This is a genomic window from Rhizobium sp. R693, from assembly GCF_002211315.1.
GTDB lineage: Bacteria > Pseudomonadota > Alphaproteobacteria > Rhizobiales > Rhizobiaceae > Rhizobium.
The window spans coordinates 1-115343 of the sequence record NZ_LOKY01000049.1 but is presented as its reverse complement, the minus strand read 5'-3'; the positions used below and the strand labels follow the sequence as shown (position 1 = coordinate 115343).

Annotated in this window: 106 protein-coding genes, 2 pseudogenes and 1 riboswitch (1 of these 109 running past the window's edge); of the genes and pseudogenes, 56 read left to right on the top strand and 52 right to left on the bottom strand. The window is 59.0% G+C overall.

Annotated features, from left to right (window positions below; genetic code table 11):
- Positions 1-2223 carry the 3' portion of a multidrug efflux RND transporter permease subunit gene (locus tag ATY79_RS29565; RefSeq protein ID WP_088695101.1) on the top strand. Its footprint begins 972 nt before the window's first position, so 2223 of the gene's 3195 nt are visible here — the last part of the coding sequence; its start codon lies beyond the left edge, outside the window; the stop codon is at positions 2221-2223.
- Here ATY79_RS29565 and ATY79_RS29560 read toward each other — a convergent pair.
- The 4 genes from ATY79_RS29560 to ATY79_RS29545 all read right to left on the bottom strand — a co-directional run bounded on the left by ATY79_RS29560 (position 2218) and on the right by ATY79_RS29545 (position 6576).
- Positions 2218-3225 (bottom strand): acyltransferase, encoded by a 1008-nt coding sequence (locus ATY79_RS29560; protein WP_088695102.1) that lies wholly within the window; start codon positions 3223-3225, stop codon positions 2218-2220. The genes ATY79_RS29565 and ATY79_RS29560 overlap by 6 nt on opposite strands.
- 47 nt (positions 3226-3272) lie before the next feature.
- Positions 3273-4538 carry an O-antigen ligase gene (locus ATY79_RS29555; RefSeq protein ID WP_088695103.1) on the bottom strand — a complete coding sequence of 422 codons (1266 nt, stop codon included), beginning with the start codon at positions 4536-4538 and terminating at the stop codon, positions 3273-3275.
- Between the two features lie 10 nt (positions 4539-4548).
- Complete coding sequence (locus ATY79_RS29550) at positions 4549-5820, bottom strand: polysaccharide biosynthesis/export family protein (RefSeq protein WP_088695104.1); 1272 nt, start codon at positions 5818-5820, stop codon at positions 4549-4551.
- A gap of 75 nt (positions 5821-5895) precedes the next feature.
- Positions 5896-6576 (bottom strand): sugar transferase, encoded by a 681-nt coding sequence (locus ATY79_RS29545; protein WP_088695105.1) that lies wholly within the window; start codon positions 6574-6576, stop codon positions 5896-5898.
- Positions 6577-7349: 773 nt separating this feature from the next.
- On the opposite strand from ATY79_RS29545, the gene ATY79_RS29540 reads away from it, so the two are divergent.
- Positions 7350-7616, top strand: a complete 267-nt coding sequence (locus tag ATY79_RS29540; protein ID WP_088695106.1) for an exopolysaccharide production repressor protein — start codon at positions 7350-7352, stop codon at positions 7614-7616.
- 137 nt (positions 7617-7753) lie between these two features.
- Positions 7754-8755 carry a glycosyltransferase family 2 protein gene (locus ATY79_RS29535; RefSeq protein ID WP_088695107.1) on the top strand — a complete coding sequence of 334 codons (1002 nt, stop codon included), beginning with the start codon at positions 7754-7756 and terminating at the stop codon, positions 8753-8755.
- Positions 8756-8766: 11 nt separating this feature from the next.
- Here the strand turns inward: ATY79_RS29535 and ATY79_RS29530 are convergent, their stop codons facing one another.
- Entirely contained in the window at positions 8767-9726 is a 960-nt protein-coding gene (locus ATY79_RS29530; protein ID WP_088705743.1) for a glycosyltransferase family 2 protein, read from the bottom strand.
- Positions 9727-10274: 548 nt separating this feature from the next.
- Between ATY79_RS29530 and ATY79_RS29525 the strand changes: the two genes are divergently transcribed.
- From ATY79_RS29525 to ATY79_RS29500, 6 genes are all read left to right on the top strand, one after another.
- Positions 10275-11393, top strand: a complete 1119-nt coding sequence (locus ATY79_RS29525) for an acyltransferase (protein WP_088695199.1) — start codon at positions 10275-10277, stop codon at positions 11391-11393.
- A 3-nt stretch (positions 11394-11396) separates the two neighbouring features.
- Positions 11397-12191 (top strand): glycoside hydrolase family 16 protein, encoded by a 795-nt coding sequence (locus ATY79_RS29520; protein WP_088705742.1) that lies wholly within the window; start codon positions 11397-11399, stop codon positions 12189-12191.
- A 1265-nt stretch (positions 12192-13456) separates the two neighbouring features.
- Positions 13457-14455 (top strand): glycosyltransferase family 2 protein, encoded by a 999-nt coding sequence (locus tag ATY79_RS31110; RefSeq protein WP_189638100.1) that lies wholly within the window; start codon positions 13457-13459, stop codon positions 14453-14455.
- Positions 14452-15378 carry a glycosyltransferase family 2 protein gene (locus ATY79_RS29510; RefSeq protein ID WP_088695111.1) on the top strand — a complete coding sequence of 309 codons (927 nt, stop codon included), beginning with the start codon at positions 14452-14454 and terminating at the stop codon, positions 15376-15378. The genes ATY79_RS31110 and ATY79_RS29510 overlap by 4 nt, the downstream gene beginning before the upstream one ends.
- Positions 15375-16382 (top strand): glycosyltransferase family 2 protein, encoded by a 1008-nt coding sequence (locus tag ATY79_RS29505; protein WP_088705740.1) that lies wholly within the window; start codon positions 15375-15377, stop codon positions 16380-16382. The genes ATY79_RS29510 and ATY79_RS29505 overlap by 4 nt, the downstream gene beginning before the upstream one ends.
- A 4-nt stretch (positions 16383-16386) precedes the next feature.
- Positions 16387-18744, top strand: coding sequence for a polysaccharide biosynthesis tyrosine autokinase (locus tag ATY79_RS29500; protein ID WP_088695113.1), 2358 nt, complete (start codon positions 16387-16389; stop codon positions 18742-18744).
- Here the strand turns inward: ATY79_RS29500 and ATY79_RS29495 are convergent, their stop codons facing one another.
- Complete coding sequence (locus ATY79_RS29495) at positions 18745-19482, bottom strand: metallophosphoesterase family protein (RefSeq protein ID WP_088695114.1); 738 nt, start codon at positions 19480-19482, stop codon at positions 18745-18747.
- Positions 19483-19641: 159 nt separating this feature from the next.
- Between ATY79_RS29495 and ATY79_RS29490 the strand changes: the two genes are divergently transcribed.
- Positions 19642-20742, top strand: a complete 1101-nt coding sequence (locus ATY79_RS29490) for a monooxygenase (RefSeq protein ID WP_088705739.1) — start codon at positions 19642-19644, stop codon at positions 20740-20742.
- Between the two features lie 3 nt (positions 20743-20745).
- On the opposite strand, the gene ATY79_RS29485 is transcribed toward ATY79_RS29490, so the two are convergent.
- From ATY79_RS29485 to ATY79_RS29470, 4 genes are all read right to left on the bottom strand, one after another.
- Positions 20746-21210, bottom strand: coding sequence for an Rrf2 family transcriptional regulator (locus ATY79_RS29485; RefSeq protein WP_088695116.1), 465 nt, complete (start codon positions 21208-21210; stop codon positions 20746-20748).
- Positions 21211-21397: 187 nt separating this feature from the next.
- The gene (locus tag ATY79_RS29480; protein ID WP_088705738.1) at positions 21398-22600 is read right to left on the bottom strand and encodes an adenylate/guanylate cyclase domain-containing protein; all 1203 of its coding nucleotides are present in this window, start codon (positions 22598-22600) and stop codon (positions 21398-21400) included.
- Positions 22601-22630: 30 nt separating this feature from the next.
- The gene (locus ATY79_RS29475) at positions 22631-24250 is read right to left on the bottom strand and encodes an MDR family MFS transporter (protein ID WP_088705737.1); all 1620 of its coding nucleotides are present in this window, start codon (positions 24248-24250) and stop codon (positions 22631-22633) included.
- A gap of 113 nt (positions 24251-24363) precedes the next feature.
- Complete coding sequence (locus ATY79_RS29470; RefSeq protein WP_088695119.1) at positions 24364-25530, bottom strand: HlyD family secretion protein; 1167 nt, start codon at positions 25528-25530, stop codon at positions 24364-24366.
- A 136-nt stretch (positions 25531-25666) separates the two neighbouring features.
- On the opposite strand from ATY79_RS29470, the gene ATY79_RS29465 reads away from it, so the two are divergent.
- The gene (locus tag ATY79_RS29465) at positions 25667-26569 is read left to right on the top strand and encodes a LysR family transcriptional regulator (RefSeq protein ID WP_088695120.1); all 903 of its coding nucleotides are present in this window, start codon (positions 25667-25669) and stop codon (positions 26567-26569) included.
- A gap of 9 nt (positions 26570-26578) precedes the next feature.
- Here ATY79_RS29465 and ATY79_RS29460 read toward each other — a convergent pair whose 3' ends face one another.
- The 3 genes from ATY79_RS29460 to ATY79_RS29450 all read right to left on the bottom strand — a co-directional run bounded on the left by ATY79_RS29460 (position 26579) and on the right by ATY79_RS29450 (position 29229).
- Positions 26579-26836 (bottom strand): hypothetical protein, encoded by a 258-nt coding sequence (locus ATY79_RS29460; RefSeq protein ID WP_088695121.1) that lies wholly within the window; start codon positions 26834-26836, stop codon positions 26579-26581.
- 52 nt (positions 26837-26888) lie between these two features.
- Complete coding sequence (locus ATY79_RS31815; protein ID WP_245306932.1) at positions 26889-27026, bottom strand: hypothetical protein; 138 nt, start codon at positions 27024-27026, stop codon at positions 26889-26891.
- 151 nt (positions 27027-27177) lie between these two features.
- A complete protein-coding gene (locus tag ATY79_RS29450; protein ID WP_088705736.1) occupies positions 27178-29229 on the bottom strand; it encodes an NAD(+) synthase in 2052 nt (683 codons plus the stop codon).
- Between the two features lie 277 nt (positions 29230-29506).
- On the opposite strand from ATY79_RS29450, the gene ATY79_RS29445 reads away from it, so the two are divergent.
- The gene (locus ATY79_RS29445; protein ID WP_088705735.1) at positions 29507-30604 is read left to right on the top strand and encodes an NAD/NADP transhydrogenase subunit alpha; all 1098 of its coding nucleotides are present in this window, start codon (positions 29507-29509) and stop codon (positions 30602-30604) included.
- Positions 30605-30939: 335 nt separating this feature from the next.
- Positions 30940-31980 carry a porin gene (locus tag ATY79_RS29440; RefSeq protein WP_088705734.1) on the top strand — a complete coding sequence of 347 codons (1041 nt, stop codon included), beginning with the start codon at positions 30940-30942 and terminating at the stop codon, positions 31978-31980.
- A gap of 163 nt (positions 31981-32143) precedes the next feature.
- On the opposite strand, the gene ATY79_RS29435 is transcribed toward ATY79_RS29440, so the two are convergent.
- Together ATY79_RS29435 and ATY79_RS29430 are read right to left on the bottom strand one after the other, a co-directional pair.
- Complete coding sequence (locus ATY79_RS29435) at positions 32144-32638, bottom strand: Rrf2 family transcriptional regulator (protein WP_088695126.1); 495 nt, start codon at positions 32636-32638, stop codon at positions 32144-32146.
- 232 nt (positions 32639-32870) lie between these two features.
- Complete coding sequence (locus ATY79_RS29430) at positions 32871-33899, bottom strand: CorA family divalent cation transporter (RefSeq protein ID WP_088695127.1); 1029 nt, start codon at positions 33897-33899, stop codon at positions 32871-32873.
- Between the two features lie 266 nt (positions 33900-34165).
- On the opposite strand from ATY79_RS29430, the gene ATY79_RS29425 reads away from it, so the two are divergent.
- On the top strand, positions 34166-35071 hold the full coding sequence (locus tag ATY79_RS29425) for a universal stress protein (RefSeq protein ID WP_088695128.1): 906 nt from the start codon (positions 34166-34168) through the stop codon (positions 35069-35071).
- A 44-nt stretch (positions 35072-35115) separates the two neighbouring features.
- Here the strand turns inward: ATY79_RS29425 and ATY79_RS29420 are convergent, their stop codons facing one another.
- Entirely contained in the window at positions 35116-35460 is a 345-nt protein-coding gene (locus ATY79_RS29420; RefSeq protein ID WP_088695129.1) for a helix-turn-helix domain-containing protein, read from the bottom strand.
- A 107-nt stretch (positions 35461-35567) separates the two neighbouring features.
- Here ATY79_RS29420 and ATY79_RS29415 point away from each other — a divergent pair, with 107 nt between their 5' ends.
- A complete protein-coding gene (locus ATY79_RS29415) occupies positions 35568-36314 on the top strand; it encodes a glucose 1-dehydrogenase (protein ID WP_088695130.1) in 747 nt (248 codons plus the stop codon).
- 181 nt (positions 36315-36495) lie between these two features.
- Here the strand turns inward: ATY79_RS29415 and ATY79_RS29410 are convergent, their stop codons facing one another.
- Positions 36496-37239, bottom strand: a complete 744-nt coding sequence (locus tag ATY79_RS29410) for an ROK family protein (RefSeq protein WP_245306933.1) — start codon at positions 37237-37239, stop codon at positions 36496-36498.
- A 166-nt stretch (positions 37240-37405) separates the two neighbouring features.
- Here ATY79_RS29410 and ATY79_RS29405 point away from each other — a divergent pair, with 166 nt between their 5' ends.
- The 4 genes from ATY79_RS29405 (at position 37406) to ATY79_RS29385 (ending at position 43551) form a co-directional block, all read left to right on the top strand.
- Complete coding sequence (locus ATY79_RS29405; RefSeq protein WP_088705733.1) at positions 37406-39814, top strand: glucan 1,4-alpha-glucosidase; 2409 nt, start codon at positions 37406-37408, stop codon at positions 39812-39814.
- A gap of 410 nt (positions 39815-40224) precedes the next feature.
- Positions 40225-40962, top strand: a complete 738-nt coding sequence (locus tag ATY79_RS29395) for a response regulator (RefSeq protein WP_088695133.1) — start codon at positions 40225-40227, stop codon at positions 40960-40962.
- The gene (locus tag ATY79_RS29390) at positions 40962-42311 is read left to right on the top strand and encodes a HAMP domain-containing sensor histidine kinase (RefSeq protein ID WP_088695134.1); all 1350 of its coding nucleotides are present in this window, start codon (positions 40962-40964) and stop codon (positions 42309-42311) included. The genes ATY79_RS29395 and ATY79_RS29390 overlap by 1 nt, the downstream gene beginning before the upstream one ends.
- Positions 42312-42642: 331 nt before the next feature.
- Positions 42643-43551 (top strand): DUF1003 domain-containing protein, encoded by a 909-nt coding sequence (locus tag ATY79_RS29385; RefSeq protein WP_088695201.1) that lies wholly within the window; start codon positions 42643-42645, stop codon positions 43549-43551.
- A gap of 144 nt (positions 43552-43695) precedes the next feature.
- Here the strand turns inward: ATY79_RS29385 and ATY79_RS29380 are convergent, their stop codons facing one another.
- The 5 genes from ATY79_RS29380 to ATY79_RS29360 form a co-directional block, all read right to left on the bottom strand.
- Positions 43696-44748 carry an alpha/beta hydrolase gene (locus ATY79_RS29380; protein WP_088695135.1) on the bottom strand — a complete coding sequence of 351 codons (1053 nt, stop codon included), beginning with the start codon at positions 44746-44748 and terminating at the stop codon, positions 43696-43698.
- 215 nt (positions 44749-44963) lie between these two features.
- Entirely contained in the window at positions 44964-45182 is a 219-nt protein-coding gene (locus tag ATY79_RS29375; protein WP_088695136.1) for a hypothetical protein, read from the bottom strand.
- 244 nt (positions 45183-45426) lie between these two features.
- Positions 45427-46158: a peptide-methionine (S)-S-oxide reductase MsrA gene (gene msrA / locus ATY79_RS29370; RefSeq protein ID WP_088705731.1), complete on the bottom strand. Its 732-nt coding sequence runs from the start codon at positions 46156-46158 to the stop codon at positions 45427-45429.
- 12 nt (positions 46159-46170) lie between these two features.
- A complete protein-coding gene (locus tag ATY79_RS29365) occupies positions 46171-47937 on the bottom strand; it encodes a cytochrome c biogenesis protein DipZ (RefSeq protein ID WP_088695138.1) in 1767 nt (588 codons plus the stop codon).
- A 134-nt stretch (positions 47938-48071) separates the two neighbouring features.
- A complete protein-coding gene (locus ATY79_RS29360) occupies positions 48072-48749 on the bottom strand; it encodes a type 1 glutamine amidotransferase domain-containing protein (RefSeq protein ID WP_088695139.1) in 678 nt (225 codons plus the stop codon).
- Between the two features lie 230 nt (positions 48750-48979).
- Here ATY79_RS29360 and ATY79_RS29355 point away from each other — a divergent pair, with 230 nt between their 5' ends.
- The 3 genes from ATY79_RS29355 to ATY79_RS29345 all read left to right on the top strand — a co-directional run bounded on the left by ATY79_RS29355 (position 48980) and on the right by ATY79_RS29345 (position 51086).
- Positions 48980-49912: a LysR family transcriptional regulator gene (locus tag ATY79_RS29355; protein ID WP_088695140.1), complete on the top strand. Its 933-nt coding sequence runs from the start codon at positions 48980-48982 to the stop codon at positions 49910-49912.
- 138 nt (positions 49913-50050) lie between these two features.
- Complete coding sequence (locus ATY79_RS29350; protein ID WP_088695141.1) at positions 50051-50764, top strand: SDR family oxidoreductase; 714 nt, start codon at positions 50051-50053, stop codon at positions 50762-50764.
- Between the two features lie 82 nt (positions 50765-50846).
- Positions 50847-51086, top strand: coding sequence for a 4-oxalocrotonate tautomerase family protein (locus ATY79_RS29345; protein ID WP_088695202.1), 240 nt, complete (start codon positions 50847-50849; stop codon positions 51084-51086).
- 93 nt (positions 51087-51179) lie between these two features.
- Here the strand turns inward: ATY79_RS29345 and fabI are convergent, their stop codons facing one another.
- The 10 genes from fabI to ATY79_RS29295 all read right to left on the bottom strand — a co-directional run bounded on the left by fabI (position 51180) and on the right by ATY79_RS29295 (position 61714).
- On the bottom strand, positions 51180-51962 hold the full coding sequence (fabI, locus tag ATY79_RS29340) for an enoyl-ACP reductase FabI (protein ID WP_088695142.1): 783 nt from the start codon (positions 51960-51962) through the stop codon (positions 51180-51182).
- A 42-nt stretch (positions 51963-52004) separates the two neighbouring features.
- On the bottom strand, positions 52005-53177 hold the full coding sequence (locus tag ATY79_RS29335; RefSeq protein ID WP_088705730.1) for an acetate/propionate family kinase: 1173 nt from the start codon (positions 53175-53177) through the stop codon (positions 52005-52007).
- 4 nt (positions 53178-53181) lie between these two features.
- Positions 53182-54156 (bottom strand): phosphate acetyltransferase, encoded by a 975-nt coding sequence (locus ATY79_RS29330; RefSeq protein WP_280950703.1) that lies wholly within the window; start codon positions 54154-54156, stop codon positions 53182-53184.
- 53 nt (positions 54157-54209) lie between these two features.
- Positions 54210-56459: a DUF3141 domain-containing protein gene (locus ATY79_RS29325; protein ID WP_088705729.1), complete on the bottom strand. Its 2250-nt coding sequence runs from the start codon at positions 56457-56459 to the stop codon at positions 54210-54212.
- Positions 56460-56769: 310 nt separating this feature from the next.
- The gene (locus ATY79_RS29320; protein ID WP_088695146.1) at positions 56770-57534 is read right to left on the bottom strand and encodes an ABC transporter ATP-binding protein; all 765 of its coding nucleotides are present in this window, start codon (positions 57532-57534) and stop codon (positions 56770-56772) included.
- Entirely contained in the window at positions 57531-58571 is a 1041-nt protein-coding gene (locus tag ATY79_RS29315) for an iron ABC transporter permease (RefSeq protein ID WP_088705728.1), read from the bottom strand. Before ATY79_RS29315 ends, ATY79_RS29320 begins: the two co-directional genes overlap by 4 nt.
- Positions 58568-59584: an ABC transporter substrate-binding protein gene (locus tag ATY79_RS29310; protein WP_088705727.1), complete on the bottom strand. Its 1017-nt coding sequence runs from the start codon at positions 59582-59584 to the stop codon at positions 58568-58570. Before ATY79_RS29310 ends, ATY79_RS29315 begins: the two co-directional genes overlap by 4 nt.
- A 176-nt stretch (positions 59585-59760) precedes the next feature.
- Positions 59761-59985: riboswitch (cobalamin riboswitch) on the bottom strand.
- Positions 59986-60006: 21 nt separating this feature from the next.
- A complete protein-coding gene (locus ATY79_RS29305) occupies positions 60007-60354 on the bottom strand; it encodes a hypothetical protein (RefSeq protein WP_088695148.1) in 348 nt (115 codons plus the stop codon).
- Positions 60355-60581: 227 nt separating this feature from the next.
- Positions 60582-61064, bottom strand: coding sequence for a peptide-methionine (R)-S-oxide reductase MsrB (msrB, locus tag ATY79_RS29300; protein WP_088695149.1), 483 nt, complete (start codon positions 61062-61064; stop codon positions 60582-60584).
- A 254-nt stretch (positions 61065-61318) separates the two neighbouring features.
- Positions 61319-61714 carry an organic hydroperoxide resistance protein gene (locus tag ATY79_RS29295; RefSeq protein WP_088695150.1) on the bottom strand — a complete coding sequence of 132 codons (396 nt, stop codon included), beginning with the start codon at positions 61712-61714 and terminating at the stop codon, positions 61319-61321.
- Between the two features lie 153 nt (positions 61715-61867).
- On the opposite strand from ATY79_RS29295, the gene ATY79_RS29290 reads away from it, so the two are divergent.
- Complete coding sequence (locus ATY79_RS29290) at positions 61868-62374, top strand: MarR family transcriptional regulator (RefSeq protein ID WP_088695151.1); 507 nt, start codon at positions 61868-61870, stop codon at positions 62372-62374.
- 168 nt (positions 62375-62542) lie between these two features.
- Here the strand turns inward: ATY79_RS29290 and ATY79_RS29285 are convergent, their stop codons facing one another.
- Positions 62543-63580 carry a DUF3095 family protein gene (locus ATY79_RS29285; protein WP_088695203.1) on the bottom strand — a complete coding sequence of 346 codons (1038 nt, stop codon included), beginning with the start codon at positions 63578-63580 and terminating at the stop codon, positions 62543-62545.
- 999 nt (positions 63581-64579) lie between these two features.
- On the opposite strand from ATY79_RS29285, the gene rpsU reads away from it, so the two are divergent.
- From rpsU to ATY79_RS29265, 3 genes are all read left to right on the top strand, one after another.
- Positions 64580-64816, top strand: coding sequence for a 30S ribosomal protein S21 (gene rpsU, locus ATY79_RS29275; RefSeq protein ID WP_088695153.1), 237 nt, complete (start codon positions 64580-64582; stop codon positions 64814-64816).
- Between the two features lie 64 nt (positions 64817-64880).
- On the top strand, positions 64881-65075 hold the full coding sequence (locus tag ATY79_RS29270) for a hypothetical protein (RefSeq protein ID WP_088695154.1): 195 nt from the start codon (positions 64881-64883) through the stop codon (positions 65073-65075).
- Positions 65076-65194: 119 nt separating this feature from the next.
- Positions 65195-65452: a DUF982 domain-containing protein gene (locus ATY79_RS29265; RefSeq protein WP_088695155.1), complete on the top strand. Its 258-nt coding sequence runs from the start codon at positions 65195-65197 to the stop codon at positions 65450-65452.
- 130 nt (positions 65453-65582) lie between these two features.
- Here the strand turns inward: ATY79_RS29265 and ATY79_RS29260 are convergent, their stop codons facing one another.
- Positions 65583-65882 (bottom strand): DUF2934 domain-containing protein, encoded by a 300-nt coding sequence (locus tag ATY79_RS29260; protein ID WP_088695156.1) that lies wholly within the window; start codon positions 65880-65882, stop codon positions 65583-65585.
- A 183-nt stretch (positions 65883-66065) separates the two neighbouring features.
- Here ATY79_RS29260 and ATY79_RS29255 point away from each other — a divergent pair, with 183 nt between their 5' ends.
- A complete protein-coding gene (locus tag ATY79_RS29255) occupies positions 66066-66326 on the top strand; it encodes a YMGG-like glycine zipper-containing protein (RefSeq protein ID WP_088695157.1) in 261 nt (86 codons plus the stop codon).
- Positions 66327-66544: 218 nt separating this feature from the next.
- Here ATY79_RS29255 and ATY79_RS29250 read toward each other — a convergent pair whose 3' ends face one another.
- Positions 66545-67300: an adenylate/guanylate cyclase domain-containing protein gene (locus tag ATY79_RS29250; protein ID WP_088695158.1), complete on the bottom strand. Its 756-nt coding sequence runs from the start codon at positions 67298-67300 to the stop codon at positions 66545-66547.
- Positions 67301-67388: 88 nt separating this feature from the next.
- Positions 67389-68105: a 3-keto-5-aminohexanoate cleavage protein gene (locus tag ATY79_RS29245; RefSeq protein ID WP_088695159.1), complete on the bottom strand. Its 717-nt coding sequence runs from the start codon at positions 68103-68105 to the stop codon at positions 67389-67391.
- A gap of 299 nt (positions 68106-68404) precedes the next feature.
- On the opposite strand from ATY79_RS29245, the gene ATY79_RS29240 reads away from it, so the two are divergent.
- The 4 genes from ATY79_RS29240 to ATY79_RS29225 are packed head-to-tail and all read left to right on the top strand — an operon-like array spanning position 68405 to position 72091.
- Positions 68405-69025 carry a TetR/AcrR family transcriptional regulator gene (locus tag ATY79_RS29240; protein WP_088705726.1) on the top strand — a complete coding sequence of 207 codons (621 nt, stop codon included), beginning with the start codon at positions 68405-68407 and terminating at the stop codon, positions 69023-69025.
- On the top strand, positions 69022-69987 hold the full coding sequence (locus ATY79_RS29235; RefSeq protein ID WP_088695161.1) for an HlyD family efflux transporter periplasmic adaptor subunit: 966 nt from the start codon (positions 69022-69024) through the stop codon (positions 69985-69987). Before ATY79_RS29240 ends, ATY79_RS29235 begins: the two co-directional genes overlap by 4 nt.
- Entirely contained in the window at positions 69984-70934 is a 951-nt protein-coding gene (locus ATY79_RS29230; protein ID WP_088695162.1) for an ABC transporter ATP-binding protein, read from the top strand. Before ATY79_RS29235 ends, ATY79_RS29230 begins: the two co-directional genes overlap by 4 nt.
- Positions 70931-72091, top strand: a complete 1161-nt coding sequence (locus tag ATY79_RS29225; RefSeq protein ID WP_088705725.1) for an ABC transporter permease — start codon at positions 70931-70933, stop codon at positions 72089-72091. Before ATY79_RS29230 ends, ATY79_RS29225 begins: the two co-directional genes overlap by 4 nt.
- Before the next feature lie 41 nt (positions 72092-72132).
- Here the strand turns inward: ATY79_RS29225 and ATY79_RS29220 are convergent, their stop codons facing one another.
- Both ATY79_RS29220 and ATY79_RS29215 read right to left on the bottom strand, forming a co-directional pair.
- Complete coding sequence (locus ATY79_RS29220; RefSeq protein WP_088695164.1) at positions 72133-72777, bottom strand: PQQ-binding-like beta-propeller repeat protein; 645 nt, start codon at positions 72775-72777, stop codon at positions 72133-72135.
- A gap of 9 nt (positions 72778-72786) precedes the next feature.
- Positions 72787-74007 (bottom strand): helix-turn-helix domain-containing protein, encoded by a 1221-nt coding sequence (locus ATY79_RS29215; protein WP_088705724.1) that lies wholly within the window; start codon positions 74005-74007, stop codon positions 72787-72789.
- Positions 74008-74128: 121 nt separating this feature from the next.
- Between ATY79_RS29215 and ATY79_RS29210 the strand changes: the two genes are divergently transcribed.
- The 5 genes and pseudogenes from ATY79_RS29210 to ATY79_RS29190 all read left to right on the top strand — a co-directional run.
- Positions 74129-74926: a thioredoxin family protein gene (locus tag ATY79_RS29210; protein ID WP_088705723.1), complete on the top strand. Its 798-nt coding sequence runs from the start codon at positions 74129-74131 to the stop codon at positions 74924-74926.
- Between the two features lie 5 nt (positions 74927-74931).
- Positions 74932-75213, top strand: coding sequence for a hypothetical protein (locus ATY79_RS29205; protein WP_088695167.1), 282 nt, complete (start codon positions 74932-74934; stop codon positions 75211-75213).
- A gap of 176 nt (positions 75214-75389) precedes the next feature.
- Positions 75390-76268: an aldo/keto reductase gene (locus ATY79_RS29200; protein ID WP_088695168.1), complete on the top strand. Its 879-nt coding sequence runs from the start codon at positions 75390-75392 to the stop codon at positions 76266-76268.
- 232 nt (positions 76269-76500) lie between these two features.
- Entirely contained in the window at positions 76501-77958 is a 1458-nt protein-coding gene (locus ATY79_RS29195; RefSeq protein WP_088695169.1) for a CHAD domain-containing protein, read from the top strand.
- A gap of 81 nt (positions 77959-78039) precedes the next feature.
- Positions 78040-78270, top strand: a pseudogene (locus ATY79_RS29190) (hypothetical protein); the annotation flags it as partial.
- Between the two features lie 93 nt (positions 78271-78363).
- On the opposite strand, the gene ATY79_RS29185 reads toward ATY79_RS29190, so the two are convergent.
- Positions 78364-79068, bottom strand: coding sequence for an SDR family oxidoreductase (locus tag ATY79_RS29185; protein ID WP_088695170.1), 705 nt, complete (start codon positions 79066-79068; stop codon positions 78364-78366).
- 129 nt (positions 79069-79197) lie between these two features.
- Here ATY79_RS29185 and ATY79_RS29180 point away from each other — a divergent pair, with 129 nt between their 5' ends.
- The 3 genes from ATY79_RS29180 to ATY79_RS31810 all read left to right on the top strand — a co-directional run bounded on the left by ATY79_RS29180 (position 79198) and on the right by ATY79_RS31810 (position 81210).
- Positions 79198-80106 (top strand): LysR substrate-binding domain-containing protein, encoded by a 909-nt coding sequence (locus ATY79_RS29180; RefSeq protein ID WP_189637270.1) that lies wholly within the window; start codon positions 79198-79200, stop codon positions 80104-80106.
- A 234-nt stretch (positions 80107-80340) separates the two neighbouring features.
- Positions 80341-80700, top strand: coding sequence for an RT0821/Lpp0805 family surface protein (locus tag ATY79_RS29175; RefSeq protein WP_088695171.1), 360 nt, complete (start codon positions 80341-80343; stop codon positions 80698-80700).
- A 378-nt stretch (positions 80701-81078) separates the two neighbouring features.
- Positions 81079-81210, top strand: coding sequence for a DUF3175 domain-containing protein (locus ATY79_RS31810; RefSeq protein WP_245306934.1), 132 nt, complete (start codon positions 81079-81081; stop codon positions 81208-81210).
- A gap of 101 nt (positions 81211-81311) precedes the next feature.
- Here ATY79_RS31810 and katG read toward each other — a convergent pair whose 3' ends face one another.
- From katG to ATY79_RS31105, 9 genes are all read right to left on the bottom strand, one after another.
- Positions 81312-83492 carry a catalase/peroxidase HPI gene (gene katG, locus ATY79_RS29165; protein WP_088695172.1) on the bottom strand — a complete coding sequence of 727 codons (2181 nt, stop codon included), beginning with the start codon at positions 83490-83492 and terminating at the stop codon, positions 81312-81314.
- Positions 83493-83950: 458 nt separating this feature from the next.
- Positions 83951-84448, bottom strand: a complete 498-nt coding sequence (locus ATY79_RS29160) for an acyltransferase (RefSeq protein WP_088695173.1) — start codon at positions 84446-84448, stop codon at positions 83951-83953.
- Between the two features lie 113 nt (positions 84449-84561).
- Positions 84562-86214, bottom strand: a complete 1653-nt coding sequence (locus tag ATY79_RS29155) for a glycosyltransferase (RefSeq protein WP_088705722.1) — start codon at positions 86212-86214, stop codon at positions 84562-84564.
- Positions 86211-87332 (bottom strand): DegT/DnrJ/EryC1/StrS family aminotransferase, encoded by a 1122-nt coding sequence (locus ATY79_RS29150; protein WP_088705721.1) that lies wholly within the window; start codon positions 87330-87332, stop codon positions 86211-86213. Before ATY79_RS29150 ends, ATY79_RS29155 begins: the two co-directional genes overlap by 4 nt.
- Positions 87329-87820 (bottom strand): acyltransferase, encoded by a 492-nt coding sequence (locus tag ATY79_RS29145; protein ID WP_088695176.1) that lies wholly within the window; start codon positions 87818-87820, stop codon positions 87329-87331. The genes ATY79_RS29150 and ATY79_RS29145 overlap by 4 nt, the downstream gene beginning before the upstream one ends.
- Positions 87820-88968, bottom strand: coding sequence for a DegT/DnrJ/EryC1/StrS family aminotransferase (locus tag ATY79_RS29140; protein ID WP_088695177.1), 1149 nt, complete (start codon positions 88966-88968; stop codon positions 87820-87822). Before ATY79_RS29140 ends, ATY79_RS29145 begins: the two co-directional genes overlap by 1 nt.
- Complete coding sequence (locus tag ATY79_RS29135; protein ID WP_210421419.1) at positions 88965-89942, bottom strand: NAD-dependent epimerase/dehydratase family protein; 978 nt, start codon at positions 89940-89942, stop codon at positions 88965-88967. Before ATY79_RS29135 ends, ATY79_RS29140 begins: the two co-directional genes overlap by 4 nt.
- 43 nt (positions 89943-89985) lie before the next feature.
- Positions 89986-91026 (bottom strand): Gfo/Idh/MocA family oxidoreductase, encoded by a 1041-nt coding sequence (locus ATY79_RS29130; RefSeq protein WP_088695178.1) that lies wholly within the window; start codon positions 91024-91026, stop codon positions 89986-89988.
- 199 nt (positions 91027-91225) lie between these two features.
- Positions 91226-91375 carry a hypothetical protein gene (locus ATY79_RS31105; protein ID WP_189637271.1) on the bottom strand — a complete coding sequence of 50 codons (150 nt, stop codon included), beginning with the start codon at positions 91373-91375 and terminating at the stop codon, positions 91226-91228.
- A gap of 410 nt (positions 91376-91785) precedes the next feature.
- Here ATY79_RS31105 and ATY79_RS29125 point away from each other — a divergent pair, with 410 nt between their 5' ends.
- From ATY79_RS29125 to ATY79_RS29065, 13 genes are all read left to right on the top strand, one after another.
- A complete protein-coding gene (locus ATY79_RS29125) occupies positions 91786-92310 on the top strand; it encodes a hypothetical protein (RefSeq protein WP_088705720.1) in 525 nt (174 codons plus the stop codon).
- Between the two features lie 12 nt (positions 92311-92322).
- Positions 92323-92778 (top strand): hypothetical protein, encoded by a 456-nt coding sequence (locus ATY79_RS29120; RefSeq protein WP_088705719.1) that lies wholly within the window; start codon positions 92323-92325, stop codon positions 92776-92778.
- Between the two features lie 146 nt (positions 92779-92924).
- Positions 92925-93320, top strand: a complete 396-nt coding sequence (locus ATY79_RS29115) for a hypothetical protein (protein ID WP_141105775.1) — start codon at positions 92925-92927, stop codon at positions 93318-93320.
- A 289-nt stretch (positions 93321-93609) separates the two neighbouring features.
- Positions 93610-94830, top strand: a complete 1221-nt coding sequence (locus ATY79_RS29110; RefSeq protein ID WP_088705717.1) for an ATP-binding protein — start codon at positions 93610-93612, stop codon at positions 94828-94830.
- Positions 94831-95301: 471 nt separating this feature from the next.
- Positions 95302-95613, top strand: coding sequence for a hypothetical protein (locus tag ATY79_RS29105; RefSeq protein WP_088695183.1), 312 nt, complete (start codon positions 95302-95304; stop codon positions 95611-95613).
- A complete protein-coding gene (locus tag ATY79_RS29100; protein WP_088695184.1) occupies positions 95610-97223 on the top strand; it encodes a recombinase family protein in 1614 nt (537 codons plus the stop codon). The genes ATY79_RS29105 and ATY79_RS29100 overlap by 4 nt, the downstream gene beginning before the upstream one ends.
- Positions 97224-97542: 319 nt before the next feature.
- Positions 97543-98835, top strand: a complete 1293-nt coding sequence (locus tag ATY79_RS29095; protein WP_088705716.1) for a tyrosine-type recombinase/integrase — start codon at positions 97543-97545, stop codon at positions 98833-98835.
- Positions 98832-99530, top strand: coding sequence for a hypothetical protein (locus ATY79_RS29090; RefSeq protein ID WP_088705715.1), 699 nt, complete (start codon positions 98832-98834; stop codon positions 99528-99530). The genes ATY79_RS29095 and ATY79_RS29090 overlap by 4 nt, the downstream gene beginning before the upstream one ends.
- A gap of 102 nt (positions 99531-99632) precedes the next feature.
- Positions 99633-99851: a helix-turn-helix domain-containing protein gene (locus tag ATY79_RS29085; RefSeq protein WP_088705714.1), complete on the top strand. Its 219-nt coding sequence runs from the start codon at positions 99633-99635 to the stop codon at positions 99849-99851.
- Positions 99852-99949: 98 nt separating this feature from the next.
- Entirely contained in the window at positions 99950-100732 is a 783-nt protein-coding gene (locus tag ATY79_RS29080) for a hypothetical protein (RefSeq protein WP_088705713.1), read from the top strand.
- Positions 100733-100844: 112 nt separating this feature from the next.
- Positions 100845-101435, top strand: a complete 591-nt coding sequence (locus ATY79_RS30690; RefSeq protein WP_141105774.1) for a hypothetical protein — start codon at positions 100845-100847, stop codon at positions 101433-101435.
- A gap of 410 nt (positions 101436-101845) precedes the next feature.
- The gene (locus ATY79_RS29070; protein ID WP_088705711.1) at positions 101846-102553 is read left to right on the top strand and encodes a hypothetical protein; all 708 of its coding nucleotides are present in this window, start codon (positions 101846-101848) and stop codon (positions 102551-102553) included.
- A gap of 46 nt (positions 102554-102599) precedes the next feature.
- Positions 102600-102830 carry a hypothetical protein gene (locus tag ATY79_RS29065; RefSeq protein WP_088705710.1) on the top strand — a complete coding sequence of 77 codons (231 nt, stop codon included), beginning with the start codon at positions 102600-102602 and terminating at the stop codon, positions 102828-102830.
- Between the two features lie 123 nt (positions 102831-102953).
- On the opposite strand, the gene ATY79_RS29060 is transcribed toward ATY79_RS29065, so the two are convergent.
- From ATY79_RS29060 to ATY79_RS29050, 3 genes are all read right to left on the bottom strand, one after another.
- Complete coding sequence (locus ATY79_RS29060; protein WP_088705709.1) at positions 102954-103439, bottom strand: hypothetical protein; 486 nt, start codon at positions 103437-103439, stop codon at positions 102954-102956.
- Between the two features lie 300 nt (positions 103440-103739).
- Positions 103740-105548, bottom strand: a complete 1809-nt coding sequence (locus ATY79_RS29055; protein ID WP_088705708.1) for a DUF4209 domain-containing protein — start codon at positions 105546-105548, stop codon at positions 103740-103742.
- Between the two features lie 63 nt (positions 105549-105611).
- Positions 105612-109151: a P-loop NTPase fold protein gene (locus tag ATY79_RS29050; protein WP_088705707.1), complete on the bottom strand. Its 3540-nt coding sequence runs from the start codon at positions 109149-109151 to the stop codon at positions 105612-105614.
- A 603-nt stretch (positions 109152-109754) separates the two neighbouring features.
- Between ATY79_RS29050 and ATY79_RS29045 the strand changes: the two genes are divergently transcribed.
- The 4 genes and pseudogenes from ATY79_RS29045 (at position 109755) to ATY79_RS32025 (ending at position 114147) form a co-directional block, all read left to right on the top strand.
- Complete coding sequence (locus tag ATY79_RS29045) at positions 109755-110129, top strand: glutathione S-transferase N-terminal domain-containing protein (protein ID WP_088705706.1); 375 nt, start codon at positions 109755-109757, stop codon at positions 110127-110129.
- Between the two features lie 342 nt (positions 110130-110471).
- Positions 110472-111389: a DNA methyltransferase gene (locus ATY79_RS29040; RefSeq protein ID WP_088705705.1), complete on the top strand. Its 918-nt coding sequence runs from the start codon at positions 110472-110474 to the stop codon at positions 111387-111389.
- 979 nt (positions 111390-112368) lie between these two features.
- Positions 112369-112881, top strand: a pseudogene (locus tag ATY79_RS31805) (flagellin/flagellar hook associated protein); the annotation flags it as partial.
- Between the two features lie 120 nt (positions 112882-113001).
- Positions 113002-114147, top strand: a complete 1146-nt coding sequence (locus ATY79_RS32025) for a flagellin (RefSeq protein WP_348627582.1) — start codon at positions 113002-113004, stop codon at positions 114145-114147.
- Between the two features lie 192 nt (positions 114148-114339).
- Here ATY79_RS32025 and ATY79_RS29025 read toward each other — a convergent pair.
- On the bottom strand, positions 114340-115343 hold a 1004-nt coding region (locus ATY79_RS29025; RefSeq protein WP_088705702.1), incomplete at its 5' end, for a hypothetical protein.

The following is a 115343-nucleotide window of genomic DNA, read 5'->3' as shown; positions in this document are numbered from 1 at the left end:
AGCTACGATATCGTCTACAACCCGACCGAATTCATCGCGGAATCCATCAACGAGGTTTACAAGACCATCGCTGAAGCGGCCATCCTCGTCGCTATCGTCGTTCTTGTCTTCCTGCAGTCCTGGCGAACGGCGATTATCCCCATTGTCGCTATCCCGGTCTCGCTGATCGGTACTTTCGCCTTCCTGCTTGCCTTCGGCTTCTCGCTCAACATGCTGACGCTGTTCGGTCTCGTGCTGGCAATCGGCATCGTCGTCGACGACGCGATCGTTGTGGTCGAAAACGTCGAGCGCAATCTGGCAAAGGGAATGACGCCGCGAGAGGCCGCGCATGTGACGATGAACGAGGTCGGCACGGCGGTCGTCGCAATCTCGCTCGTGCTGATCGCCGTGTTTGCTCCAACGGCCTTCATCCCGGGCATATCAGGTCAATTCTATCGTCAGTTCGCGGTGACGATCTCGGTCGCGACAGCGATCTCAGCGCTGAACTCCCTGACCCTGTCGCCAGCCCTTGCCGCACTGGTGCTGAAGCCCCACGAGGAGCACGAGAAGCATCGCAACCCTATCGCGCGTTTTGGAAGTGCTATCGCGAGCGGGTTTAACAAGGGCTTCGACGGGCTGAGTGCGGGCTACTCCTGGATTGTGCGACATACCGTGCAGACGGTCGCCGCGCTCTGCGTCGCGCTGCTCATCTTCGCCGGTCTGCTTGGCGCGACATATTATATGGGTAGGATCGTCCCAAGTGGTTTCGTCCCGGTCATGGATCAGGGCTACGCCATCGTCGTCGTGCAGCTGCCGGATGGTGCAGCGCTTTCCCGCACCGACGCGGTTATCGAACGCGCATCGGAGATCATCCGCAACACGCCGGGCGTGAAGAATGCGGTGGCCTTCTCGGGCTTCAGTGGCGCGACCTTCACCAACGCTTCCAACGCCGGCGTTGTCTTCGCCGCCTTCGACACCTTCGAAAACCGCCTGGAGCACGGCCAGACCGCCACGAAGATCATCGGGCAGCTCTATGGCAGCCTCCAGGCGATCCAGGAAGCCTTCATTATAGCCATCCCGCCGCCGCCGATCTCCGGTATCGGCAACGCGGGCGGCTTCAAGATGCAGCTCATGGATCGAGAGAGTTCGGACATGCGCCGCGTTCTCGGTGTTGCCTATCAGCTCATGGGCATGGCGAACCAGACAGAGGGTCTGACCGGCGTCTTTACGACGTTCTCCGCCAACAGCCCGCAATACTTCCTCGAGATCGATCGCGACAAGGCGCGCACCCTGAACGTACCGATCTCCAACATATTCGACACGCTGTCGATCAATCTTGGCACATCCTACGTCAACGATTTCAATGCCTTCGGGCGCGTCTACCAGGTGCGGGCCCAGGCCGACCAGCAATATCGCGTCGAGCGCGACGACATCCTCGCGCTCAAAGTAAGATCGGCAACCGGAGCACTTGTCCCGCTTGGCACGCTGGTCGATATCCGCGATACCAGCGGCCCTTCACTCGTCCAGCATTACAATATGTACGTGTCCGTACCCGTGCAAGGCAATGCCGCTCCCGGCGTTTCGACGGGCACCGCATTGGACAAGATGGAAGGCCTTGCGAAGCAGATAATGCCGGCAGGTACAACCTTCGAGTGGACCGAAATCGCCTTTCAGGAACGGAATACCGGCAACACGGCGATCTACATCTTCGCCCTCTCGGTCGTCTTCGTGTTCCTGGCACTGTCGGCACAGTATGAAAGCTGGGTCCTGCCGCTCGCCATCATCCTGATCGTTCCCCTGGCGATCCTTGCCGCCTTGATCGGCGTCCATCTGCGCGGAATGGACAACAACATCCTGACGCAGATCGGGCTGATCGTGCTGATCGGGCTGGCGGCCAAGAATGCGATCTTGATCGTGGAATTCGCGAGACAGGCGCAGGACGAGGGCAAATCGGCGGTCGAGGCCGCAATCGAGGCCAGTCACCTGCGTTTGCGGCCGATCCTGATGACCGCTTTCGCGTTCATCTTCGGCGTCGTGCCCCTAATGATCGCGACCGGCCCCGGCGCCGAAATGCGTCAATCGCTCGGGACGGCCGTTTTCTCAGGGATGCTTGGCGTAACGATCTTCGGTCTGTTCCTGACGCCCGTTTTCTACGTCGTGCTGCGCGCGCGCCGGCGAAAACATGTGGTGCAGGCCGAGACCGCGCCGCCCTCCGAGGAGGCTGCCGCCGAGACCTCGTCATGAAGGGCGCCGCTCGACGGCGCTCTGTTTGAGCAGATCTGAGGAAAGGATCTTACGAAGCGGCTTCTCGACGAGCTCGTAGGCCGCCGCTCCGAGGATCGTCCCGCCGACAACGGCGATCGCGATCGTCGGTGTTGTCGACAGCCCGACCACGCCGGCAGCCTTGACGATCACGGAGATCGCCAGCGTGTGCCAAAGGTAGATCGAATAGGATGCATCGCCGAGATAGGTGAGAAGCGGCATACGGCCGATGCTGCCGTCCGCTTCTAGCGATACCATTCCATAGACAAGCGCCATGGCGAGCGGCCCGCAAATCGTTTCGTCGAAGTCGGCGCCGATCAGGAAGATCGCGGCAAAGCCGGACAACGATGCGCCGACGCAAGCAAGCCCCAGGCTGGTGCCTGCGATCCACCGCCGGATCCACAATTCGGCGAGAAAGACGCCTCCGAGAAATTCGAGAATGATCGGCCGCGTATAGGTCTTTAGCACTGGCGAGGCGGGCTCGAAGAGAAGGCCGATCAGGAAAAAGCCACCGAAGATCGCCGTCAGATACGCCAGCCGCCAGCGACGCGGCAGGAAAAGCGCCCCGGCAAACAACACATAGAAGAACATCTCGAAATCGAGCGTCCAACCCTGGACGAGGACCGGCCAGATATCACCGGTGCTCGGCGATTGAGCTGGAATAAAGAAGAGTGAGGACAGAATATGGGCGCCGGTCAGCTTCAGGTTCGGAAACAGGCCGACCATGGCACCGGCAATCATTACGCTCGTCACCAGCCAGTAGGACGGCGCGATGCGCCGAATGCGATCGACCAGGAACCCCTGCGGCGTCATCGGTCGGCGGTCGCTGATGACCCACATGATGAAACCGCTGATGACGAAGAAAACGTCGACGCCGGCGGCACCAATGGCGAAATGCTCGCCGGTCCTTTCCGCCGCGTGGAAGACCACAACGGCGAGTGCCGCGAAGGCGCGCAGATATTGGATGCCGTAAAGTGTCTTCATCCGGTTTCCTCGGAAGACCGATCAAGACCGGTCAAAAGTGCATGACGTTATTGAGTGATGGGCTCTAGCGACTTCTCAGTTCGCCATGAACTCACCGCCGGCTGGCGGCGTGCGGTCGCCAGCTTTCCGGCCGCAAAGTAGAAAAGAAACGTCCCAACGTTGTACGGAGTGAGGATATCAATCTCGACGAAGGAGCGGATCGTCAGCAGGACCGCGATCGAGAAAAGCAGATAGGATTCGACATTCCTGAAATCCTCGATGACGCGCCGCAAGTGCCCCCACAAAATCCGCAGCAGCATTGCCGCCAGGGTGATGACGCCGGCGAGCCCCAGTTCGACTGCCGTTTCGATATAGGTATTGTGGAAGTGGAAGCCGCTCCGCGACCCGATAAAAAATTCCTCCCACAGACGCTCCGGCTCGGAGAAGCCCTGGACCCAGTAGGCTTGGTAGCCGATGCCGAAGGCCGGGTTCTGCTTTGCCGCCTCGATCCCCTGCTGCCAGAGATAGGTGCGTCCGGTCAGCGTGGAGTCCTTTCCGAAGATCCCGAGAACGGCATCGACCGCCCCTAGATAAACACCCGCAACGGCGAGAACGATGACCGCGACGCCACCGCCGACGACCAGCAGTTTGCGGTGATCGGGCGTCAGTGCGAGGACGACACGCAGCCCCATCATCAAAGCAATCACGACGGCGGTGGTCAGCACGGATGTCGCGGATTGGCAGGCGATGAGGCAGTAAGCAGACAAAAGCCCGACCACGCCGGAGGCCGCCATCCAGAGGCGCCGCTCACCGAAGATGAAGACAGCCGCGAAGGAGACGATCAGCCCAAGCGACGCATAGAAGCCAAGCTGGTTCTTCGAGGCGAAGGCACCCACGAAACTGAAGGTGCCGTCCAGCGGATCATACTCGTAGTAGCCGAACAGCAGCGAGTACACGAGAACGATCCCGACGCCCGCGATCATGCCCACCGTCAGGGTTCTGACGTCGAGCACGCGTACCGCAATCAGGGCGCAGATGACCTGCGTCAGGTACTGGATGCTGGCTCGCAGGGAAATGCTGGGAACGGCCGACCAGAAGACAGACAGGAAGGCGAGCGCCGCGAAGGCATAGATCCAGAAATAGCGACCATGGCTACCGAGGACCTTCTTGTAGTCCACGGCGATCAGCGGCAGCCACAGCGCATAGTAAAGCAGGATCGCCACCTGCCCGAACTTGATCGAGTAGGCGAAACAAAAAAGTGACAGCGCCACGGCGGGGATGGCATAGGCCGCATTCCCGCCTGGCTGAATGAGCACAGATTTTGCGATCCGCATTGCGGCCTCGTTATCTCATCGCCAATCCGGCAGTGACCTTGATCAAGTCGCCGGGCTGGAGTGCGGTATTTTCTTGAACCGGAATCTCCTTCGCCTTGCCGTCAACTTCGCGGACGATCGAATAGGCGATGCTCGCGGCCCCGGTGCTCGTGTCAAAGCGGGCAGCATCAGTCGACTGCGTCAACGCCTCCGCCATCAGCGAGTTGCTGGTTTCGAGCTTGAGATTGAGTTCATCGAGTTGAGCCTCGGCATTCTGAAGTTCCTGGGCAAGCTGCGCATCCCAGTCGTTCCGAAGCGTGATCTCGTCCTGATTGGCCTTGCTGATGTCCTGCTTGGCCTTCAGCGAATTCGTATCGATATCGAGGAGCGTCGCCTCGGTATCCGCGGCCCGCTGCTCAGCGGCCATCTTGCGGTTGCTGAGCGCCAGCCCTCTCTCGGCGAGATCCTCGACCTTGTCGCGATCCTCAGTCGCCAATTGCAGCTGACGGGTCTGAGTGTCGGTCTTCTTGGCAAGCGTCTCGACCTCGCTTTGAAGCAGTTGCTTGAGATCTGCGAGCGCCTGAAGCTGCAGCGTCAAGCGTTTCTTGCGGGTGTTCATGAGAGCCGTTTCGCTGTCAAGCAGAGGCTTCGCCTCCGGTTTGTCCTGAAGCTCCTTCGGCATTTCGATCGTATCCTGATTCGCGATCTCAGCGCGCAACCGCGCCTCCTTCACCAACAGGCGCGCCCGGTCGGCCATGTAGACGACCGCGTCACCCTTGGCGTTGATGAAGTCGCGGGCGAACCGTTGACCGGCGTCCGCGCGGCGCAGACCGCCTGCAAGACTCACGGCCTTAACGATCGTGAGATTGGGCGCAAACGGATATTCGCCGGGCTTTTCAACGTCACCGGACAGATAGACCGGCCGGAATTCCGAAAGTTCCACCGAGGCAGACGGTCGGTCCTTCAAGGCAAATTGCTTCTGCAGAGCCGAGCCGATCTCCTGGGCGATCGCATCCGTCGTTTTGCCGGATGCAGGCAAATCACCGACGAAAGGCAGGGAAATGCTTCCTGAGGGCCCGACGGTGTAGTCCCCACTGACGACCGACCAGTCGCGGATGCTGCCATCCGCGGTCTGCCATTCGGCCACCCGGATCTTCAGCTTGTCCATAATACCGAGACGGTAGTCGTCGGCAGCCGCAAGCGATGACGAAGCCAGAAAAGCACCAAGTCCGGCTGCGATAACCACACCGGATCTTAGCGTGCGACGTCTTCCGGCCTTGCCGTCAAGAAAGCGTTTTTCCATGAACCTTCCCCGTATTTCGGCACGACAAGCCGCAAGGCGTTGCCGCGCAGTACTGTTTGGATTTTGAGATGCGGCTTAGTAGCTGCCGCGTTGAGCGCATACTGCCGGGATTGTGCGTGCGATGATCACGACATCCCGAACCAACGACCAGTTTTCGACATAGTGCGTGTCGAAAGCGACGCGGGTTGCGTAAGAAACGTCATTGCGTCCGCTGATCTGCCAGAGGCCCGTCAGGCCAGGGCGGGATTGCAGATAATAGACGGCCGCGTTTTCGTACATTTCGAGTTCGTCTCGAACGACTGGACGCGGACCGACGACGCTCATTTCGCCGCGGATGATATTGAAGAGCTGGGGCAGCTCATCAAGGCTCAATTTGCGTAGAACAGCACCGACCGCAGTGACCCGGGGGTCGTCTTGCAGCTTGCGTGTTGCACGCCACTCTTCCATCGCCTTCGGATTGTTGCGCAGGTGCTCCTGCAGAACCTTGTCACCATTGGTGACCATTGTCCGAAACTTCAGGCAACCGAACTCCTGGCCATTGTGGCCGATGCGGCGATGCCCGTAAAAGATCGGCCCCCTGTCGGAGAGCTTCACTAGCAACATCACCATCAAAAAAAGCGGGCTCAGAAAGATGAGCCCGAGGCAGGCGGCGGACACATCGAATGCCCGTTTCGCGATCCCGCCAGTCGGCGGAAACACGCTCTGATGAACTGCGCCATAAAATGGCGAACTGTCCGATCTCGTCGCAGACTTCATAGAGGTAACTCCACTTATGTTTGCCGTTTGGTCGGGTAGGCTCAGGCGCTTAGCTAGCCCTGACGAATTCGAAGTGTATGAGGTGATTTTGTTTTTTTAAGCCACAATTTTAAGACTGGGGCTTTACGATGGGTTTTTGCGGCCGCCGTTCAACTTTTTTGTTTTTAAGGTTCTGCTGAAACAGCTATACAATTCTTTGGCGATGCCGAAATAATCTCCGCGTGTATCAATAAAAGTCTCGGGCATTGCTGTGTGGGCCAAAGATACTGAAGTCTAGGTCGTTCGGGCCCGGTACTGGCAATTGATGGTTTGCATTCGCGGCTTCTGGGAAAGCCCCGGTTTCTATTTGCCGCAGAGCTTGCTTATTGCATCGCACCATACATTTTGCACTGCACCAGCTAAACGTTTGAAATTAAAACTTTGTAATAAAAGTTGAACAAAAAACCATCCTGACCCGCTCGGTACGGTCGACATTGTGGCACTAATAGTAACTTGTATTGCCAAATTGCGCACAACCAGAGATGCGCCTAATAATTTTTAATCATCTTTGCCAAAAGCAGCCAAGCAGCGGCAGCACGTGGCATTTTTACCAATAGCCGGAAGAAACCTTTAAGATCGTCGCTGTACTACCCATCTCGCAGACGCAAAAAACGTCTCCAGAGCTTCAGTTGAAACAGGAAGTCCTGTAAAACATTATCCTAGGAAGGATCCTGATGGCGGTTTCGTCTTCAACGATTGTTTGTTGAACGAAGCTCCGATGGAGGAGGCAACAGATGTATGCACCTCGCGTTATCTTCAGCATGCTCGGCGCGCTGGCCGTATTTGCTGTGGCAACGTATTGGCTGAGCGGTTCCCTCGCCGGCACCGCGATCAAGACCGCGATTTGCGCCGTCCTGCTCCAGGCCGGCTACTTCGGTGGCGTGCTTTACCTTGTCTGGAAAGAATCGAAGAGCCGTACGATTCGTCCCGCAGTGAAGCGCGAAGAAACGGAAAAGCTGCCCGTGACGCCCTTCAAGGGCTCTGAACCGTTCAACCGCTAAGCATCGCGATTCGAACCACGGTCGTGCCTCTCCGGCATGGTGAGTGTCTGCGCCCGTAACATCATTTGAACGGCCACCCGTTGTCCGCCACATTTTGACGTCTTAGTTGTTGGAGCGAAAAACAACGGAGGCTACGCGTGGCAAAAACGGCAAGCATTTGCGTCATCATCGCAGCCAAGAACGCGGCGGATACCATCGAAGCCGCCGTTAGATCGGCGCTTCTGGAGCCAGAAGTGGCCGAAGTGGTCGTCGTCGACGACGGCTCCAGCGACGGCACGGCAGAGACCGCAAGACGTGCGGACGACGCCAGCGGAAGGCTGAATGTCGTCCGATTCGATCAGAACAAAGGCCCGTCCGCCGCCCGCAACCACGCCATCGACATCTCTTCGGCACCCCTGATCGCAATCCTCGACGCGGACGATTTCTTCTTCGAGGGACGCTTTCGCCGGATGCTTGCCGAAGACGACTGGGAGTTCGTTGCAGACAACATCGCCTTCGTCGATGCAGATACGGCAAGCCAGGCACCACAGCGCCTCCAGCAATTTGCCGAGAGCCCGCTGTTCCTGGATCTACCCACCTTTGTCGATGGCAACATTTCCAAGCGTGGCGTTCGCCGCGGTGAAATCGGCTTCCTCAAGCCGATCATGCGGCGGGCCTTCCTGGACAAGCATGGCCTGCGCTATCGCGAGGAGATGCGGCTTGGGGAGGATTACGATCTCTACATCAGGGCGCTGGCGCTCGGAGCGCGCTATAAGGTCATCCACAGCTGCGGCTACGGGGCTGTCGTACGCGGAAATTCGCTGAGCGGTCGCCACCGCACCGAAGATCTTCGCCGCCTTTACGAGGCCGATCGTGCGCTCCTGACATCGTCAAGATTGCCGCCGGAAGCCGCCGAGGCCGTGCGTCGGCACGAGCGGCATGTGCGCGGCAAATATGAGTTGCGACGGTTCCTCGACATCAAATCGCAATCGGGCCCGCTGGCAGCAATCGCCTACATCGCAACGCACCCGGCAGCCTTCCCGCCCGTTGCAACAGGCATCCTAATGGACAAGACGGAGCGCCTGCGAAATCCGGGTGGCGTTTCCGTCACCGCGCAAGGCAATGGCTTGAGATATCTTCTGAGCGCCCCGGCCAAGTAGCCGGGGTTCGACTATCTCGAAAACTTCGCGGCTGCCAGCTGCAGCGCGCTCTGAAGCAAACGGGGGTCGCGCGCTGTCCAGCGCGCGAGCAATCTGAAATCCGGCGTCTTGCGGCGACGTAGTAGGCCGATCTGGCTCCAGATCGCCTGCTTTCGCGCGGTGTTCTTGTGCGCCTTGATCGTCTCGACCTCCTGGGGCCTGCTGGAGAACCGGCTTTCCAGCTGGTCAAGCGCCATCCAGGTGATGAACTGCTGCTTGAGAAACTCCGGCGAAGCGTTGTCGACGCCGTGGAAGATGTTGATGCCTTCCCCACGCAACGCCCCCGGCTCTCCGCAGAGCAGCGCCCGTTTCGCCGCGATGATGCAATCGCAGAAGAACAGCACATCCTCGGCCGCCAATCGCAGGGCAGCGTCGAAACGAACCTTCTCGAACAGCGGGCGGCCAATGACCATGCAGGACATGTGCAGGAAGGCCCAATTTTTCAGCATGACACCGGCGAGATCCGGCACATCGAGGATCAGCGGCTTGTCCAACAGACGCCGCGCCCCCTCCTCTCTCTCGAGAGCGACGATGCCGAAATGGTAGTCGAACTCCTCGCCCCCTTCGATGGACGCCCAATAGCAGTCGCCACCGAAAGCCTCCATCGCCGTGGCCGCATTGGCCAGATGATCGGGTGTCCAGACATCGTCGGAATCGAGAAAGGCGACGTATCGCGTTGCCTCCGGCACATGATCGAGGCCAGTGTTCCTGGCGCCGCCCGGCCCAGCATTCGGCTGAGCGATCACAGTGACGCGCGCCCTATCCTCATCCGACAGGAGCGCGAGGTCCGCATCCGGAGAGCATGGTGAATGGTCGTCGACGACGATGACATCAACATCCTTGAAGCTTTGCGAGAAAACCGACGCCAGAGCGCGGCTGAGAATGCCGTCCTGACGCTGGTAGAAGGGGATGATGATCGTGAAGGTCGCCATACTCTCTCCTTGAGATACGGGAAGTGATGTTTTCCGCCCCAGCGCATCTAGGGGTGAATGAAGGCATAGCAAGTCTGCTGCACTGCAAAATGATGACGCTCAATTCGGCCGAAGTTTGTCAAAGCGGATGAGTAGATCGGATCTTGCCACGCCGTATCGAAACGAAACGACTGCTCGGTCCCGGGCCGCAATTCGGCCACGATCAGAACGGTTCGTCAGCCTCGCGTTGTAACAATCGTTCACCAGCCAACAAAAACTTTCGGGCCCTTTGGCGGGGAAAGGACCCAGAAATTCATGAATATCATCAAGTTATAAAATGCACTGCTCCTGTTGACGTTCAGGACGATTCGGCAGCCCGACACGTCGGCTTTTTCCCATACTGAGCCAGCACAGGACGATTGTTACGAAGTGGGACCGCCGATCACTTTTTGCTGCAGTGCCATATTTTCTTCCGTGAATCCGCCCTAACTTCGGCGTGCGGGCTCGAGTCTGCTCTGATTGAAAACGGTCGCAAGGGGAGGTGCGGCCCAAAAGGGGTGACTGATAACGTGAATGTTGATGCGAATGTATCGTCACGGATCAATCTGATGCGCATCGTGCTCATTTCGGGCATTGTGTTCGTCCATATACCGTTCGACGCCGCCAGCAGTCCCTATGACGGGACCTACGGCGCATTTGACTGGATCCGGGTTTTCCTGACGGAGGCGCTTTTTCGCGTCGGCGTTCCCTGCCTGAGCGCGATCTCCGGCTATCTGCTGTTTCGTAGCGGGCAGGAAAACTTCAGCTACAAGAAAGCCGTGCGCACGAAGGTGCAGACGGTGTTTCTGCCGTTCCTGCTTTGGAACTGCGCGTTCATTGCAGCGATCATTCTCGCCACCAGCGTTGGGGTTGGCGACGGCTATTTGCCTGACCCGCTAGACGTGTCCGGCCGCGATCTCATGACGCAAGTGCTGGCGGTGGAGAATTTTCCGGCGAACGTACCCCTCTATTTCCTCCGTGATCTCTTCGTCTGCATCCTGCTTTCGCCGATTCTGGCGTGGCTGATCAGCCGCGCGCCGATTCTGACGTTGACCGCCTTGCTGGTGATCGCACTGGTTCCGGAGCTGTCGATCTATATCGTGCTCAAGCGCTCGATCCTCTTTAGCTTCAGTCTCGGCATCTTCATTGCCCTGCAGCAGGTCGACCTGAAGGCTCTCGACCGCTTTGCGCTGGTTGGCATCTTCCTGTTGCTCGCGGCCTCGGCACTTCTGGCAACGGCAATCTTCGTCACAGGCCCTTCCCTGCCCGATTGGGTGCAATTCTTCCGCAATGCGCTAGCAATCGTCGGCGCGCTCGGCTTCTGGCTATTGTCGGCACCGCTGATCAAGACGCAGCTAGGTCAACGGCTTGCGAAGACGGGAAGCCTTAGCTTCTGGATCTTTTGTGCTCATTATCCGCTGCTCATTTTTCTCTGGATCCTCTGGGGCAAGACGAACATGAGCTTCTATCCGCTCTTTTTCGTCCTGTCTTTCGCCCTGCTGTTTCCGCTTCTCGCACTGTCGAACGGGCTGTGCCGACGGAACTTTCCGCGTCTCTACGCAATTCTGACAGGCGGCCGGACCAAACGGTCCGCAACCCCGGCGTCGCCCCAGGACGTCTCTCGCAAACTCGTTACACAGCAAAGGTGACACATGACGACCCAAATCGCCCATGCGCGAAAACTTTGCCTCAGCCTTCTGACCATCACGGCAGCCTGCGTTTCAGCGCTGCCGGCTTTGGCACAACAGGCATCCGGAACGTCCTTTGTCGATGACTTCGACAAGATCAATCGTGGCTTCTGGTACGTTTCGGACGGCTGGAACAACGGCGCCCACCAGAACTGCACCTGGTCGAAGAACAACGCTAAGGTCGAGAACGGCGCCCTGCAGCTCTCGTTCGCGGACGGAAAGTCCAAGGACCGGAACTATCTGTGTGGCGAGATCCAGACGACCAAGCGTTACGGCTATGGCACCTATGAAGCTCGTATCAAGGCCGGCACTGGCTCTGGTCTCAATTCCGCGTTCTTCACCTACATCGGCCCCGCCGACAAGCAGAAGCACGATGAGATCGACTTCGAAGTGCTGGGCAAGAACACCGGCGAGGTGCAGGTGAACCAGTATGTGCAGGCCAAGGGCGGCAACGAGAAGCTCGTTCCGGTTGGCAGTAAAGCCGATGAGGGCTTCAATGACTATGCCTTCATCTGGGAAAAGGATCGCCTGCGCTACTACCTGAACGGCAAGCTTGTTCAGGACGTTACTGATCCCTCGAAGATACCGTCCACCCCGCAGAAGATCTTCTTCAGCCTATGGGGTTCGGACACGCTTTCGAACTGGATGGGTCGTTTCGACTACACGAAGCCGGCCGTTCTCAGCGTCGATCGCGTGGCTTTCACCGCGCTCGGCGACAAGTGCCAGTTCCCTGAATCGATCGCATGCACGCTCAACTGACCAGCGTCCCGCAGGCACTCAGCCCCGCAGAGGCCGACACACAAAAAGGAACGTCGATGCTCAAAGTGCTCTACCTCGTGCATGATCTGTCAGACCCCGCCGTACGGCGGCGGGTGCTGATGCTGCGCGAGGGAGGTGCCGAAGTCGTGCTCGCCGGTTTCCGCCGTGGAGAGAACCGGCTTGCCGAAATGCATGGCGTCACGCCGATCGAACTCGGGCGCACGGCCGATGCGAAGTTTGCGCAGCGCATGAGTGCTGTCGCAAAGGCGATAGCGGGCCTCAAGGCGCTGTTGAGGAACGTGGAGAAGCCCGATCTCATCATCGGACGCAATCTGGAAGCGCTGGCCGTCGCGCACAAAGCCAACACGCTTTTCGGCGGCAGCGTTCCCGTTGTCTACGAATGCCTGGATATCCATCGCCTTCTGCTGCGCGACGACATGATCGGCAAGGCGATCCGCCGTGCCGAGGCGCATTTCGGCAAACATGCAAAGCTGATCCTGACGAGTTCCCCCGCCTTCATAGAGAACTATTTCAATCCTCGATCCGGCGTCAAAGCCGAGACGCTTCTGATTGAAAACAAGGTTATCTCGCTCGAGGAAGCAGCCGTCGGGCCGGCATTCGGCCGCCCCCTGAAGCAACCGGGGGAGTCGTGGAAGATTGGCTGGTTCGGTGCGCTTCGGTGCCGCAAATCGCTCGGCCTGCTCGCCGATTTCTCGCGCCGCATGGAAGGCAGGGTCGAAATCGTTCTGCGCGGTCGCCCCGCCTACTCCGAGTTCGACGATTTCGACGCGTTCGTGCGTGACGAGCCCTATCTCCGTTTCGAAGGCGCCTACCGCAACCCCGAAGATTTGCGGACGATCTATGATGACGTCCACTTCTCATGGGCGATCGACTTTTTCGAGGAAGGCCTCAATTCGAGCTGGCTTCTGCCGAACCGGCTCTATGAGGGCTGCCTGTACGGCGCTGTCCCGATCGCCCTTGGGGGCACCGAGACGGCACGTTTCCTTGAGAGCCGCAACATCGGCCTTGCACTTTCGGAAGCGACCGTTTCGCAGCTCGAACATCTGTTCGAAAGCCTGACCGGCGATCGTTACCGCGCATTGAGCGAGGCCGTCGCCGCCAAGGATCGCAAGACCTGGCTTGCCGACCGCAGCGATTGTGCTGCTCTCGTCGCGAGCCTTTCCCGCCTTGTTCCGGCCACCGCAGAGAGGGGCGGCGCCGGCGCAATTACTCCCACAAGCGTATCTCCAGAAGGGTGGACAACCATGAAGCCTGATGTCGGTGCCAGCGTCTCCAGTCTCATCATCATTCCCTGCCTGAATGAAGAAAAACACATCGAGGCTCTGGTCGCCAAATTGAGCCTCGAACTCGATCACATGAATGCCCGGATCGTCGTCGCCGACGGCGGCAGCAAGGACGCGACACGCGACATCGTCGCCCACATCAGCGCCGCCGATCCGCGGATCGTGTTGCTGCACAATCCTCGTCGGATCCAGAGCGCAGCAATCAATCTCGCTGTGCAGACCTTTGGCCGAGACTACGATTACCTGATCCGCATCGACGCGCATGGCGACTACCCAGCCGATTACTGCCGTCGCCTTGTGCAGGAAGCCGTGCTGACTCAGGCGGACTCCGTCGTGGTCGCGATGGAAACCGTCGGCTTCGGCGTCTTCCAGAAGGCAACGGCCTTTGCTCAGAACTCCAAGCTCGGGAACGGCGGCTCCAAGCATCGCGAGGGCGCCAAGGGTCATTGGACCAATCACGGCCATCACGCACTGATGCGCATCGCAGCCTTCGATGCCGTCGGCGGCTATGACGAGACCTTCAGCCATAACGAGGACGCGGAACTTGACTACCGCCTGAAGCAGGCAGGCTTCGGCATCTGGATGACCGACAAGACCCGGATGACCTACTATCCGCGCTCGACCATCTCGACGCTGTTTCGCCAGTACCTCGGCTACGGTCGAGGTCGGGCAAAGAACATTCTCAAGCATGGCAGCATGCCTAATCTTCGGCAGATGCTTCCGCTTCTCGTCGTACCGGTCTTTATCGGCGCTTTTCTTGCCGTTCTGAACTGGGCGGCCGTCATCCCATTCAGCCTCTGGGCCGTTGCATGCGTGGGCTATGGCTTCTGGATGGCCATCGGCCACCGGAACCCGTACGGCCCGCTCGCCGCCGTTTCAGCGATGGTGATGCACTTCGCCTGGTCAGCAGGCTTCTGGATGGAGCTTCTGAGCTTCCGCGGCAGAAAGGTCTCCTCATGAGTGATGTGAAACCCATGCGGATCGACATCGGCGTTTGCACGTATCGCCGCGCCTCGCTTGACGAAGCGCTGCTTTCGCTGGCGGTCCTCGCCGTGCCTGATGGCGCAACGCTGCGGATTATTGTGGCGGACAACGACAAGGTGCCGAGTGCGAAGGAACGGATCGATGCGCTTCGCCCGACCATTCCGCATGAAATTACCTATGTGCACTGCCCCGCCTCGAACATCTCGATTGCCCGCAATGCATGTCTGGACAACGCGACCGGTGACTTCCTCGCCTTCATCGACGATGATGAGGACGCCTGCGAAGAATGGCTCGTGGAATTGCTTGCTGTCGCCAGCAAGACCAAGGCGGATGCCGTCCTTGGTCCTGTCCGCAGCGTCTATTCGTCCACGGCGCCGAACTGGATGCGCGAGGGCGACTTCCATTCCACCCTGCCCGTCTGGGTCGGCGGCGAAATCCGCACCGGATACACTTGTAACGTCCTCCTTCGCCTCGACTCGCCCCATGTTGTCGGGCGCCGCTTCAACCTGGCGCTTGGGCGCACCGGTGGCGAGGACACCGAATTTTTCAGCCACATGCATGCCGATGGCGGCGGGATCGCCTTTGCGCCCGAGGCTTATGTTTATGAACCGGTGACCGAAAGCCGCGCTGGCCTATCTTGGCTCGCCAAACGCCGCTTCCGCTTCGGCCAGACACACGGGCGGCTACTCCAGGAAAAGAACACCGGCTTGCAGCGGCTAAAGCAGGTCGGCCTCGCCGGCGCCAAAGCAGTCTTCTGCTATGCCGCGGCGCTTGCCTGCATCTTTTCCCCGATCCCTCGGTATCGCTACGCCCTTCGCGGCCTCATGCATACCGGCGTGGTCAGCGGTCTGCTGGGCGTGCGTGAAATTCGTCAGTATGGAACGGCGGAGGCCGCATGACGCAAACCCAACCCGACGTCAGCTTCATCGTCGCCGCCTATAATGCGGCGGAAACGCTCGCCAAGGCGATCGATAGCGCGCTTGCACAAAGAGGCGTCTCGGTCGAGGTGATCGTCGCTGATGACTGCTCGACGGACGAGACAAGAACCATTGCGGATCGCTACACAGACAGGAACGTCAAGCTGCTGGCCCTCGCCCGCAACGGCGGGCCTGCGGCAGCGCGTAACGCGGCCCTGTCGGCCGCGACAGGCCGTTGGCTTGCCGTTCTCGATTCCGACGATACCGTCGAACCGGACCGGCTGCGGCGTATGATCGAGCGCGCCGAGAAGGCTGACGCTCAGATTGCAGTCGACAATCTCCGTGTCATTCGCGCCGACGGCACTCCGCCGGAGACGATGTTTACCGCACAATCGCTGGCAGAGACGCCCGAGCTAACGCTTCCCCTATTCATACGATCGAATGCCCTGTTTCAGACAACGCATAACTTTGGTTATCTCAAGCCAATCTTTCAGCGCGCCTTCATCGAACAGCATGGACTTCGCTTCAACGAGGCCCTCAAAGTCGGCGAGGACTATCTGTTCCTCGCCTCGGCTATAGCACTTGGTGGACGCTGCGTGATCGAGCCAATCCCCGGCTACGACTATCAGATCCGCGAGGGATCGATTTCTCGCGTTCTCGCCCTTCACCACATCGATGCCATGATCGAAGGCGATAAGGCTTTCCTTCGAGATCACAAGCTGGATGCGGAGGCGGCGGCCGCACAGGAGTTTCGCGAACGAAGCCTCCGCCGAGGCCGCGCATTCCTCATCCTCGTACAGAACATCAAAGACCAGTCGATCTCCGGTGCGATCAAGACGGCTTGGAGCAATCCGTCGGCGGTGGCGCATCTCAAGATGCCGATCGCCATTCGGATCCATCGCGCACTCGCGCCGCTTCGCCACTTGGTAAGTCCCCGGACCGACCTGACAGCCATCGATGGCGTGACCCGCTCCCGCAAAGGATAGAGCCATGAACCAACGGAACCTGACCTTGCACAGCACTCTGCCCAAAGCGGCCGACGATTCCGATTCCTTTATCGACATCGATCGCCTGATCGCAATCCTCATCCGCCGCTCCGGATCGATCGCGCTCTGCGTTGCGGCGACCGTGACGCTTGCCGTCGTCTTTCTGCTCTTCGCGACGCCGCAATATACGTCGATGACACAGATCCTCCTCGACGACGACATCGCGAAATATGCGCAGGATCCGACCCCGGCCGCCAGCTCGCAGCAGGTCGACATGCAGATTGCCAGCGCCGTCGAAATCCTGAAATCGAACCAACTTGCGCTTCGCGTGGTTGATGCCGAGAAGCTGCAGGACAATTCTACAATTCTTGACCCCTCACAGTCGCCGGTCGAGCTAATCAAGTCCGGCGTGAAGCTGATCGTCAGCGCCTTGGCGCCTGGCGGTCCGCCGGTAACGGAAGACGATGCGCGAAACGGTCGCCGTCAGAAGGCAGCCGCCTTGCTGCAAGAGGCTGTAGCGGTATCGCGGGTCAATCGCAGCTCCGTTCTCGCAGTTTCCTTCCGCTCGACCGACAAGCAGCTCGCGCAACGGATCACCAAGGCCTACGCCACTGCCTACCTCAATGACCAGCTGAACGCCAACTTCGACGCGACGGAAAGCGCCTCGGTGTGGCTGCAGCAGCGCCTCGCGGATCTTCGCGAACGGTCGCAGCAGGCTGCACTCGATGTCGCGAAGTTCAAGGCCGAGAATGGCCTGACGTCCGCCAATGGTGAACTGATGTCGGAACAGCAGCTTGCCGACCTCAACAAGCAGCTGATCGTCGCGCAAGCCGACAGCGCCAGTGCTTCGGCCCGTTACAACCAGTTCAAGTCGATCGTCGACCTCGGCCCCGACAGCGCCGTCAATAACGCGGCAATCTCGTCCGGCCAGACGGACAACACGGTGATCCAGGACCTGCGCACCCGCTATGTCTCGGTGAACAAACGCGAACAGGAGGTCACCACAAACTTCGGCGAGAACCACCCGCAGGCCGTCGCACTGCGCGCCGAAAAGCAGGACCTGACCCGGCAGATCTATCAGGAACTGCAGCAACTCACCTCCAGCTACCGCAACGAGTTCGAGGTCGCCCGTTCACGGGAAGCCTCGCTTCGCCAGAACATCGAACACCTGACGGGCAAGAACTCGGAAGCCGACAAGTCGCTCGTCCAGCTCAACGATCTCGAGCAGCGGGCAACGGCCTTGAAGACACTTTACGAATCCTACCTCGGCAAGTACGAAGAGGCCTCGCAGCAGCAGTCCTTCCCCATTGCCAAGGCTCGTGTGATCTCTGAGGCAGGCGTGCCGGTTTCGCCGTCGAGCCCGAAAAAAACCATGACGCTCGGCCTTGCCATCGTCCTCGGCCTGATGGCCGGCGGTGCGCTCACGGCATTCCAGGAATTCCGCGAACGTTTCTTCCGCGTCGAGGGCGATGTCAGGACGATCCTTGGACTCAAATTCCTCGGCTACTTGCCGCTAATCGGCAAGCCACCCCGGGAGAGCAAGATCTTCCGGCCCCGCGCCAATCCTCCGGTTGACCCGGCGGAAGCGGCTGCCGATTCCGGCGCAACTTTCGAACGCATCATGCGTGTTGTGCTGGAAGCGCCGCGGTCGGTCTTTGCCGAAACCCTGCGCAATGCGAAGCTTGCGAGCGACGTCATGTTCCAGGGCAAATCGGACCGCGTCATCGGTGTCGTTTCAGCGATGCCAGGAGAAGGCAAGTCGACCACGGCTGCCAATTTCGCGGCGCTTCTCGCCTCCAGCGGCAAGCGTACGCTGCTCATCGACGCCGATCTTCGCAACCCCGGCCTGACGCGCATGCTGAGAACCCCTCCGCAGCAGGGTCTCGTCGAGGCCGTTCTTGGTGAAGTTCCGTGGGCGAGCGCCGTCAAGGTCGATCCGCTGACGAAGCTGGCAATCCTGCCGGTTCTACCAAACGATCATCTCATGCACACGAGCGAACTGCTGGCTTCGCAGGGCATGTTCAATCTGATGGAAAATGCGCGCAAGATGTTCGACTACATCGTTGTCGACCTCGCGCCGCTCGGCCCGGTCATCGACGCCAAGGCATTCGCCCCGCAGGTCGACGGCTTCCTGTTCGTGACCGAATGGGGCTCGACACCAACGAGCGTCGTGCGTGACCTTCTAAACGCCGAGCCGCAGATCAAGTCCAAGATCCTAGGTGTGATCCTCAACAAGACCGACATGACCGAACTCGGCAAGTTCACCAACTTCGGCGGCACCGAACGCTACCGCCACAAATATGTGAGCTACTACACCGAAGAGACGTCGAAGAAGCGGGAGCCAGCGGAAGCCGGCGCTTGATCAGGTCTGGAATAGATGCACCCGCCCCTTCCATAGCCTGGCAACGGTGAGTTTGCCGCTGTGGAAGGCGCCGGTATCGAGATTGAGCCTCATTGGCAGAACCTCCGGCTCCTCATTCGGCGTGTGGCCGTGAACGATCACCTTCGGTAGCGGCTGACGGCTTTCAAAAAAGCGATGACGGATGAAAACGAGGTCGTCGTCGCTTTGCGCATCGATCGGCAGCATTGGATCGATGCCCGCGTGCACGAATAGCACATTCGGTGTATCAACGAAGATCGGCAGGGAACGCAGAAAATCCACGTGCGGCTTCGGAATCGACTGCTTGACGAAGCTATCGAGCTTGGCGGCGCTCGAAAAAACCAGCGGTAGCTGCTCCGGGTCGAGCCCGTAGGAGCGCAGAAGCGCATCCGACCCCATTCGCATCCAATCCGAGAAGGAAACCAGACCATCAAGATAGTCGAGCATCGTGGTCTCATGGTTCCCGGTCAGGCAGATACGGTCGAAATTCTCGGGCGGAAGCCCCATCAGGTGCGAGATCACCTGTGCCGATGACGGCCCGCGATCAATGTAGTCGCCGAGCGTGATGATCAACTTGCGCCCCGGGATCGCGGCGGCATCGTCGATGATCGCCTGCTCTGCCTTCTGCAGCAGGTCGAGTCTGCCGTGAATGTCGCCGATGGCATAGATCGGAATATCGCCAGGATCCAGTTTCAGCCGCTCACGGACCGTCGAAGGCATGTTGAACCTCTCATTGCAGGCATCGAAGCATCACAGTGATTCGCATTGGCGCAATCAAACGACAATAAAATTCAATCGCTCGTGCATTCGTAGAAAAACGCGCCTTATCATTGCACCTGCAATCCATCAATCCTAGAGGCGCAACTGATGGGAGGAGTGATGGGGACCGTATCGCGGTTTCATGACCGGACAAGACCCACCGCGCACCGTATAGAAAGCGAGGAAGAGGCGATAGCGACCGCACGCCGTCTTGCCGCGAACTTCGCGCTGCAGGCCAGCGAGCGAGATATCAATCGGGTCTTTCCTCGCGCGGAACTCGACGCCCTTTTTCAGTCGGGACTGACAGCCGTCACAGTTCCCCCTGAGAACGAGGGGCTGGATGTCGCCAACGCACTTCTCGGCGAGATCGTCGCCATCATCGCTGAAGGCGATTCTTCGATTGCCGAGTGCCTTGAGCATCATTTCACCGTACTCGAACAGTTCCGGAACGACCCGAGCGAAGAGCGAAGAGACTTGCTCTTCGCTCGTGCGCTCGCCGGCGATCACTTCACGGCGACAGCCTTCGACACCGCGGGCGCAGCCAGTCCGCTCGGTGTCGCCTATGAACTGAAGGGGCGGAGCTTGAGGTCCCCCGGCCTGCTTTTCGCCGATTGGATCGTGGCCGACGCAATCGATGCCGAGGGCGAGCAGGTTCGCTTCTATCTTGCCCGCGAGAGCGAAGGCCTGCAAATCATCGATGACTGGGATGGTTTCGGACAGAGGACGAATGGTGCCGGGACAGCGGTCGCCCAGGGCGTCACCGGCGACGCGAAAGCTGCAACGGACGATGGGCCGCGCCGTCACACGACGGCTTCGGCCCTGGCTGCCCTTCTCCATGCGGGCACAGACCTCGGCATTGCCCGGGCCGCTCTCGCCAATCTTCGGGAGTTGCCGCGCTCAGCCGATATCGGCAAGCTTGCCTTCTCCGTGCAAGCGGCTGCCGCGCTCGTGGAAAGTGCCGGCGGCAAGCTCGATTTTTCTCAGATCGGGCCGTCTGCCACCACGATCGATGCCGCGTTCTTCTCTGCTTCCACCGCCAAGGTCACCGCAAGCCGGACCGCCCTTGATGTCGCCAACGCACTGTTCGAGCTGTCGGGCAACGGCGCGACAAGCATCGGCCGGAATCTCGATCGATATTGGAGAAATGCACGCATTCGTGCGAACGATGCGGCCGCTGACGAGCTGTACCGGGCGGCCGCAACGCACTATTTCGGCGGCTGACCTTTAGTTGGCGACCGAGAGAGCCGCTTCTTCGTCGGCATCGTCCAGTTTGTTGCCGGATGCGACGAATTGCTCGAGCGTCATGTTGTCGAGAATGTCGGCGATCGCGTCCCGGACCTCAGTCATGGAGCGCCGCACCTGACAGGTCTCGGGATCCGAACAGTCGTCACAGGCTTCGAAGGCCGTACGGCTGGCACAGCGGATAGGCGCTAAAGGACCATCAAGCGTACGGATGACATGGCCGATGCGAATTTCAGATGCCGGACGCGACAATGAATAACCGCCGCCCGGGCCTTTCTTCGAACGAAGAATGCCGACATTTCGCAATTCCAAGAGAATTGTATCAAGGAACTTCTTTGGAATGTTGTTGCGCGAAGCAACGTCGTTAATGAAGGCCGTTTCCCCCGGTGCAAGCCGCGCCAAGTCGACCAGTGCCTTCAAACCATACTTTCCTTTTTTCGTCAGCATTTCTTGTTGCCCTACGCCCCCATACTCTCCATCCCATTATTCAGCAAATAACGCCAAAACCGTGAACACACAACAAATAGCTATTATTTATATAGTTTATATTCGCCTTCCACTTTCCCGTAGACATATCGGCGCTTGCGCCCGACTTCATGGCGCGATGGTCCTTTCGAGCAATCGTTGAAAAGGCTCACGATTCCGGCAAGCAGAAGAGCTCTACCTTCTCCGGGAACCCCTTAAACGCGTGCCGCCCGGCCGAAACGGCTTCGGCGCGCGCCTCTTTCCGAAATCTGCCTGACATCAAGAGCGGGACGCGCAAGTCTCCGCATGCCGTCTGGATGCGGCTGAGGAGGTTCACATCGGGGCCGATCAAGGTGAAGTCGAGGCGACGGCCGGAGCCGATATTGCCGTAGCTGACTTCGCCATGGTGCAGGGCAATGCCGACATTGAGAGCAAAATCCTCGAACTCGAACCGATCAATCTCACGCAAAATGCCCTTGGCGGCTATCAACGCCGAAGCGCTGCTGCGGGCCGGATCATATCCAGGAAAGAACGCGAGGACGGCATCACCCATGAATTTCAAAACTTCGCCGCCTTCCCGCGTGATGGCGGGAATGACCTTGTCGAAATAAGCGTTGAGCAGCTCGAGCACGCTGTTGCTTGGCAGCCTGTTCGAGATCTCCGTGAAACCACGCAGATCGCAAAGCAAAAGAGCCGCCTCGATGGATTCGATCTCACCTTGCCGGACTCGCCCGGCAAGGATGCGCTGCGCTGTCAGCGGACCGATATAAGTATCGAGCAGGCTGAGTTCGACTTGCCGCATCACCCGCAATTCGCAGGTGTTGCGCAACGCTGGTAGGATCCGCTCGAGAACCTGAATTTCGGCAGGCGTAAAGCCGCCCGGTCGCCGTGTGCCGAAGGCCGCCGCACTCACCGGCCCGTCGGCATTGCAAAGAGGCGCGATCATCAATTGCACGAGCCCACGGCCAGCAAAGATATCAATATCCTGCCAGCGCCCATGCATACTCTCGCCCAGCCCGACGACGAGCGACTCGCGGCTGTCCATCACCTTGCGCAACGGACTGCTGGCAAACGTCTGGCGCGCGCTATGTTCGCGATCGTGGATCTCGACCGGGTCGCCGGGAGCCCAGGCGAGTGTGCGGCCGATCAGTTCCGGATGAAGCGTCATGAGATGAAGCGTCAAGCGATCGATCGGCAGTCCTAATAGCAGCAGGCGGCGGCCGAGGGTGGAGAGCAGGCCGGGCTCATCGAGCGCATGGCATTCATCGCCGGAGAGCCACTCGATCAGCGACAACAGTGAGTTTGTACTGGCTGCTACGCGATCCGTCTTTGAAGGGCGCGTCTCGGTTTCGATTTGGAGGAGGCGGTTCATGGCGTTTCTCCCTGATCGCGGAGTGAGGCGCTAGTGAGCGTCGCCCCCGGACAGATGACCTGGCTTCTTCAGCCGCAACGTTGCGAGCAGTGCGACGAGCAATGCGGCACCGAGCACGAAGAACGTGTCGCTGAAGGCCATGATGTTGGCCTGCTTGCGCAGCTTGAACGCGATGGCAACGACGGCCTTGTGGGTGGCAACGGCCTGATCGCTGACACCGTGGCTCATGAAGTAGGCGGTCAGCTTTGCGACACGATCCCGAGTGGCTTCCTCAAACACCGAGACCGAATTCGTCAGGATGTTGGAATGGAATTGCTCGCGCTTGGTCAGAAAGGTCTGCAGGCTTGCGATGCCGACGGCGCCCCCGAGATTTCGCATCATGTTGAACAGCGCGGATGCAGAGCCTGCATTCTCCTGCTCGATGCCTGCCGTTGCGACGGCCGAGAGCGGCGCGAAAACAAGCGCCTGCCCAACGGCGCGGATGACGTTCGGCCAGAAGAGCTGGTCGCTCGCATAGTCGGCGGTCATGTAGACATTCATGAAGTTCGAAGCGGCAAACAGCGCAAAACCGACGGCGATCAGCAAACGAACGTCAAAGCGCTTCATCAGACGGGGCACCAGCGGGATCAACAACAGCTGTGGAATGCCCGTCCAGGCGAGGACCATGCCGATTTGCTCGGAGTTGTATCCCTGGATGCGCGACAGATAGATCGGAAGAACGAAGGCAGAGCCATAAAGGGCGATCCCGAGCAGGACATTCGCCACAATGCCAAAGCCGAAATTGCGACGGGCGAGAAGCCTGAGGTTTAGCAGCGGATGAGCCGTCTTCAGCTCGATAATGAGAAACAAAGTCAACGAGACGACGGCGATGATCGACAGTCGGATGATGAAATCCGATCCGAACCAATCCTCTTTGTTTCCTTCCTCCAACACCGTCTGTAGGGCGGCAAGGCCGATTGCCATGGTGATGATACCCGGCCAATCGCCCTTTGCGAGCAAACCGAGTTTCATCGGAGCGCGATCGAGCGACGCCCAGAGCATTCCCACCATCAGCAAACCGGGAACCAGATTGACGTAGAAGATGAACTCCCAGCCGTAGTTCTCCGTCAGATATCCGCCGATGGTGGGCCCGATGGCGGGAGCAAAGGTCGCCGAAAGGGCAAAGAGCGCCAGACCGATCGGCTGCTTGGGCTTTGGCAGCAGCGTGATGATAATGGTGAAGGCCATGGGGATCAGCACACCGCCGGCGAAGCCCTGAACGGCGCGCAGCACGATCATCTGCTGAAGGTTCGCCGCGAAAGCACAGGCGACGGAAAATAGCAGGAACAAAATGGCGTTGGTCAGGAGATACTTGCGGACGGAAAAGACCTGAGCAAGCCAGCCGCTGAGAGGGATGACCACGATCTCCGCAATCAGGTAGGACGTCGAAATCCAGCCGCCGTCGTCCTTACCCGCGCCGATCGCACCCTGGATGTCCGCGAGCGAAGCGTTGACGATCTGGATATTGAGGACGGCCATGAACGCGCCGAGCGTCGAACCGACGACTGCGCTCCACATTCGAAAGGCGCTCATCGCGGCTGCAGGCTCCGGAGCCGCGGCGTCCACAGGACGCCGACTCGAATTGTTGGCGACAATCTGAAGTGTAGCCATGACGTCTCTCCTTCCGGCTATGCGGAAACAATCTCATGACGAGGTTCGGCTGATAATTCGGGAAAGGAGGGAAGGATCATCCAGTCAGACTGGATAATCCTTCCCGGGACCACCTATCTGACGGCCGCTTTGGTATCGATTTCCGGCTCGACGGACATTCCGGCGCGAAGCAAACCGCTCACTTTCTCGTCGTCGATGACGATCTTCACCGGGATGCGCTGGACGATCTTGGTGAAGTTGCCGGTTGCATTGTCGGGAGGCAGCAGCGAGAACTCTAGCCCGCTCGCGGGCGAAATGCTGTCGACATGGCCCTTGATTTCCACGTCGGGGAAACTGTCCACCTTGACCTCGACAGGCTGCCCGGCGCGGACATGGGTGAGTTGTGTTTCCTTGAAGTTAGCGACGACGTAGACGGAATGCAGCGGCACAACTGCCATCAACTGCGTCCCCGAGGTTACGAACTGTCCGACTCGAATGGTGCGGGCGCCGACGGTGCCGTCGACCGGAGCGATGATCTTTGTGTAGGAAAGGTTGAGCTCAGCCTGATGCTGGGCGGCGGCGGCGCGCTCACGCTGCGCGACAGCCTGCTCGCGCTGTGTCTGAAGAACGGGCACCTTCTTTTCCGCGGCAACCAGCGTGGCCCGATCCCGTTCAAGTGCCGCCTGCGCCTGATCGCGAAGTGATTGGCTCTGTTCCGCCCGCGACTGCGTGCCGGCACCGTTGGTGATCAACCGCTGCGAACGGGCCGCATCGGAACGGGCAAAATCCAGCGTCGCCAGTGACGCATCGATCGTCGCCCTCGCCTGGCCGATGATCGACTGCTGCAGCTCGATCTGAGCATCGAGATTGGTGATGGCAGCGGTGGCTGCCTTTACGTCGGCTTTGGCCTGGGACAATGCTGCCTGATGGTCGCGATCATCGATCTTGGCAAGCACCTGCCCAGCCTTGACCGCATCGTTGTCGCCGATAAGGACTTCGGCGACGTAACCCGAAACCTTCGGCGCAACCGTCGTATAGTCGGCCTTCACATAGGCATCGTCGGTAGATTCGATGAAGCGGCCAACCGTCCAATAGTGATGGCCATAGTCGGCCGCAAAGGCGGCACCGGCAAGAAGCGCAGCAGCAATGATCGTTCGCTTGACGATTTTGCGGCTGTTCTTGCCGCTGGCTTCGACGGCAGGTGCGACATCCGCAGCCGGTGCGACCGGGGCTTCGGCGACCTTTGCGACCTCGGGGTCGCCGGCGACCTCGAAGGCTTCCTTGCGGGGTAATTCGACCATTGTCCTTCTCCTGTGACTTGCCTCGCCATGCGAGGTCAAATTCGATGAGATGGACAATGCGCCGTCAGGTCTATTCTGATAATCTGCTTAGATCGGGAAGGATCATCAACTCAGAGCGGATAATCGGAGAACCCCAATGGACCGGCTGACGAGCCTTACAGTCTTTGGCCGCGTCGTGGAGTGTGGCGGCTTTTCAGCAGCCGCACGCCGTCTCAACATGTCGGTGACGATGGTTGGCAACCACGTGCAGTCCCTCGAGGACAGGCTCGGAGTCAGACTGCTCAACCGCACGACGCGCAAGGTCAGCCTTACGGAAACCGGCAAATACTACTACGAACGCTCCGCTCAGATCCTGGCTGACCTCGAGGAAGCCGACGGCATCGCCGGAGCGATGAGTTCGACACCGCGCGGCACGCTCAAGGTCTATACCAGCGCCGCTATCGTTCGCTTTCTGCTGCCCGTTGTCAGCGAATTTCTTGAGCTTTACCCTTCGGTCGCCCTCGACCTGAGCGTGGGGGAACGGATGATCGATATGATCGAGGAAGGGTGTGACCTCGTGATCCGCACCGTGCCGCCGCCAGATTCAAGCCTTATCGTCAGAAAGCTGACGCCGTGGAGGCACATCCTCGTATGTTCGCCAAACTATCTTGAGAACCATCCCATGCCGCGGGTGCCAGAGGATTTGACCAACCACAACTGCCTGCAGTATGCCTACTACCCCTACGGAGACGAGTGGCGCTTCGAAGGTTCAGATGGTGCGCAGGTGAGCGTAAAGATCGGCGGCAACATCGTATCCAATAGCGCCGAGACCCTACGGCACCTCACAACGACCGGTCAGGGCGTCTTCCTGGCACCGAGTTTCGTTGTGTTCGACGATGTTGCCTCGGGAAGTTTCGTTCGAATGATGACTGATTATCGTGCCGTCGAGTTCAGCATCAACGCCATCTACCCAAACCGCAATCACCTGCCCACGAAAGTTCGCCTGTTCATCGATCTGCTCGCGGAGCGCTTCGCGGAGCATCGAAAATGGATGACGTAAGGCCCTCGGTCAGTTCGTGTTTTGCGTCGGCGGTGGCGCGACGTTAGGGCTGTTGGCTCCGGCCGGCACTCTTGGTGCGGGGCTTGTGCCGCCGCTTGTCCAAACACTGAACGCCAAAACGACCATCGCCACCACGAAGGCGACGGCACCCAGCAACGCCCAGATGGAGAGACTGCGCCCTTCTCTGGACAGGGCCTCTTCCTGCGCTTCGTAGGCAGTGTGCCGATCGGTCGAGTGATCGTCCGGCCTGTTGTCATTGGCTGTCATCGTTGCACCTCCGGCAACGAAACGCAGCCGGTGTTCGGCAAGTTCCAGGAGATCAGATCAGAGGATCGCGGCCCTGGGCCACGCTGAGGTTCAGTTCGCGAGCGATGTCCTCTGCATCCCTTTTGCTGAGGCCGACGAAATCCCTACCGTCCGAAGCCGCCGGCAGGGACGTCAAGGTATCGATGATCACCCACCTTCCACGTAGGTCCTGACGAATCTCGTAGCGGGGGAGATCTGGGAGAACTTCAGGTGGACAAGGTTCATCCGTCACGCTTCACAGCTCCCTCAGTGTTCTCCTGGATCTTATCTGCAGCGATGCCTCTCTTTTGCAAGGCTTTGGCTTAACCCTTTACATCAGGAACATTGGCTTTCAATTCCTTCAGCCATATCCGTGCGTTACCGTCGGACGGCGCACGCCAATCGCCGCGCGGAGACAGCGAACCGCCCGACGTCACTTTCGGGCCATTCGGCGATGCCGACCGCTTGAACTGGCTGATCGTGAAGAACCGGAACAAGAAAACCTCCATCCAGTGCTTGATCATAGGCAGATCGAAGCTGCGGCGCTTGTCGGCTGGGAAGTGCGGCGGCCAGACGCCTGCCTCGGTATCCCGCCAGGCATTGTAGGCAAGGAAGGCGATTTTCGAGGGGCGAAGGCCGAAACGCGTCGTGTAGAAGAGAGCGAAGTCGTGTAGATCATATGGCCCGATCTTATCCTCCGTGCTCTGCATGACGCCGTTCTCATCAGCCGGAACCAGTTCGGGCGAAATGAGCGTGCCAAGAACACTCTCCAGGGTCTCATTTGCCTCCGCGTTGAAATCCCCGGAGCGGATCACCCAACGGATCAGATGCTGGATCAGGGTCTTCGGCACCGACGCATTGACGTTGTAGTGGCTCATCTGGTCGCCAACGCCGTAGGTCGACCAGCCGAGGCCGATTTCCGACAGGTCTCCGGTTCCGAGCACCAGCGCATTCCGCTGATTTGCAGCACGGAACAAGAAGTCGGTGCGTAGGCCAGCCTGGACGTTTTCGAAGGTCGTATCGTAGACCGGCTTGCCGCCCGCGAATGGATGCTTCAGGTCCTTCAACAATTGCAGCGCCAGCGGCCTGATGTCCACTTCCTCGGCGGTGACGCCCATGCTCCGCATCAGCGCCCAGGCGTTCGTCTTGGTGGCATCGCCCGTTGCAAATCCCGGCATGGTGAAGCCGAGAATGTCCGACCGCGGCCAGCCCAGCTGGTCGAAGGCGCGTGCCGCGACGAGTAGTGCATGGGTGGAATCGAGCCCGCCCGAAATGCCAATGCAAAGCCGCTTGATGCCGGTCGAGCGCAGCCGCTTCATCAGCCCCTGCACCTGTATGTTGAACGTTTCGTAGCAATCCTGATCGAGCCGGCTTTCATCAGCCGGCACGAAGGGGAAGCGTGCAACATTGCGCTTCAAGCCTATGTCACCCTTCGGCTTCTTGAACGGGAACCCGACCCGCCGGAATTCGTGTTCGGCGGTGAGATTGAGCGTGGTCGCATCGTTGAACGTGCCGGTTCGCAAGCGCTCGAGCCGCAGCCGTTCAACATCAATATCCGCCACGCACATCTGCGATGTCGTCGGAAAGCGATCGGTTTCGGCAAGCATGCTGCCAAGCTCGTAAATGCAAGCCTGACCATCCCAGGCGAGATCCGTCGTCGATTCGCCGGGGCCTGCGGCGGAATAGACGTACGCGGATAGGCTGCGTGCCGACTGCGCCGAGCAGAGAAGCTTGCGGGTATCCGCCTTCCCGACCGTTATGTTGCTCGCCGAAAGGTTGGCGAGGATCAACGCGCCCGCCAACGCCCCGAAATCGCTTGGCGGCGCCGGAGCCCAGAGATCCTCGCAGATCTCGATATGGAAGACGAAATCGTCCATATCCTCAGCCGCGAAGATGAGGTCCGTACCGAAAGGCACGCTCTCGCCGGCGACCCGAATACTTTCGCCACGGACGCTGCGTCCAGAGGCAAACCAGCGCTTCTCGTAAAACTCGCGATAGTTTGGGAGGTGCATCTTCGGAACGACGCCGAGAACACGCCCCGCGTGAATGGCGACAGCGCAATTGTAGAGCCGCCCGCCGCTCTGCAGCGGCGCGCCGATAAGAAGTACCGGCGTGAGCTCGCGACTTGCCCGGACAATCTCGGAAATCGCAGCATCCACGCCCTTGAGAAGCGTGTCCTGCCCCAGCAGGTCATCGATCGAGTAGCTGGAGATCCCGAGTTCGGGGAACACCATGAGGCCAACGCCCTCGGCATGTCCTTGTCGCGCCAGCTCCAGCGTCGCCTGCGCATTGAAATCGGGATCGCCGATCTCGCAAGTCGGCGTGCAGGCCGCGACGCGGACAAAACCTTGATCATAAACCGAATAGAAATTCACCCATGCCTCCAGCAGCCACGCGTCTTATGCCTGACCATTACATCCAAAAGCCGCCAGGCAAAACCTGATCTCACACTGCCAGCGACCTTATTCGACATCACTCATGCAAGCTACGACCAGTATCCTTTAAATTGAAAGACTTATCGCCAGTTGTGACGATGCAAAAATTCACAAAGCAGCCCAAAATAAAACTACGAAACTGTCATAAAACTATGGAAGAGACGGCCTATATCGCTCGCGCGCCGCATTTCGATTTACCCCTTTTCCAGAGCGATGAATGTCCAACCTTGTCCGCGTCCGTGCCGGGCTTCTTCGGGAAACACATCCCGGTGAGCGTCGGGTTGCGTTGACGCCGGAGGATGTGCGGCGCCTTTCCGGACGAATGTCGATTTGGTTCGAGCGCGGATGCGGCGTCGGCGCAGGCCATGCGGACGACGCCTATATCGCCGCCGGCGCAAAGCCCGTCGATTTCGCTGACATGGTATCCTCGTCACACATGTTCGTCAGCGTGCGACAGCCGGCAGCCACGCGGGTATTTCCGGCGACCTCAATTCTTATTTTCCTTGGTTCGAATGCGCCCCAGGACACCCGTCCTCTCGCTGGACAGCAGCCGCTCCATCTCGACATCGCCCAGCTTTCCGGGATGCAAGGCCTAAAGGGTGCGGATATCTCTTCGAGACAGGCAGCCATCACCGGTCACGCCGCCGTCTTGGAGGCAGCAAGGCAATTCGGCATTTCGCATCCGATGCTAATGGTGGACGGAAGCTTCGTGCGACCGGTCAAAATGGCCGCCTTGGGCAGTGACGCAGCAAGCCTGCAGGCATTGGCGACCGCACGCCGCCTCGGCGCACTGACCCATGGTTTTGGCCTTGGAAAAGATTTGCAAGCGAAGATCGAACGGCTCGGTGCCAAATTTCTCGACACGTCATCGGAGCAAGAGCTGGCGCGGCTTCGCCAAGAGCTTTCCGGTCCCCTGTCGAAGATGCAATTGATCACGACCAGCGTCGTGAATCCCGGTCAAACCGCCCCCGTGCTGATTGACGAGGATATGGTTTCACGGCTCAGCCCGGGAACGGTCATCATCGATCTCGCCGCTGAAAGGGGCGGAAATTGTGCGCTGACCAAAGCCAATGAGACCATCAACATCTTCGGCGTTCGAATCATCGGCTCCACGACGCTTGCAAGCGACGAGGCAGCCGAGGCGAGCCGGCACTTCAGTAGCGGGCTGACAAATTTGCTGGAACACCTGATCGACGGACATGGCACTCTCCGGCTCGATCCCGGCGATTCCGTAACGGCCGCGCTCACGGATAAGGCGCGCATCCAGCGAGGCGCATTTTTACATGATTCCGGAACGCGACTGAAGAAAGGATGAACGCGACCGCGCGACAAAATGCTGCAATGCAACATTGTTATCCGGATAACATGAGCTACAAAAACGTGTTGAGTAACAATCGGTTATAGCCTGCGGTAGTAAACGTATTCTTGCGCAGAAAGCGATAGTTGCCTTTGCGCAACACCCAAATTCCGCCTTGCAGCAAAACTCAATTTTGACAGTATCTATGATTGATACATTTGATCGGAAATGTAATTTGGCGCTGCGGACGTACCGCGTTTCCCGCAAGGGCTTGTACGAAACAATTTGGGGTAGGTAGAGCCGGTTTTCGGCAGTGATGACCTGTGCCCAATCGACAGAAGATTGGACTGACTATGAACATTAAGACGATCCTCATGAGCTCGGCGGCGGCCTTGGCTGCTATCTCGAGCGCACAGGCTGCTGACGCCATCGTTGCTGCCGAGCCGGAGCCGGTTGAATACGTCCGCGTTTGCGACGCTTACGGCAGCGGCTACTTCTACATCCCGGGCACCGAAACCTGCCTGAAGATCAGCGGTTACATCCGTTTCCAGGTCAACGCCGGCCCGAACGCCAGCGCGACCAAGGGCAGCGGCGCCAATGTCGCCAACGACTCTGACTGGGACGCCTACACCCGTGGCCAGGTTCAGTTCACTGCCAAGAGCGACACCGAATACGGCCCGCTCACTGGTGTGATCGTCCTGCAGACCAACGCCGACAACGCTTCCTCACAGGCGGCTCTGCTTGACTCCGCCTACATCGACATCGCTGGCTTCCGCGCCGGTCTGTTCTACAGCTGGTGGGACGATGGTCTCTCGGGCGAAACCGACGACGTCGGCAGCAAGGTTACGCTGCATAACTCGATCCGTTATCAGTATGAGGCGGACAACTTCTACGCTGGCATCAGCGTTGACGAGCTGGAAGACGGCTACTACAGCAGCGGCGAAAATCCGAACAACGTCGGCGTAGCAGTCGCCATCGGCGGCAAGGCTGGCGTATTCACCTACCAGGTCACGGCTGGCTACGACACGGATAACGAAGAAGGCGCTGTTCGCGCCATGGGTACGGTTGCTATAGGCCCGGGCACCCTCGGCCTCGCAGGCGTCTATTCGAGCGGCCCGAACTCCTACTATCAGGCTGCTGAATGGGCAATCGCTGCTGAATACGCGATCAAGGCGACCGACAAGCTGAAGATCACCCCGGCTGTCCAGTACTACGGCAACTACGGCATCACTGCGGGCGACTTCAACGACAACAACGATGCCTGGAAGGTCGGCCTGACGGTTGACTATCAGATCGTCGACAACCTCTACGCCAAGGCAACCGTCAACTACCTCGACCCGGACAACGGCGACGACGTGACGACTGGCTTCTTCCGCCTCCAGCGCGCATTCTAATCAAAAAGCGGCGCCGCGTTTCTGCCTCTCTCTGTGGTTAAAGTCATGGGGAGAGGCAGCGCGGTGCCGCGCTTGAGAGTTTCTGATCAGATTGACCTCCGATCAGTTAGGAGGGGTGGCTCGGGTTCCCTGCCCGGCCGCCCCTTTCGTTTTAAGGATAACGCTACTCGGCGGCGTGGTGGCCACTCACGAAGCTCGCATCCGCCGGCTGCCGGGCGCCGGCCGATTTCTGTGCCTCGAGGCGGCGTAGCTCCGCCACGCTGTCTTCGATGGTCACCGAACCAAGCATGTCGACGACGGCCCGCTCGGCTCGATCGCAAAGAAACTCCGAGAGATCGCCGATATTCTCGCCCACAAGGCCCTCATGTGGGATGTCGTGCCGGGTCGCCCAGATCTTCTTGTCGCCGGTTACGGCAGCATAGATCTGGCTGAGCAATATCTGGTTGCGCGGCCGCGCCAAGCTGATACCACCCTTGCCACCCTGAGCGGTGGCGAGGATGCCGCCTTCATTGAGCGGCAGCAGCAGTTTGCGTACGAAGCTGGCGCTTGTATCGAGCCCTTGCGCAAGTGATTGGCTCGTGGTGCGGAGATTTGCCTCTTCGTTGACAGCCACACTGATGACAATCTGTAAAGCAGTCGAAAAGCGCGTGTCGATCATGCTGAGTTGGGGCCTTACGTCTGAAGCCGGAGATCACAGATATTTACCGCGCAAATCCATTGTCAAGAACGCGTGGTTGAAATCACGGCGACGTGACTGAAACCTCGGGTAAGGCGCGGAGATCAGCGACGCGGCGCGCAGCGAAATGACGATGAAGACCGTGGCCACCCACATGGCGCGTGCCGCCCTCACTGCTGGAACGCATTGCCTGTACACGTGATACTGTCACTGGTCAGAGCCAGCCGATCCGCCGAAGCACCCAGAGCGTCGCAACCGATGTGACCGTCACGAACACAACGATGATGATGAAGGCCCAGGTGTCGTTGACCCCCGGAATGCCTCCGACGTTCATCCCGAACAGGCCGGCCACCACGCTTGGCGGCAGTAGCAGGGCCGCCAGCGCCGCCAGTCGGTTGGAGTTGCGCGCAATCCGCTCACTGATCACGGTCGAAAGGTCGTCATGCAGAATGCCCGTGCGGTCGCGAATAGCGTCGAGGTATTCAATGAAGCGCATCAGCTTGTCGATCACTTCGCGCATCCGCAACTTGTCGCGCTCAAGGAGCCATGGCGCGTCGTCATGCTCGATACGGTTCAAAGCATCGCGTTGCGGTGCAAGGTAACGGCGAAGCTGAACGGACCGCCGGCGCAACAGCTTCAAGCGCTCGCGCACCTCGCTTGCCTCACCTTGAAAAATCATCTCGTCAAGCTCGTCCACCTCTTCATCCATGGAGTCGAGCACGGGCTCCAGATCGCGCACAAGTTTGTCGCCGATCAGCGACAGGAGATCTCCAGTGCGATGCGGGCCTTTGCCTTTCTCGAGCGCCAGACGAATGTCGCGAAGCGCGGTAATGTAGTGGCCGCGGTCCCGTAGCGAGATAACCTTGTTGACGTCGACCCACATGTGCAGTGGCACGAGATCGATATCGGTCTGCTTCTCCGGCTCTTCGTCCGGAGCGGTCGCGCACACGCCGCGAAGGATGATCAAGAGCCCATCGTCGACCGGTTCGACGCGTGGCCGCGTCTCCTCTTCGAGAAGCGCTTCCGTGACGAAGCTGTCGAGGCCGCTTTCCCTGTTGATCCAATCGGCCGCCGCCGCATGATTGCGTTCGAAATGCAGCCAGATGATCCCGTCCTCGGGCTTCCATCGTCGCGCTTGGGCAATATCCAGCTGAGTACAGCCACCCCGCCCATCCAAGAGCAGGGCGAAGCGCAATCCGGGCTCCGCGCCATAACTGAGCTTAGAGGTAGCTGGCATCTCCATCGCGCACCGCACATCGCCAGAGGGAACCCAAAAATGCAGCCAACACAAAAGCTTGGCACCCGAAATTCTAACAGGTCGCGATCAAGGCGCAAGACCGCCGGGAACAATGCCAGCGACATCACGCAACCTGGAATGCCGGCGCCCGCCTAGTCGACAAGTTCTCAAAATAGGTTGCCTTCGTCTGCAGAGACGATTTCAACACCGGCTATATTGGCGTATTATCACCGAGTAACTTTGCGAGGCCGATCCAAAGAAGGAGGGCCGGCGTGACCACGACAACCAGCGATCACCAAAACTGGTCAGAAGGCTTCAACGCGCCTAACGCAGGCGCGGTGCCGCGCAACGTTCGTGACCTCACTCAGGATGCCGATGTTATCGTGCTGCTGCCCGATCCGTCCTCGGCACAGTCCTGCCTAGATCTGGCCGACGACGCGGCCGATGCCGTACAGGATAGCATCGCCGCCGTACATATCGGTGCCGACCCACTGGCGATGCTTGTGTCGGCTGAGGAAATCGAATTGCAGATGCTGCGGGAGCTTGAGGAAGGATCGACCCACGAGCGGTACGAGCGCGTCAAGCGGCTCTTCGGCGAGTGGAAACTCAGCGCTCCTCACCGGCAAAGCCTGGTGCTCGGCGATTGCCAGGGTGACCTGCGCCGCTGCGTCGGCGACGTGTGTCAGAACGCGTCGCTTGTCATCACGCCCTACAGGGGCAATCTCGATGCCCGTGATGTCTTCCACAATGTCCTCTTTCATGAAGGCAAGCTTGTGCTCGTCCCGCCGGCCAGTGGCTACCGCGGACATCTGCTGGACCACGTTCTCATCGGCTGGAAACCGCATGAGCACGCGCGCCGCACAATGGTTGCCGCAAGGCGCTGGCTCCTCGCCGCCAACCGTATAACCGTGCTCTGTGTCGACGATAAGCCGAACAGGCATTACGAGAGCACCGCGAGGGAAATCTGCCGTCAGCTGGGACTCGATGCCGAGATCGTCGTCACCTCATCAACCGGCCGCTCGGTCGGCAACACCATCCTCGATTTTGGCACATCGGTGAACGCCACGTGCATTCTGATTGGCGCGTTCAAGCATGGGTATCTGCTCGAACTTCTCCTCGGCCGTGTTACCTATCGCCTGCTGTCCCATGCCACTGTTCCGCTGCTGATGAGCCATTGACAGGCGCCCAGCAAAGACGGCTCGCCCAACCCGTTGTATAGCTGTCAATCCGCCTTCGCTTCTCGGGGAAACCATCCGTAAGCACTCAGAATGGCCGTAGCGAGACCTGGAAAGCGTTCATCCAATTCCGAACAGCGCGAATGGTTACGCATTTCGACACCCTGACGCTCGCAGCGGATAAGGCCGGCCTCGCGCAGCACCTTGATGTGGTTCGATAGCGATGACTTGGGGATTACGCGCTCGCGCATGTTGGCAAACGCAGCGCACGTCCCGCCGGAACCGCTGCCCGCAATTTGCGCGAATATCGCCGCGCGCTCCGGATCGGAGAGGGCATGCAGGATAGCTTCAGGCCGTACGTCCTCTATTGCTGGATGAAAGAGCGGTCTCATGATTTTTGTATATGGGGGCTTGAAACCAAGATCAACAGTTCCGAATTTCCGAACTACGGAACAACGCCGTCAGTTCCGACGGCACTCCGAGTAGAAAGGAATGCAGGATGGGCAAGCTCGCTGGAAAAGTCGCCGTCGTGACGGGAGGCTCCAAAGGGATCGGTGCCGCGATCGCCAAGGCACTCGCAGCCGAAGGCGCACAGGTGGTGGTGAACTACGCTTCGAGCAAGGCGGGAGCAGACGCAGTGGTCGAGACGATTACGGCGGCCGGTGGCAAAGCCATCGCAGTCCAAGGCGACGTTTCGAAGGCCGAACAGGCGCAGGGATTGGTGGACGCTGCAGTCAAGGAATTCGGTCAGCTCGACGTGTTGGTCAACAACTCTGGCGTCTACGAATTCGCGCCGATCGAGCAGGTGACCGAGGAACAATATCGTCGCATGTTCGACGTGAACGTTCTGGGCGTTCTGCTGAGCACCCAAGCAGCGCTCAAGCATCTCGATGAGGGCGGCAGCGTCATCAACATCTCGTCGGCGGTGACCAGTCTGGCTCCGCCAGCCTCCAGCGTCTACACCGGGACAAAGGGCGCAGTGGACAGCATTACCAGCGTGCTTGCCAATGAGCTGGGCCCGCGCAAAATCCGGGTCAATGCGATCCTCCCGGGCATCGTCGAGACCGAGGGAACCCACACAGCAGGGTTTATCGGCTCGGATTTCGAGCGCAGCGCAGTGACCCAGACTCCGCTCGGCCGCATTGGCCAGCCGGACGATATCGCCGGGATCGCCGTCTTCCTCGCTTCCGACGATGCCCGCTGGCTGACCGGCGAACGACTGGTCGCAAGCGGCGGTTTTCGCTGATGATCCGTTGATGGTGTGCGTGCTCCTTCACCGGGCACGCACATCGCCTCGCGGCTGTAGCGCGCGACGGCTTAGACGCTGATCGCTGCGCTCCCTGCAGCTGTTGGTTTCCGATGGTCCCGCTCTTTGGGGAATGGCTCCATATCGGCCTTTGGCGCGATCCGGCCGGAGGCGTTGTCGCTCAAATCCGCAGGCTATCGTCCAGCCAGACACGGAAGCCGCCGCGAAAAGCGTTGTCGTTATTGCCGCGTCGACACTTCGGCGGCAACTCCTTGAGTCGGTCGATATTGCCGCCGCCGATCACGATGTAGTCAGGCAGTAGCGCCGCGCTTAGACGATCCACGACATCGAAGACCGATTTCCGCCATTTGCTTTTGCCCCGCCGCTTCAAACCACGTTCGCCGACATAGTCCTCGAAGGTTGCTTTCCGGTAAGGCATGTGCGCCAGTTCCAGAGGCATGCAGACATTCTCGGCGATCATGGCCGAGCCGAGGCCAGTGCCGAGGCCGAGGAAGAGCATCCGGCCCTTCTCATAGCTGCCGATCGCCTGCATCAGGGCGTCATTGACCATCCGCACCGGCCGGCCGATGGCGACTTCGAAATCGAAATTCTTCCATCCGGGGCCAAGATTGAAGGGATCGGCCGCAGCCCGGTTGCCGACCACAGGGCCGGGGTAACCCACGGTGACGACATCGTAATGCCAGTCGCTGGTAAGATCGCGCAGCGACGCCACCATCTTGGTCGCCGTCATCTGGTCGCCAGATTCGACCGCACGCCGCTCGCTGCCGCTGCTGAGTTCGACCTTCACATGCGACCCACCGACATCGACGGCAAGCACGATACGGTCGGCTGGCGCAGCACCGGCCTCGGGCTTGCCAGAGGTCCGCACCTGCTCCGCCACAGGGCTTCCAGCTATGTCTGTCATCTCTTTCACGCTCCTTTGCCCGATCCGTGCACTCAATCCTTCCCGCGCTGCGTATCGGCGCAAGATCGGTACCGTCTGTCAAGCGCCACGCGCAATGCGGTGTTGCTTGATTTCAACCCAAGGATGGCTCACTGAAGAGGGTGCATACTAAGCGGAGGATCATCACTTGAGCTTTCCGATCTTACCCCCCGGTTCCATAGACCCTCCCGGCGCTCCCGGTATTGAGCCTCGCTGGACATCAAGTGATAAGAGCGCGGTCGGCACCGCTATTGGCCCGGCAAGCCCCGTTTGGTTCACGGCAAGCCACGGCATCCTCAACGAGATCTATGCGCCCCGGCTCGATATGGCCTGCGTGCGTGATTTCGGTTTCATCGTGACGGCCGATGACTACTTTTCCGAGGAGAAGCGCGACGCCGATCATCAGGTGCAGGCGATCGAGGATGGCGTTCCGGCTTTCCGCCTCATCAACACCGCCCGCGATGGTCGCTATCGCATCACCAAGACCATCTTCTCAGATCCCGAGCGGGAGGTCGTGCTGCAGGACGTCCGCTTCGAGGCGTTGATCGGCAACCTTTCCGACTACCAGCTGCATGCTCTCGTAGCGCCGCATCTCGTGAATGGGGGTGCCGACAACACCGCCTGGTGCGCCGATTTCAAGGGCAGACCGATGCTGTTTGCCGAGGGCTCCGGACGAGTGCTCGCGGTTGCCGCCTCTGTACCTTGGCTGGCACGTTCGGCCGGCTATGTAGGCTTTTCCGATGGCTGGCAGACGCTGTCGCGTGGCGAGGGACTGAAAGAAGAGTACAGCTATGCCGCGTCCGGCAACGTTGCGCTATCGGGAACGCTCGACCTGCAGGCTGGCGAAGGGCGGGCACTGGTCGCAATAGGCTTCGGAACGCAGCCGGAAGAGGCTGCATTCCGTGCAATCCTCAGCCTGGAACAGGGTATCGAGCCAGCGCTCAGACGTTATCTGAGCGGCTGGCGGGATTGGCAGGCCGGCCTGCTTGCCCTCGACGAGCCCCATAATCCCACCCAGTTGAACCGATATCGTGTCAGTACCAGCGTGCTTGCCACCCACTGCGACGATGCTTCCGGCGCCATCATCGCCAGCCTTTCCATCCCGTGGGGCTTCAACAAGAGCGACGACGACCTCGGTGGCTATCATCTGGTCTGGACCCGCGATCTGGTGGAAACGGCAGGCGGATTGCTCGCCGCAGGCGCCAAGGCCGATGCGCGTTCGGTGCTCGATTATCTTTCGGCGATCCAGGAAGCGGACGGCCATTGGGTGCAAAACGCCTGGCTCGATGGTCGGCCCTACTGGCACGGCATCCAGATGGACGAGACGGCCTTTCCCATCCTGCTTTACGACATGCTTTTGCGTGCCGGCGTGATCGGTCTCTCGGAGACCGGCCGATATCTGCCGATGATCGAGGCCGCCGCGGCCTATATCGTCACGAATGGGCCAGCCACCCAGCAGGATCGCTGGGAAGAGGACGCGGGCTACTCGCCCTTCACGCTCGCCGTCGAGATCGCCGGGTTGCTTGCCGCGGCTGATGCGACGGAAGCGGCCGGGCGGTTGTCTGCTGCGCAATATCTGCGGGAGGTGGCTGATGGCTGGAACGAGAGCATCGAAGAGTGGACCTACGCCACCGATACGGAGTTGTCGCGCCGTCTTGGCATCGACGGTTACTATGTTCGCATTGCCACGGCGACGGACGGCGCGTCTTCGCTCGGTCGAGACTTCATCCCGATCCGCAACCGCGACGATGGCGGCGCCGTGCTCGAGGCGGACCTTCTCCTTAGCCCCGACGCGCTCGCCCTGGTACGGTTCGGTCTCCGGGCCGCCGACGACCCCCGCATCCTAGGCACGATCGCAGCGATTGACGCCGAGCTGCGCCGTGACCTGCCGACCGGATCTTACTGGTACCGGTACAATGAAGACGGCTACGGCGAACGGATCGGTGGCGCCCCGTTCGCCGGCCGCGGTGTCGGGAGGCTTTGGCCACTTTTGACCGGTGAGCGCGCCCACTACGAACTCGCCGCCGGACGACGGGACGAGGCGCAACGCCTGCTGGCAGCGCTGGAGGCCTCGGCTAGCGGTGGCGGGCTCCTGCCGGAGCAGATCTGGGATAGCGATGACGTGCCGGAACGCGAGCTCTTCCTCGGTCGTCCTTCCGGCAGTGCCATGCCCCTGGTCTGGGCTCATGCGGAACATATAAAGCTGCTGCGCTCGATCCGCGACGGCGTAATCTTCGACATGCCGCCGCAGACCTTTGCTCGCTATGTCGCGGCAAAGCCTGCGCCAGCGCCTTTCTCGTGGCGGCCAAACGCCAAGCGCATCCATATGGCGCCCGGCCGTGCCCTGCGCATCGAATTGCCTGAGCCCGCCCTGATACACTGGTCCACCGACGGTTGGGCAACTGCCACCGACAGCCATGCCCGCGATACCGGCTTTGGCACCTACGTCTGCGACCTGCCGACGAAGGCGCTCGGTCCCGGCGCCATCGTCTTTACGGTTTTCTGGACGGATTCGCAGCGGTGGGAAGGTGCGGATTTCAAGATTGACGTGGTTTGAACCCCTCCCCGAAAGCACATCGCTTGTCTGGAAAATCACGCTCGGTGTCCAAATCCTCGGACCTGCCCAACCGGCGCAAAACAAGTTTACCCGCGATTTGCGAGCCGCCTCGGTCGCAAAAGGCTCGGCGGACCTTCTGTCGTTGTGGGCAGGAACTGGAGAAGGTGAGCTTTGGCGGTGCTCGACCTCCGAACTGATCGACACCCTGTTTGCTGGATAGCTACCGACCAACCGCCGTCGCGCCGACTTGAGCGATTTCCATGACTTTTCAAAAGAATTCAAGGTACAGAGATTGTATCGCAATGTGTCCAACGAGCCGCAGGATACAGCGAGATGCACGCCTGAATGCCGCAAACATATGCCGGATACATCAAGGGCGTCGGTAGCAGTGCAATAATGGAGATCACGCGATGGAACATATCGACCACATCCTGATTGTCGATGACGATCGCGAAATAAGGGAGCTCGTATCGAGCTACCTGAAAAAGAATGGCCTGCGCGTCACCGCCGTTCCGGACGGGCGGCATATGCGCTCCTTTCTCGAAGCGAACTCGGTTGATCTAATCATCCTTGACGTCATGATGCCCGGCGACGACGGCCTCGTTCTTAGCCGCGAGTTGCGTGCCGGCCGACACAAGGCCATACCCATCGTCATGCTGACGGCCCGCACCGACGAGATGGATCGCATTATCGGTCTCGAGATGGGTGCGGACGACTACCTCGCCAAACCGTTTTCGGCACGCGAATTGTTGGCCCGCATCAAAGCTGTCCTTCGGCGTACCCGTATGCTGCCACCCAATCTGCAGGTGTCGGAGGCCGGTCAGTTGCTGAGCTTCGGCAAGTGGAAACTGGACACCACGGCACGCCACCTTATCGATTCCGACGGGACGGTGATCGCCCTTAGCGGCGCCGAATATCGCCTGCTGCGCGTCTTCATCGACCACCCCCAGCGCGTTCTCAACCGCGACCAGCTTCTCAACCTGACGCAGGGCCGCGACGCCGAGCTTTTCGATCGGTCGATCGACCTTCTGGTCAGCCGTGTCCGCCAGCGTCTCGGAGACGACGCCCGAGAGCCGATCTATATCAAGACCGTCCGCAGCGAGGGTTATGTCTTTTCAATGCCGATCGAGATCACCGAGGCCCGCTGATGGCGACGCACGCCCTGCTGAATGGATTTCGCCTGTGGCCACGCACCCTCGGAGCGCGGCTATTTCTTATTCTGCTTGCCGGTCTGGCGATTGCGCATGCCATGTCGTTCACAGTGCTGTTTTTCGAGCGCTACACGGCTGCAAAGTCGATGATGTTCAACACCCTCGAAAACGATGTTTCGACCTCGATCGCCATCCTCGATCGGCTCCCACCGGACGAGCGCGCGGATTGGCTCGATCGTCTTGATCGGGGAAGCTACAGATTTGTTCTTGGGCCGGGCCTGCCGGGAACGCCGGCGCTCGACGCGCGCGGCACCGAAATTGCCTCCAAGGTGAGGACGGCGATCGGGTCCAAATATCCGATCACGGTCGAAACAATCCCGGGTCCGAACTTTCGCCTCCAGGCGCATCTTGCTCTCAGCGACGGCACGCCGTTGACGATAGACGTCAACCCGGCCGGCGTCATGCCTCTCGCCGACTGGCTGCCCTATGTACTCGTCGCACAACTGGCTCTGCTGGTGCTCTGCAGCTGGTTTGCCGTGCGTCAGGCCATTCGCCCTCTGGTCAACCTGGCGAAAGCGGCAGACACGCTCGATCCGAACGTGAAGGCCCCTCGCCTCAGTGAGACAGGGCCAAGCGAAGTCGCCTACGCCGCAGCCGCCTTCAACGCAATGCGCGAGCGCATCGCCCAATATCTCGAGGAGCGCGTACAGATACTCGCGGCCATATCGCATGATTTGCAAACGCCGATTACGCGTATGAAGCTCAGGGCTGAGATGGCCGAGGATTTCGGCGATCGAGATAAGTTGATGCAGGATCTCAGCGAGATCGAACGGCTCGTCAAGGAAGGTGTCGCCTATGCGCGCAGCGCCCATGGCAACGTCGAGAAAGCGTCGCGCATCGACCTTTCGTCCTTCATCGAGAGCCTTGTCTACGATTATCAGGACACCGGCAAGGATGTTGCAATAACGCAGATAAGCAGCGGCGCGATCATGACGCGCCCGCACGCCTTAAGGCGCGTCCTCACGAATCTCATCGACAACGCGCTGAAGTTCGGCGGCAGCGCCGAGATCCAGGTACAGCGTGGCGCTGACGAGGCCATCGTCGTCAGGGTGATGGATCGTGGGCCCGGTATCCCCGATGACCAGTTGGAAGCCGTCCTCAAACCCTTCTTCCGCCTTGAGCAGTCGCGTAGTCGCGACACCGGCGGAACCGGCCTTGGGTTGGCTATCGCCGTGCAGCTTGCCGCTGCAATCGGCGGGTCGCTGACGCTGCGCAACCGGGACGGTGGCGGCCTCGTGGCCGAGATAACCATCACTCACTATGGACAAAAGAGCGGCAGCCCTTGACAGCTGCCGCTGAAAAACGGTCATGCGAGTATCAAAGGGAGTCCCGCCAAGGCACGTCGAGGCTATTCCAATGGCGGTGATGGGGCCGATTGCTGCCATTGGTGGCATCCGCTACTCGTAACGCCGTTGTGGCGCCATTCCTGCCAGTGCCGAGGGACCGAAAATATGGCAAAAGAACATCCGCCTACGTCTCTAAAGCAGGCTGCGGCGGGTCTCTTGGGACCCCTGCGAGAGCAGCCATCAAGCCCCTAAGTTTGCGGGGGAGATCAATGTCACAATCCTGTTCGAATTGATGGCTAGACGGGCGAAAATCGGGAACGAGGATCAGCAGATGGCAGAAGAGAAGCCCTTGGACTTCGCAGGAGAAATCGTCGACTTCGACGCCGGCCACGGAGAGGCCGCCACCGTCGAGATGGATGACTACACCAAGAGCCTCGCTCAGGCCAAGGCAAAGTCAGTCAAGCTGGTGGACGCGATCACGGGTGCCACATTGAAGAAAAAGGAGGCCATCCATTTTGACGATATGCGCCCCTCGCTCGCGGATTTCATGCGGCAGAAGCACCCTGGCCTCCGTTCGGACGACTACATCAGCCGCAAGGTGGTCGATGACTATCGCGGCCAGTACATTGCCGAGCTTCTGCGCGACGAACGAGGCGAACTCTCCAACCTGGAGGACGAAGTCGTCGAGAGCCTGAAGAGCCACGACACGCTCGCCGAAAACATCGAAGAGGACTACGAGGAACACCGTTCGATTGGCGACCGCGTCGCCGATGTCGTCGCAACCTTCGGCGGAAGCTGGACCTTTATCATCTCCTTCTGCTTGTTCCTTGCCGTCTGGATGGGAATCAATCTGATGCTCGGCGACAAGGCTGCCTTCGACGTCTATCCCTTCATCCTGCTGAACCTTATCCTTTCGACCATTGCAGCGCTGCAGGCGCCAATCATCATGATGAGCCAGCGCCGCCAGGAATCAAAGGATCGGTTGCGGGCGCTCAACGACTATAAGGTCAATCTGAAGGCCGAGTTGGAAATCCGCCACCTCCATGAAAAGGTCGATCATCTGTTGAACCGGCAGTGGGAACGACTGACCGAAATCCAGCAGATCCAGATTGAAATGATGCTGGAACAGGCCAAGGCCGCCAATCGCGCGCTGAAGATGAGCAAGGCGCAGAAGACCAAAACCAATGCGCTCAAGAACCTCTTTAGCACCACGCCCAAGGCGGAAGAGAGCGACGAATAGGTAGAATAGCCGCTCCGACCGGGACGGTTAATCCAGCATGCTGGGTGGCACATATCGAACATATGAATGAGCCGCCCATGAATGGCTTGAACCAACTCGCCGAAAGCCGCGGTTGGTACCGCTGCGCTGCCGCCGGGAAGCCGATCAGAATCGATCGACGTCGATCACTGCGTGCGCAAAGGCTTGCGGTGCCTCTTGCGGCAGGTTGTGACCAATGCCGCCGGTGATCAGCCGGTGCTCGTACTTGCCCGAGAACTTCTTGGCATAGGCCGCCGGCTGCGGATGAGGCGCGCCATTCGCATCGCCTTCCAGGGTGATCGTCGGCACACCGATAACCGGGAACTTGGCCAGCCGCGCTTCGAACTCATCATACCTGCGCTCGCCCTCGGCCGCGCTGATCCGCCAACGGTAGTTGTGGATGGTGATGTCGACGTGATCTGGATTTTCAAGCGCGGCGGCACTGCGGTTGAAGGTCGCATCGTCGAAATTCCATTTCGGTGACGCAAGCTGCCAGATCAGCCTGGCGAACTCGCTCCGGTATTGTTGATAGCCTTCGCGCCCACGTTCGGTGGCAAAGTAGAACTGATACCACCACGCGAGCTCTGCCTTCGGCGGCAACGGCGCCTTGTTGGCTTGCTGGCTGCCGATAAGATAGCCGCTGACGGAAACCAGCGCCTTGCAACGCTCAGCCCAAAGAGCCGCGATAATGTCGGCGGTCCGGGCTCCCCAATCACAACCGGCAATCAGCGCCTTTTCGATCTTCAGCGCATCCATGAGCGCGATGATATCAGCAGCGATTGCGGCCTGTTGACCGTTGCGCATCGTCTGGTCGGAGAGGAAACGCGTCGTGCCGTAGCCACGCAGATAGGGCACGATGACGCGATAGCCGGCTGTGGCGAGCAGCGGTGCAACATCGACATAGGTATGGATGTCATAGGGCCAGCCGTGCAGGAGAATGACCGGAGGCGCGTCGCTCGCTCCAAGTTCGGCATAGCCAACGTTCAGCAGACCGGCATCGATCTGCTTGATTGTGCCGAACGACGTGTTGGTGCCTGGCGCGATGGTGGGAATGCGGGCGGCGCCCGGTGTCGCCGCCTGCGCAACGCTCGTCCCGATGACGCCCAGTTGCGCGGCAGCGACAGTCAGGGCCGCCACGCCCATGAACCGCCGCCTCTGTTGATTGATTTCCTCTGCCATCGATGTTCTCCCGATTGCGTTAAAGACATTCATAGAAGCCGGCAGGCGTGTGTACCCAATGTGTGCCCGATGGCGGGAATTGCATGCAGGTGTAGGGATCAGGTGGAGAGATACATTGGCATACATTCGGCGATAATTGAGCGACCTGAGCTGAGTGTTCGGCTCAGCGACACTCAGGTTCGGGGAACCGGACCAATGTTGGCAAACGCGGGAATCTAGCGCAGTCCGCCGACGACCGCTGCGAATACGTTGTTGGACGACGTCGCCACGAAGGAGGCCTTCGCAATCGGCGCGGGCTCCTTCGAGCCAGCATCCGGCGATGACAACGGTAGGAACAGTGCCGCGATCGGTGGCGGCTCATCCGGAGCACTATCCCAGGCGCATGGCGCAGCGGCCAACGCGAGCATTGCGAAGGTGGTGACTAGAATGCGCATTGCTTTCTCCTCAATTGCTTGGCCCGTTTAGACCAATCCGGAACTCGGATCCCTCCAGGGGAGCGGTAAAATTCAGCGTGACGGCTGCGCGTGTCTCGAATGTGTTCGGATGCATCAAGACCGTATCGCGGTGTAGGCGCGGATTGAGCCGGTTCGACCGACCCCGATCCGGAATCATATCGACCCTCCACTGCCGCAGGCGATACATCCGCCCGCGGCATCGCTATGACCAAGGTCAACCTGCCTAGTCCGCGACGAGCACTGGTCGCTCCCGATACTGCGCCGAGAAAAGCTGCTTCAGAGCTTCGATTTTCGGCTGCTCGTAAATGTAGACATAGGGTTGGCTGGGATTGTTGTAGACGTAGTCCTGATGATAGGCCTCCGCGCGATAGAACGTCTTCCCGACTTCGATCGAAGTCACAATCGGGCGATTAAACGCGTGTTCCTTGCCGAGTTGCGCGATGTAGTCGGAGGCGACCTTTGCCTGCTCGTCGTTCAGTGGAAAGATCGCCGAGCGGTACTGCATCCCGACATCGGGCCCTTGCTGATCCATCTGCGTCGGGTCGTGAACCACAGAGAAAAAGATCTGCAACAACTGGGCGTAGGTGACTTGCTGCGGATTGAAGACGACCTCCACCGCTTCGGCATGACCGGTCTGTCCGGTCTCGGTCATCTCGTAGGTCGCAGTCGCAGCACTCCCGCCGGCATACCCAGCCGTGGCGCTCACGACGCCGACAAGGTGCTGAAGCACCCCTTGGACGCCCCAGAAGCAGCCGCCAGCGAGCACCAGCGACTGCGTTCCCGGCGTTGCGGCCACGTCATGCAGGGCTAGAGGAACGCGCCTGGCCTCCTCAGATTTCGGTCCGCCGTTCAATTTCAGCGCAAGGCCGCTGCCACCCATCACCGCCAGAACCACAAGGCCGAGGCGTGCGAAGGTACCGACAGAGGTCGAAGAGTTTTCCCGTCGATTTTTCATTGTTCTGTCCTTTCATCCGAAAGTGAAGACGAATGCTTCGACACCAGGATCGAAGAAGCGGATCTCGAACGTCCGTTCCCGCACGTCTCCCGACTGGCGCACCAATTGATGGAGCCGGGTTTCCGAAACAGTGCCGTTGCCTTCGGCGTCAATATCCGAACCGTGGTCCGCGCCTGGCGCTGCGCCGTCCACCTTCACCTGAAAGCGGATCTTCCTGCCGTCCGTGCCGGGTCCAAGCACGAGATGCAGATCCCGCGCGCTGAACCGGTAGGTGATGCCTCCGCCGGCCTGATCCAGCGAGGCCTGCTCACCGCCGACGGTCCACTTGCCTGTCAAACCCCATTCGTTGAGATTAGGTTTTCCCACCGTGTAATCACGCGCGACATCTGCTCCCACACCTTCCGGCGAAATGAAGTTGGCGGCGCGGAGGTAGCCGATATAGGATTCACCGGACTGCAACTGCGCGAGGTCGGGCGCCGCCTCGGCGCCCTTGGCGTCCGGCGTGACGGTGGCCGCGTCGGCCTTCCTGCTGCCCGCGGCTTCCGCCAGCAGATCCTGGATCACCCGTTCGGATTGTCCGTAGTCTCCCTCGCCGAACTGGGTGTGACGGATCTGGCCCTCGGCATCGATGAAGTAGTGGGCAGGCCAGTAGTTGTTGCCGAATGACCGCCAGATCTTGAAATCGTTGTCGATCGCGACGGGATAGCCGATCTGAAACTTGTCAATCGCCTGACGGACATTGTCGATCCGCTTCTCGAAGGCAAATTCCGGCGAATGGACGCCGATCACGACGAGGCCCTGATCCCGATATTTTTCGGCCCAGGCCCGCACGTAGGGGATTGTCCGAATGCAGTTGATGCAGGAGTAGGTCCAGAAATCGACCAGAACGACCTTGCCGCGCAATTCCTCGGCCGTGAGCGGCTTCGAATTCAGCCATTCCACCGCACCGTCAAGCGACACGAAGCGACCAAGCACCGGCAAATCGCTCTGGTATCCCTTACGCGCATCGTTCGCGGCAAGCTGCATCGCATTGCCGGTCGGCTTACCGGCGACATCGCTTGCGTCATGCAGCCTATCGAGCAGCGACTGCTCGATGCGGGTGCTGCTCGCATAGGAGATGCGCGACAACAAACCAGTATCCAGTCCAAGAGCAATTGCCGCAACGCCGGCCAACACGGCGATGCCGAGCGCCTGCCGCAGATGCTCACTAACCCCGAGCGATCGCTTCATCGCGGCAAACACCTTTCCCCCGGCAAGAACAGCCATTGAAAGCGAGGTAGCTGCACCTGCGGCGTAGACCGTCAGGAGGAGCGTCGTCTGCACGTTCGCCCCCCGCAGCGCGGCACCGGTCAGGACAAGCCCGAGGATCGGGCCGGCACAAGGTGCCCAGAGAAGACCGGTCGCGACACCGAGAAGGAAGGAGGTGCCGGCACTCCCCTTCTTGCCGCTCGCCCGCTGAGAGAGGCGGCTGCCCAGTGCGACGGCCGGCCGCGTTGCCACCGCCGCGATGCGCGGTGAAAGCAGCGTCACGCCGAAGCCTGCGATCAACGCAATGGCGGCATATCGGCCGATTTCGTTGGCGTGCACGGCCCAGCTTCCACCGACCGCGGAAAGCGTTGCGACACCGGCGAAGGTCACGATCATGCCTGATAGCATCGGCAGGATGCTTCTTGTAAACGGTTGACCTGCCCGTGACAGGGCGAATGGCAGGACCGGAAGAATGCAGGGGCTGACGATGGTCAGCGCCCCTGCAAGATAGGCGATGAGAAATAGGATCATTTTCGTACCCTGCAGTTGACCGGTGCTTACGCACTGGTCGTTGACGGTGGCTGCAGGGGATCAGTCCGAAGTATCCTGGATATGTCGTGTTCCACCCGATTTGTATCAGAATGCACGCAACCTCAGCCGCTGGCTCAAGAGTTCAGGAGCTTCAGCAGTTTCTTGGCAGCCGAGCCGGATGACGCTGGGTTCTGCCCCGTTATCAGCCGTCCGTCGACAATTGTAAAATCGATCCAATCGCCGGCCTTCTCATAGTGTCCACCTAGACGCTTCAACTCATCCTCGACGAGAAAGGGCACGACCTCGGTGAGATGGACAGCCTCCTCCTCGCTGTTCGCAAAGCCGGTGACACGCTTGCCCTTGACGAGCGGCTGCCCCTGGTAGGTTACCTTTTTTAGGACCCCGGGAGCATGACAAACCAAGGCGATCGGCTTGCCCGCATTGTAGAAGCTTTCGATCAGGGCGATTGAGTTCCTATCGTTGACGAGGTCCCACATCGGACCGTGGCCACCGGGATAGAAGACGGTGTCGAAACCTTCCGCCTTGACGTCGCTGAGTTTTGCCGTGTTTGCCAGTTCCTTTTGCGCGGCAGGATCGCCCTTGAAACGCGCCATCGCCTCCGACTGGTTGGCCGGCTCGTCGCTCTTGGGATCGATCGGCGGCTGCCCACCCTTCGGCGACGCCAAGATGATCTCGGCGCCCGCATCCTTGAACACATAGTAGGGCGCAGCAAACTCCTCGAGCCAGAAGCCGGTTGGCCTGCCGGTATTCCCGAGTTGATCATGCGACGTCAAAACCATCAGAATCTTCATCGTCAATCTCCCTTTGTTGAGCGAACGCAAGACGCGGTTTGGCCGGTCACTCTCGTATCCCGCGAGCACTTCACCCGCTGGGCTTGTCATCGACCCCCGAACAGGTGCCGGCTTACCGAACAGATAGAGCGGCGGCGCAACCTGTCCTGCCCCACCTCCCGGTATTTACTTCCTGCCGATTTCGGGTGAATACTCGCCGCCGGACAATCACTATTCCGCGAGGCGGCACAATGGATCGCATCGACGCAATGAAGGTGTTTGTGACGGCGATTGACGAGGGCAGTCTCGCCGGAGCAGCCCGCAATCTCAAACGATCGCCGACGGCAGTCAGTCGCGCCCTGAGCTTCCTGGAGGCGCATGTCGGTGTCGAATTACTACACCGGACGACCCGGACGCTGAAGCTGAGCGAGGCAGGTCAACGCTATGCGGCAGCCTGTCGGCGCGTGCTGGTCGATCTTGAGGAAGCCGACATGCTGGCGGGTGGCGAGCGGGCGGCACCGCGCGGAACCCTGACCATTTCGGCGCCGCCGATTCTTGGAGAAGAAGTGCTGCGCCCGATACTGGACGACTTCCTTGACCTTCACCCGACGGTTTCTGTCCGGTTTCTGATGCTGGACCGGTTCGTCAATCTCGTCGACGAGGGCGTCGACCTCGCAGTGCGTATCGGCCACCTGTCGGACTCCTCGCATGTCTCCACCCGTCTCGGTGGCGACGTGCGACGCGTCGTGGTCGCCTCTCCTCGCTATCTCGCCGACCATCCGCGCATCAACGAACCCGCAGACCTGGCGAAGCACCAGATCGTCGCGTTCAGTAATTTCGGCTTGGATTCCTGGAGCTTCACGCCGACGAAAGGTTCCTCTATCCCGCGCACGGTTCACTTCGCGCCGCGGTGCATCGTCAATAGCGTTCGTGCCGCCGCCGCTTCCGCTGCTGCTGGCGGCGGCCTGACGAGGCTCTATTCCTACCATGTCGCATCTTATGTGCGCGACGGACGGTTGAAGATCGTCCTCGCCGACGCCGAATACCCACCGCTGCCCGTGCATCTGCTTGCGCCGCATGGCCGCATGTCGGTGCCGAAAGTTCGCGCCTTCGTGGATTTCGCAACGCCTCGCCTACGCTCTGAATTCGCGCAAATGGCGGCAGCTGCAGGCACTCTCGCCTGATTATGCCGAAATTCGGTTGATTGTCGTCCAATCATCGACAATTCTCCCAGATACAGAACGGATCTAAATCAATTGCACCAACGCCGAGGGCGTAGGGCGGCCCAATGCAACGGCCGCGGCAATTGGAAGGATCACATCATGAGCATGCAACAGAAGGTCGCCATTATAACAGGCGCATCGCAAGGCATCGGCGCAGAATTGGTGCGGGCCTACCGCGACCGGAACTATCACGTCGTCGCCACCTCCCGGTCGATCGAGCCCAGTTCGGACAGCGGCATCCTCGCCGTCCCCGGCGATATCAGCAAGACCGAAACTGCCGAGCGCGTTGTCCGCGAGGCGCTTCATCGCTTCGGCCGTATCGACACACTGGTGAACAATGCCGGCGTTTTCCTGGCCAAGCCGTTCGTCGAAATGACCCAGGAAGACTACGACCATAACCTCGGTGTCAATGTGGCCGGCTTCTTCCACATCACCCAGCGCGTCGCCGCGGAGATGGTGAAACAGGGTTCGGGCCACATCATCAACATCACCACCAGCCTCGTCGACCAGCCGATCGCTGGCGTGCCCTCCGTGCTTGCTTCCCTGACCAAGGGGGGTCTGAACGCGGCCACCCGGTCGCTGGCGATGGAGTTCTCGAAGAGCGGCGTTCGTGTGAACGCGGTCTCTCCAGGGATTATCAAGACACCGATGCATCCGGTCGAAAGGCATTCGGCACTCGCCGGGCTAAATCCGGTCGGCCGCATGGGCGACATTCGCGACGTCGTCGACGCCGTCCTCTATCTCGAGACCGCGGGCTTCATCACCGGCGAGATCCTGCATGTCGACGGCGGCGCGAACGCCGGCCGCTGGTAGCCAGCACACCACGGAGCAGCTGCGCTGCAGCAGCGCGGCTGCCGTCAAAGACGCAAACAATTCTCTTTCATTGGAGACTACAATGCCTATCGTCACTGTACAGGTTACCCGCGAGGGAAGCACACCCGACCGCAATTCGGTAACGGCCGAGGAAAAGGCCGCGATCATCAAGGGCGTCAGCCAAGTGCTGCTCGACGTCCTCAACAAGCCGCTTGAATCCACCTATGTCGTCATCGAAGAAGTCGATCTCGACAATTGGGGCTGGGGCGGTCTGCCCACTGTGCAATACCGCAAACAGCGCGCCGCCGCAGCCAATTCCTGACGCTGCCGAACGCCCGTGCCGGACCCGTCGCCACATAGGCGGCGGGTCTTGGGGCTTGTGCATTGCCTTGAAGAGCAACCCGCACGCATCGCATCAGTCAATGATGTGATAGCCGCCGTCGATGTAGATCGTATCGCCCGTCATCAATCTCGCCGCGTCATGAGCCAGGAAAGCAGTCGCCATACCAACGTCATCGATGGAGACGAGGCTGCGAGTCGGGGCGGTTTCCTGCGCCTTGCTCAGGAGTTCGTCGAATTCCGGGATGCCGGACGCCGCACGCGTCGCCAGCGGGCCAGGTGAGATGGCGTGAACGCGTATGCCCTTAGGCCCAAGTTCGGCGGCAATATAGCGAACGGCGCTTTCGAGAGCCGCCTTGGCGACACCCATCACATTGTAGTTCTTCACCACCATCTGGCTGCCGTAGTAGGTCATCGTGAACAGCGTGCCGCCGCGTTTCATCAGCGGTTCGGCGAGATGGGCCATGCGGATGAACGACCAGCAGGAGACGTCCATCGTCTTCAGGAAGCCGTCATGCGGCACATCGACGACACGTCCCTGCAGCGTATCTTTGGGTGAGAAGGCGATTGAATGCACAACGAAATCGAGTTCGCCCCATTGCTCCGTAATACGATCGAAAACGGCCTCGAGCTGTCCCGGTACTGCGACGTCCAGCGGCATGAAGATCGACGCTTCGAGCGCCTCGGCCAACGGCTCGACATAGGGCTTGGCCTTGTCGTTGAGATAGGTCACCGCGAGCTCCGCGCCCAAGGCGCGAAACGCTCTGGCACAGCCCCACGCGATCGACTGATCGTTCGCGATGCCGACCACCAGTCCGCGTTTTCCTTCGAGAAGCTTGGCTTTTACCTCGGGAATCATGTCAGCCCTCTCTTCAGCCCTAAAACTTGCACGTGGCGCGACCTATGCTGCGATAAGCGCGAGCGTATGCCGCGCGATCATCAGTTCCTCGTCTGTCGGCACAACATAGATGGCGACCTTGCTGTCGTCGCTGGAGACAAGCAAATCACCGGCGTCGTTCCGCGCCGGATCGAGGAAGGCGCCAAGCCATTCCAGCTTCATTGCAATCCGTGCACGCATCACCGGCGAATTTTCCCCGACGCCAGCGGTAAAAACGAAGGCGTCCAGCCCGCCGAGCACAGCCGCCAATGCACCAGCATTGAGGCCGATGCGATGGACGAAATGGTCAAGCGCGAGCCTCGCGCTGGCCTCGTCGCTGGCAAGCAGGTCGCGCACGTCGTTGCTGATGCCGGAAAGCCCCTTGAGGCCTGACTCCTTGTAGAGGAGGTCCTGCAGTTGTGGTGCCGTCATGCCATGCTGCTGGAGGAGGTATAGCAGCACACCGGGATCGATCTGGCCGCATCGCGTGCCCATCGGCAGGCCGTCGAGCGCGGTAAAGCCGAGGGTACTCTCGACGCTCACGCCCTGATGCAACGCGCACATCGATGCACCGCTCCCAAGATGCGCAACGACAACCCGTCCCTTGCCGACAGCGGGCGCGATCTCAGTCAACCTTCCGGCCACATATTCATAGGACAGGCCGTGAAAGCCATAGCGGCGGACGCCCTCCTCGAAATAACGTTGGGGAATCGCATAGTGGTCCGTCATCGGGTCATGGCCGCGATGAAAGGCCGTGTCGAAGCACGCTATTTGCGGAAGCTCTGGCTGGCGTTCCAGCAGCACACGGATCGGCGCGAGATTGTTCGGCTGGTGCAAAGGCGCCAGCGGCGCGTACTGCTCAAGTTCGCGAAGCAACTCCGTATCGATGCGCGCCGGACGTGAATGGTTGGGGCCGCCGTGGACAACACGGTGACCGACGGCAATCAGCCGCCCCTCCTGCCTCTGCCGCAGCCATTCTCCGACCAGACGCATCGCCGCCGGCAGGTTGGGAACAGCTTCGAGCGGATAATTTTCGTTCGCCAGTCGCTCGCCGCCGGCGCTCTTGATGGCGAGGTGCGGCGCGGTTCCGATCCCTTCCATCTGTCCCTTAATCAGCCGTACCAGCGAATTTGCGACCGAAAACACTTCGAACTTCAGGCTCGATGAACCGGCATTCACGACGAGGATGGTATCCATGGCTTCAACCGCCCTGTATCGGCGCGGTGCGACGACGCGCATCGGCAAGCAAGACTGCGACGGCGCAGGAGGCAAGACGCGCCCGGACCGAATCCGCGCGGGATGTCAGGATGATGGGCACGCGCGCGCCGAGAACGATGCCTGCCGCATCCGCCCGTGCCAGGAAAGTCAAGTTCTTCGCCAGCATGTTGCCGGCCTCGAGATTGGGCACGACCAGGATCTGGGCATGTCCGGCAACCGGCGACTGTATGCCCTTTATCCTTGCCGCTTCCGGGTCGATCGCATTGTCGAAAGCAAGTGGACCGTCGAGAATGCCACCCGTGATCTGCCCGCGCTCGGCCATCTTGCAGAGAGCGGCTGCGTCGATGGTCGAGGGTATCTTCGACGTGACGGTTTCGACAGCCGAAAGGATCGCCACCCGCGGTACGCCGAGGCCGACCTGCGTGAAGAGATCGATCGCATTCTGGATGATATCCCGCTTGGCATCGAGATCCGGCGCAATATTGATTGCGGCATCGGTGATCAATAGCGTTTCCGCATAGTGCGGGACATCCATGACGAACACGTGGCTGATCCGGCGCGCCGTCCTAAGTCCGGTGGTGGACGAGGTCACGGCCCGCATGAGTTCATCCGTGTGCAGGCTCCCCTTCATCAGGAGGTCGGCACCGCCCTCCCGGATGATCTCTACTGCCCTGGCCGCCGCTGCATCGCTATGTGGCACGTCGACCAGTTCGAACGGCGAGATATCGAGGTTGTGTGACTGGGCGACCGCGCGCACCTTCTCTGCTGGCCCGACAAGAATCGGACGCATCAACCCGACCTCGGCCGCCTCGACCGCTCCACGCAGCGATGTCTCGTCGCAGGGATGGGCGACGACCGTTCGCATCTGCGGGACCTGCTTTGCCTTTGCGATCAGCCGCTCATACTTCTGATGACGACCAGCTTCTTCATCAATGCTGTCCAAATCCGACATCTGCACATGCTCCGTGTTGAAGGACGAGGGCAAATCCCCGACGTTTGCGCAACCTTTGGCTAGTTTGCACGCCTCACGGCCTTGACTGGCGTTGGTTTCTTCGGCGGCGAAGCAGGTTCGGCAAGCGGCTCCGACAAAAGATCAAAGAGCCCGACGATCCGCTGCCAACGCCGCTCGGCTTCTTCGGAAAGCGGCCCACGCGCATTCAAAACCTGCTGGAGGGAAGAAAGCGCTTCCCGGCGAACATCCTCCTCTGCCGGCAATAGACGGGGAATTGCATTCACGGCAGCTTCCTCGTCGATCAGCAGCATGAGGAACTGATCACGGATCAACGCCTTGAACTCCGAAAGCGTCATTGCAGGCATTCCGTTCTCGGCGCTCCGCATCCGCCGGATCGCGGCAAATCCACGCTCATCGGCTGCGCCACTTGCCATGGCGACGTAAAGCAGGCTGCGCGCTAGGCCTTCGCGAAGCCCGCCATTGCCGATCTGCGCCTTGAGTTCCTCCACCTTCGTCCTGAGGACCTGACGATGGAGTCCGGTCTTGCTGGCACGCCGGTGTGGCTTCGTATCCGACGGGTCGATACCGACCGCCGCCTGCAAAAGCGGAGAACCATAGACGGAGAGGAACGTCGCCTCACTCAACGCCTCCATTCCTTCGCGCCATGCATCCAGCCCCGCAACAATCTGCCGGGAGAATGCCTGCTCCAACGCCAGGAAGGGATTGTCCGCAGCAACCGGGCGCCGCTCGTCGGTCACATCGACAGCAAGGTCTGCAATCGGCGCCATCAGGGGATTGACGTCAGAAAACAGCTCGTACTGCAGCCGGAGCGGATGCGTTTCGCGCAACCGATCGGCCGCCCATTCGGGCATCATCGCACGGACAACAGGCTGGAGGAACGTCCGATAGAGCGAGAGGTTGATTTCCGACACCTTGGCGACAGTCGCAAAGCGGCGGTCGTCCTCGGCGCTATTGCAGCCGAGCGCTCTGATATCATCGAGCGTCCTTGCCTCGCAGCGCATGATCCAATCGCCCTCGACGAGATCCCCGCCGATGGTCTCATCGGTCTTAGCTTCGAAAATCGCTTCATAGAGGCCTGGCGGCAACGCATCGATCAGGTCGATGTTGCTGGAGAATTCCCCGTGCTCCTTGCGGGCAACGCTCGCGGACACGAAGATCCCGAGATGGCCGATGGTTTCGTGAACGGTGTAAACGATCGTCTGCCCGTGCGATCGTATCTCGTTTACGTCATCATAGAGATCCAGGATCCACCCGAGCGCTTGTGCGGGGGGCGTGATGTTATCCCCCTTGGAGCAGAAGACCACGATCGGCGCACGAATGTTGCGAAGATCGATTGCCTCGCCGTTGGATGCCTCGATACGACCTGCCGCGAGATTGTTGCCAACGAAGAGTTCATCGACGATGAACTGGATCTCTTCGGCATTCAGGTTGACGTGTCCGCCCCACCATTCCTCGAAGCCGAGGTAGCGCGGCGCTTCGGTGTCGATCTTCGAGTAGAGATTATACTGCTTGGTCCAGAGCGTGTTGGCAGGATTCTGGTTCTCGAAATTCTGAACCAGCCAGGCGCCGTCGAACTGTCCGTGGCCAAGGTCGCTTGTCAACGCGGTGAGCCAGCTGCCACCCAGCAACCCGCCCGTATAGCGCATCGGATACTTGCCGCGCTCACCAGACCAATAGGACAGCGGCGCGCCGGCAATGATAATCGATCCGAAGAGTTCCGGGCGCATGGCAGCGAGCATCATGACGGCCCAGCCCGCCTGGCAATTTCCGATCACGCAGGGCTTGGCGTCGGCCTGCGGATGCAGCGAAATGACTTTCTCCAGAAAGATCGCTTCCGCTCGAGCAATGTCTTCGATCGTCTGTCCCGGCACCGGCTGGGGAAGGAAGCCGATGAAATAGCATGGATGCCCAGCTCTCAGCGCGACGCCGATTTCGCTGTCTGCTTTGAACCCTCCGATGCCCGGCCCATGTCCGGCTCTCGGATCGACGACAACAAACGGTCGGCGTGTCTGGTCAACCTCTATTCCATCAGGCGGGACAATCCGGACCAGCGCGTAGTTGACCGGCCGCTCAAGCGTGCGTCCATCGAGCACAATTTCGGGTGTGAAGCTTAGAACATGCGGCGCTGTCGCTTCGGCATGAGCCCGGTATTGGTTGCCGCGCTTGCGCATGACGTCCCAGAACAGCACGCTGCGCTGAGCGGCATCCAAGGCATAATCGAAAGCAAGACCGGCTGGGCCAAACTGAGCGGCGAAACCGGCCGCCGGAAGATAGGAAGAGTACCGCATGCCAAAGCTCCCTCGTTCACCCTCTCATCGAGGATCAAGTTCCTATGCTCGGGATAGTATTCTCGCTCTGCGTCCACTCTGTGAACGAACAGCTCGCGCTGTCAGACACATGTTTTGTTAGCAGGTGCAGCATAGGCACATCGGGCGGAGCACCCAACGTATTTTACGGTAGCATACGCCGTTCTTGAATGGCGCCCATGTAGGGAAGGCCGGTTTCTCGGCGAGCTCTCTTGGCCCGAAGGCCTGCTCCATCTCGCCCTGACAAGGCTCGATGACCAGCCCAGCCGCGCACCTCTCCTTGAGAAGCCGGTCAGGCGATAATGTATTGAATGTTGCATCGCCCATGAATCGGAGACGTCTCGACATGCGCCTGCACGCCGAACACGTCGCCGATCAGATCCCGCGTCAGAACGTGCTGCGGAGTCCCGATCGCAACGACCGAACCCTGCTGGAGAACAGCCAGTTGATCGCAGAACATAGCGGCTAGGTTGAGATCGTGCAGGGCGATGACACAGGTGACGCCGAGCCTGGAAATCAGGCCCAGGATTTCGAGCTGATGCTGGATGTCGAGGTGGTTCGTCGGTTCATCGAGGAGTAGTTCAGCCGGGCTCTGCGCAAGGGCACGCGCGATATGGACACGCTGGCGCTCGCCGCCGGAGAGCGTCTGCCAAAGTTGCGTCGCTCGGCCTTCCATGCCGACGCGGGACAGCGCCTCATCGACTGCAGCATCGTCCTTTACTCCCAGGGGTGAAAGGACGCCGCGATGTGGCGTGCGACCGAGGCGTACAACATCCCTTGCCGTCAACTGCGTCTCGGTTGTGGCCTGCTGCTCGACGAAAGCAATGCGGCGCGCGAGATCGCTCCGCGCCAAGGTCGTAACGTCGCTCTCGCCCAGGCGGATAATACCGCTGCGCACCTTGCGCAAACGACAGATCAGCCGCAACAGACTCGACTTGCCGGATCCGTTCGGCCCGAGCAGGCCTAGAACCTTTCCTGTCTGCACCGTCAGGCTGACGCCGTTGACGATCAGCGAGTTGCCTGCTGCAAAGCTTACATCTTCGAGCCTGATGCTCATGCGGTCCTCCGAGCACGATACAGGATGACCGCAAAGGCCGGTGTACCGAACAAGGCCGTGACGACCCCGATCGGCAGGACCTGTTGCGGGATGATGATCCGCGAGATGATGTCGGCACCGATTAGGAAGATCCCGCCGCCGAACATGGTCGCCGGAAGCAGGCGATCATGCCTGGCCCCGACGAGGAACCTCGCGGCATGCGGGATGACCATCCCGACAAAACCGATTGCGCCAACCATGCTGACTACGGTTGCGGTCATCAACGCCGTCGTTCCAAGAAGCACCACCTGCACGCGCCTGACCGCAATGCCCAACGATGCCGCTGCATCCGTTCCGAAGACGAACGCATCCAACGATCGCACATGGAACAGCGAAACGGCGAAACCGAACATCGTCACCGGCACGACCAGATAGACGTCAGGCCAGCGGACGCCGCTCAGCGACCCAAGCAACCAGAACATGACGCCCCTTGCCTGCTCGGCATTTGCCGAAGTCGTGACGATATAGGACGTGACTGCGTTGAAGAGTTGCGACCCGGCGACGCCGCAAAGAATGATGCGCTCGCTGCTACCTCCGGCGCCTGCCGCAAGAAAGGCCACGAGCAGGAATGCGACAACAGCGCCGATGAACGCGCCACCTGACAGGCTCAGAACACCATAGCCGAAGCCGAGCAGCATCACGCAAACCGCGCCGGTCGAGGCTCCTGCGGAAACACCGAGCACATAGGGTTCCGCTAGCGGGTTGCGCAGCAATGCCTGCAGAACTGCCCCGCTGAGCGCGAGGGACGCCCCGGCACTTGCAGCTACCAACGCACGGCTCAATCTATAGTCCCAGATGATGCCTTGATGAATGCGGCTAAGCTCGAAAACCGAACCGAACAGGCGGTTCGACACGGCCTTCGCGGTCGTCGCCAGCGGGATCGATATTTCCCCTATCGAAACAGCAAGACCGATCATCAGCGCGAGCAAGGAGAATGCAGCAATGACGAGCGCAGCATGCGCCCACCATTGCTGCTGCTTGAGAACGGCGCCGCTCACTGCGCCAGACCGAAGGAATTGATGCCCTTCGCCAGTATCTCGATGCCGTCGATCGTCCGGATCGTCGGGTTCATCGATTGGGCATCCATCATGACAAAGCGCTTGTTCCTGACGGCATCGAGTTGGCTCGTGACCGGATCTTTTGCCAGAAAGTCGAGCTTTACCGCAGGGTCATCGGCCGCATACCGTCTCCGATCCATCGTCGCGATAACGATCACAGCCGGATTGGCCTCCGCAATCGTCTCCCAGCCGACGAGCGGCCACTCCTCCTCTGTCGCAACCACATTCTGCGCATCGAGCGTCTTCAGAATATAGGCAGGGGCGCTGTTCTTTCCGGCGATGAATGCATCTCCGTTGACTTCCTTGCTGGAGAACCAGAAGACGACCGGGAGGTTCTTCGCAGCGGCGCCTGCAACCGATGCGACCGCCCGCGCTTCGCGCTGCCTCAGTTCGGCAATGAGCGCATCGCCGCGTTCCTTGATGTCGAAGATTTCGGCAAGTTCAGCGATCTCCCGATAGATCAGGTCCATCGTGAACAGTTCCTTGCGAACGCCGTCGCCGCTGTCGGCATTGATCTTGGCGACGCAATCCGCCGGCGCGATGTAGGTGTTGATGCCGAGTTCGGCAAATTGCTCTCGCTTGCCGACAGACCCCTGTTGGCCGACGTGCCATTCAAACTCGGCGGCAACCAGATCCGGCTCCCGTCCGACGACGGATTCAAAGCTCGGATCGTTGTCGGCAAGCCGTTTGATCCTGGCGTTGACTTCGGCATATTGCGGCAAGACCGGGCCGACCCAAACTGCCGTTCCGGCAATCCTATCCGCCAACCCGAGCGAGAAAAGAACTTCGCTCATCCCCTGACCGATCGATACGATCTTGGCCGGCGCCTTGTCGAAGACGACCTCGCGGCCGCAATTGTTGATGATCAATGGGTACTGGGTGGCGGCGAGACTTGGCGCTGTCAAGCCGGCAAAGCCGAAGGCAAGTGCAATGGCTGCAAGAAATTTACGCATAGGGATCTCGATTGGGAGGAAGGAACCAGCGTTTATTGCCGGCGCAACCGCTAAGAATGACGGCACGCCGCGCTAACGCTAGCGGCGGAAAACCCAATCGAGACGGATGTGTGCTCTATGTCGGTGGAGGCGCAGGTCAATCATGTCTGTTCCTTTCCGGGCATCCCCGCCCGGGTGATTGGATCGTGATTGACGGCAGGTCTCCTGGCTCACGGATATATGCCTTCATCTGCCTTCCCGCGACTTCGTCGCAGTGGCATGGCCCAAGGGCCCTTGGATGAGCGGCAATCCGCTTACAGTTGCGGGGGCAGCCACGGTTTTGGTCCCTCTTGGGTCCTCACCGTGTTCCCTATTAATCCCCTCAGAGTCGTCCTCGGGGAACCGTCGCGCTCAGTTACGCTGGCGAGCGGCGCGACGTCAAGTCAGCGGTTGGTCGGCGCCCGTCCGGGTTGGCTCTGCTGCATATCCTGAAACCCGACTTCAGGACATCCGCGGATGTTGGCGAAGGTGATCTCGCGGCGATCGCCCCATTCGGTCAATCCCCTCAGCGTCAAAACGTTCTCGTCGCGATAGACAAGATCCGTGCGGTAGATGCCGGCGCGGCGGGCCCGGTTCTGCGCCTGACTGACGTTGCAGGTACCTTCCGATGGCGACACATGCCACGTGCTCGTACCACTGCCGTTGGATTGCCAACCGCCTGACTGGCCTAAAGCCGTCGCCGGCAAAAGGACTGCGAAAAACCCCAACGTCATATGGAACGCCGCCTTCATAACCCCTGCCCCGATTGCGCGCGAAGTGTTGCCACAAGCGCCGAGATGATGCGGCCAAAATAGCCGGACCGATGCATAGCGCAATCATCTCCAGCCTAGGCTGCACGCCATTTACAACAAATCGCGAGGAAGTCGCCCATCAGCGTTGATGAACGGTTAAAAGTGCTCTGCTTGCCGGAGCAATCGCCGTCTCGACGCCGACGATTGCGCTCAAGCACGGCACGCATCTATCGTGCTGGCTCTCCTTCTGGACGGCCACGTGCAAGCTTGTCAGGAAGCGGCTGTCCATTCGGGGTGAATTCGAGCGAGCCCGAGTTTATGCAGAAGCGCTCACCTGTAGGAGGTGGGCCGTCAGGAAAGACATGTCCCTGATGCGCGCCGCAACGCGCACAAACGATTTCTGTCCTGAGCATACCGTACCGGGTGTCACGAACGCGCCGCAGGTGGTCGTCGGCTGCCGGGGCAGTGAAGCTCGGCCAGCCTGTACCACTTTCGAATTTCGCAACTGCCTTGAACAGGGGAAGCCCACAGAGCCGGCAGGTATAAAGCCCCTCGCGTCGCTCGTGGAGAAACACACCACAGAACGGCGCCTCCTCACCATGTTCCAAAAGCAGATGCCGATCCTCCTCGCTGAGGTCCGCCACAAGCTGCTGCATCAGTTCCCGAGTGGGAGGGGTGAGATCGAACTGCAATTCGACGATGTCACGCATTCTTGTTCTCCTTCAATCCCGGTGAATTCTCGAAATCTCTTGGCTGGATTACCGTTGCCAAAGACACCGGCAACCGCCGCGGAGCCAAGCAGGCTATGCCATGTGATCGATGATGCTGGAGCTGTCATGACATCCTCCATCTTGAGGTTGCTCGGGATGCGGCCACGATTTTCACTGAAGGCGGCGCGCATCCTGCTTCATGATGGTGTTGGCGATACCTTGGATCGGTTCTCGCAGAGAGCCTTCTCACCTGGTCAAACGAGGGTGAGCGCCACGTCGATGTTGCCCCGCGTTGCCTTGGAGTAAGGGCAGATCTCATGCGCTGCGTGGATGAGTTCCTCCGCGACATCACGCTCGATGCCCGGTACGCTCACGTTCAAGCGTGCGCGCAGGAAGTATGAACCACCGTCGGCGTTCAGATCGATTTCCGTGTCAATCTCAGGCTCAACGGGCAGCTTGATCTTTCTTTGCGCTGCAGCGACCTCAATGGCGCCGATGAAGCAAGCAGACCATGCAGCGCCGAAGAGGCGTTCGGCGGCCGGGTGCGGCTGTGACAACTGAAGGTCAAGCTCGCCATCGCTGCTGCGTGTGAAGCCGTCGCGGCCACCCTTGTTGTGGGTCTTGCCGGTAAAGAGGAGCTTCTCGGTCATGGTACAATCCTTTCTGGTTGCGCTAACTACTCGTATCCGCTTCAATCGGATGCGATCTAATTAGGCCAATGAAAACCCGCTGTCAATACCATTGCGATTTAATCGGATGCGATTTATATAAAAGACATGACGAACAATCGAATAGGATCTCCCATGTCCGCATCCAAAACCGCCAAGAACCCGGAGACAGGGATGCCCTCTTCCGGCGAGAGCGACAGCAAGAGCAACAAGCTTTCGAACTTTCTGTGCTTCGCGGTCTACTCGGCAAATCTGGCCTTTGGCCGCGCATACAAGCCGATCCTGGACAAGCTGAACCTGACCTACACACAATACATCGCAATGGTCGCCCTCTCCGAGAAGGACGACCAGACCGTGGGAACGCTCGGCGAAAAGCTCTTCCTGGAATCAAACACGCTGACGCCGATGCTCAAGAAACTTGAAACCTTGGGCTATATCCAACGCAGACGCGATCCCGCCGACGAGCGGCAGGTGAGATTGAGCCTGACGGCAGCCGGACGCGATCTCGTCGCGGCGGACCCCGGCGCGCCGCTGGTCGAGGCAACCGGCCTCGGCGAGGACTTTCCGGTCGTCCAGAAGTCCGTGGTGCGGCTACGCAACAACCTCCTGAAGGCAACGCAGGACGGATATGCGAAGGATTGAATTCTCTCCGCCGGCGAGCGTCGATGCGTTCGGCGCTCAGGTGATAGATGTTACTAACGAGACTTGAAGGCCGCAGACATTTTTACCATTGGGCGCAGTGGTCACTCAGTTCGCGGCATTGCGCGAGGTTCGGTGGTAGGCACTGCACCCAATCCGGCAGTGGTTATCCTACCGTGATGACGCCATCGAAAGCTCGGCTGCTTCCATCATCTCGGCTGCCTTGGCATACCCACCCCCCATTCCGTCGAGAAAGTGCAGATGAGAATCCGGCTTTCCCGAAGGCACGAAGCAGGTCATGAGGGCGTGAGACTGGCGATGCAGGCCGAAGTTGACCTCGCCTCGCGCCCTTGCTGCAACGAGGATCGCCTCGACCGCTTCGATTTGTTCGCTCGTGCAATCCAGCGTGAGGCGCAGGCCATCGTCATATTTGCGAAAGTCCGAGCTGGAGGCGACGGCCAACCAGCTTTCGAGATCGACTGACCTGGCCCCATCCCTGGGGATGGCAGTATCCCGCGACACGGGTTGAGCTTGCCGCGTCCCGGCGTCCAGAACGGAAAGGACACGCTTCGCCAATGATGCGAAGGCTTCCGGGCTTCTATCTTCGGCCGGCTCGACCAGCAGCGACAGGATCTCACCCCTCTGGCTGGGGAACGGCTCCCAATCGCAGGTCAGGCCGGTCAGATTGGGTTTCGTCGTGTAGCTGCCGGGCTTCACCAGGTATCGACCGTTCTTGATCTGACGCTCCGCCCATTTGAGGCCACCACCGGCAAACATCGCATAGGTCGCGTTTTCAGAGGCAGCATAGTGCGCGATGCGCACGTCACGTCCGTTGGCGCGTATCTCGCCGACACGCACCAAGCCTGCCCGAAGAGCCAGGTTGAGATTGGCACTGGCAAAGGCAACCACCTGCCGCAGCGCCGAAGTCGCGGTCATGATCCCGTCAGGCGGCAGTGCAAACGCGGCCCCGTCGCCGCGAAACACAAAGGGAAAATCAAAGTTGCCCCAGGCGTTTCCGACGGCGGCGATCACCGATGCACCAGCATAATTGACGTCTTCGTAGCGCCCCGACTTGATCGCCAATGTTGAGTCGACCACATCGGTCATCCCGATCAGCCAATCGTCGGGCAACGCCCCATAGACGGATGGGTCAAGCACCCGCGAAAACTCGCTGTAGGCCTCGGCAACGCTTGGACGATCACTAGCCATCGAGCGTTCGTCGACGTTCGTGGCAGCGACGGCCGATTGGGCTGAGTGCATGGACCTGTTCCCGTGCCACATGGCGAAATCCTTTCCGCTTAATTTATATCGCGTCCGAATACATCGGATGCGCCTTAAATACGTGAACCAAATCTCGACGTCAACATATCTGCGATTTAATCGGATGCGATTTTTGTGTTCAAGTGCGAGTGGCGGAAACATTCTTTACTGATCTAAGCGATAGACCGCGTGGGCGCCCCTGGGATGTCCGCGATGAATGTGGACCATCTGCAGCCATGACGGCGGACGGGTGCATCAGACAAAATGGGGTTGCTGGCAGATCGCCGTACCACCGTTCAAATCCGACATTCCCCCGAAAGGCTCATGGCGGTTACACGCGCAACTCGCTGCCGCTTCGAAAGTATATGTGGATTAACGCATGCGATAAATTCCATATCGCTGCACTTCAGGTAGCATGCGCTTGGATGATTACATTTCCTAGTCATCAAGAGGTCACTGCAAAACTCACGTCGTTTGTTTTGCGGTGACCTCGCCAAAAATCCGCGAGCGGCGGATCCAGCCCCCAGCACCTATGACATCAAGCATGTGACCGTTGACGAAACGCGATGCTCCTGGACGGATGACAGGTCCGCGGGACCAAAGCCTTGCAACGGGTCGCTCGCGTTCCCATCTTATGGCGGTCACCCAAAAATACGAACCTGACACGGTCGACGCCTCGCGCGTCGTGTCTTGCCGTTTTTCTCCGGTCTGCGTGATCGAAAACCGGCGCCGTGTCGAGCATGCCGCAAGAGCGGCAAAGGACTTCAACTGAACAAAACCGATATCGCCGCCGCCCCAGCGGCGGGTCCGCGCGAGCGCGACGACGCCGCTCGCCGCCCGGACAAGAACTGGAAACCTTATCCCTGCCTTCTCACGCGCCGTGAACTGCAGGAACTGATCGCTCAGCAACTTGGCTGAGACGCACCCCAACTCTGCAAGGAGAAAAAGATGCAGGTCATCGTCAGAAACAACAACGTCGAACAAGCCATGCGCGCACTGAAAAAGAAGATGCAGCGCGAGGGACTCTTCCGCGAAATGAAGGAACGCCGATCCTACGAAAAACCGTCGGAGCGGCGAGTGCGCGAGCGAGCGCAGGCAATCGCCAGGCAGCGCAAGGCTGCCAGGAAGAAGCTGCAGCGCGAAGGTCTTTTGGCCTCGCCGAGACGGCGCTCCTCCAGCCGATAGGCTCTCAGAGATACTTGCTGTCGGGTGTTCTCGACGGCAGCTCCATCCCGCGAAAGGATCAACTATGGAAGAACTGCACAGCCTGACGGTTTCCGATGAACGGCTAGAGGACTGCCGGGAAGTGATCGAACCTGATCTCCAGGAGCTCATTCGAACAACAATCGCCTCCGGCTTCTCAGCCGAAGAGGTTCTGATTGCGATCAGTGAACTCGTGGCAGAGGACTATGCCGTGTTGGCCAAATACCCGAGCGTCCACTGATGTCCCGAACAGATCGGCGAATGAACATCCCAACCGAGTCATGATCTCATGACAGGTTGATCGTTTTACGCAAACACCTACATCCCGCTTATCGCTCGTTGGCAGAGAGGAGGTTCGTCATGAACACGATCAGCCACGCAACCGAACCAACGTGGGCGGCACCCGTGGCAATCCAGATTGGGACACGACCCTCTGAATATATCCATGGTCCGGCCGAAGCGGTTGAGTATCTGGAGCACAGATGGCCGCTCCAAAGCAGCATGCACGTCGAGGCGGCCAAGCGCCGGTGCGTGGAGGCCATGAACCACCTCGCGCACCTGGAAGCCGCCAGAGATGCCTTTGTCGCAGCTGCTGTGGAAGCCAAAGTGTTGGCCTAATCAGTTCCGAGGCGGAGGCGGCGCGCGATCACCTCCGTCTTCGCCGTCCGCCCATTGCTGACGGTCCCAACCGCCATGTCCGAATAAATGGACACGCCGCGTGGACCACGTTGGCTCAAAGCCGATAAATCTAATGCGTCGTGACGGACTTGGGTGAGCGTGAGCGACGAGGTTTGCTTGCGGGAGACGCGGCTATTGCAATCTCGGCCGCTTTCGTCTTCTTCGCGGCAGGCTTTTCACCCGCGGACTTCGTTGCGGTTTTCGGTTTCGCGGATTTCACCTTGACGGTCGGCTTCTTCGCCGCATCGACGCGCTCGCCAAACTCTTTGAACGCCTGCAGCCAATGCTTCATATCCTGACCGTGAGGGCGTCCCTCCTGCTCCCAGATCTCATAGGCACGACGGCGAATGTTCTCTTCATGCTCATTCATGACGGACCCTGCTCCTGTTGAAACCAGTCTTAATTGGCGCAAGCGATCCAATAGGCAATGGAGACACCAGCATCGGTTGATCGAAAGAAGCCGGCAATAGCAGCGAACGCAACGTAGCGATTGTCTTTTCCGAAATGCCTCTATCTACCGTCGCGCGAACAAACTCAGCAGGAAGGAAACAAAATGAAACGCGTATCGATTTTGCTGCTTCTGGCAGGAGCCATGATGGCCGGATGCACGCCGACCCAGCAAGGGGCGGGAATTGGTGCAGCCTCGGGCGCGGTTATCGGCGGCGTGGCGACCGGCAACGTCCGCGGTGCCGCTGTGGGCGCAGCCATAGGTGGCGCCGCCGGTGCCGTCATCGGCAATGTCGCCGGGCAGCCCGGCCAATGCTACTACCGCGATCGGTACGGCCGGCGATACGTCGCCAACTGCCCACGCTGATTGCGCCGGGGCGCGGCAAGCGCGAGGCTGGCTCAAGTCAAGTGCGGAAGATCGCTACCGCGGCGATAACAAGCTCGGCTTGTTCGCCGCGTTCGCTTCGTTTGGAAGAAACTCCTGCCTTCAGGTGCTCGTGGTTTGGCGCTCCTCATTGATCGAGAGCGGGGCGTCATTGGGCATCGAATTGGCAAGGCTCCATCTGCCGCTGTGCAGTCGAAAAATCAGCTCCGAACCAGCACGCTCGCCTGTACCGGCAGCTCAATACCCTTCAGCGAAAGCGCACGGACATGCGCTGCGGATGTAAGGTGCGCGGCCTGAGCGGCGGACTCCGGCGACATGACGATCTCGCCTGCCCCTGCTTGAGATTCCAGCCTCGACGCAAGATTAACAGCACCGCCAATCGCCGTGAAATCGCTGCGGAAGCTCGAAAACTCACCGATCTCGACCTCGCCGGTGTGAATGCCGACACCGACGCCGAACGTGTGATCACGATCGAGGCTTTCGAACGCAGCTGTGCAATGTTGCTGTATGTCGAGCGCGGCCATAACCGCAGCGGCGGCATGATCCCTTCTCAGGATCGGAAAATTGAAGATCGCCATCAAGCCGTCGCCCATTTGCTTGTTGACGATACCGTCGTGGGCCCAAATCGCTTGCGCACATCGATCGTGAAACAGGCTGACAATCTCACTCAACCTGACCGGCTCGATATGCTCCGAGAGGGCAGTGAACCCTCTGATATCAGCAAACAAGATGGTTGCGGTCGCAGTAACATGGCGCTGTTTCTTGACGTAGCGAAACGACCGCTCGCAAATCGTGCAGATATTGGGGTTCATCTTGCTGCGGGTGACGCCAAACATACGAAACGGCAGTGCAAGCGGGCCGCGGATTGGGATGGGAACGTGCATCTGATCCCAGCACCCCCGGCAGATTTGGGCACCCTTGTGACTGGCCGGATCCGTTGGTTGGGAGGTTGGCATCCGCGACCTCCGACAAAAGGCTGGTTGTTACCCTGATTGAAAACAAACTTCTAATATTTGCCGGCATTTTGCAACTCAGGTGAAGCTTTTAACCACGAAAGATCGCAACCGCGGCAGCGACAAGCTCTGCGTTGTTTGCTGCCACTTCCCCGCTTGGCAAAAGTTTTCCATCCTCGAGACCGACGCGTGTGGAATAGCATCGCTCCTTCGCCAGCCGGACGAACGGCCACACCGTGGCGTCGAAACCATGCAAAAGGATGGGTCGGCGCACATTGGCTCGCTGCAGCCTGGCGATTATCTCCTCGCCGACATCGATTGCGGCTTGCAAGTCCGCCTCGTTATCGAGCTCAACGAGGATGCGGAAAACGTGCTCATGCCCCTCCAGACCGATGTATCGTTCGGCATCCGCAACCGATGCTAGGCCGGCTTCGATCCCAATCCCTTTTTGACGCAGCAATGCCATGATGGACGGCGCGTCGCTCTCCGAGAGGTTCACCGACGCATAGTCCGGCAGGACACTCCAGCGACGAATGGCCTCCAGAGTTCGCCGGTCGTCGTCTTCAATCCAGGCGCCGGTGGACACGCCGAGAAGCGAGCCAGGACAGGCACGCCGAACCGCATCGATGGTGTCATCGACCGCCGCGAGGCTCTCCCTCCCGTCAATCCCCCGCGGATGAATGTGGAGTTCGGCAGCACCTGCGGCCACCGCCCTAGCTGCGTCCCTTGCCATCGCCTCAGGTGTCAGAGGCAATTTTGGATGGTAGTCGATCGGCCGCGCGCCATTGATGCAAGCTTGAATGATCATGGAAAATCCACGCTGCTTTCATCTTACCTGACGCACTTGACGCCTCGGAACGCAAAAAGGCAACACACCGTTTTATCTGCCCATTTCGTGGAGAAGCGCTACTCGGGGCGATACTAAAACGCGATCCAGTGCGGATCAGCGTTGATCAACAGCATCCTTGCACCCGAAACCGATTATCTCGGCCGCCTGAATCTCCAACCGCGTGGGCTCGGGAACACTGGCGTGTTCAATATTCTCTTGCAAAAAAGCACGCATAATGATAATGACTGTCCAGTCAGTCATAATAGAAAACAGAAACGATGCCAGAGAAAAAGCGAGAAAGACGGGATCCGGAGCAGCGTCGGGCCGAGATTTTGGCCGCCGCCTTCGCCTGCTTCGCGGAACGCGGTTTCGCCGCGACCCGCATGGAGGATGTCGCGGCCCGCGCCGGCATCGCCAAAGGCACGGTTTATCTGCATTTCCCCGACAAGGAGCGGCTCTTCATCGAGCTTGTGTCTGGCATCGCGACGCCTCTCCTCGGTGAAGTCGGCGGCATGGTCCAGAACGAGGCCATCCCGGCGCGTGCCGCTGTGTCAATGTTCTATGGGCTCTTCAAGCACCAGGTTCTGGAGACGGAGCGCCGGCATCTGCTGCGGCTGATCCTCGCCGAGGGTCCGATGTTCCCCGTTGTGACCGAATTCTATTACCGCGAGATCATCACCAAAGGCCTCGCGATCATACGCGTCCTGCTTGCCCGCGCCGCAGCGCGCGGTGAACTGCGCAATCTCGCTGTCGCTGATGTCCCGCAACTGGTTATGGCGCCGGCAGTGATGTCGATCATTTGGGCGACGCTTTTCGAAGGCTACGAGCACCTCGATACGCAGAAACTCTTCGACACGTTCCTTGACACGCTCTTCGTGCCGGAAGGAGGCACGATATGAAACGGATCCTCATCGTCGTCATCGTGGCCGCCGTGGCGCTCGCCACCCTGCCCCTCCTTTTCTCCGACAGATCCCAGCGCGCCTACCAGGGGTGGATCGAGGCCGACACGCTGTTCATCGGCGCTGACACGAGCGGCCGCGTGGTCAAGCTCGATGTAGCCGAGGGCCAGGCAATTGCGCCCGGTGCGCCGCTCTTCAGCCTGGATTCTCAGAGCGAGGAGGCCGCCGTCGGCGCCGCACGCGCTTCACTGGCCCGCCTGCAGGCCGAACTGGAGCTCGCCGAAGCCAAGCAAAAGCGGCCGGAAGAGATCGACATGCTGCGCGCCAGCGAACGTGAGGCGATCGCCCGGCTGGAGCTGGCATCGCAAGACCTCGACCGCACCCGTGTGCTCGTCGAGCGCGGCACTGCGACGAAGGCGACCCTCGATACGGCGACGGCCACGGAAGCCGCCAACCGCGCCGTCCTCGACAATGTCCGCAGCCAGATCACGCTTGCCAATCTGCCGGCCCGCGTTGAAATGCTGCGCCAATCGAGGGAAGCCGTCGCCGCGGCGAAGGCCGATCTAGCCTCGGCGGAAGCTGCGCTCGCGCGCCGCTTCGTGTCGGCTCCGGCAACGGGCAGCATTGAAACGATCTACTACCGCACCGGCGAGGTCGTCCCTGCCGGCCGACCGATTGTCGCGCTCTTGCCGCCAGAAAACGTCCGCATCCGCTTCTTCGTGCCCGAGACCGAGATCGCGTTGTTCTCGCTGGGTCAATCGATCCGCGTCGCTTGTAATGCCTGCCAGCCCACCGATGCAAAGATCAGCTTCATCGCAAAGACCGCCGAATATACACCCCCGGTCATCTACAGCCTCGAGGAGCGCGCCAAACTCGTCTACCGCGTCGAGGCGATCCCCACCGATCCGAACGCGCTGCGCCCTGGCCAGCCGGTGCATGTCAGCGCGGGAGCCAGTCCATGAGCGACACGGCAACGGTGGTCGACACTCCTGAAACGGTGATCGACGTCCATCACCTCACCAAAAGTTTCGGAAGCCGAAAGGTGGTCGACGATCTGTCCATGTCCGTGAAGAAAGGCCGCATTCACGGCTTTCTCGGTCCGAACGGCTCCGGCAAGACGACGACGATCCGCATGCTCTGCGGCCTGCTGACACCGGACAGTGGCGACGGCACATGCCTGGGTTTCGACATTCTGACCGAAAGCGATCGCATCCGCCGCCGCGTCGGCTACATGACGCAGAAGTTTTCGCTCTATCAGGATCTGTCAATCCGGGAGAATCTTGAGTTCGTCGCCCGCGTCTACGGCTTGGCGGATGCTCGCGGCAAAGCAAGCGCCGCGATTGAGCGTCTTGGCCTGAAAGGGCGCGAAGGGCAGCTTGCCGGAGAACTCTCGGGCGGCTGGAAGCAGCGCCTCGCGCTCGGCGCCTGCATCCTACCCGACCCCGCTCTGCTTCTCCTCGACGAGCCCACAGCCGGTGTCGATCCAAAGGCCCGCCGGGATTTCTGGAACGAGATACACGCGCTCGCCGCCGACGGTCTCTCGGTGCTGGTTTCCACCCACTACATGGACGAGGCAGAGCGCTGCCATGAGATCGCCTATATCGCCTACGGCAAACTGCTGGCGCAGGGAACGGTGGACGAGGTAATCGCGAGCACCGGTCTCGTGACTTGGACCGCCTCCGGGTCGGGCGTGCAACGTCTCCAAGCCGAGCTCGAGAACCAGCCGGGTGTCGACATGGTCGCGCCCTTCGGGACCAGCCTGCATGTTGCCGGCCGCGACCCCAAGGCGCTTGAAAAAGCGATCGCGCCATACCGAGAACGGTCCGATCTCAAGTGGCAAGAGGGCGAAGCGACGCTGGAGGATGCCTTCATCGATCTGATGCGCCGCTCGGAGGACAATTTCCAATGACGACGACAACGGCGAACGGCAATCACAACGGCAACGGGATCTCATTCGGGCGCTTCTGGGCGATGACCATCAAAGAATTCATCCAGATGACCCGTGACCGCATAACGCTGGCGACGATGGTCGCCTTGCCGATCATGCAGTTGTTCCTTTTCGGATTTGCAATCAACACGACGCCGCACAATCTGCCGACCGCAGTGCTGATGCGCGAGAACACCGACGTCGGCCGGTCGATACTGGCGGCGCTGGAGAATACCGATTTCTTCCAGATCCGTTATGTCGTCACCCGAGCCGAAGACATGGATTCGCTTCTGGAATCCGGCAAGGCCCTGTTCGTCGTGGAGATCCCCAACGGCTTCGAGCGCTCGCTTCGGCGCGGCGATACGCCATCGCTGCTGGTCGCTGCCGATGCCACCGATCCGGTCGCGTCGAACTCGGCGCTGGGTGCGCTTTCCGGCATCGTGACGTCGGCGCTCGCCAACGACAGGCAGGTCGAGTTCGCCGAACCAACCAAGCCCGCCTTCTCCATCGTCCAGCACCGCCGTTACAATCCGGCCGGTTCATCGACGCTGAACATCGTACCCGGACTGCTCGGCACGATCCTGACGATGACGCTGCTGATCTTCACGGCCCTCTCCGTCACCCGGGAGATCGAGCGCGGCACAATGGAGAATCTGCTCTCCATGCCAATCAAGCCGCTGGAAATCATGCTGGGCAAGATTGCGCCCTATGTGCTGATCGGCCTCGTCCAGTCGCTGCTTATTATTGCCGCCGGCCTGCTTGTCTTCGGCATTCCAATCCTCGGCAACCCGGCTTCGCTCGCGGCTGCGACCACGCTCTTTGTCATCACCAATCTGTCGATCGGCTACACCTTCTCGACGATCGCTGCCAATCAGTTGCAGGCCATGCAGATGGCGATGATGTTCTTCCTGCCGAACATCCTGCTGTCGGGTTTCATGTTTCCGTTCGCCGGCATGCCGAAATGGGCGCAATGGATCGGCGAGGCCCTGCCGCTGACCCATTATATCCGGATTGTCAGGGCGATCATGCTGAAGGGCGCCAGTATCGAGATCCTTGCCTACGACACGATCGCCCTCGCCTGCCTGATGGCAGTCGCCATGCTGATTGCTGTCCGCCGCTTCCGCAGGACATTGGATTAGACGGTTTCAGCGAAATTTCACCGGCGCCGGACAAGGAGAGATCAGCACCGGCTGGCGCTGGGCCGGCGGATGGCACGGACCTTGCCACTGTTGCCACCGCCACAATACAGCCGATCCGCGCCATCGGACTCAAGTCCCGATACGCCTATGCCCGCCGGCATGTCGATGCGTTCCAGCACCCGTCCGGATTCGGGGTCAATGCGTCGGACATCGCTCTCATCGCTTTCCCAGGTAGCGTGCCAGAGCTCGCCATCGACCCAGGTCACCCCGGTAACGAAACGGTTGGACTCGATGCTGCGAAGAAGCGTGCCGGTCTCCGGATCGATCTGATGGATCTTCCGGCCACGATACTCTCCCACCCAAAGCGTCCCCTCCGCCCAGGCGAGCCCGGAATCGCCGCCATTGCCGGGAGCCGGGATCGTCGAGAGCACCTCGCCGGTCTTCGGATCGATCTTCTGGATCCGGTCCTCGGCAATCTGGAAAAGATAGCGCCCATCAAAAGCGGTTCCGGCATGCGCCGCAACGGCGATTGTATGCTCGACCTCACCAACATCGGGATCGAGGGCATTAAGCCTGTCGCCGGATGCGAACCAGACATGCTGGCCGTCATAGGTGACGCCGCCCACCTGGTTCACATCCGGAAAGGGGCCATATTCACGAAGGATTTCAGCTTTTGAGTGTTTCATGGGCCAATCCTAGTCATTGGGCAAAGGACCTGGGAGTAACAAAGTTGACGGGAACCCGGGCAACGAAGGGATCGTCCACCGGCGCGCGGGCCCGCGCCCGAAGGAGTGCACTTTGCCTGTTTCCGCTAGTGCATCAAGCGCCCGCTGCACAGTACGCGGGCTCGCTCCGATCGCAATTGCCAGTGCCGAACTCGACCAAGCCTCCCCATCGGCCAGAAATGCGAGGATCTCACCATTCTGCTCCTCGACGGGCGGAGCCAGGATGACCACCTCGCTGGCGCGACGCGGCGCCAGCACAAAGCCGTCCTTGGTTGCCTTGATATCCGCTATGCGGTGAAGCTCACCGCGCAGACGCCCGACTTCAACACGCAGCCGGGTGCGGTGCGATTCATCGGCATCCTTCGCGCCAAACGCTCGGGCAACGAGGATGTTCCGCGATACGTCTACTGGCCAGTTCTCCGCAAGCGCACGAGCCAGCGCGAACAAGACCGGACGCGTCGTCAGCGAAACGAGCTCGTCGCCATTTCGCACGACATAACGGCATGCATCGACGACCAGCGCCCCTGACGTCAACACCGCCTCGACCTCCTCCAGCAGCAGGAATCGCTCGTCACCTTGCCCGATCAGCCTCGCTGCCGGTGTTTTCAGAACGTGGGACACTGCCTCGACTTCCGCGTCGAGGGCCGGAAAACCGGCCTCGCGCGCAGCATTTTCCGCACGACGCAGGGCCGCGCGTGCCGCACTCGTGCGAAGACGACGAATGGCAATCCCGCCAACGACCAGTTCGTGGGCAGTCCGCAACGGAGGCGGAAGCGGCGCCGGATCGACACCCGCGAGCAGGCGTTCAGCCTCGTCGAGATGGCCTATGAGCAACAACCGCCGGGCCTCGAGATGCCGCGCATGGGCAGCGTTCAAGCGGTCATCATGCGCCTCCAGCACTTCCCGCGCGGCGGTAAGTGTCTTGGCCGGCCAGGTCAGATCACGCGAGACGAGCGCGATTTCCGCCTCGGCAACGAGGCAGCGCGCTCGTGCAACGGGTTCCCTTGCTCCGAACGCACGGGCAGCCATCTTCAGCAGAGCCTTTGCCCGGACGAGATCGCCAAGCTGCGCCATCACGATGCCGCGAAGCGCAAGGGCGGGCGCATCGTTGCGCAGCGCTACCCTCTTCAAGGCGCCGAGAAGATCACCGGTCGCAAGCAGCCTCGCCGCGGCGATGATCATCGAGTCCATCGAAATCCCGTCAAACTTGTAACTCCCACCCTCGCCCGCTCCGGCCCTAGTCTGCTCACGACCACCAAGCAGCCGCAACTGGCGGCATGCTACGTCAACAGACATCAAGAGGAGAAGTATGATGACGATGCATATTACAGGCACACGCGAAGAATGGCTTGCGGCACGGCTCGAACTGCTCGCCGAAGAAAAGGAACTAACGCGGCGCAGCGATATGCTGGCGCAACGCCGACAGGAACTGCCCTGGGTACGGATCGACAAGGACTACCGGTTCGAGACTGACAGCGGCAGCGCTTCGCTGGCCGACCTCTTCAAGGGCCGTTCGCAACTGCTCATCTACCACTTCATGTTCGGCCCTGACTATACTGCCGGATGCCCCTCCTGCTCGTCGATCGCGGACGGCTTCAACGGCGTTGTCGTCCATCTCGAAAACCATGACGTCGCCTTCACCGCCGTTTCCCGCGCGCCGCTTCCCAAGCTGCAGGCCTTCAAGGAGCGGATGGGATGGACCTTCGATTGGGCCTCCTCCTTCGGTAGCGATTTCAACCTCGACTTCAGCGTCTTGTTCAGCGAGCAGCAACAGCGCGAGGGCGGGATAGAGTACAATTATCGCCATGAACCGCCGCTGGCGGGGCCGCCGAGAGGCCAGACCGTTCAGGAATGGAACCTGAAAGGCAGCGACAGCCCGATCGCCCAGATCGCGGCGTCCACCGGAACCGACATCGCTACCTACACACGCGACCGGCCGGGTCTCAGCGCCTTCGTACTCGAGGATGGCGTGGTCTACCACACCTATTCGAGCTATGCCCGCGGCCTGGACGGTATTTGGGGCGTGTATCAATGGCTCGACCGCGCCCCCCTGGGCCGAAACGAACAGGGGATCTGGTGGCGGCGCCACGACGAATATGGCCCGGAATGACACTCATGCTTTCCTCGAACCAGACAGGGCGTAGCGCATTGGCCGACCCGCCAACCGAGAATGCAGTGAGCATCGCCGAGTGGCTATGCCTTGCGGCAGCGCCAACCTTCGCCATCATGGCGATCGTCACGATGGCAAGCGGCGGAGCAGATATGATCTGCTCCGCAACGCAGGGCGCATTTCCAATGGATGGCATGACGGCAATGTACCTGCTGATGTGCGCCTTTCACCTGCCGCCGTGGCTGCGGTTGATTTCCGGACGTGCGGTTGGCGCTACTCAGCCATGAAACCCGGACCCCGGAGCCACCGCTGAGCTTCGGGGCCTGGAGCATTTCAGCCACCGTTGGGACGTTTGTCCAGGGCAATGACGGGCTGCACAGAACGACTTGTATTACTCCCTGCCCGCTCCACCTTAAACCCCGAGTAAAGCCACCCAACCAGATAGGCAACCGGGAGAAGGTCAGTGCCAGATAGTTCCACGATCTCAGCAGCTGCATCGGGTCAATTTTCGATCGGCAACATAACCATCAATCGTCTTGGCTTCGGTGCCATGCGTGTTACGGGCCCAGGTATCTGGGGACCGCCTGCGGATAAGGCAGGAGCATTGGCCACCTTGCGCCGCCTGCCCGAGGTTGCCGTCAATTTCATAGATACAGCCGATTCCTACGGCCCCGACGTGTCCGAGGAACTCATCAGCGAAGCGCTGTATCCCTACAAGGGGCTGTTGATTGCGACCAAGGCAGGTCTGACCCGCGAAGGACCGGATATCTGGACGCCGAACGGGCGGCCGGACTATCTACTCGAGCGAGCGAAGGGCAGCCTCAAGAAACTTCGAGTCGAGCGGATCGATCTGTGGCAGTTGCACCGCATAGACACCAAGGTTCCGCGCGACGAGCAATTCGGCGCGGTAAAGATGCTCTTGGACCAGGGCCTCATTGCCCATGCTGGCCTGAGCGAAGTTTCGGTTGAAGACATTAAGGCGGCTCGAAAGGTGTTTCCTGTCGCGACAGTTCAGAACCGCTACAACCTTGTCGATCGAGGCAGCGAGGATGTGCTTGATTACTGCGAGCGCGAGGGCATCGGCTTCATTCCCTGGTACCCACTGGCGGCAGGCGAGTTGGCCCGCCCTGGTTCCATCCTCGACAGGCTGGCAAGGAAATATGAGGCTACGCCGAGTCAGATCGCGCTCGCTTGGGTGCTCAAGCGCAGCCCTGTGATGTTGCCAATTCCCGGAACCTCCAGGGTGAAGCATCTCGAGGAAAACGTAGCGGCGGCAAACATTACCCTCGAGGAAGAGGACTTTGCAGCGCTGGATACGGCGGCTCGCCAAGCTGCCTCCTAACGCCGGTGTAGGTACCACCGTCCATCAGGCGCCCAGCGCGAGATGATCGAAAGGATGTCGCTGCACGTCGGAGGGGCGGCGACCTTCGGCTGCGATGTTTCCTGTGAGTATCCTGCAGTTGCATTGCTGCTGACGTTTTTTTGTCATCAGGTCGTTTTGTCCAGATGGCACCGCTCTATTTCTAGTCACAAGATTGCGTCCCCACCATCATGCGACCGAGCGGAGACCGCCGTTGGCAACCGAAACAGAATTGAAGCTCGAACTGAGCGCCGATGCAGCCGAGACATTGTTGACGTCCAGCTTGCTGGGCGATCCCGTTTCTGTGGATTCCCTGACTTCCATTTACTTTGACACTCCCGACCAACAAGTGCGGCGCGGTGGTTATTCGCTGCGAGTTCGTCAGGTTGGCGAAGCGCATGTCCAAACCGTCAAGGCAACCGGCTCGAACAACGCCATTTTTGCGCGCTCCGAATGGGAGGTCCCGGTAGCAGGCAACACGCCTGTGATTGATTACACGACGCCGCTGAGAGCTGAACTTGATATCGAGGGCAGCGATCTCGTCCGACAGTTCTCCACCTTCGTGAAACGGCATCGGTGGGATGTAGAGGAGGACGGAAGCAAGATTGAAGTTGCCCTGGACACGGGCTTGATTGCCGCCGGCGACCGCCAGATGCAGATAAGAGAACTGGAGCTGGAGCTGAAGGACGGCAAGCCAAGCGCGCTGTTCATCGTCGCCCGCAAGATAGAAGCCCTTGTCCCGATTCGCATTGGTGTCTCGGCAAAAGCCGAGCGAGGATACCGCCTGGTCGGCGAGCAAGCGTCGATGTACAAGGCCGACCCCGTGCATCTTGATCGCGGTCTACGTGTCTCCGCTTCGTTCCAAGTCATCGCCGAAGCGTGTCTTCGGCATTTCCGACTGAACGAATCGATCCTCCTGGACAACGCGAATCCACTCGCACTCCACCAAGCTCGCGTGGCGCTAAGGCGACTGCGGTCTGCCTTCTCGCTCTACAAGGCAATGCTGGTCGATCCTGAATCTGAGCGGCTCAAGGAGGAATTGAGGTGGTTGGCCGGCGTTCTCGGCGCAGCGCGGAACATCGATGTAATGGTCACAAGGGTCGGAAACGGCGAGATCAAAAGCCGTCTGCTTGAAGCGCGCGACAGCGCCTATGAAGAGGTGTTGAACGCGCTATACGGTTCGCGTGCCAAAGCCCTTATGCTCGACCTCAACGAATGGCTCCACTGCGGAGCGTATCTCACGCTGGCGGAAACCGCAGAGGTCCGCGACGGGCCGATCGTCGACTTCGCAATCGAGGCTCTCGACCGCCAACGCAAGAAGTTGAAAAAACGGGGCAGGTCTCTTGTCGAAGCTGACAACGAACACCGGCACGAGGCGCGCAAGGCCGCGAAGAAGCTCAGATACGCAAGCGAATTCTTGACCTCCTTGTTCAGCAGCAAACAGGCAGAGCGACGGTACGCGAAGTTCATCAAAACGATGGAACAATTGCAGGACGAACTCGGCCTTCTCAACGACATGGCAACCGCACCCACCGTCATTCACAATCTGGAGCTGGATTCGCATCCCGACGCCGAATCCTTGTTGGTTGCCGGCAACAGCGAGAAGCTTGTCAACGCTGCCCAATCGTCTCTGGATGAACTGATGGAGCGAAAAAGGTTCTGGCGGGGATGAAGTAGACTGCCGAAGTCCTGTACCCCTCGAACCTGCCGGAGCGTCTCGGCGCACCACATTCCGAAACCCGCCGACAAAACCAGAGGCGACTACCTGCTGACAGACAAGGCCTTTCTGACAGGCTCGGCGATGATCGGCGGCGGCGGCGCCGATCTGGACTGGGATGTGCTCGCCGGTGTCGGCTACAAATTCAACAACACGGTCTCTGCCGTTGCCGGGTATCGCGCGCTCGGCGTCAACTACAGCAACGACGGCTTCACCTACGACATGATCCAGCACGGCCCAATCATCGGGGCGGTCATCCACTTCTAGTGGACATTCCTATTCCCAGCAGCCAGATCCGCTGGGGCGAGTTGTTGAGTGCGCCGATCCAAACGGCGACGCACTCAGCAAGCCTTTTTCCGGTTACACTGAACGGGTCAGGCCACCGTCGACGCGAATGTTCTGCCCCGTCATATAGGCTGCTCCCTTCGATGCGAGGAACGCAACGGTCGCGGCGATTTCCTCGCTCGTGCCGTAACGCTTCATCGGAACGCTATCGCGGCGCTCTTCTGTTGCCGGAAGACTGTCGATCCAGCCGGGAAGGATATTGTTCATGCGGATGTTCTCGGCCGCATAAGTCTCCGCGAATATCTTGGTGAACGACGCCAACCCAGCACGGAACACGGCCGACGTTGGGAACATCGGGCTCGGCTCGAACGCCCATGCCGTGGAAATATTGATGATGGCGCCGGCGTTCTGCTTCTGCATATGCGGTGTCACGAGGCGCGTCGGGCGAATGACATTCAGGAGGTAAACCTCCATACCCCGGTGCCAGTCTTCGTCCGATATGTCGAGGATGGGGGCACGGGGCCCGTGGCCCGCGCTGTTCACAAGCACATCGATGCGTCCCCAGGTGGAGATTGCGAGATCAACGAGCTTGCGGAGATCGTCATTTGATTGGTTGGAGCCGGTTACACCGACACCCCCCAGTGTTCTTGCGAGTTCCTCGCCCTTGCCCGACGATGAAAGGATTGCCACCTTGAACCCGTCGGCCGCAAGACGCTTCGCGGCAGCAGCGCCCATTCCGCTGCCGCCGGCCGTGATCACCGCTACCTTTTCTACTGACATCGCGCTCTCCTGTCTTAAAGAGGACCCGCACACCATTGCGGTCTACAGTTGCCTGTGAAGTGTGATATCACTGGCACGACATCAGTGCGAACCAGTTCCGTTCCCGGCAAGCAGTAGAAAATCTATCGAATGGCAGAAGGCATCAGGCGTCTTCCCTCCCTCAACGGCCTTCGCGTGTTCGAGGTGGTTACACGGCATTTGAACTTCCGCCTGGCAGCGGAGGAAATCGGGGTGACCCAAGGAGCAGTAGCCCAGCAGATACGAGGCTTGGAAGCAGAGCTAGGCTTGAAGCTGTTTGACAGGCTTCCACGAACGCTCTCGTTGACTGAGGCGGGCCAAAGCTACGTGACGAATATCCGCCGCGCATTTGAACTGATCTCGGAGGCAACCGAAACGCTGAAGCCGGAGCCGCTTCACCTGACGATCAGCGTTACGCCGACATTCGCCTCGAAGTGGCTGATCCCGCGCCTGCCGGACTTCACAGTAACTCATCCCAACATCGATCTGCGCATTCTGGCGAGTGATCGTATTGCCAATTTCCAGACCGACGCAGTCGATCTCGCGGTTCGCCATGGCCGACCGCCCTTCGGACCGAACTTGAACGCTGAGCTCTTGTTCAATCACATCATCATTGCCGTCGGCAGTCCCCTGCTGGTGGAGAAGCTCGGCGGCCCTTCTCAGGGCGACAACCTCGCACACTATCCCCTCCTTCACGACGGCCACGACCTTTGGCCGCAGTTTCTCGAGTTGGCGTTTCCGCACACCCCACTGGCAGGCGCCAAGAACATCCGGTTCAATCAGACGTCGCTGGCGATAGAGGCCGCGATTGCCGGTCAGGGCCTTGCTCTGACAAGCACCTTCTTCGTGGAGGACGACTTGGCGGCGGGGCGCCTTCTCCGCGTACTGCCGACGGAACTCACCGTTGGCACCGACTTTTACGTCGTCTCGCCACGTAAGCCGCGCCATCCCGCATCTGTGGCTGCGGTAAGGAATTGGCTTGCCCGTCAGACATGTGGTAACCGTTCGGATTGCGTTTAAGCCAAGGTCGGCGGCCATAGAAACCCTTTCCCGAAGGCCCCGATGAGACATGCACCAGCATCAACATCGAGCGCGGCCGGTGTCGGGAAAAGGTCAGATTGCGGTGGAACGCGCCAGCAAAAACGGCAGATTCCACGGAACAGACTGGCACTGTTCCCATTTCTATAGTAGCTCCTAAGCTTGCTGCCAGAAATGCACGCTACGATGCGGGAGAACTATCATCGGAAAGTCTAGATGACGCGGAAAAACATAGGCTCATTGCAATTGGCCGTTCTGGCTTTGCTGCTGGCAGGATGCACCAAGGTGGAGCCTTTGGAAACCGCCGCCGTCAGTCAGTCGATCCCGACGCCCGCGAAGACGGATCAGGCGGTTATCGCAGATACAGTTAGCCGCGGCCCTGTCGGAGTGAAGCCCCTTGCCTGGGCCAACCCTTCGACCGGAAGTGCGGGCGTGATCGAAGAAATCGGCGTTGATCCCGAAAGTTCATGCCGCGCCTTTGTCACCACCCAGCGGACGCTCGAGGGAGAAACTCGCTTCAAGGGCCTTGCTTGCCCGTCCGGTGACTCCGACTGGAAGCTCGGACCCGCGCAGTAACTGAGATCGCCGCATCCTCATCTGGGACCAAGCCAAGGGACATCGCACGCTGGCCGAACAGCCCTGATCTTTCTCCCGGGTAACTCGCACGAGCACGGCCTCGCTCTCATTGCCGGCGTTCAAAGGAGCGCGCCGGTGTCTCATCCCAGACCACCTAGAGGATGCTGTCCCTGCGGGTAGAGGCTCGGCGCTACTGGGGTTTGATCTGAGATCCCAAGCTGCTCGCAGCGAGGCTTGGTGATGCCTTGTGTGGTTGTACGGTCAATCGCCTTGTTGCAGCCGCTCGACCAAGCAGCCGAGCGCCAAGAAAATTGCTGACCGCTAAAGCAGTCGGCCGAACGACGCCGGCGTCGGAAGTCGAGTCCGTTCCAATCAGCCATGTCGATGCTGAATTTCTATATCAACGATGCAGGACAGCACCTTTCCAAGGCGCAACGCAAAAAGCTGGATAAGGTCAAGAACCAACTTTGCAGGGATTTCGGGCGAAGCCCAAAGGATGAGAAGCAATAAGCTTCGGCGTCGATTGGGACCCGGACCACAGCCAAGCACGGCGACGACCGAGAAGAAGGCGTGGACGCCGCTCACCGCCGCGTCCACCAATTTCTTAACGATCAAACGAGATCAAAACGATCGGCGTTCATCACCTTCGTCCAGGCTGCCACGAAGTCCTTGACGAACTTCTTCTTGGCGTCGGACTGACCATAGACTTCCGCAAGGGCGCGAAGTTGCGAGTGCGAACCGAAAATCAGGTCGACGCGGGTGCCGGTCCACTTGAGTTCGTTCGTCTTGCGGTCACGCCCCTCGTAAACACCTTCCTTGCCGGCGACCGGGGACCACTGGGTACCCATGTCGAGCAGGTTGACGAAGAAGTCGTTCGTCAGTGCTTCGGGACGAGACGTGAAGACGCCATGCTCGGGCTGGCCAGCCTTCAGCACGCGCAGTCCGCCGACGAGAACCGACATTTCCGGAGCGCTCAGCGTCAACAACTGGGCGCGATCGACGAGAGCTTCTTCCGGCTTCATGAACTGGCGACCGCCGACATAGTTGCGGAAACCGTCGGCGCGCGGCTTAAGCGCAGCGAAGGAGGCCGCGTCCGTCTGTTCCTGCGAGGCATCCGTGCGGCCAGGCGTGAACGGCACGGTGACGTCGTGGCCGCCGGCCTTTGCCGCCTTCTCGACACCGGCGGCACCGGCGAGAACGATCAGGTCGGCGAGCGAGATCTTCTTGCCACCGGTCTGGGCAGCATTGAAATCCTTCTGGATACCCTCGAGGAGGCCAAGCACCTTGGCAAGTTGGGCTGGCTGGTTCACTTCCCAGTCCTTCTGAGGCGCAAGCCGGATGCGTGCGCCATTTGCGCCACCGCGCTTATCCGAGCCGCGGAAGGTCGAGGCAGACGCCCAGGCGGTCGAGACCAGTTCCTGCACGGACAGGCCCGCTGAGAGAACCTTGTCCTTCAGTTCGGCAATGTCCGCATCGTCGATCAGCTTGTGATCAACGGCCGGGATCACATCCTGCCAGATCAGGTCTTCCGCCGGCACTTCCGGCCCGAGGTAACGAACCTTCGGCCCCATATCGCGGTGGGTCAGCTTGAACCAGGCGCGAGCGAAGGCATCTGCAAACTGATCCGGATTTTCAAGGAAGCGGCGAGAGATCTTCTCGTATGCCGGATCGAAACGCAGCGACAGGTCGGTGGTCAACATCGTCGGAAGATGCTTTTTCGACGCGTCATAGGCATCGGGAATCGAAGCATCGGCGTTTTTGGCCTTCCACTGCTTCGCGCCGGCCGGGCTTTGAGTCAGCTCCCATTCAAAGCCGAACAGGTTTTCGAAGAAGTAGTTGCTCCACTTCGTCGGAGTCTGCGTCCACGTCACCTCAGGACCGCCAGTGATGGCATCCTTGCCGACGCCCGTACCAAACGAACTCTTCCAGCCGAGCCCCTGATCTTCGATCGCCCCGCCTTCCGGCTCTGCGCCGATCAGCGACGGGTCGCCGGCTCCGTGCGTCTTGCCGAAGGTATGACCGCCGGCAATCAACGCTACCGTCTCTTCGTCGTTCATGGCCATACGGGCAAAGGTTTCGCGGATGTCGCGGGCAGCCGCGACCGGATCGGGGTTGCCGTTCGGACCTTCGGGATTGACGTAGATCAGGCCCATCTGCACGGCGCCGAGTGGTTCAGAGAGCTCGCGCTCGCCACTGTAACGCTCGTCGCCCAACCAAGTGGCCTCCGGACCCCAGAAGAGTTCCTCGGGCTCCCATACGTCGGCGCGACCGCCGGCAAAACCAAAGGTCTTGAAGCCCATGGATTCGAGCGCAACGTTACCGGTCAGGATCAACAGGTCGGCCCAAGAGATCTTATTGCCGTATTTCTGCTTGATCGGCCACAGAAGACGGCGAGCCTTGTCGAGGTTGGCGTTGTCCGGCCAGCTGTTGAGTGGGGCGAAACGCTGCTGACCGGCACCTGCACCGCCGCGGCCGTCAGTGATGCGGTAAGTACCGGCGCTGTGCCATGCCATGCGAATGAACAAACCGCCGTAGTGACCGAAGTCGGCCGGCCACCAGTCCTGCGAATCGGTCATCAACGCATGAAGGTCCTTCTTCAGCGCATCGAGGTCGAGCGTCTTGAATTCCTCGGCATAGTCGAACGCCTTGCCCATCGGATCGGAAAGAGCGGAATGCTGGTGAAGAATCTGAACGTCCAGCCGGTCCGGCCACCAGTCGCGATTGGATCGACCACGGGGCGCACTGCCATGCGCGACAGGACATTTTCCTGCGCTGTCGGGTTTCTGGTCCATAACGTTCTCCTTGATTGCTTTGAATTTTCTGCCGTCCAAAGGGGGATCTGCCAAACCACGAGGCTCGGTTACATCGCCTGGAAACGGTTTTCGGCACTCACGCCGAGGGTACCGGTCGACACATCCTCCCTTCGCTCCTTCATATCGGAAGCAGATCATAATTCTAAGTTGGATTTACTGATCGTTGCGATAATTAAAAGCTATGAGTTTTGGCGAACAACGTCTGCTTCGAAACTCTACCCTCGGGCTCGCCGAGGCAGCAGATGCACCATCATCCGCACGGTGTCCATAACAGACTGCTATCGTTAGGCTCATAGGGTGCTGCGGTAACGGTGCTGTCCACACGCCCGACCGCGTCACCGCCGGACGCAAAGTGGCGGATGCGCTCTCGCATGCCAAAAAGCTAGCGCGGGCCCGTGGCTGCACCACGGGCTTTGGATCAAAGGCCAGCGCCTGTTCTACGTTTGGATTCGGGCGGGGCAGCCCCAGACTTTACTGCCAGCCGGAACATCGTGATTAACAAACGACATCGCTCCAACCACCACACCATCTCCAATCGTCACGCCACGAGAAATGACACTGTTGGGACCTATGTAGACGCCGCTGCCAATCCTAGTTGGAGAATATTCGATCGGCGCTTTTCCGAGCGTTAAGCTTCTTTGCACGGTGTCATGAGAATAAATCTGAACACCAGTGGAGATTGAGCAGTGGTCACCGATCGAAAGCCCGCCAGTCCCATCCAATACCGTTCCAGGTCCAATCCAAGTGTGGGAACCGACACGGACCTCTCCCATAACGAGCGCACTGTCGTAACAGGATGTACCCTCACCAAATCCGTATTCACGCGCATTTTCCCAACGATCTGTTATCAAATCGCCGAAGGACACGCGCCGCTGGAATTGCGCGAGCTTCTTGAGTTGCAGCGTTTTCTGAAGTGCTCGCAATGCTTCAATCATGAGTGACTTGCTCTATCCACTTTGACCGTTGCGATAAACCCGCCACAATGGACGGCCAAAGAAGCGGTGTAGCCTCGCTTGCGTGAAATTCCACCACCTATCGCTGCCGAAAACTAGACCGTGGCGGCTTCGGTATTCGTCGGTCCCACCGATCTCACACGCATGGCAAGAAGGCCTTCAATATCGAGTGCGCGTTCGTGACGATTGTTTGCGCGCAACAACCTCGCCATCAAATCAAGCCAACTGTCTAAGTCCTCATTTCCAATCCAAGCGATCGAGAGGCAGTCCCCAGGCAACGGCCCGTCAAGCGAGGCGTCGTCGGATAGATCCGCAAGTTCGTTTGCTTCGATCAGCCATTTAGTTCGCCTGATAGAAACGTGAGGGACGGTCTTGGCCTGTTCAAGCAGGAAAACTCTCAAATCCTTGTCGCCAATAATATCACTCAGGAGGAGAAGCCAAGCAATCTCGACCGGATCAATCTGCGCTAAGGCCGGCGAAGACGAGCCCTGGAGATTGCTGCGGCGGCTAAGTAGAATGGCTGCTTCTCCTGCATTGCCCTCGAGCAGCGAGATAATGCCGAGCAGAATCCATGGCTCGGCGATATGGCCAATCCAAGTACTCAGCTCTTTCAGGGTCTGCGCGACTTCTTTGAGATCTCCTCCCTCCAGAATTGCCGATCTGGCCGAACGAAGCACTGCGGACATCGGGCTGTCGGGAATGGCCATGTTCACGAAAACTGCGGAATGTGACTGCATTGGAACGATCTCAAATTTGCCGAACCAATTGATTTGTCTGACAACCTCGCCTGAACGGACGGCGCGGCGGCACTCGTACCAATCTGCAATATAAGTCCACGCCTGACGCGTGTAACGGCTGTGAACGAGTTCATAGCCCTTTCTGCGGATGTCGGAATAGAGATCGAGGTCTTTGCTGACCTCGTTGATCTTTTGGTAGAGCTCCTTTCCGCTGCCCATGATGCAGTTTTGCATGTCGGCAAAACCGTATTCTCTCAGACGATCGGAGTCAGGAGCAAGAAGAACCGTACCGGAAGCCGGTATCTCGAGGTGCTTGCGAACGACATAGTCCAGCCGTGTCGTATCGGCGGCCGAAAAGTAGCTTTGAGAAATTAGCTGGGCGTATTTAGCGTCACGAATTTCAAATGGCCTGCGGTCCTGTAAACTATAGCCCGGATGAGTATAAATTAGCGTTGGAAAGAGGTGTTGAACCTCGTGGGTCAGCTTTGCCCGCCAAGGGTAGAAACTCGGGAATAGATGCCCACTCATTATGTTGACTGGGATGATCTTTTCCAAGTTGTAGTCATGGAATATCTCGGGATCGATAAATTTTGGAATGACGAAACAGGTAAATTGTGACAGCTCCGGCATATGCTGCAGGTGTTCCAGCCCGAAGCAGAAGATTGTGTCAATGCCGTATTCAGTGACGGCGCTCAGCGTGAGTGGCCGCATCGGGTCGTGTGGGTCGCAATTGAAGTAAAGCGCCCGCGGTATCTCTGGGTAGGTATCAATGTTTGTGATGTTAAGCCGTAATGGTCTGCCGGAATGTACTGCCGAAAATATGACGAAATCGGGCTGCAGTTCATCACAGACGGCTTTGAAATCGAAGTCGCGATCGACAACGCTGACCTCGCAGTGGTGAGCAAGCGCGTAAATCCACTCGTCGACCACATTTGTGAGAACTGGAGCTGCGGTCGCATTGAGCTGCGGCAACACGCATAGAACGCGCCTGCGCTGTGTTGCCACCGTCATTTCCCACCCCTTTCGAAAAATGAGCAAATTGCATCGACGACTTGTTGCTGCTGCGCCGCGGTTATGCCGGCGAACATGGGCAAAGACAGTCCCTGGCCGGCAAATTCCTCTGTTGCAGGAAATTCAGTTTGAGCGCTTTCGACTTGCGCTAGGCAAGGCTGCCGATGCAATGGAATGGGGTAGTGCAATCCGGTCTGAATACCTCTTGCAGCAAGGTACGACCGTAGGTCGTCGCGCCGATCCGTGCGTACGACGTAGAGATGGTAAACATGATCGCCATGCACGACATCAGGGAGCATTAAGGGCGTGCCTTTCAAGCCCTCTTTATACCGCTCTGCCGCCTGCTTCCGCTGATCGGTCCAATCATCAAGATGCCCTAGCTTGCTGTTCAAGACCAAGGCTTGCAGGCCATCCATGCGGTAGTTGTAGCCAATCTGTTCATGGAGATAACGTTCCGTCTGCCCGTGATTTCTCAGTGCCCTCAGGCGCTGAGCAAGTTCGGCGTCTTGCGTGATGATGAGACCGCCTTCACCCGCTGCACCGAGATTCTTGCCTGGGTAGAAACTGAAGCAACCCATTGACCCCATCGATCCAAGCGGTCGGCCGTTGTAACGAGCGCCGATCGCTTGGGCCACGTCTTCTATCATTGTCAGTCCGTGACGCTCGGAAAACTTCAGCGCTGCCGTCATATTTGCGGGCTGACCATAAAGATGAACAGGAATGATTGCTTTCACATCGCCATCCAGACGCCTTTCCGCATCCGCAATGTCGATCGTACCCGTAGCATGTTCCACATCGCAAAAAACCGGAATAGCGCCCTGATAGATCACACCCCACAATGTGCCGATAAAGCTATGGGCCGGCACCAGAACCTTGTCTCCTGGGCCTATGCCCGCGGCAATGACCGCCAGATGCAGGGCAGCGCTGCCACTGCTGACGGCAATGGCATGATCGACTTCAAGATAGGCGGCAATAGCTTTTTCGAATTCGTCGACCCATGGCCCTAGGCAAAAAGCACTTGCATCGAACAGTCGTTCGATCTCCGGCATGACATTATGGCGAATCTGCTCCCATTGGATGGAGAGATCGACGAAAGGTACCGCAGTCTGCGAACTCATCGACCACTCTCCGACCTGTCGCGAGTAGACCCTATTACGCGTGCTGGATTGCCCGCGACGATGGCATATTCGGGAACGTCTTTGGTCACCACAGCCCCCGCTGCGACCATAGCCTTTCGCCCAATTACAAGGTCAGGTAGAATCGTGGCATTGCTTCCGATCGATGCGCCGGAGCAGATACGGGTGGGAAGGCAGACCCAATCTTCCGAGCCCTGCAATGCACCTTCAGCGTTTGTCGCAGCCGGATAGCGATCGTTTGTGAACATGACGCCATGGCCCACGAACACCTCATCCTCAATGATGACACCTGAGCAGATGAAACTATGGGACTGGATCTTGCATTTTGCGCCGACACGGACATCCGATTGGATTTCCACGAAGGTGCCGATCCGTGTTCCATGGCCGATCGTGCAGCCATACAAATTGACGAGATCTGGATGGAAAACCAGTACGTCATCTTCGATAACGACATTGTCAGCAATGGGCATCAGGCCACTCCTTTTTCAGCAAGGATCTCTGACAAGGCAGTTGCCACGCTGACTTGTTCGGCATCCGTCATTCCGCAGAAAAGTGGCAGGATGAGATGAGCTGCGCTGGCATGCTCTGATCGGGAAAGCCCTCCATGCCGGGCCCCGCGCCAGGGCGCTTCAAGGTGGCTGGACATGACTGCACGCCGGGTCGCTATTTTGCGGTCGAGCATCTTCTGCATGACCTCTTCGCGATCTGCACTTTTCGGCAACCCAATCGAATAGCTCTGCCAGTTCGATTTCGCCCAGTTCGGCTCTTGCGGTATGATTACGCCATCGATGGGCATCAGGAGTTCGCCGTAGCGCTTCGCCAATTTCCGCCTTTCGGCAACAATTCCATCGAGACGCTTTAGCTGCTCTCGTCCAACCGCAGCCTGTAGGTCGGTCATGCGATAATTGAAACCCGTCTCGGTGTAGGTCTCGATCACAACACGATTGGATGCATGACGCGCGAGGTCTGAGACAGACATTCCATGCTGCCTCAGAAGGCGGCACTTCGAGTCTATTTCAGGGTTGTTCGTGGTGATCATTCCGCCCTCGCCCGTCGTAAGAACCTTGCGGGGATGAAATGAGAAGCATGCCACGTCAGAGAGGACGCCACCGATCCGGTGCCATTGGTCATCGACTAGGATCATCGATCCGCTGGCGCAGGCTGCGTCTTCCACCACTGCCAGCCCATGCGCATGAGCGACAGCGCAAATCGCCCGCAGGTCGCACGGCATACCGATCTGGTCCACACACAACACGGCTTTAGTCCGCGACGTTATCAGCGCCTCAATAGTTGTCGGATCCATATTGTAGCTATCAGCGGCGATGTCGGCGAAGACCGGCTCGGCACCACACATATGGATGGCATTCGCTGTCGCAATGAAGCTGTGACTGACCGTGATTACCTCGTCACCCGGTCCGACACCGACAGCCAGCAGTGCCAAATGAAGCGCAGTCGTACAGTTAGAAACCGCGCACGCATATGAGGCACCGGTCATTGCAGCGAACTCCGTCTCGAACCCAAGAACCTGTGGTCCCTGGGTCAACCAGCCGGAAGCGATGACCGAGGCGAGTGCGTCCGCTTCTTGTGGCCCCACCGTTGGGCGCATAAGGGGGATCACTTGGCCAACTCCAACATGGAGACACGTTCATTCCGCCACCATCGCACCAGATCGCGCAATCCATCTTCCAGCCCGATCGAAACTTCGAAACCAAGTTGCGACCGCGCCTTTGACGGATCGGCCAGCCGCCGCTCCACTGGGTTAACGTTGCGAGCGGGTTCGTGGTGGATTTCGAGATTTTCCCGCCCCATGATCTTGAGCAGCGTCTGCGCCAATTCTCTCAGAGAAACTTCGGCCCCTGACGCGACATTGTAGACTTCGTCCGAAGCAGAGGAGAGAGCCGCCGCAATATTCGAAGACGCGACGTCGCGAACCTCAACGAAATCCATGGTTTGCAGTCCGTCACCAAAGATGATCGGAGGTTGATTGGCGGCAATTCTCTCCATCCATCGGATCAGGACCTCCGTGTAGCGGCCGTGGATATCCATGCGCGTTCCATAAACATTGAAGTAGCGAAGCGCACAGTAGTTGAGGCCGTACATATCGTTGAATGATCGGAGTAGCTTTTCATTGAAGAGCTTCAGACCGCCGTACAATGTTCGATCGGCATAGGGTGCTGCGGCCTCGGTGGTTGGAAATTCTGGAGCATAGCCATAGATTGAGGCGGACGACGCAGCGATAATCTTCTGAATTTTGTGTTTCACGCAGAGCTGCAGAAGATCGAATGTGGCGCGGCCCATAACCTCAAAGGCCTCGGCGGGTTCGGCGGCACAATGAGTAATCCTCAAAGCGGCCTGATGGAATACGATATCGGCGTCTCGCACCAGTTCGTTCATGAGAGCGTTGTCACGAATATCGCCGTTTACAAGCCTCAGGCGCGGGTCAGCGGCAACGGCAGAGAGATTCTCAGGTCTCCCGCGCACCATATTATCGACAACCACAACGGCCTGGACCTCGTGGCCCATGAGTTGATCGATAATGTGCGAGCCGATGAAGCCGGCGCCTCCGGTCACTAAAATACGCTTCCCGGTCAGAAAATTTGAGGCGTTCGCTTGTTTGAGCTGCTGTTCCATCATCTCACTCTGCCGCGATGATATTGAATGTATTGCGCTTACTGTATGCGACCTGCTGCAAGCTGCATTCCAACGCCGACTGCGCTCGCTCCAGCGTTCTGACAATCCTCAGTCCGAAATCACCATCAGTTTGGCAGCGCTCCTGCCCGAGGATGGAGCGGCGGAAGTGTTCAACCACTTCCGCCAGCGGCTCAGGGCCGGAAATGCGAGGGGATGTCACCGCGCCGATTCTGTAGTTCGGAAGATTGATTTCGCGATCCTGATTGGAATGGATAGTGATGCCGGAATCATAGATCTTGACCGGCTCATCGCGATTCAGATCATCCCAGACAGCCATTTGCTTGCTGCCCCCAAGAGCAATCCGCCGCATTTTTACCGGTGACATCCAACTCAGATTGAGGTGCGCGACCATAGAGTTCTCGTAGTGCAAGGTGATGTAAGCGATATCGGGCGATTTGTCGTTGACATGACAATACCCGCTGGCCTCCACTGAAACCGGCTCAGCAGAAAACAGATAGTCCAGGATGGATAGGTCGTGAGGAGCGAGATCCCAGAGCACATTCACGTCCGGTTGAAAAAGCCCCAAATTGACGCGCTGAGAATCGAAATAGGAAATATGCCCGAGCGTACCGCTTGCAACGAGATCTCGGAGCTTTCGAACGGCAGGATGGAAGAGGAAGGTGTGGTCAACCATCAGAGTTAAGCCGTAGGCTTTGGCACGTGCGACTAGGTCCTCCGCCTCTTCGCTGGAACCGCACATCGGCTTCTCGATCATCACATGCTTGCCGGCGTCCAAGCCGGCTTTAGCAAGCGAATAGTGCGAGGACACCGGCGTTGCAATGACCATTGCATCAATACTGGGATCGAGAATGACAGACGATGCGTCTTCGTAAATCGCGGCGCTCGGGAACGATTGCGCCAGTCGTTCTCGAACCTCCAGCCGCATGTCAACGATTGCGGTTAACTGAATCCCAGGATTGCTGGACAGGACACGTAGCAGGTTGCGCCCCCAGTAACCTACGCCGCATAAAGCCACCTTGATCATGCAAGCAAATCCCCTAACTCAAGCGGTATGACTTATCGCGGTGCAATCTTGCCCGAGCCTGACGGTTGCCGTTGAGTGAAAACTGTATTCTTCGGTCGACGACTATCCTGCCCACATGTGAGGGCTAGGCTCAGTGGGGCAGCGTCAGAACCACTTCATCCAGCAGATCGCCGATCGCCCCGCTGAAGGTCGTCCCCTCTCAACCAGCACAGAACTTTAAGCGGTATTCCAGAAACTTGTGGATGATGTCACCGACACAAACCAGCCGGCGGAAGATCTTCGGGAGAAGATCGCCAGGGTAAAGGCTCAGTTCAATCCGGACAACGTCGAGATCGCCGTCCAAGCTCATCTTCTTGGCTCGCAATAACGCAGATGAGTACGGCAGACAGCCATTGGCCAAGATCACCGCCAACCTCGGAGGAGAGTTGGGCTGCTCTGCAGCTGGTGGGAACGGGTTCCGCTTGGGCGATCCGCGCAGATCTTTCTAGTTTTAGGGGATTGGTTGCGGGGGCTCGCAACCAACGATTCCTGCGATTAGTTGAGAGAGAAATACCGAAGTTGGCACCTTAATTAGCGTGATATAGCGTCATGTGAAACCGCTTAGAAACGGCAGCATTCTGCGGTAAGAAAGTTCGGATAGCGCAGGTCGAATAGTAAATTTCGGCACTACGTGGGTTGTCATTCGTTCTCTTTTTGTTCTAAATAATGCCACTAGGTCCCTTTTCTCGCTAACCCAGATGGCGTCTTTGTTTATTTGCCATGGAACACCGCTTCACCCGCCAAGAACTGTATGACCGCGTTTGGTCGAAGCCAATGTCGCACCTGGTTGTTGAACTCCGGACCACCACCGGCAATCTCAGCACATTGCTGCGACGCGCCGATATTCCAAAGCCATCGTCCGGGCATTGGATGCGCAAGGAGTTCGGAAAGCCTGTCGAGCAGCCACCTTTGCCACCAGCACCATCTGGATGTGTCGAGCCGCTGGTGCTGGATACAGAGAAGCCGAGCATTAAGCGCAAACTGAGATATACCAAAGCGGACCCAGATGCAGTTTCCGTTTCCGTGGATCCACAACAGGTTCTTGCGCCCCCTGCTGAAAATCCCGTGCAAGTCGCGCTAAAGCCACGTCCGACACAACCGACGACGATGACACGAGAGGAACTCTACGGCGCGGTGTGGAGGACACCGATGTCGCGCTTGGCCGAGGACTATGGCATCAGCGGCAATGGTCTTGCCAAAATCTGCGATCGAGAAGATATCCCGTATCCGCCACGCGGATATTGAGCGAAACACGCTGTGGGCAAAGCACCAAAACAGACGCCACTGCCAAAATCGACCAGCGTGCACTCCATTACCATTCGCCCGACACCGTTGCCGCCGCCTCCCATCGAACTGCCGCCGGAGGTCAAGCAGCAAGCGGACAAAGTCCGTGCAAGTGAAGCCGCCCTCGTGGTGCCAGAACGCCTTTTGAGACCTCATACAGTTATTGCTTCATGGCTGACGGAGCACGAACAGAAGAAGCGTCAAGCCCGAAGCGAGCGCGATCCATGGAGGCGCAATCTTTATGACCCTGGCGATTTCTCCGAAACGGACCACCGCAAACATCGCATTCTGGATGCGCTCTTCAAGGCGATTGAGCGCCAAGGAGGAAAGGTTAAGCAGGGAGAGCGAGGCCTCCTGTTTGCCGAGGTTCTAGGCGAAAAGGTGGAGTTTAGGTTCGCGAAAAGCAAAAGCAGGAACGTCGGCCTCTGACCGATAACGAAAAGCGATGGAAATCGCCCGGCGACAAAGACTGGAAAAAGGATTTGGTGCCGACAGGTTGGCTCGTTTTCGAGATCAAAACCTGGCAGTGGCCGAATGCTCTTCCGCGGCAATGGCTCGAATCTGAAAAGCAGCCAATGGAGGGCATGCTGCCGGACATCTTGGCAACCTTCGTCGCAGCCGGACCATTACTCGTTCAACAGCGTGAGGATCGAGAGGCGGCGGAGCGCGAGCGCCAAATTGCCGAGCAGCGCCGCTATGAAGAACAGCGGCATCGGAAGCGCGATGCTAACCGCTGGCGACGCTTCCGAGAGTTAGCGCAGAACTGGCACGATCTCGCTGCCGTGCGCGATTTCCTGGCGGCGCTACGATCAATGAACGTCACGCCCATCGCCGAAATCGACGGCCGCAGCGTTGACGAATGGATCGCATGGGCGGAGGAGTGGCTCCAGCGGGCTGACCCAACGGCTGGCGGCGTCGGCAGCGTGTTCGAGCGGATCGCTGAAATTACCGATTGGACCTACCGGGATTGACTAACCCGACGCCGAGCATGCGTTGCGATCGTATTTGGACATCGTGGTCTCTGCGCTAGGTGCCAGAAGCCTCTCTTCGAGCCATCAACGCGTCTGGACAAACCCACCTACGCCCCAATTCTGAGGGGGCGTTGTTTGGTCTCTCCGCTGCGGGGGTGGGCCGGCAACGAACCGTCGTTCGGAAGCATTCCTCCTTCCAGATTGCCCCCTTGCAAGTTCCAATTAGCGAGCCATTGACTTCCAATCAGCCGAGAACGACAGTTCCAATCGTCCGAGATTCGAGGAAAACATGTTCGAGAGGTTTGTAGAGCAGCGGGCGGAGGAAGCCCTTTTGGATACTCCGGTCGTCCTCATCGTAGGACCGCGCCGAGCCGGCAAGACTACACTTGTCCGAAAGATGGGAGAAGCCGGCCGAACCTATATCACCCTCGACGATCAGACGGTTCTCGAAGCCGCCCAATCCGATCCTGCCGGCTTCATTCGCGGCCTGGATCGAGCCATCATCGACGAGATTCAGCGTGCGCCAGACCTGTTGCTGGCGATCAAGAAGACAGTCGATGAGGACTATCGTCCGGGCAGGTTTCTGCTTACCGGGTCGGCAAACGTGCTGACTTTACCGCGGATTGCGGACAGCCTGGCGGGGCGAATGGAGACCATCCGAATGCTGCCGCTGGCAAGGGCCGAGATCGAAGGCCGGACGCCGTCCTTTCTGGAACACCTTTTCGACGGGAATCTAAAGAGCCCGCGGAGCTCTATCATGGGAGACGACTTCGTCCAACTCGTTCTGCTCGGGGGATTCCCCGAAGCGATCAGCCGCAACAACGAACGACGACGGCAAGATTGGGCACGGTCCTATCTGACTTCTATCCTGACGCGAGATCTCCGGGACATTGCCGATGTGGAGAAGCTGACCGAGTTGCCGAAGTTCGTGCGGCTATTGGCCGAACATACAGGCCAATTGGTCAACTATTCGCAGTTTGGCGGCAGCATCAACGTCAGTCACAAGACTGGGCAGCGTTATGTCGGACTGCTCGAACAGGTGTTCCTGGTCGCAACGGTACAGCCTTGGTTCACCAATACGCTGAAGCGTATCGTCAAGACGCCCAAGCTGCATTTCCTCGATTCAGGTCTGTTGGCCAGTGTGCGCGGGCTCACCTTCGACCGAGTGAAGGCGGATCGCGGAACATTCGGCGCGCTGCTGGAGAGCTTCGTGTTTTCCGAAGTTCTGAAGCTAATGACGGCGTCGGACCTGCGGTTGACACCATATCATTTCCGGGATCGGGACATGCGCGAGGTCGACATCGTACTGGAACGCGACGACGGGATGATCGCTGGCATCGAGGTCAAGGCCAGCGCCACGGTCAAGGCCGGCGATTTCGGAGGGCTCCGCGCACTTGCCGAGGCCTGCGGCGATCGTTTCGCCTTTGGCATAGTCCTCTACGACAATACAGATGTCGTGCCGTTCGGCGACAAGCTGGCCGCGGTGCCGCTGTCCAGCATGTGGGGCTGAGAATGGTCGCAGAAGCCAACGGGAGGACCATCCAACACATCGTCGGCCAACGTTTCTTTAGCCGAGAAAAGAAGAAGAGCGAAAAATTCTGGAAATCCCTTTCCGGGTTTCCCGCCGTAGCGCGATCAATTAGACGAGCGCACCTCGTGGCCGCTCAAACCGCTGCTGCGCTAAGCAAGGGGGTCAGATGGCTCGATTGTTGACCAAGACAGAATCGGATGGGACGCCCTATACGCGCCCTCCAGGGGTGGAAACCCAGATCGACGAGGCTTCCCAGCTCTCTCCTGCCGATCTGCGGGGCCGTCTCATGATTATCGACCGCGCCGACCCTCGCCATTTGCGATCCGAGTGTCTTGTCCACCTCGTTCGGGAGGGGAGGCGTTCTGACAATCAAGAGCTGATGAGCGCAGTCTTGCCCATATTGCTCGTAGGTGCGAAGCCAATTTTCTGTTCAAGGTTCCTGACGGCGCGATGCCGGATTCAGCAAATCTGCGTCAGGAAATCCTCGACAATCTGGTCGAGCTTTTTGTGGTAGATGGATCTGGCGACTTTCCAGACGAACTCGATTTCTACGAGTGCAAGTTTAATATGGCATTCAGGGCGCTGCGGATCGATGCCGTTCGGCACGACGTGCGTCGGCGCAAGCGCACCATAGAAGTTACCGAGACGCCGCAGCTTGAAGTGAAAAGCATGCCTGACGCCTTTGAGGATGCGTTTGCCAGGGTGTCAGATGAATTCAAGGTTTTGCCAACCCAGGAATGGCACGGGGAGACCGTCGCATGAAGGTCGCGCTCTACGCCCGCTACTCCTCCGACAATCAACGCGACGCCTCGATCGAGGACCAACTGCGTGTTTGCCGCGCCCGGGCCGACCGCGAGGGATGGGCGGTCGTCGACAGCTATTCCGACCGAGCGATTTCCGGGGCGTCACTGCTCAGGCCGGGCGTGCAGGAACTGATCGCCGACGGCCTCAAGCGCAGGTTCGACCTTATCCTGACGGAATCTCTCGATCGCCTCTCCCGCGACCAGGAAGACATTGCCGGTTTCTACAAGCGCATGCGTTTTGCCGGCGTCAGCATCGTGACACTATCCGAAGGCGAGGTCAGTGAACTGCATATCGGTCTCAAGGGCACGATGGGCGCGCTCTACCTCAAGGATCTTGCCGACAAGACGCGGCGCGGCCTGCGCGGCCGGGTCGAGGATGGCAAATCGGGCGGCGGTCTTTGCTACGGCTACGACGTCGTCCGGCAGATAGAATCTTCCGGCGAGGCCAGCCGCGGCGAGCGGACCGTCAACGAGGCCGAGGCCGATATCGTCCGGCGGATTTTCATGGAGTATCTCGCCGGCAAGTCGTCGCGGATGATCGCGATGCGGCTGAACAGCGAGGGCGTGCCGGGACCGCAGGGGAGCGAATGGGGCCCGTCGACCATCCATGGCAACCCCAAGCGCGGGACCGGTATCCTCAACAATGAACTTTACGTCGGAAAGCTCGTTTGGAACCGCCTTCGTTACCTGAAGGATCCGAACACGGGCAAACGGGTCTCGCGCCTTAATCCGGAAAGCGACTGGGTGTTCCAGGAGGTTCCGGAGCTCCGCATCGTCGATCATAACCTCTGGTCATTGGTGAAGCAGCGGCAAAGTCAACTGGCGCTGGAACCGGGAACACGACCGGGCGACAACACGACTCTGAACGATCGCCGGCGTCCGAAGCACCTGTTCACCGGGCTGGTCAAATGCGGCTGCTGCGGTGGCGGCTATTCGATGATTTCGAAGCATATCCTCGGCTGCACCAATGCCCGCAGTAAGGGCACCTGCGACAACCGGCTCAATATCCGCCGCGATACGCTCGAAGCAACCATCCTGAACGGGCTCGACAAGCACCTGATGGAGCCGGAACTCTTCAAAGAGTTTTGCGCGGAGTTTACGCGCGAGGTCAACAAGGCCCGGATGGAGGCGCGAGCATCGCTCAATTCTGCCGAGGCGGAGATCAAACGCATCGACCGCGAACTCGACACGCTACTGAATCTCATTCTGAAGGGCGGTGTCGCTGACCGCATCAATGAAAAGATGATGACTTTGGAGAAGCGGAAGAAGGAACTGTCGTCGATGCTCGAGGCGACGGAAGAACCGCCTCCCCTGCTGCATCCGAGCCTCGCCAAACTTTACCACGACGAGATCGCCGCCCTTCATGACCAGCTTGTTAACGTAGAGACCCGAGGGCGTGCCGCACAGATGCTACGCACGCTCGTCGAAAGGATCGAGCTCGTGCCCAATGGCGAGGAATTGGCAATCGTGCTGCGTGGCGACCTAGCGGCGATCCTGACCTTTGCGTGCGGCAAGAAGGACCCGGCGTTCCTCCATCAGAAGATCAGAAGGCCGTGCTCGAAGACCTGATGACCTGATGGGACAGACGGGGGTCTCCGAGGCCCAGAAACGCAAAAAGCCCCACAATGGGGGCTCCTTGGGATCGCAGGGATCTTTGGTTGCGGGGGCAGGATTTGAACCTGCGGCCTTCAGGTTATGAGCCTTCGACCTGAAGGTTATGGGCCATTTGCCGGTCGTTTCCCGGCGTTGTACCGGCTTTCCCACGGTATGCAACACATTGATATTACTTGCAGTTCAGATTTTCCTCATCTATCTGTGATTTCCCGGGATCGCCCCTAGCACGACGAGTCCGTGACGCCAACGCAAGTTCAGTAGGAAAGGAGACATCATGGCCAGCATCAACAACACGACGATAAAGTCCCTGCTGAAACGGGAGCCCGGAGCTATCATCCGCGACAGCCATCTGGCCGGCTTCCAGGCGCTGCGGATCGTTACGGGAATATCCTACCGCTACGAATACCGGGTGGGAAGCGGCCGGTCGTCACGCGTCCGGCGGGTGACGCTGGGCAGGCACGGGGAGCTGACGCCCGAGGAAGCCCGGCAGCGCGCGAAAAAACATGCCCTCGTCAAGCTGAACGGCCGCGACCCCGCGGGAATGCGCGCCGACCTCAGGGCAATGCCCACTCTCGAGGAATTCGCGGAGGGGTATCTGGCTGCGAAGGAGAACGTTGCCATCAAGCAGCCGCTGCACGCCAAGCCGAAACTCTCGACCATTAGCACCTACCGCTCCCTGATCAGGAACCACATCGGGCCTGCCCTGGGGAAATGCAAGCTCGACCAGATGGAAACCTGGGACGTGGAGAGGTTCCACCTGAAACTCGGGGAAACCAATCCCGTCGTCTCGAATAGGTGCCTGCAGCTCATCAGCAGCCTATGGGGCGGCGCGGCCCGGGCGAAGTACGTCACCCGCGCGGCCAACCCCGTGACCGGCATCGAACGGTTTGCCGAGTTCGGCTGCGAGAGGTTTCTGAACACGGACGAGATGGTGCGGCTCGGAGACGCCATCCGGACCGCGGAGACCGTAGGCATCCCCTACGCGCCGCCGCCGGCAAAGCCAGGCAAAAAGGCCAAACACATCGGCAAAATCCGGCCGCCGTATGTCATCAGCCGCAACGCCGCGGACGCCATCCGGTGTATCGCGCTGATGGGCACCAGAATGTCGGAAAACCTCGAAGTCGAATGGTGCGACGTCGATCTCGAGCTCAGGTTCATGACCCGTCACACCAAAACCGGCAAGCGTGCGATCCTGATTCCGGAAGCCGCGGTCGAGATACTGAAGGCGCTGCCGCGGGTCGGCAAGTACGTTTTTCCGCAGGACTCGGATCCGACGAGAGCGAAGAAGGACGTGAGAAAGCAGTGGTACGCCGTGCGCAAGTTGGCGGGGCTGGAAGACGTGCGGCTGCACGACCTGCGGCATTCTTTCGCGAGCGTCGCGGTCTCGGGAGGCGAGTCGCTGTTCATCGTCGGCAAGCTGCTTGGACACACGCAATCCAAAACGACGGAAAGATACGCGCATCTTGAACAGGGGCCGGCGCGCGCCGCCGTCGAGCGGTCCGCCGGCCGCATCCACGCCGCCATTGGCGGCCGCGACGCTTCAGCGTCGCCGGAGGACCAGCCATGACCATGAACCGACATGCCGCGCTGATGGAGATCGTGGCGTCGAATATCGACACGCGGCTTTACAAATTCTTCCAGAAGATCCGGGAAGGCAAGCCGGATTTCGGCGAGGCACTGTCCATAGCCAGGGCGTCTGGCAGACTGGTCCACGGCGACGCGGTTTGCGAAGGGAAGATCCTCGACGCGGTGGAGTTCGCCTGCCTGGCCTCGGAACGCGACCGCCAGGTAAGGCGTGGGAGCGAGGACATGCGAGAGAGAATCGCCCGGCACGAGCGCAAAGTCGACGATATAAAGCGCTTTTCCACCGAGCTGAAACGCGAATGCAGCCGGTTGCAGATCAGGCGCGGGGAGGAAGACTTTGTCGACGACCGCGAGCGGCTGGAGGCGATCATCCAAGGGATGGACAAGGTGGTTGCCGACGCGAAAGAGTTCTTCGACGAGCAGAAAGAATTGTTCAAAGGCAACATACTGGCAACGCCCAATCGCCGCAACGTCTTCGAACAGGCGTTCGTCCGCGCCATACGGTACGTCTGGCGGGACATTACCGGCACCGACGCGGGAATCGCCAGGGCTTGCGTGGTGCGGTTCGCGGCGGCGGTTTGGTCCGTTTTCGATTTCGACGCGCCGAGGAAGAGGAAGCCCGGGAGGGAACGCGAACTCTACTCGTGGCTTTCCGAACGGTTCGACAATGTCCGGTAGTTAGGATTCCCAATCAATTTCCTAACTACCGGTGACGACATCGCGGACTTTCGGCACCTTCGTTCCGTCCGGATCATCAACCGGACGGAAAGGAGATCGAAAATGCAATCCACGTTGTCGTTTCTCGAAACCACGGAGGCCGCCGCCCTCTGCCGCCTCTCCAAACAATATCTGGAAAAACTTAGATGCACGGGGGGCGGACCGATCTTCGTGAAGCTCGGCCGGCGCGTGCGATACCGACCGGCGGACATCCAGGCCTGGTCGGAAGCCAATCGCCGAACTTCCACTTCCGATCCCGGCCACGCGCACTGTGGCGACTGACGTCCACGACGGAGCAAGCCGTCGCCGTTCGGTGACGGCTGCCCCGGGGAAACCGTCCGCGGGAGAAGCGGATAAAAACCACTGCAAGAGGATCTACGATGTCGTCCCCTTCCGAAATGCGGTCGCATCATCATCGGCTCGCTCAGTCCATATGGTCCGTGTTCACTCGCAAGGCCGACGGCCTTCCGGTCTCGCGGAAAGCGTGCGCGATACTGCTGTCGCTGGTCACAGTCCAGCCGCCGAGGGCGGTCCTGCTGATGAGGCTGGAGGACATCGATTTAAACCGATGGCTTTGGCATGTCCCTCCGCTAGGCGACAAGCGATCATACGCAGTCCCCCTGACCCGGCTCGCGATCGCATTGGTCGGACACGCCTTCGCGTTCCGGACGGACGGCGACGGCGAATTCCTCTTTCCCGGCCGCCGTGACGCGAGTATCCCGATGGCGAGGGCCGTCCTGACGCGCACCTTCCGCCGGGCCAAACTCGCCCCTACCCCGCAATTCCGCCGGCCAGGTTATGACCTTCCGGTTATCGCGGCCGTTGTCATGTCGTCTGCGGGGGTCGACGCTTTGGACATACGGGCGGTGATGCATCGTATCAGCCAGCACGAGACGCTGCGGATCACCAAGTTCGAAGCGTCCGATCAGTGGATCCTGAAGCGGAGCCGGGCGGCCCTTGCGCAGTTCGAGACCGAACTGATGAAACTCGTCGGCCTGAAATACACCGACCCTATCTTCTGCCTGCCACGCGGCTTTCCCGGCCCTGGAATGCCCGCCCCCGCGGGCGATGCCGACCCGAGAAAAGCAGGGGCGACCATGGGGAAGCGAACCAAGACCGTTGGAACCGAAGACGACGCGGAGCAGACGGCGAAGCACCGGTAGACGGATGTCGGGCAGACCTCGCCGCCCTCCAACGCGTCAGGACCGCCGCGGCGGACGACTGTTCCCGCCACAGAGCTTTTCGCCGACGCCTAAACACAGAAGGAGATCAGCCATGAAGAAACGCGTTTGGAAACCCGCCAAGAAAATACCGCCGTGGTTTGCAAAAACGGCACGGTCGCCTTGCCCGGCCCTCGCATGGCTGATCCGCTGTCCTGTCTCGCCCATGCAATCGCGGAAACCCGTCTCTCAATACGCCGCATCGACCCGTCATTCACGTTTGACGGGAGAAAAAACCCATCCGCTCGATTGTGACGCCGGCGGCGTCGACGATTTGCGCGCCGCTTCCCGAGGCGGCCAATTACGCGATCAGCGCATCGCGAAAGCGGCGGGCCCGCAGCCCCACTCCGAAACAAGATCTTATCTATCGCTGCCGCTGCGGGATGGCGTACTTCGAGCGATGACTGCGCTTTTGAACGTCCGAGCGCCGAACACGTCTTCCCGACTGAGCTTTGTCGATTTCAGGCGATCGTTCGTCGTCGCCATCGATCGGCCGATCCATAGTCGGGGTGTCACGGAACCAGCAAGAAATGCCGAACGTAGTCAAGCAATAAAGCAGAAGTTCAAAGCGCTCCTCGCACTCCAGCGGATCGAACGGACATCCGGAAAGCGATTCCCCGAGCTCGAGACCCTTAAATGGCCCTGATCGGCCCCTTCCGGTGCGTCCTGCGGCCCAATGGCGACCGGACCGATCGACATTCGATCCACCGGACTGTCGTAGGAAGAGTTCGGCGATGCCCTTTTCTTCCTGCGAGTGCGCGGCAAACGAGGAGAAATGACCATAACCGGCGATCGCCGAAATCTGGAAGAGATGCTGCGAACGACGTTGAATGCAATCGACCCCGGGACCGTGACGCCGTGCGGCTTGGCAGAGATCACCTGCGCCGTCCGGCTGAACATTGTCGCTTTGGAACTGAATCGAAATCACCGGGATGAAAACGTCCAGCATCGATCTCGACAGGGGTTGCGACGAGTTCGCGGTGATCGCTGGCTTTCCGCCGCCTCGCACAACGCCCGACCGTAAGAAGGTGGCACGCAAACAAGGAGGGTTGGAACGTGGAATATGAATTCCTGACGAAGGAGAATGTCGAGCGGACAGTCGTGGCGGTATGGTCATCGTTGACATCGTCGCCCTCCGGTTCGCCGGTCTCACGGGAGGCGTGTATCTTTTTGCTGTCGCTCGCGACAGTTCTGCCTGCGTCCCGCATTGCCGGGATGAAGCTGGGCGACCTCGATTTCGAGCATTCGGTATGGCATGACCCTCGCCGCAAACGGGAACAGTTGCCAACCGTTCCCCTGACGCGGCTCACAAAAGCATTGATCGGGCACGCATACAGTTTTCGGGGCGACCGCGACGGCGATTACCTTTTCCCCGGACACCGGGACCCCAGTGCGCCTGTGAGCGGCTCCTCTCTCCTCCGGGCCTTCCGCCGCGCCAAGATCGAGCCCAGGCAGCTGCTTGCTTCGCCGGGATACGACCTTCCGACGTTGGCAATCTGGATCATGGCTTTCGACGGTGTATCGCGCGATGCGAACCTTGCGGCTGCACATCGAAAAGTTGACATTTGGCGGCTTTCGGAATTTTACAATCCATATCGTTGGCTGTTTGAACAGAGGCAATTCGCGCTCGGACGTCTCGAGACCGCTCTTATGCGGATCGTCGGCTTGAGCTACTCCGATCCGCTGTTTTCACAGCCTGGCGTTCGGCAACCTACCGGCCCGGGGCCAGCACCCGCTGCAAACGCAAAAGCGCAAACGATTTAGCCTCATCTAAAGAGTCTGCTGCGCTACTAAACTGATGGAGGCTCGAATGGAAAGCGAAAACGGTGCTCTGGTCCACCTGGCTATCGAGGCGTTGTCGTGTACGCAAAAGGAATTGGCGCTCCAACTCCAAGTTTCGCCAGCCCTGATCTGTAAAGGGAAAAACGGTGACCATTTATCCGACCGGCTGCGCAAACAGCTTCGCACTCTAGCTGATATCGGAGACAAAGACCCGATCTTTGTTTATTTGGCCGGCTCAATGGAAAACGCCCGAAAATGAGAAAAGCTCATAGACTTCCTCCGGAGCGCGGCGCTCGAGAGGGCGGAAACCGGGTACGAAACGAAGCCGGCGGCATATCCCAATTGGATCAAAAATTACCGGAACGCGTCACCGATTGAGTGCCTAGTGCAGCTCGCCAAGCACCACGTAGGTTCTCGCTCGGAGGCCAATCCTCACAAAAACTGCGGATTCACCGCCTGCGCAGTCGAGTGGAGCAAAGCCCTTCGGCAACATCTCGTCGACTGCCGTGGAAACCTCATGCTTTGCCAAGACATCCAGTTTCTGAGAACGTTCGAACGATGCAATCTCGATTGCCTCCTTCCCAACGAGCACAAATGCGAAGTGGCCCTCGTCTGACGAATAGTTGTTCGCGGCGAGATATTTGTTCGCCCTGACGGCTACCGCATCTTTCGAGTACAATCGATCTTGGTAGGGCTGAAGCAGGCAAACTGCTTCAAAAGATGATAGATTCGAAAACTTGGTAGCCTTGCCAATCGGGATTTTCTTGAAGGCGTCTTCATCCAAAGAGCCAGCGTGGGCGAAAGACCCGTAGGTAATCGATCCCAGTAGAGTCAAAAGACCAACAATCCCGACGAAGTGTACCCGCATTCACGCCTCCATGACCCGACACAACCGATTGTTGCCGTAGTTGTCAACACAAACTGTGCCTTGTGGCGGAGACTTACTCTCAAGAATCAGATCGATTGCTGGAGTAGCCTCTCACCGATTCACTTGCAGCCTATGGCTGTATCTCGGTTCGGATTGGATGCGGACGACCTTTTGGTGAAAACGCTACCAGTGGTGTGTCCCTGCGCGAACGGGATAAGCCTTTAAACGAACTTGCGGCACGATAGCAGGCAGTGCATGTTTCTCCGGAACCCGCACACACCCCAGATCGTGCGGGTTCCATTACTCTGCGTTATCGGCTTTCCGTCGCTCACGCCTCGCCGCCGCCTTGCGAGCGCTAGCGACCGCCACGTCCTTGTAAGCCCCGAGGACCAACATGCTGTGTATTATGGCCTCGCAGTTGTAGTAGGTCGCCGCATCGCGACCAGCGAGGCCGTGAGCGACCGTGTTCCTGAGGTTCATTCCACGCGCATCCGAGAAAATCGCTTTGACCCAGAAATGAATGTCTTGGCCGATTTCGACCTGGACACTCGGCATTGATAGGAAGTCACCCAGGTTCATCGACACTTCCCAACCTTTTTGTCCGCGTTTGTCCTTCGTAACAGATTCCCCAAGGCTACGAGCGATGTTGCGGAATGCGTCCTCGATCTGAGGGACGAGCACGAACATGCACTTGACGTAGTCGCCGTCCATCCATGCCTTCACGCCGGCGACAACAAGCGGAAATTCGGAAAACAAGGACGACCGCTGCATGAACGCGGCGACCTCTTCCGGGGACAGAGCGTGCCTAGCAACCGCGGCATCCAGCGCCTCCGACAAGAACAGGCGATTTGCCTGCCGCGAGATGTCCGCATAGCGAAACAATGTACCGTCTCCGTCGTCAGCATCGACTGTCGCGGCCACGTGATCGTCGGCTATCACCGACATTGTCAATGCCGACATCAACGGAGCCGCCCGAGCGCCCCTGACAGCCCGGTACCTCAGTTCATCCTTGGGGACGATGAAATAGGCTGCGATGTTGAAGAGGGCCTGTTGCGGATTGTCGCCGTCAACAAGCCCGTCGACAACCTCGTCGACCTCCGACTTCTGAATATCTTGCGAGAACCCGAACGACTGCATTTCCGACGCAGAGTCCCGTATCGCGTTCTCGCGTTCCACTTTCAGGGCGTTGTAACGCTCCTCGTCCCCGGACCGTCTGGCGAACTTCAAAGCGGCCGCCAGCCAAGCCATCGCCTGCGTGCGCGATCCCGACCTTGCGATTTTTTCGAAGGCCTCGCTGACGGCCGCACTGATGCGCTTGATCGCCTGGGTGTCTCGAGCTGCGATATATATCGGCAGAATGCAGTCGGCTACGAGCTCCGCACTGTGCGCATCGAGCGTGTCATCATCGACATGGACCGCAAGCAAGTTCTCGAGTTTGGAAACCATCTCGCCACGTTCGTCGAGTGTAAGTCCGCACTTCCTGTTTCCGATGAGACTTTCAAAGAGGTGAAACCACAAGCCGTCCTTGTCGACCTCCGTATGAAACCGGGCAAGCATCGCGTTTTTGGCGACGGCGGTTCGGTCCGCATCGCGAATGCTGGTCGACAATTCGAGCGCCCGTTTCAAAGACGCGACGTCGTCATGGCCGTCACTGTTCTTCATTTCGAGTACGGCCGCGATGTAGGAGTCGATTGCCATTCGCGCGAAGCGGACATCGGCGCGTTTGTTCGTCACGTGCGGGGCGAAGTCCCAGACCAGATCGGCATACCTGGCTTTCAAGACAGGATGAACGAGGCGATCCGCGCGCGTCAGCCAATGATCAATGATGTCAGGCGTCACGTCACCCGGATCAGGGCTGTAGTAGATCGTCCCATCGCCCATGGTATGCGAGCTCATCGGGCCAAAATAGGTATTCCACGGTCCGTGGTCTCCCTGTTCCTCCTGAAAAGCGAACGCCGCCAGGTCGGCCCATGCCTCGTTGCTCGGTGTCTTTTCCTGCAAGGTGGTGCGGGCGCTCGAGAGCGCGCTTTGAACGGAGTGCGTGTCGAGGCGTCCCCCATCTCGATCGAACTCGCTGATCACCCTGTCGATATTCTCAGGTACGTCCATGCAACGACCTCGTTTCCAATCCTCGTTGACGGTCAGCGCGAAAGAGCGCCGCCCTGCCCTCGGCTATGCGTCGGCCTCTTCTTCCTCCTCGTCTTTGGATGACGAGCCGAGGAATATCTCGACGAGCGACTTCGCTTTCTTGCGGCCGTGCAGCAGTTCTCCGATATCCCGCTTCCATCCAAAATCCTTGGTGCCATTGGAGAAATGCGTCCAAGCGCCCTCGAGCTTTTCCTGGGTGCTATCTTCCGAGCTTTTGATGAAATCACGAACCTTGGATCGGCCGAGTCCTTCGAAATGCCTTAGGACCGCGCGATTTCCGCCCTCCAACGCAGCGCAGAGGATATACCTAACGAGATTGTCTTTCTCGTTTTTCGCCAGCCTATCCCCGGCTGTGATGATCATGGATAGTGTCGTTGGGAATGCAGCGGCCGCCGCGCCCAGGGTCGATGCCGTTACCGATTTGATCTCCTCGCGCAGCCGGCGATAGATGTCGGCGTGGAATTTGCCGTCAATCGCCTTCATGAGGTCGTCGTATGGGAGCGAATTGTCGGCAAGGTTCACCTGACCAGAAAGAATATCACGGAAGAAATCCGCGACGACATCCTTGACCTCGGGATCGGAGAACTCGAACCCTGACGTCCTGATTTTCTCCAGCAGGATACGCTCGTGTTGGCCGCCCCCACCGAGCAAGGACTTCCATTCATCGGTCGGCACTTGATCAAGAAGCTGACCCACTTTCTCGTGGACCGCCTCCCACCTGCCGCCCTTGATCTGCGCCGTGCTGTCCAACAGCCCGATCGGCCACGTGTCCAGGGCGATCTCGTCGATGTTCTTCTGAGATATGCGCTCCTGATACCTATCCAACAAAGCTCGGAATTCGTCGCCTAGCAACGATGCAAGGAAATCGTAGTGCTTTACGATCAGCTCCAAGTTCGTGGACGGAAGGTCGCCGTCGGCAAACGCCGATACAAGCACCGCGGACAAGAGGTGGTCGTCCGGCGCGCGCACGGCGGCCTCGACCCATGAGGTTATGACGAACGCGTCTTTCGCCAACGTCGCCACAACCGCATACTGTGCGTCCGTCAGGTCAACCTCGCCATCAAAACGTTGGCGGAACCACTCAAATTCCGGAGTGGCGTCTTGAATTCGAGGACCGTTCGACGCCCGGGTGGAGGGGATGGGAAGCGCTTTCGCTTCGAACGCGTTCATGGCGAGGAAAAGAGCCGCGGTTAACCCCTCGTGATTCCCGGCCTCGAAGGAGGCCTTGAGTCCGCTGTAGAACGCCACGTTTCCAAACATCGCCGCGACGGCAAGCTCGTCGCGTTGCTTGAGTGCGAGGTAAGTGAAGAGGTCACCCAGGAGTGATATGCGGTCGTTGTAATTCTCCAGGTCGCTTTCACCGTATGTCGAAAGCGACGATATCAAAGCGCTTGCCGCTGACAGCCATTGTTCGTCAGTCAAAAGTTTCGCGCGCTTAAATTCGGCGAACGCTCTTTTCGCTCCGTATGGCCTAGAGACTGCGAAGTTATCAAAAACCGTAGGGTCGTCGGAAACATCAGGCTTACGCGGCCTGAATATCGCCAGCGACAGTTCCTCGTCCACGACTGCCGCCGCTACGCCAAACATGAAGGCGGGGTCCGTCGGGAGCGGCATAGAGCGCATCGCCTCGGCAAGAGTAGCGGTGTCGCCGGTCTGCCTTAGGCGGCGCGCTATGGCGGCAACGAACTCCGACCACTCGCCGCCTCGTTCGACGCTGCGGTAGTTCTCGCCAAATCCGGAAAACCCGGCCCGAAGGAGATTTTGCGTCAAGCCAAGCGTAGCATCGGAGGTAGCCAGATCGTATCCCCTGAGAAGACCGATTTGATCGCCCTTGGTCAGCTCAATCCCGCCAAGGTGGTCATAGGCCTTGACCAGCGTCTTCGAAAAGTGCGGCTTCGCGTCGCCTTCATAGCTCTGAGCGAGGTCTGCAAAATTGGCGACCACCAGGCCGAATTCGTCGCTGCTAAGCCATTCCCGGGCATTTTCCCTGACAACGTCGTCGACGCGGAGATCGAATCCCGGAGCTTTCGAGATTTCCAGCAAGCCCTCTTTGCCGCCGCTCGCCGCGTGTTTGATATTGGCGTCCAGCAAAAGCTGGAAGGCAAGATCAGGCTCGACGTTGAATATCATCGCCGCGAGATTTCGATCCAGATCGTTGTCGGCGGCGAGCGCCCGTAGTCTCTCGTCGATCGTCGAACCGTTGTTCAATAGCGAGGGGTTTGCCTCCAGGGCATCCTGGTACGCGATGTAAAGAGCGACGGTGGCTAGGCCAAACTGCCCTTGGTGGAGGACGTACATCCCCGTCAGTTCGTTGATAAAGGCAATAATCTGCCGGGGCGTCGCGTTCCCGCTTTCGCTCTTGAGAATGCGGTCGAAAATCAAGAAGACACGGAAGAGATCATCGCTTGCCGCTCTTCCCGGAAGAGCCTCCGCGATGTTGGAAAGGAAGAACTCGCGGGAGTTGGACATCACCGGGGGCGACACCGTCAGGATTTCGTCGAATGTCTTGGAGAACCTCTCTCGGTTGCTCAACGACGAGATCGACACGACGGACTGCGAACTGTCGGCGGTTGCCCCCTTCTCCTTGGTTCCTTCCTCGATCAGCCGCCGGTCGTACGGCACGATCGCAGTCACTGGGTTTTTTTGAGCCGCGTTTTTCACGAGCGGACCGTTGGCGAATACCGCCCGGACCTGTGCCCAGTAGTCGTTCAGTTCTTTCGGCGGGAGTCTGTCGATATTGTCGAGTACCAAGACCACACGCGAGGTCTTCGATTGGATGACGCGCAACACCTCCCTGAGCGTGCTTTGGAATTCAAAATCGTTGGGATCAGTCTCCCGGATATATTGGGTGACTTTCTGGTCCTCGTACTGCTTCGCGTTGATAAGCAGGGTCCTGGATACATCCTCGCGGTACTTCGCGAAGAAGGGCGTCCACCCTCGAGCCCATGCGGCGTCCAGCTCTTCCCGGTTCCTCATCAACGCTAAAATGAACGGTGCGATCACGAAAGTCAGCATCGCAAGCGACGGACCCGACAGCAGAAATTTCCAGCGTTCCTCGCCCGCAGCGTCAAAGGCGGATTTCGCCCATATGTAGAACAGCGGCAAGATCGGGATGAGCACGACGACGATGACGCCCCACCAGTCCAAGATGGAGTGGTTGTTGGAGTGAACCTCCCTGATCTTGCCTTTCACCTTGTGTTCAATTTCGACGAGCTTGTCGTCGTCCCCTGGGAAGGTCGCTCGCGACCAATCCAGAAAATGCTCCAGGAACGACCGCCGAAACGACGACCCTTGAGACTGCCAGATGTCGAAGGTGAAGAAATGATACGCGACACCTGTTTCGCGCTGTCGGGATGCGAGCTTCTGTCTTGCAATCTCGACGACGGTCGACTTGCCGCTTCCCCACGGACCGTCGAGACCAATTGCCCGGTCATTGCCTTCAAATCCGGTAATGGCCCGAGCGAGAGCATCCGCGGTGCGGTCATGGCCCTTTCCATGAAACGCGTCCTGTTTGGAAGGTTCGTCGATAAGGATTTTGCGTTTGACTACAGTTTGCTTCGCCATGAACCGCGGCCTGGAAATAGATTGATGAAAACGATATCGATCAAATAGAAGTTGTGCACAATCCGCACAAGACGCGCCTTCAAGTCGATGAGCGAGTTGCGCCCAGCGTCCACAGGCTTTTGTGTAAAAAATATGAAAGATAGTTTCGCGGCGGTCGGAACTGGGATCAGCTGCTTCGGAATTGCTGCGCGAAGCTATCGAGAACCTATCGAGTTACAGAAGAGGGCCGCACCGACCCTTTCGAGTACAGGCCATAGTCGGAACGTAGCGCAAATCACTAAGCGTCAGGGCCATGACTTGCGCGCGCCTCCTCCGCAAACGGTCCCTTGGACTCTTCCACGCGTGCCAAAAGTCGACCGAGCCTGCCAATGTCGCCGGTCCGCTTCGAGCATCGCCCAAAGCTGTCATCTGTCTCCAAAAACTGCAGGGCTGTTCTGCGGCTTGACGTTATCCCCAGCGTCGTAGCGCACCCAGTCATACGATCTGTCGCTACCATCCATGTCCGCGATCGCTTTGGTGCTTTAGGCCTACAGTCGCCCGGCAACCCCGCCAGTTTCCTCAAGAAAGGGTGCCGCCAACCTCGAACAATGTTGGAAACGCGTCATGCGACTACTTTGTGCACCACCCTCTCCTTTTGCTTCGAAAGTTCGGATGGCCGCCCGCCATCTGGACGTCCCGTTGGAAGAGGTCTACGCAGACACCAGCAATCCGCCACCCGATTTTCTGGCCAACAACCCGCTAGGCAAGGTGCCCGTCCTCCTCCGGGATGACGGGCCGGCGATCTATGACAGCGTTGCGATCATGCATTTCCTGGACAGGCTTTCGGGTGGCGAACTATATCGAGGCACCCATCGGGGGCTACCGGCATCGCGACGGCGGCCGGCGACGCTTCAGGCGCTCGCCTTGTGCGCGGACGATCCGGAAATGCGGGGGAGGACATGCGCGATGTGTCTTCAGCTTCATCGAAGACCTGGATGACGTGCTTGCCGTATCGAACGAGGGAGTGGCTCTCGACACTCTGGCGGCAAGCCGGAAACCCAGCATATCGGCTTGTCTCTTGGCAGCCTCCGCGATCCTTACGGCAAACGGGAAACCCGGCGGCGAGAATATCCGTTCGACGTGGCCGACGTGCCGCCGCGTGAGACGAGGTAGTGCGAAGATGAACACCGGTTCATCTCCCTGGAAACATCACCAACGAAACAGATCGGCGCGTGGCCAAGTTTTCTTTCGTTTTGGGCTTGAGGATCGCGAAAATTCAGATGACCATTGTTGCATCAAGCCATTCGGGCAGCGTCCCGACCTAAGGAAAATCACGTACCCATGCTCAAACAACCTGCTCGCGGGAACGCGGAGGCTATTGGTCTCTGCACGCTTCACATTGGCGATTGCGCCGAACTACTGCCCGAAATCGCGGATGGGTCGGTCGACCTGATCGTGACAAGCCCGCCATACAATATCGGTAAAGCATATGAGAAGCGCTCCGCGCTCGACGCGTATATCGAATTCCAGACAGGCGTGATCAACGAGTGCTTCCGGGTTCTCCGCGCGAATGGCTCCATCTGTTGGCAGGTAGGAAACTGGGTTGATACGGGAGAAATCGTTCCTCTCGACAGCGTGGTCATTCCCATATTCCGAAGCCTCGGAATGAAGATCAGGAGCCGGGTCGTTTGGACTTTCGGCCATGGAATGCACTGCACCCGGCGTCTGTCCGGAAGGCACGAAACCATAGTTTGGGCGACCAAATCCGATGATTACCATTTCGATTTGGATAGCATTCGCGTTCCACAGAAGTATCCCAACAAGCGCCATTACAAGGGTCCACATAAGGGACAGCTCAGCGGCAACCCGCTCGGAAAAAATCCTGGCGACGTCTGGGACATCTCGAACGTGAAAAACCGACACCCCGAGAAAACCAGTCATCCCTGTCAGTTTCCGGAGGAGTTGGTCGAACGTCTTGTCTCAAGCCTTACGAAACCGGATCAGACAGTCCTCGATCCGTTCGCGGGCTCCGGCACTGTTGGAGCAGTTTGCAATCGCCTTCAACGCAAATCGGTGCTTATCGAGAGGGCAGCGGAATACGTCGATATCATTCGCGAACGTCTCGGGGGAACGAGGCCAGAAGCTCGAAAACAGGTAACCGACTCTATTCCCATGGCTCCGTCTCTGGAAGACCTCTTTCCGCCAGTCTCTGGCCGATGCGTCTTCCCGCCCAACAACGCACCGGCATCGTCGACATGAGTAGGTTGCGCTCGCTTGAGGAAAATCGAAAATCGGCGGCTTGCACCCGCACTTCTGCAGCGCCGAGCGGGACCGTACATGGCGGGCGTGGTCCCGACTCACCAGTCGTAGCCGCCGGGGGTCAAGGTCACACGCATCGCGCCGGCGCAGCTTCAGGTCGTTCGTAGTCAGTTCGCCTCCTGTCCATGCTCTCGTAGCCGAAGAACGCCGAGCAATAACCACAAGTTATAGCGGCTTTTCAAAGAGGATTTTTGGCAAGTCGGCGATCAAGTATACGAAAGTCGCTGACCGATCGACGGGAGAGCCACAAGGGCTCGATCTCCCGCCGTCGAACAGCGGTAACGGTGGTGGCTCTGAAGTTCGACCGCCCGACGGTCAGGATTCCAAGCCAGCCGTGGCAGCAAAGCGAGGAAAAATGCGGTATTCGCAGCGGAAGAATGACCCGGAAATCAACCTTATCGAGAGATATAAGCCCTTAGGGCTGATGGCAGTTCGCGCTGCGACGGAGATCAGACCGCGCCAGTCGTCACATCCCGAGCCTTACCAATCCCCCGATAATGGAACTCTCGGGAACGAGCAGCCTGATGCGAGAGCGCTTTCGAGCATCGACCAAGTCTTGAAGAAGCTTGAGTTTTCTGTTTCCCTTGAGAATCTGAACTCCTCTTGGAGTAGCACAAGCTGAACTCACCCGCCTCTTCGCGGTGCCTTTTTTGGCAATTCGCTGGATCAAACAATTTGATGAGCAACCCCGTCTGTGATTTGCGCGCGGCACCTTGGGAGATGCCAAATGTCTTGTGCGGGCAATTGAAGCCCTGCGCGCTTCCGCTGCCACAACTTATGCGTTGTGTTTTATATCACTTTTGCAATCCCAATTAAGGGACTGTTAACCGTAGGGAACATAACTTGACAGCCATAGGATGCATGAAAGCGCCATTTTCAAAACTGGTTGCAGTCTTTTAGTTTAATTTCGCAGGTTTTTATGACGTCCATTGTCACCAACACGTCCGCCTCCATTGCTCTTCAAACTCTCCGCGGCGTCAACTCCGGACTGCAGGATACGCAGAGAGCCGTTTCGACAGGTCTTCGCATCGAAAAGGCTTCCGACAACGCTGCATACTGGGCGATCGCGACTACCATGCGATCGGACAATCGCGCCATTTCGGCTGTTTCCGACGCGCTCGGGGTCTCGGCATCCAAGCTCGACACGGCGTACGACGGTTTGAGTCGAGTGCTCGACATATTGGGTGACTTCAAGGCGAAGCTGGTTGCGGCAAAGGAGGCCGGGATCGACAAGTCGAAAGTGCAAGACGAACTTGATCAACTCAAGGATCAGGTGGCATCCATTGCCAATTCGTCGTCATTCAGTGGCGTGAACTATCTTAAAACAGATATTGACGACATCTATGACGCTACGCAGAGCGTCACTTACGTCACCTCCGCGTTTGTGCGGGACGAAAACGGTGTTTCAGTTAAAACTGCCGACTTTGACCTCAGCCAGATATCGCTCTTCAATTCGACAGAGGGTGGGCTGTTGCAGGCCGATCCGCGCTTTTTGGGAACGATCGGCGGCCTTAGATATGAGCAATATTTTGTCGACCAGGACCGCGAGGTGATGAGTACCTCGAGCCTCCGCAATGCAACGGGGTCGTCAACGGGCTACTTGGATTTCAATTTCACCGGTCCATTCGATATCGGTGCGGGTGACTCAATACAGTTCGATGTCGTTGTCGATGCCGATAATCCGGCGGACGGGATCTCGCCGCCATACAACGCTGGAAAAATCAATCAGGTCGTGATCGATCAGGCGACGGTGAACGCCGAATTGGGAGTGACCGACGGACATATCGAGACGTACGTCGATTTTACGAGAGTGATAAATCGCGCGCTAAAGACCGCTGGCGCGAATGCATATGCGAGAAACTATATGCACCCCGATCCGCCTAATCAGGACAAAATTTGGGTGCCCACAATTGACCTCATAGGTATCGTCCGGACCGCGGACAGCACGAGGGACGGCTCATCGTTCCAGATAACGAACTTCACATCCACGATCGCAGGCAGCGGAGGCTTTCACGATACTAACGGTGTTCAGTGGGGCGGGCGTAGTTCGTCGATGACCTTGGACTTCCAGCCATTCACCGTGGCCGGTGGCGTCGTCGTAAGCTTCAGTTTCGATGTCGACCGTGAAAGCCCCTCGAGCTATTCCTTCGACAAGAACTACATCAACAGCCTCCTCGGCAAGACAGACGGTAAAGTCGAGACCGCCGATGAAATGGCTACATTGCTCCGTTCTTTCATCACCAGGACGGACGTCATCATCGAAGACAATGGGGCCGGCAGCGTCACAGTCAAGACCGATCCTCTGATCGATCGGAAGTCCGGTGAAAAATCCGGAGTTCACTTCACCGGTATCAGCGTCAACATCGAACCCATTCCGCGCATGAACTTCATGGAAATCGACATAGTCGCAAATCCACGGAAGGTTGGCACCTACATCGATTACATTGAAACAGTCTCAGCCAGGATCACCTCGGGTGCCTCGATCATCGGGTCGCTTGCAAAGCGCGTTGATTTGCAAAACGATTTTGCGCATAGCCTGATGGCATCCATTACGTCGGGCATCGGCCGTCTTGTAGATGCCGACATGGAGGAAGCGTCTTCAAAGCTATCCGCACAGCAAACACAACAGCAGCTCGCCGTTCAGTCCTTGTCGATTGCGAATAGTGCTCCGAAGGCTGTGCTGACGTTGTTCCAGTAAATTGCATTGGCACGAACCGTGCCTAATGAGCGGCGCGCGTCTGCGTGGGGCGGAAAGCACGGCAATCAGCCGGCAGCTACACCACCTACGTGGACACGATCCTTCTAAGGTCGTCAACGGTTTGCAACGACGATTTGATACCGTTAAACGATGTGAATGCAGCTTCAACTAATGATGTATAATCGGGAACCATCAAAGAGCTCCCTTCATCGAAACAACGTTAATTACAGCGTCGGGATGTTTGCCTCTCACCACCTTGTGTAGTCGTTTATAAACGCACCACATCGCTATCGTCTCTGCTGCCTCAAAGTTGCGGTACAACTCCTCCGGCTTGCCTAGCCAAGATACGTCAATGCCATTTTCGAATTCTGGGGTGTAAAGAATCCCGACTGGAACACCGTAGCCGTTGGCCCTATCAACTGTGTAGTCATATGTGAACCAGTAGCTGCAACTGTTAAGAGTGACGCGTAGTCCCCATAATACCTCTGATCGGGCTCCACTGACATCGATGCCCTGAGTGTTATTGAGGCTATTGTCGGCTTTCTGCCGCCAATCGGGCCCGAAAAACGAGTCAATCCCCGACACGCGCTCTTCCGCAACTTGTAGATCTCGGGTCACGTGGGTTGTGCGGCCCAAGAAATTTAGGATCTGGGGATTAGGGGTAAGTGTATTATCAACAATCTTCGATGTGCTTTTTGGAGAATTACGGCGAAGGATATTATGTCTCAAATTTCGATCATACGCGGGCTGTAACTCACATATAATCTTCTTAATCATCTCGACGTCTGACGTGTTCACGAGAGGGTCAGGTTTGTGCGAGAAGCAGGCAACATTGACCGCTTCAATACTGTAGAGATAATGGGTTTCGTCTTCAGGCCATCCCTTTCCCGAATGGTCGAAGTCAGGATCTTCAGATCGCGCAACGGCACAGACTACTTTGCGTCCCTCAATATGAAACCCCCACAGGCGGAGCTCGACCGGCACCATTGGTGACGACTTTAGCGCTGACGATTTCGAGACATTGAATCGAAATGAGCCGTAACTCGTTTCCCCGTCATTAGAGGCTGGATCAAATACAAACATCATCTCCGGGCGCAGATTATGCAGTGTCGCCAGATCTAGGTCCCGGGGAACCCTCAACGAGTAATCTTGGGAGAAGCTCAGGTCAGATTGGGTCATGTCGATTACGTCCTGAA

Coding starts and splice junctions, on each gene's coding strand:
- ATY79_RS29560 (WP_088695102.1), bottom strand. CDS start 3,225: ATGAAGACACTTTACGGCATCCAATATCTGCGCGCCTTCGCGGCACTC.
- ATY79_RS29555 (WP_088695103.1), bottom strand. CDS start 4,538: ATGCGGATCGCAAAATCTGTGCTCATTCAGCCAGGCGGGAATGCGGCC.
- ATY79_RS29550 (WP_088695104.1), bottom strand. CDS start 5,820: ATGGAAAAACGCTTTCTTGACGGCAAGGCCGGAAGACGTCGCACGCTA.
- ATY79_RS29545 (WP_088695105.1), bottom strand. CDS start 6,576: ATGAAGTCTGCGACGAGATCGGACAGTTCGCCATTTTATGGCGCAGTT.
- ATY79_RS29540 (WP_088695106.1), top strand. CDS start 7,350: ATGTATGCACCTCGCGTTATCTTCAGCATGCTCGGCGCGCTGGCCGTA.
- ATY79_RS29530 (WP_088705743.1), bottom strand. CDS start 9,726: ATGGCGACCTTCACGATCATCATCCCCTTCTACCAGCGTCAGGACGGC.
- ATY79_RS29520 (WP_088705742.1), top strand. CDS start 11,397: ATGACGACCCAAATCGCCCATGCGCGAAAACTTTGCCTCAGCCTTCTG.
- ATY79_RS31110 (WP_189638100.1), top strand. CDS start 13,457: ATGAAGCCTGATGTCGGTGCCAGCGTCTCCAGTCTCATCATCATTCCC.
- ATY79_RS29510 (WP_088695111.1), top strand. CDS start 14,452: ATGAGTGATGTGAAACCCATGCGGATCGACATCGGCGTTTGCACGTAT.
- ATY79_RS29505 (WP_088705740.1), top strand. CDS start 15,375: ATGACGCAAACCCAACCCGACGTCAGCTTCATCGTCGCCGCCTATAAT.
- ATY79_RS29500 (WP_088695113.1), top strand. CDS start 16,387: ATGAACCAACGGAACCTGACCTTGCACAGCACTCTGCCCAAAGCGGCC.
- ATY79_RS29495 (WP_088695114.1), bottom strand. CDS start 19,482: ATGCCTTCGACGGTCCGTGAGCGGCTGAAACTGGATCCTGGCGATATT.
- ATY79_RS29490 (WP_088705739.1), top strand. CDS start 19,642: ATGGGGACCGTATCGCGGTTTCATGACCGGACAAGACCCACCGCGCAC.
- ATY79_RS29485 (WP_088695116.1), bottom strand. CDS start 21,210: ATGCTGACGAAAAAAGGAAAGTATGGTTTGAAGGCACTGGTCGACTTG.
- ATY79_RS29480 (WP_088705738.1), bottom strand. CDS start 22,600: ATGAACCGCCTCCTCCAAATCGAAACCGAGACGCGCCCTTCAAAGACG.
- ATY79_RS29475 (WP_088705737.1), bottom strand. CDS start 24,250: ATGGCTACACTTCAGATTGTCGCCAACAATTCGAGTCGGCGTCCTGTG.
- ATY79_RS29470 (WP_088695119.1), bottom strand. CDS start 25,530: ATGGTCGAATTACCCCGCAAGGAAGCCTTCGAGGTCGCCGGCGACCCC.
- ATY79_RS29465 (WP_088695120.1), top strand. CDS start 25,667: ATGGACCGGCTGACGAGCCTTACAGTCTTTGGCCGCGTCGTGGAGTGT.
- ATY79_RS29460 (WP_088695121.1), bottom strand. CDS start 26,836: ATGACAGCCAATGACAACAGGCCGGACGATCACTCGACCGATCGGCAC.
- ATY79_RS29445 (WP_088705735.1), top strand. CDS start 29,507: ATGTCCAACCTTGTCCGCGTCCGTGCCGGGCTTCTTCGGGAAACACAT.
- ATY79_RS29440 (WP_088705734.1), top strand. CDS start 30,940: ATGAACATTAAGACGATCCTCATGAGCTCGGCGGCGGCCTTGGCTGCT.
- ATY79_RS29435 (WP_088695126.1), bottom strand. CDS start 32,638: ATGATCGACACGCGCTTTTCGACTGCTTTACAGATTGTCATCAGTGTG.
- ATY79_RS29430 (WP_088695127.1), bottom strand. CDS start 33,899: ATGGAGATGCCAGCTACCTCTAAGCTCAGTTATGGCGCGGAGCCCGGA.
- ATY79_RS29420 (WP_088695129.1), bottom strand. CDS start 35,460: ATGAGACCGCTCTTTCATCCAGCAATAGAGGACGTACGGCCTGAAGCT.
- ATY79_RS29415 (WP_088695130.1), top strand. CDS start 35,568: ATGGGCAAGCTCGCTGGAAAAGTCGCCGTCGTGACGGGAGGCTCCAAA.
- ATY79_RS29410 (WP_245306933.1), bottom strand. CDS start 37,239: ATGACAGACATAGCTGGAAGCCCTGTGGCGGAGCAGGTGCGGACCTCT.
- ATY79_RS29395 (WP_088695133.1), top strand. CDS start 40,225: ATGGAACATATCGACCACATCCTGATTGTCGATGACGATCGCGAAATA.
- ATY79_RS29390 (WP_088695134.1), top strand. CDS start 40,962: ATGGCGACGCACGCCCTGCTGAATGGATTTCGCCTGTGGCCACGCACC.
- ATY79_RS29385 (WP_088695201.1), top strand. CDS start 42,643: ATGGCAGAAGAGAAGCCCTTGGACTTCGCAGGAGAAATCGTCGACTTC.
- ATY79_RS29380 (WP_088695135.1), bottom strand. CDS start 44,748: ATGGCAGAGGAAATCAATCAACAGAGGCGGCGGTTCATGGGCGTGGCG.
- ATY79_RS29375 (WP_088695136.1), bottom strand. CDS start 45,182: ATGCGCATTCTAGTCACCACCTTCGCAATGCTCGCGTTGGCCGCTGCG.
- msrA (WP_088705731.1), bottom strand. CDS start 46,158: ATGAAAAATCGACGGGAAAACTCTTCGACCTCTGTCGGTACCTTCGCA.
- ATY79_RS29365 (WP_088695138.1), bottom strand. CDS start 47,937: ATGATCCTATTTCTCATCGCCTATCTTGCAGGGGCGCTGACCATCGTC.
- ATY79_RS29360 (WP_088695139.1), bottom strand. CDS start 48,749: ATGAAGATTCTGATGGTTTTGACGTCGCATGATCAACTCGGGAATACC.
- ATY79_RS29355 (WP_088695140.1), top strand. CDS start 48,980: ATGGATCGCATCGACGCAATGAAGGTGTTTGTGACGGCGATTGACGAG.
- ATY79_RS29350 (WP_088695141.1), top strand. CDS start 50,051: ATGAGCATGCAACAGAAGGTCGCCATTATAACAGGCGCATCGCAAGGC.
- ATY79_RS29345 (WP_088695202.1), top strand. CDS start 50,847: ATGCCTATCGTCACTGTACAGGTTACCCGCGAGGGAAGCACACCCGAC.
- fabI (WP_088695142.1), bottom strand. CDS start 51,962: ATGATTCCCGAGGTAAAAGCCAAGCTTCTCGAAGGAAAACGCGGACTG.
- ATY79_RS29335 (WP_088705730.1), bottom strand. CDS start 53,177: ATGGATACCATCCTCGTCGTGAATGCCGGTTCATCGAGCCTGAAGTTC.
- ATY79_RS29325 (WP_088705729.1), bottom strand. CDS start 56,459: ATGCGGTACTCTTCCTATCTTCCGGCGGCCGGTTTCGCCGCTCAGTTT.
- ATY79_RS29320 (WP_088695146.1), bottom strand. CDS start 57,534: ATGAGCATCAGGCTCGAAGATGTAAGCTTTGCAGCAGGCAACTCGCTG.
- ATY79_RS29310 (WP_088705727.1), bottom strand. CDS start 59,584: ATGCGTAAATTTCTTGCAGCCATTGCACTTGCCTTCGGCTTTGCCGGC.
- ATY79_RS29305 (WP_088695148.1), bottom strand. CDS start 60,354: ATGAAGGCGGCGTTCCATATGACGTTGGGGTTTTTCGCAGTCCTTTTG.
- msrB (WP_088695149.1), bottom strand. CDS start 61,064: ATGCGTGACATCGTCGAATTGCAGTTCGATCTCACCCCTCCCACTCGG.
- ATY79_RS29295 (WP_088695150.1), bottom strand. CDS start 61,714: ATGACCGAGAAGCTCCTCTTTACCGGCAAGACCCACAACAAGGGTGGC.
- ATY79_RS29290 (WP_088695151.1), top strand. CDS start 61,868: ATGTCCGCATCCAAAACCGCCAAGAACCCGGAGACAGGGATGCCCTCT.
- ATY79_RS29285 (WP_088695203.1), bottom strand. CDS start 63,580: ATGGCTAGTGATCGTCCAAGCGTTGCCGAGGCCTACAGCGAGTTTTCG.
- rpsU (WP_088695153.1), top strand. CDS start 64,580: ATGCAGGTCATCGTCAGAAACAACAACGTCGAACAAGCCATGCGCGCA.
- ATY79_RS29270 (WP_088695154.1), top strand. CDS start 64,881: ATGGAAGAACTGCACAGCCTGACGGTTTCCGATGAACGGCTAGAGGAC.
- ATY79_RS29265 (WP_088695155.1), top strand. CDS start 65,195: ATGAACACGATCAGCCACGCAACCGAACCAACGTGGGCGGCACCCGTG.
- ATY79_RS29260 (WP_088695156.1), bottom strand. CDS start 65,882: ATGAATGAGCATGAAGAGAACATTCGCCGTCGTGCCTATGAGATCTGG.
- ATY79_RS29255 (WP_088695157.1), top strand. CDS start 66,066: ATGAAACGCGTATCGATTTTGCTGCTTCTGGCAGGAGCCATGATGGCC.
- ATY79_RS29250 (WP_088695158.1), bottom strand. CDS start 67,300: ATGCCAACCTCCCAACCAACGGATCCGGCCAGTCACAAGGGTGCCCAA.
- ATY79_RS29245 (WP_088695159.1), bottom strand. CDS start 68,105: ATGATCATTCAAGCTTGCATCAATGGCGCGCGGCCGATCGACTACCAT.
- ATY79_RS29240 (WP_088705726.1), top strand. CDS start 68,405: ATGCCAGAGAAAAAGCGAGAAAGACGGGATCCGGAGCAGCGTCGGGCC.
- ATY79_RS29235 (WP_088695161.1), top strand. CDS start 69,022: ATGAAACGGATCCTCATCGTCGTCATCGTGGCCGCCGTGGCGCTCGCC.
- ATY79_RS29230 (WP_088695162.1), top strand. CDS start 69,984: ATGAGCGACACGGCAACGGTGGTCGACACTCCTGAAACGGTGATCGAC.
- ATY79_RS29225 (WP_088705725.1), top strand. CDS start 70,931: ATGACGACGACAACGGCGAACGGCAATCACAACGGCAACGGGATCTCA.
- ATY79_RS29220 (WP_088695164.1), bottom strand. CDS start 72,777: ATGAAACACTCAAAAGCTGAAATCCTTCGTGAATATGGCCCCTTTCCG.
- ATY79_RS29215 (WP_088705724.1), bottom strand. CDS start 74,007: ATGGACTCGATGATCATCGCCGCGGCGAGGCTGCTTGCGACCGGTGAT.
- ATY79_RS29210 (WP_088705723.1), top strand. CDS start 74,129: ATGACGATGCATATTACAGGCACACGCGAAGAATGGCTTGCGGCACGG.
- ATY79_RS29205 (WP_088695167.1), top strand. CDS start 74,932: ATGCTTTCCTCGAACCAGACAGGGCGTAGCGCATTGGCCGACCCGCCA.
- ATY79_RS29185 (WP_088695170.1), bottom strand. CDS start 79,068: ATGTCAGTAGAAAAGGTAGCGGTGATCACGGCCGGCGGCAGCGGAATG.
- ATY79_RS29180 (WP_189637270.1), top strand. CDS start 79,198: ATGGCAGAAGGCATCAGGCGTCTTCCCTCCCTCAACGGCCTTCGCGTG.
- ATY79_RS29175 (WP_088695171.1), top strand. CDS start 80,341: ATGACGCGGAAAAACATAGGCTCATTGCAATTGGCCGTTCTGGCTTTG.
- ATY79_RS31810 (WP_245306934.1), top strand. CDS start 81,079: ATGTCGATGCTGAATTTCTATATCAACGATGCAGGACAGCACCTTTCC.
- katG (WP_088695172.1), bottom strand. CDS start 83,492: ATGGACCAGAAACCCGACAGCGCAGGAAAATGTCCTGTCGCGCATGGC.
- ATY79_RS29160 (WP_088695173.1), bottom strand. CDS start 84,448: ATGATTGAAGCATTGCGAGCACTTCAGAAAACGCTGCAACTCAAGAAG.
- ATY79_RS29155 (WP_088705722.1), bottom strand. CDS start 86,214: ATGACGGTGGCAACACAGCGCAGGCGCGTTCTATGCGTGTTGCCGCAG.
- ATY79_RS29150 (WP_088705721.1), bottom strand. CDS start 87,332: ATGAGTTCGCAGACTGCGGTACCTTTCGTCGATCTCTCCATCCAATGG.
- ATY79_RS29145 (WP_088695176.1), bottom strand. CDS start 87,820: ATGCCCATTGCTGACAATGTCGTTATCGAAGATGACGTACTGGTTTTC.
- ATY79_RS29130 (WP_088695178.1), bottom strand. CDS start 91,026: ATGATCAAGGTGGCTTTATGCGGCGTAGGTTACTGGGGGCGCAACCTG.
- ATY79_RS31105 (WP_189637271.1), bottom strand. CDS start 91,375: ATGAGCTTGGACGGCGATCTCGACGTTGTCCGGATTGAACTGAGCCTT.
- ATY79_RS29125 (WP_088705720.1), top strand. CDS start 91,786: ATGGAACACCGCTTCACCCGCCAAGAACTGTATGACCGCGTTTGGTCG.
- ATY79_RS29115 (WP_141105775.1), top strand. CDS start 92,925: ATGGAGGGCATGCTGCCGGACATCTTGGCAACCTTCGTCGCAGCCGGA.
- ATY79_RS29110 (WP_088705717.1), top strand. CDS start 93,610: ATGTTCGAGAGGTTTGTAGAGCAGCGGGCGGAGGAAGCCCTTTTGGAT.
- ATY79_RS29105 (WP_088695183.1), top strand. CDS start 95,302: ATGCCGGATTCAGCAAATCTGCGTCAGGAAATCCTCGACAATCTGGTC.
- ATY79_RS29100 (WP_088695184.1), top strand. CDS start 95,610: ATGAAGGTCGCGCTCTACGCCCGCTACTCCTCCGACAATCAACGCGAC.
- ATY79_RS29095 (WP_088705716.1), top strand. CDS start 97,543: ATGGCCAGCATCAACAACACGACGATAAAGTCCCTGCTGAAACGGGAG.
- ATY79_RS29090 (WP_088705715.1), top strand. CDS start 98,832: ATGACCATGAACCGACATGCCGCGCTGATGGAGATCGTGGCGTCGAAT.
- ATY79_RS29085 (WP_088705714.1), top strand. CDS start 99,633: ATGCAATCCACGTTGTCGTTTCTCGAAACCACGGAGGCCGCCGCCCTC.
- ATY79_RS29080 (WP_088705713.1), top strand. CDS start 99,950: ATGTCGTCCCCTTCCGAAATGCGGTCGCATCATCATCGGCTCGCTCAG.
- ATY79_RS30690 (WP_141105774.1), top strand. CDS start 100,845: ATGAAGAAACGCGTTTGGAAACCCGCCAAGAAAATACCGCCGTGGTTT.
- ATY79_RS29065 (WP_088705710.1), top strand. CDS start 102,600: ATGGAAAGCGAAAACGGTGCTCTGGTCCACCTGGCTATCGAGGCGTTG.
- ATY79_RS29060 (WP_088705709.1), bottom strand. CDS start 103,439: ATGCGGGTACACTTCGTCGGGATTGTTGGTCTTTTGACTCTACTGGGA.
- ATY79_RS29055 (WP_088705708.1), bottom strand. CDS start 105,548: ATGGACGTACCTGAGAATATCGACAGGGTGATCAGCGAGTTCGATCGA.
- ATY79_RS29050 (WP_088705707.1), bottom strand. CDS start 109,151: ATGGCGAAGCAAACTGTAGTCAAACGCAAAATCCTTATCGACGAACCT.
- ATY79_RS29045 (WP_088705706.1), top strand. CDS start 109,755: ATGCGACTACTTTGTGCACCACCCTCTCCTTTTGCTTCGAAAGTTCGG.
- ATY79_RS29040 (WP_088705705.1), top strand. CDS start 110,472: ATGCTCAAACAACCTGCTCGCGGGAACGCGGAGGCTATTGGTCTCTGC.
- ATY79_RS32025 (WP_348627582.1), top strand. CDS start 113,002: ATGAGTACCTCGAGCCTCCGCAATGCAACGGGGTCGTCAACGGGCTAC.